This is a genomic window from Segatella buccae ATCC 33574 (genome assembly GCF_000184945.1).
In the GTDB taxonomy this organism is placed as follows: domain Bacteria; phylum Bacteroidota; class Bacteroidia; order Bacteroidales; family Bacteroidaceae; genus Prevotella; species Prevotella buccae.
This window is the reverse complement of the sequence record NZ_GL586311.1, coordinates 1229272-1332427: the sequence shown is the minus strand read 5'-3', so window position 1 is coordinate 1332427 and position 103156 is coordinate 1229272. Positions and strand designations below refer to the sequence as shown.

58 protein-coding genes and 2 pseudogenes (1 of these 60 cut by a window edge) are annotated in these 103156 nt (G+C 54.2%); 18 read left to right on the top strand and 42 right to left on the bottom strand.

The window, feature by feature from the left end:
• Window positions 1-110: 110 nt before the first annotated feature.
• From HMPREF6485_RS04925 to HMPREF6485_RS04875, 10 genes are all read right to left on the bottom strand, one after another.
• Complete coding sequence (locus HMPREF6485_RS04925) at window positions 111-1157, bottom strand: YeiH family protein (protein ID WP_004345113.1); 1047 nt, start codon at window positions 1155-1157, stop codon at window positions 111-113.
• Window positions 1158-1370: 213 nt separating this feature from the next.
• Window positions 1371-3548: a RagB/SusD family nutrient uptake outer membrane protein gene (locus HMPREF6485_RS04920; protein ID WP_004345112.1), complete on the bottom strand. Its 2178-nt coding sequence runs from the start codon at window positions 3546-3548 to the stop codon at window positions 1371-1373.
• Window positions 3549-3582: 34 nt separating this feature from the next.
• A complete protein-coding gene (locus tag HMPREF6485_RS04915; RefSeq protein WP_004345111.1) occupies window positions 3583-6915 on the bottom strand; it encodes a SusC/RagA family TonB-linked outer membrane protein in 3333 nt (1110 codons plus the stop codon).
• 14 nt (window positions 6916-6929) lie between these two features.
• Window positions 6930-8324 (bottom strand): DUF4992 family lipoprotein, encoded by a 1395-nt coding sequence (locus HMPREF6485_RS04910; RefSeq protein WP_004345110.1) that lies wholly within the window; start codon window positions 8322-8324, stop codon window positions 6930-6932.
• 128 nt (window positions 8325-8452) lie between these two features.
• Window positions 8453-9331 (bottom strand): TIM barrel protein, encoded by an 879-nt coding sequence (locus HMPREF6485_RS04905; RefSeq protein ID WP_004345108.1) that lies wholly within the window; start codon window positions 9329-9331, stop codon window positions 8453-8455.
• A gap of 133 nt (window positions 9332-9464) precedes the next feature.
• A complete protein-coding gene (locus HMPREF6485_RS04900) occupies window positions 9465-12389 on the bottom strand; it encodes an AraC family transcriptional regulator (RefSeq protein WP_044125848.1) in 2925 nt (974 codons plus the stop codon).
• A 535-nt stretch (window positions 12390-12924) separates the two neighbouring features.
• Window positions 12925-15546, bottom strand: a complete 2622-nt coding sequence (locus tag HMPREF6485_RS04890; protein WP_004345104.1) for a glycoside hydrolase family 2 protein — start codon at window positions 15544-15546, stop codon at window positions 12925-12927.
• A gap of 181 nt (window positions 15547-15727) precedes the next feature.
• Entirely contained in the window at window positions 15728-17152 is a 1425-nt protein-coding gene (locus tag HMPREF6485_RS04885) for a sialate O-acetylesterase (protein ID WP_004345103.1), read from the bottom strand.
• 50 nt (window positions 17153-17202) lie between these two features.
• Window positions 17203-20499, bottom strand: a complete 3297-nt coding sequence (locus HMPREF6485_RS04880; protein ID WP_004345102.1) for a glycosyl hydrolase — start codon at window positions 20497-20499, stop codon at window positions 17203-17205.
• Entirely contained in the window at window positions 20496-23342 is a 2847-nt protein-coding gene (locus tag HMPREF6485_RS04875; RefSeq protein WP_004345101.1) for a glycoside hydrolase family 2 protein, read from the bottom strand. The genes HMPREF6485_RS04880 and HMPREF6485_RS04875 overlap by 4 nt, the downstream gene beginning before the upstream one ends.
• Before the next feature lie 165 nt (window positions 23343-23507).
• Between HMPREF6485_RS04875 and HMPREF6485_RS13970 the strand changes: the two genes are divergently transcribed.
• From HMPREF6485_RS13970 to HMPREF6485_RS04815, 12 genes and pseudogenes are all read left to right on the top strand, one after another.
• A complete protein-coding gene (locus HMPREF6485_RS13970) occupies window positions 23508-23969 on the top strand; it encodes a hypothetical protein (RefSeq protein ID WP_155814391.1) in 462 nt (153 codons plus the stop codon).
• Window positions 23970-24054: 85 nt separating this feature from the next.
• Window positions 24055-26850 carry a TonB-dependent receptor gene (locus HMPREF6485_RS04870; RefSeq protein ID WP_082231300.1) on the top strand — a complete coding sequence of 932 codons (2796 nt, stop codon included), beginning with the start codon at window positions 24055-24057 and terminating at the stop codon, window positions 26848-26850.
• A 13-nt stretch (window positions 26851-26863) separates the two neighbouring features.
• Window positions 26864-28183, top strand: a complete 1320-nt coding sequence (locus HMPREF6485_RS04865; protein ID WP_004345099.1) for a DUF4876 domain-containing protein — start codon at window positions 26864-26866, stop codon at window positions 28181-28183.
• A 19-nt stretch (window positions 28184-28202) separates the two neighbouring features.
• A complete protein-coding gene (locus tag HMPREF6485_RS04860; protein WP_004345098.1) occupies window positions 28203-29738 on the top strand; it encodes a DUF6850 family outer membrane beta-barrel protein in 1536 nt (511 codons plus the stop codon).
• 42 nt (window positions 29739-29780) lie between these two features.
• The gene (locus HMPREF6485_RS04855) at window positions 29781-31562 is read left to right on the top strand and encodes an SBBP repeat-containing protein (protein WP_004345096.1); all 1782 of its coding nucleotides are present in this window, start codon (window positions 29781-29783) and stop codon (window positions 31560-31562) included.
• A gap of 180 nt (window positions 31563-31742) precedes the next feature.
• A complete protein-coding gene (locus HMPREF6485_RS04850) occupies window positions 31743-33518 on the top strand; it encodes a hypothetical protein (protein WP_004345093.1) in 1776 nt (591 codons plus the stop codon).
• Between the two features lie 165 nt (window positions 33519-33683).
• Window positions 33684-36512 carry a M16 family metallopeptidase gene (locus HMPREF6485_RS04845; protein WP_004345090.1) on the top strand — a complete coding sequence of 943 codons (2829 nt, stop codon included), beginning with the start codon at window positions 33684-33686 and terminating at the stop codon, window positions 36510-36512.
• A gap of 830 nt (window positions 36513-37342) precedes the next feature.
• Entirely contained in the window at window positions 37343-38194 is an 852-nt protein-coding gene (locus tag HMPREF6485_RS04840) for an OmpA family protein (protein WP_036926663.1), read from the top strand.
• Window positions 38195-38500: 306 nt separating this feature from the next.
• Window positions 38501-39712, top strand: a complete 1212-nt coding sequence (locus HMPREF6485_RS04835) for an NADP-dependent isocitrate dehydrogenase (RefSeq protein WP_004345083.1) — start codon at window positions 38501-38503, stop codon at window positions 39710-39712.
• A 172-nt stretch (window positions 39713-39884) separates the two neighbouring features.
• Window positions 39885-40628: pseudogene (locus tag HMPREF6485_RS14140) on the top strand (putative polyvalent protein kinase domain-containing protein).
• 170 nt (window positions 40629-40798) lie between these two features.
• Window positions 40799-42997, top strand: coding sequence for an alpha-galactosidase (locus HMPREF6485_RS04820; protein ID WP_004345073.1), 2199 nt, complete (start codon window positions 40799-40801; stop codon window positions 42995-42997).
• A 69-nt stretch (window positions 42998-43066) separates the two neighbouring features.
• Window positions 43067-43798, top strand: coding sequence for a hypothetical protein (locus HMPREF6485_RS04815; RefSeq protein ID WP_248622234.1), 732 nt, complete (start codon window positions 43067-43069; stop codon window positions 43796-43798).
• 265 nt (window positions 43799-44063) lie between these two features.
• Here HMPREF6485_RS04815 and HMPREF6485_RS13965 read toward each other — a convergent pair whose 3' ends face one another.
• Together HMPREF6485_RS13965 and HMPREF6485_RS13960 are read right to left on the bottom strand one after the other, a co-directional pair.
• Entirely contained in the window at window positions 44064-44324 is a 261-nt protein-coding gene (locus HMPREF6485_RS13965; RefSeq protein WP_004341099.1) for a beta-galactosidase small subunit-related protein, read from the bottom strand.
• Window positions 44325-44344: 20 nt separating this feature from the next.
• Window positions 44345-44506: pseudogene (locus HMPREF6485_RS13960) on the bottom strand (glycoside hydrolase family 2 TIM barrel-domain containing protein); the annotation flags it as partial.
• A gap of 421 nt (window positions 44507-44927) precedes the next feature.
• Here HMPREF6485_RS13960 and HMPREF6485_RS04805 point away from each other — a divergent pair.
• Together HMPREF6485_RS04805 and HMPREF6485_RS14490 are read left to right on the top strand one after the other, a co-directional pair.
• Entirely contained in the window at window positions 44928-45581 is a 654-nt protein-coding gene (locus tag HMPREF6485_RS04805; protein WP_004345070.1) for a hypothetical protein, read from the top strand.
• A 300-nt stretch (window positions 45582-45881) separates the two neighbouring features.
• Window positions 45882-46337, top strand: a complete 456-nt coding sequence (locus HMPREF6485_RS14490; RefSeq protein WP_004345068.1) for a DUF1573 domain-containing protein — start codon at window positions 45882-45884, stop codon at window positions 46335-46337.
• Window positions 46338-46823: 486 nt separating this feature from the next.
• Here HMPREF6485_RS14490 and HMPREF6485_RS04785 read toward each other — a convergent pair whose 3' ends face one another.
• The 3 genes from HMPREF6485_RS04785 to HMPREF6485_RS04775 all read right to left on the bottom strand — a co-directional run bounded on the left by HMPREF6485_RS04785 (window position 46824) and on the right by HMPREF6485_RS04775 (window position 56908).
• Entirely contained in the window at window positions 46824-50213 is a 3390-nt protein-coding gene (locus HMPREF6485_RS04785; protein WP_407636082.1) for a glycoside hydrolase family 2 TIM barrel-domain containing protein, read from the bottom strand.
• Window positions 50213-54154, bottom strand: coding sequence for a malectin domain-containing carbohydrate-binding protein (locus HMPREF6485_RS04780; RefSeq protein ID WP_004345064.1), 3942 nt, complete (start codon window positions 54152-54154; stop codon window positions 50213-50215). The genes HMPREF6485_RS04785 and HMPREF6485_RS04780 overlap by 1 nt, the downstream gene beginning before the upstream one ends.
• An 81-nt stretch (window positions 54155-54235) precedes the next feature.
• Entirely contained in the window at window positions 54236-56908 is a 2673-nt protein-coding gene (locus HMPREF6485_RS04775; protein ID WP_004345063.1) for an alpha-d-galacturonidase, read from the bottom strand.
• 20 nt (window positions 56909-56928) lie between these two features.
• Between HMPREF6485_RS04775 and HMPREF6485_RS04770 the strand changes: the two genes are divergently transcribed.
• Window positions 56929-57168 (top strand): hypothetical protein, encoded by a 240-nt coding sequence (locus HMPREF6485_RS04770; RefSeq protein ID WP_044125842.1) that lies wholly within the window; start codon window positions 56929-56931, stop codon window positions 57166-57168.
• Here HMPREF6485_RS04770 and HMPREF6485_RS04765 read toward each other — a convergent pair.
• From HMPREF6485_RS04765 to HMPREF6485_RS04720, 10 genes are all read right to left on the bottom strand, one after another.
• Complete coding sequence (locus tag HMPREF6485_RS04765) at window positions 57135-61151, bottom strand: family 78 glycoside hydrolase catalytic domain (protein ID WP_004345062.1); 4017 nt, start codon at window positions 61149-61151, stop codon at window positions 57135-57137. The genes HMPREF6485_RS04770 and HMPREF6485_RS04765 overlap by 34 nt on opposite strands.
• A gap of 4 nt (window positions 61152-61155) precedes the next feature.
• The gene (locus HMPREF6485_RS04760) at window positions 61156-62622 is read right to left on the bottom strand and encodes a glycoside hydrolase family 140 protein (protein ID WP_211205718.1); all 1467 of its coding nucleotides are present in this window, start codon (window positions 62620-62622) and stop codon (window positions 61156-61158) included.
• 38 nt (window positions 62623-62660) lie between these two features.
• Entirely contained in the window at window positions 62661-65015 is a 2355-nt protein-coding gene (locus HMPREF6485_RS04755) for a glycoside hydrolase family 95 protein (RefSeq protein WP_407636081.1), read from the bottom strand.
• Between the two features lie 131 nt (window positions 65016-65146).
• Window positions 65147-66253: a DNA/RNA non-specific endonuclease gene (locus HMPREF6485_RS04750; protein ID WP_044126266.1), complete on the bottom strand. Its 1107-nt coding sequence runs from the start codon at window positions 66251-66253 to the stop codon at window positions 65147-65149.
• A gap of 17 nt (window positions 66254-66270) precedes the next feature.
• Complete coding sequence (locus HMPREF6485_RS04745) at window positions 66271-66486, bottom strand: hypothetical protein (RefSeq protein ID WP_004345056.1); 216 nt, start codon at window positions 66484-66486, stop codon at window positions 66271-66273.
• Between the two features lie 12 nt (window positions 66487-66498).
• Window positions 66499-68265: a chitobiase gene (locus HMPREF6485_RS04740; protein ID WP_082231298.1), complete on the bottom strand. Its 1767-nt coding sequence runs from the start codon at window positions 68263-68265 to the stop codon at window positions 66499-66501.
• Window positions 68266-69153: 888 nt separating this feature from the next.
• Window positions 69154-70566, bottom strand: coding sequence for a sulfatase-like hydrolase/transferase (locus HMPREF6485_RS04735; RefSeq protein WP_004345050.1), 1413 nt, complete (start codon window positions 70564-70566; stop codon window positions 69154-69156).
• Window positions 70567-70756: 190 nt separating this feature from the next.
• Window positions 70757-72088 (bottom strand): alpha/beta hydrolase family protein, encoded by a 1332-nt coding sequence (locus HMPREF6485_RS04730; RefSeq protein WP_248622232.1) that lies wholly within the window; start codon window positions 72086-72088, stop codon window positions 70757-70759.
• Window positions 72021-74390, bottom strand: coding sequence for an alpha-L-rhamnosidase (locus HMPREF6485_RS04725; protein ID WP_248622230.1), 2370 nt, complete (start codon window positions 74388-74390; stop codon window positions 72021-72023). The genes HMPREF6485_RS04730 and HMPREF6485_RS04725 overlap by 68 nt, the downstream gene beginning before the upstream one ends.
• 4 nt (window positions 74391-74394) lie before the next feature.
• On the bottom strand, window positions 74395-77724 hold the full coding sequence (locus HMPREF6485_RS04720) for an MGH1-like glycoside hydrolase domain-containing protein (RefSeq protein ID WP_044125839.1): 3330 nt from the start codon (window positions 77722-77724) through the stop codon (window positions 74395-74397).
• Window positions 77725-78027: 303 nt separating this feature from the next.
• On the opposite strand from HMPREF6485_RS04720, the gene HMPREF6485_RS04715 reads away from it, so the two are divergent.
• Complete coding sequence (locus HMPREF6485_RS04715) at window positions 78028-79899, top strand: heavy metal translocating P-type ATPase (protein ID WP_004345045.1); 1872 nt, start codon at window positions 78028-78030, stop codon at window positions 79897-79899.
• 29 nt (window positions 79900-79928) lie between these two features.
• Here the strand turns inward: HMPREF6485_RS04715 and HMPREF6485_RS04710 are convergent, their stop codons facing one another.
• The 10 genes from HMPREF6485_RS04710 to rplM all read right to left on the bottom strand — a co-directional run bounded on the left by HMPREF6485_RS04710 (window position 79929) and on the right by rplM (window position 92149).
• Window positions 79929-80705 carry a glycosyltransferase family 2 protein gene (locus tag HMPREF6485_RS04710; RefSeq protein ID WP_004341123.1) on the bottom strand — a complete coding sequence of 259 codons (777 nt, stop codon included), beginning with the start codon at window positions 80703-80705 and terminating at the stop codon, window positions 79929-79931.
• Window positions 80702-81976 carry a glycosyltransferase family 4 protein gene (locus tag HMPREF6485_RS04705; protein WP_044125837.1) on the bottom strand — a complete coding sequence of 425 codons (1275 nt, stop codon included), beginning with the start codon at window positions 81974-81976 and terminating at the stop codon, window positions 80702-80704. Before HMPREF6485_RS04705 ends, HMPREF6485_RS04710 begins: the two co-directional genes overlap by 4 nt.
• A 1082-nt stretch (window positions 81977-83058) precedes the next feature.
• Window positions 83059-83538 carry a 2-C-methyl-D-erythritol 2,4-cyclodiphosphate synthase gene (gene ispF / locus HMPREF6485_RS04700; protein ID WP_004345043.1) on the bottom strand — a complete coding sequence of 160 codons (480 nt, stop codon included), beginning with the start codon at window positions 83536-83538 and terminating at the stop codon, window positions 83059-83061.
• 85 nt (window positions 83539-83623) lie between these two features.
• On the bottom strand, window positions 83624-84829 hold the full coding sequence (porV, locus tag HMPREF6485_RS04695) for a type IX secretion system outer membrane channel protein PorV (protein WP_004345042.1): 1206 nt from the start codon (window positions 84827-84829) through the stop codon (window positions 83624-83626).
• A gap of 105 nt (window positions 84830-84934) precedes the next feature.
• Window positions 84935-88507 (bottom strand): type IX secretion system sortase PorU, encoded by a 3573-nt coding sequence (gene porU / locus HMPREF6485_RS04690; RefSeq protein ID WP_004345041.1) that lies wholly within the window; start codon window positions 88505-88507, stop codon window positions 84935-84937.
• A gap of 3 nt (window positions 88508-88510) precedes the next feature.
• Window positions 88511-89128, bottom strand: a complete 618-nt coding sequence (locus HMPREF6485_RS04685) for a fumarylacetoacetate hydrolase family protein (protein WP_044126264.1) — start codon at window positions 89126-89128, stop codon at window positions 88511-88513.
• A gap of 107 nt (window positions 89129-89235) precedes the next feature.
• Window positions 89236-90234 (bottom strand): translation elongation factor Ts, encoded by a 999-nt coding sequence (gene tsf, locus HMPREF6485_RS04680; RefSeq protein ID WP_004345039.1) that lies wholly within the window; start codon window positions 90232-90234, stop codon window positions 89236-89238.
• Window positions 90235-90271: 37 nt separating this feature from the next.
• Window positions 90272-91105, bottom strand: a complete 834-nt coding sequence (rpsB, locus tag HMPREF6485_RS04675; protein WP_004341131.1) for a 30S ribosomal protein S2 — start codon at window positions 91103-91105, stop codon at window positions 90272-90274.
• Window positions 91106-91287: 182 nt separating this feature from the next.
• Complete coding sequence (gene rpsI / locus HMPREF6485_RS04670; protein ID WP_004341133.1) at window positions 91288-91674, bottom strand: 30S ribosomal protein S9; 387 nt, start codon at window positions 91672-91674, stop codon at window positions 91288-91290.
• A gap of 13 nt (window positions 91675-91687) precedes the next feature.
• On the bottom strand, window positions 91688-92149 hold the full coding sequence (gene rplM / locus HMPREF6485_RS04665) for a 50S ribosomal protein L13 (RefSeq protein WP_004341134.1): 462 nt from the start codon (window positions 92147-92149) through the stop codon (window positions 91688-91690).
• A gap of 861 nt (window positions 92150-93010) precedes the next feature.
• Here rplM and HMPREF6485_RS04660 point away from each other — a divergent pair.
• Entirely contained in the window at window positions 93011-93907 is an 897-nt protein-coding gene (locus tag HMPREF6485_RS04660; RefSeq protein WP_211205717.1) for an Rpn family recombination-promoting nuclease/putative transposase, read from the top strand.
• Between the two features lie 160 nt (window positions 93908-94067).
• Here HMPREF6485_RS04660 and HMPREF6485_RS04655 read toward each other — a convergent pair whose 3' ends face one another.
• From HMPREF6485_RS04655 to HMPREF6485_RS04640, 4 genes are all read right to left on the bottom strand, one after another.
• Complete coding sequence (locus HMPREF6485_RS04655; RefSeq protein ID WP_004345035.1) at window positions 94068-95108, bottom strand: NAD-dependent epimerase/dehydratase family protein; 1041 nt, start codon at window positions 95106-95108, stop codon at window positions 94068-94070.
• Complete coding sequence (locus tag HMPREF6485_RS04650) at window positions 95105-95821, bottom strand: IspD/TarI family cytidylyltransferase (protein ID WP_004345034.1); 717 nt, start codon at window positions 95819-95821, stop codon at window positions 95105-95107. Before HMPREF6485_RS04650 ends, HMPREF6485_RS04655 begins: the two co-directional genes overlap by 4 nt.
• 8 nt (window positions 95822-95829) lie before the next feature.
• Entirely contained in the window at window positions 95830-96708 is an 879-nt protein-coding gene (locus HMPREF6485_RS04645; RefSeq protein ID WP_004341142.1) for a LicD family protein, read from the bottom strand.
• A gap of 137 nt (window positions 96709-96845) precedes the next feature.
• A complete protein-coding gene (locus HMPREF6485_RS04640) occupies window positions 96846-97943 on the bottom strand; it encodes a glycosyltransferase family 4 protein (protein ID WP_004345032.1) in 1098 nt (365 codons plus the stop codon).
• Window positions 97944-98016: 73 nt separating this feature from the next.
• Here HMPREF6485_RS04640 and HMPREF6485_RS04635 point away from each other — a divergent pair, with 73 nt between their 5' ends.
• Window positions 98017-99462 carry a lipopolysaccharide biosynthesis protein gene (locus tag HMPREF6485_RS04635; protein ID WP_044125835.1) on the top strand — a complete coding sequence of 482 codons (1446 nt, stop codon included), beginning with the start codon at window positions 98017-98019 and terminating at the stop codon, window positions 99460-99462.
• On the opposite strand, the gene HMPREF6485_RS04630 is transcribed toward HMPREF6485_RS04635, so the two are convergent.
• The 3 genes in view from HMPREF6485_RS04630 to HMPREF6485_RS04620 are tightly spaced (at most 1 nt apart) and all read right to left on the bottom strand, a layout consistent with a single transcriptional unit that may run on beyond the window.
• Complete coding sequence (locus HMPREF6485_RS04630; RefSeq protein WP_004345030.1) at window positions 99459-100418, bottom strand: glycosyltransferase family 2 protein; 960 nt, start codon at window positions 100416-100418, stop codon at window positions 99459-99461. The two genes, HMPREF6485_RS04635 and HMPREF6485_RS04630, sit on opposite strands and share 4 nt — an antisense overlap.
• A gap of 1 nt (window position 100419) precedes the next feature.
• On the bottom strand, window positions 100420-101760 hold the full coding sequence (locus tag HMPREF6485_RS04625) for a DUF6080 domain-containing protein (RefSeq protein ID WP_004345029.1): 1341 nt from the start codon (window positions 101758-101760) through the stop codon (window positions 100420-100422).
• A protein-coding gene (locus HMPREF6485_RS04620) for a DUF6080 domain-containing protein (protein WP_004345028.1) crosses the window boundary here: on the bottom strand, window positions 101757-103156 show its 3' portion. Its footprint extends 40 nt past the window's final position; the window shows 1400 of its 1440 coding nt (coding positions 41-1440); its start codon lies beyond the right edge, outside the window; it ends in the stop codon at window positions 101757-101759. The genes HMPREF6485_RS04625 and HMPREF6485_RS04620 overlap by 4 nt, the downstream gene beginning before the upstream one ends.

Below are 103156 nucleotides of genomic sequence, written 5' to 3'. Positions count from 1 at the left end.
GAGGAACACCGGTGTGCTCCTCTTGCTGGCGCAAAGATACAAAAAGAATGGGCTTTTTGCAAATGCGGGGTAATCATTATTGACAACCTTCAAGGTTGCCGACTGCACGGCTAAAGCAGTGCGGGCACGGTATATTTGGCCAAGGCATAACCGCCGGCCGTCAGCCAGACATAAAGAATGGCGGCAAGCAGAAAAGGCTTGAAGCCGGCTTTCTTGAACTTGTCGATGCTGGTTTCGGCTCCGAGTGCCGTCATGGCCATGGTGAGCAAGAAGGTGTCGAGCGTGTTGATGCCTTCAACAACGGATGTGGGCAACAGGTTGAGGGAATTGAAGCCGATGACCACAAGAAACAAAACGGCAAACCAAGGGATAGTGATGCTGCGCCGGCGGTCGGCCGATGCCTCCTCATCACCCTCGCTGCCGAAGCCTCTGGCCACACAATAGGCTATGACGAGCAGCACGGGCACGAGCATCATCACACGTATCATCTTCACGATGATGGCTACATTGCTCACCGCAGACCCCATGGCATTGCCGGCCCCCACCACGTGAGCCACCTCGTGGATGGTGGAACCGGCAAAAATGCCCATCAACTCCGGTGGCAGACTGAACACGCCGCTGCGGTAGAGGATGGGATAGAGAAACATGGAGAGTGTGCCGAAAATGACTACCGTGGCCACGGCTACGGCTGTCTTGTAGGGTTTGGGGCGAATGGCACCATCGACACCAAGCACGGCCGCAGCCCCGCAGATGGCACTGCCGCAAGCTGTGAGCAGGGCGATGCTGCGGTCTATCTTGAGCAAGCGCCCCACCCCGATGCCCAGCAAAATGGTGCCCATGACAATGAGGGCATCCATGCAGATGGCGGGCAAGCCCACGAGGGTGACATCCTGAAAGGTGAGTTTGAATCCATAGAGGATGATACCGAAGCGCAACACGCGTTTCGCACAGAAGGCGATGCCGGGCACCCAGGTCTCGGGCAGGTTGTTGCGCAGGCTGTTGGCATACAGCATGCCCAGCACAATGCCCACCACCATAGGACTGAGCGAGAGGGCCTTCACCCAATTCATGCCACCGATGTAGAAGGCCGCACACGAAAAAAGAACAATGAGCAGCACTCCGTGGAGCATACTGCTGCGCTGTGAAGAGAGTTTCATATTTTCTTATTTTTATAAAGTCAGATGACGCAATGCGTAAAAATGATGATGCAAAGGTATAGAAAACAGACGAAACAGAGGAGGGTTGGTCTGTTTTTCTTGTACAAACGGGAGAAGAAACCGATGAGCAAACATTCAAAAAAATGCCCCCGACAGTTCAAAGACTGCCGGAGGCATAGTATTAACAGATATGAAAAACGATTTTCGGAAGCCTTATTCGCTCAGCGGGTCGAACGTGCCGGCTGCACCGCCGTTGTTGTAGTCGGCCCAGCCGATGGTTTGGCGGAGGCCCTTGTTGGCCGAAGAGGCACCGGAGTTGAGGCCGAGGAAATAATAGTTGGGACGGAAGTTGACATAGAGCAGATTGTGCTGCGAGTCGTATCCGTCGCCGCGTTTCTCCTTGCGCACGAGGTTGTCGCCATACCACGAAGCCAGCGAAGCAGTCTGCTCGGCAAGACTCCGGCGCAGGTCCACACCCGCGGGACGAACGGTTCCGGCCTTCAGCAACGGGTCTGAGTCATAGGTGGTGCCGCCGATGCCATACTTGTTGGCCACGCGGAACTCCATATTCTCGCGGCGCTGCCCGTTGAAAGGCTTGAAGCCGAGCCATGTGCAGGTGTTTCCTCCCCACCCCGTGAGTGTCCATGTGGACGGAGCACCGCTCACTTTGGCAGCCCCACCATCGAAGAGCATCCACCGACGCATGTCATCGAAGCGCTTGCCCTCGTAGGCAAATTCTATCTGCCGCTCGTAGAGAATGGCGCTCATGCAAGCTGCTTGGTCGGAGGCGAGATTGCTCTGGAGCCCACAGTCGCCGGTGTAGCCCACCCGCCGGCGGATTTGCTTGAGCAGGGCCACAGCCTCATCGGCATGGTCTGCTCCACAGGCGGCTTCAGCCAAATTGAGCAACACCTCGGCATAGCGTATCTCAATCAGCGGAGCGGCCGAATAGAAGGGGGCGGCCCCCTTGTTGTCGGTGGCTACATAGGTGTAAAGCGGACTGCCGTTGGCGTCGAGGTCGTCGCTCTTCTTGCGCACATACACGCCACTCTTGCTCGTCAAGAGGTTGTCGGCGGCATAGGAGTTGCCGCTCTCGGGGTTGCCCTGATCATTGAGGTCGGTGTACCACACGTAGTTCCAGAGCACATAGTTCTTGCCGTTGGAGGGATTGTTGGCATTGATCTTGCTCGCGTCTCCACTGTAGGCCCAACGGAAGCCGGGGAAAGCAAATGTGCGATAGAAACGCGGATCACGACCCACGAAGGGAGCATCGGGATTGTAAACGGAGTCGGAAACCTCCAGTTTGGTGTAGGTATCACTTACCGTCGCAGGCTTCTTGCCGTCGGCCATGGGGAACATGTCGATGAGCATGGCCGAAGCATTCTTGCCTCCGCCGCCCGTGTTGGAGGGGCGTATGTCGCGCTCCCAGCGGTTGTTCTTCTGGTTGTCGAGTCCGGCTCCGGTGATATTGTTATACAATGTGGCAAACACGGCTTCGGGATTTCTGCCCGACTGGCAGAACATGGTGGCGAAGCCGGCGGCATTGTCGCCCGAAGCCTGATAGAGACCGTAGCCGCAGGCGTTGATGCTGTCGAGCTCTTGCTTCATCTGGGTGTAGGCATTGGCCCAACGGGTGGGGTCGTTGGAACGGTTGAACAGCGGACTGGCCCAAAGCAGCAGCACCCGCCCTTTCAGGGCCAAAGCCGTACCGGTGGTCACGCGTCCGTAGTCATCGCCCGTCCATCCGCCGTTCATGGTCTTGCCGGCCAACAGCTTGGCCGACCGGTCGAGGTCGCTCAAGATGAAACGAATGCACTCTTTGGCACTCGAACGGGGAGTGAACGACCCCTCCACAGGGTCGAGAACAGCCGTCACGAGGGGCACACCGCCATACCATTTTACAAGGTTGTAGTAGCACCACGCACGAAAAAAGTAGACCTGCCCGAGCAAGACATTCTTCTCCTCCTGCGACAGTGTGCTGTTTGTGATGCCGTTGAGCACGTCGTTGATGTTGCGGATGCGCCCATAGACAGCCTCCTGTATGTTGGACTGCGTGGCCATGAAGAAGTCGGGCACGGCATTGGTGGCACTCGTCGACGACAGTTCTATCTGCGGATTCACGAAGTCGCTGAAGCCGCTGTACTCCTCGGTCGACCGGCCGGCAAGGTCGGCATTGCCCATGGAGGGCGACCGCCACGACATGTCGCCGGCTGCGGGCAGGCACCAACTGTAGATATCGTTCAACCGACCGTTGGCTCCACTATAATAGTTGTAGACTTCCTTGTTGACGTTATCGTAGTTTTTCTTGTCTTCAAGGAATGTGTCGCTGCACGATGAGAAAGCCAGCACGCCTACAAGACCAAGACTCAAATATTTGATTTTAGCGTTCATTTTGTTATCTGTTTAGCGTTAAACGTTCCGTTTGTCAGAAGGTGAGATTCACGCCCACCGTCCACTTTCTCAGGTTGGGATAGCTGCCGTATGAGCCTGCCATCGGGTTCATGAACTTGTCGGGATAGGGGTTGTAAAAGTTGATGAGGTTCTGTCCGGTCACATTGATGCGCACGCCTTGCACACCGACTCTCTTCACCCAGCGCGAGGGAAGGCTGTAGGCCAGCGTCAGACGGTTCAAGGCCACGCGGGCGGCACTCACCCTCCAGAAGCTCGAAGCCACGGCATTCACCGATGTGTAGGCCAGATTGGGATAGTAGGCTTCGCGGTTTTGGGCCACAACCAGTTTGCCCTGCCCGTCGTAAACATCCTGATAAGCATACATGTTGTCGGGGTTCCAGAACGAGGGCATGTTGCAATATTCCAGATTGCCGGTGGGTTTAAGGGCTGCACCGGGCAGCAGGGTGTAACCACCCCAACTTGCCCCGAGCTGTGCGGTGAGCGAGAAACCCTTGTAGTCGGCCCCGAGATTCACCGTGAAGCCATAGATGTTGTCGCGGTTGGAGAGCTTCACCTGATCGTTCTCCTCATCCACGATGCCGTCGGGTCCGTCATAGCTCACGTTGCCATTGTCGTCTACATGCTGCGCACCGCGTATATCCTTGTAGATGAGCATACCCGGACGCACCTTGTCTTTGGTGAGTCCCATGTAGGAAGTGATGCCGTATTTGTCGAAATATTCCTCAATGTCTTGGAACGAACGGAACATCCCGATGCACTGCATACCCCACGTGCCGATGTCGGTGCGGTGACCACGGGTGATCTGACGGTAGATATACTCGTCTTCCCAGTCCATATTGAGCACCTTGTTGTCGGAGTAGCCCGTGTTCAGCCCCACCTTATACTTGAAGTCCTTGCCTATCTTGTCGCGCCAAGTGAGCGAGAGTTCCCATCCCCACGAATCCATCTCGCCGAGGTTGACAGCCGCACTCTGCGTGCCGACGGTTGACGGCACGGTCTGTTTGATGTTCATCAGCATCTCGCGGTTCCACTCGCGGTAGGCCTCCAACGTCACTCCCAAACGCTGATTGAGGAAGTTGGCATCTACACCGAAGTTGAACTTGTAGTCCTTGTCCCAATGCACATCGCGGTTGACGGCCGAGTTGTTCTTGTTGATGGTGATGCGGTTGGAAGAATTATTGCCCGTTCCTTCCCCGAACACCACGCCCTTGTTGGCATCCTGCGCATACACTTGCATCCATTGCCAAGGTGCTGTGTTGTCGCGGCCGGTCAGTCCGAACGACGAGCGGAGCTTCAAGAAGTCCACCCACTTCACGTTGTTCTTGAACCAAGGTTCTTCCGACACCACCCAACCGAGGCTCACGGCGGGGAAGGTTCCCCAATAGTTCTCGGGTGCAAACTTCGTGGAAGCGTCCGAACGGAGCAGGAACTCAAAGAGATATTTACTGGCGTAGGCATAGTTGATGCGCCCGATGTAAGACAGTGTTCCGCTCTCGCTGCGCGTGAAAGTGGTCGTCATCTCACCCGTGGCGGAGTTGTACTGCCCGGTGGTAAACTCGTATGGATTCTCGCGTTGGCCCGTAAGATATTCGCTCTCGGCTTCCGACTTCTCGATAGAAAAGAGTGCCTGCACATGGTGCAGACCGAAGTCGCGGGCATATTGGGCCGTGAAGTTGATCTGGTAGTTGTCCGTGCGGGTCATTGAGCGGCCAAGGAAGTTACCGTTGGCAGTGGTCATGGGCACGAAGTTGCTCCGGTCGAGCAGGTCAGTCCCCTCTTCTCCCGTCACGGGCGTGTAGAGGTGGTTGCCGCTGCCGTAGCGCCTGACCATCTGATAGAGCGTGTAGCGGGAACCGTACTCGTTGCCTTTGTCAGTGTTGATGCTCTTGCTGTAGGAAAAACTCAACTTCAGGCCTTTCAGCACCTTGCTCCAACCGAAGTCGTAATTCACACTTCCCATGATGTTCATGTTGGAATTCATGTTACGCTTGTAGTCACCGTTGTTCTGCAAAACGTCGAAATTATACCCCTGATTCTGATTTTTCGACTGGTTGCTCACGCCATAGGCAGGTATCGCGTAGCCGCCCACATACTCAGGGATGTAGCCCGGACGGGTGAGCAAGAGGTTGTAGTCCTTTTCCGCATTGGTGCCCCCCACCTTCAAGAGCGGCGTGTTCTTCTTGGCATAGTCACCCGAGACGGTGAGGTTTGCACCCAACCACTTGCTTATCTTCACGTCGATGCCGGCCCGATAGTTCCATCGGTCGTAGTCGAGTTTGCCGAGATTGCCGTCTTGGTTAAAGTAGGTAATACCGCCGAAATAGTTCACATTGTTGGTTGCCCCGCTCACATTGACGCTGTGCTTCATGGTCGTACCGGTCTCCCAGTATTTGTCGAGCAGATCATAGTTAAGACTTTTCATGGCTTCCAGTTCGTCAGACTGGAACAAGGCGGTTGTCTTGTTGAGCGAAGTGTTGGTCGGATCGGCTGTCGTCACGGCATTGTAGAGCCGCCCGTAGTCGTAGGCACTCAACATCTTCGGGCGCGCCACCTCATCGTTGAAGCCAAATGTCCCGCTGTAGCTGATACGCGGAGCCCCCATCTTGCCTTTTTTGGTGGTCACGAGAATCACACCATTAGCTGCACGCGCGCCATAAACGGCAGCCGAAGCGTCTTTCAACACCGAGATGCTCTCCACCTCCGACGGGTCGAGATTGTTGAAAGCTTCTGCCCCAAGGTTCTGTCTTGTGTTGCCCACTTTCACATCGTTGGGGTAGATGTAGCCGTCGATGACAAACAGCGGTTCTTGTGCTGTCGAACCGATTTCACCCAACGAGTTGGTGTCGCGAATGTGCAGTCTGGCATTTTCTCCCGGCCGCGCATCGCCTCCACTCACACTCAGGCCGTTCACCAGTCCGCTCAGGCTGCTTCCCAGTCCGCCATTGGCGAGGTCTTGCAGGTCTTCCACGGGTACCGTGACCACCGAACCGGTGAGGTGGGCCTTCTTCTGCGTGCCGTAACCCACGACAACCACCTCATCGAGATCGGTGTTGACGGCCGACAGCTGAAGCCGCCCACCCTTGGTGGAGACATCCTTATAGCCTATGTAAGAGACGGTGAGCTTGCCACCGTTCGGCACATTCAACTTGTAGTTACCGTCCAAATCGGTAACGGTGGCCGTCTTCGTTCCCGCCACGCGCACCGTAGCCCCGATGATGGGGTCACCATGTTCGTCGACCACCGTGCCCTGCACCACTTTATTCTGTGCTGCAACGGGGAGCGCACAAGCAAGTGCCAACCCGAAGGCCAGCGTCTTGAAATATCTTCTTTTCATTGCGTATTCCATTTTAGATTAAGTTATTATTCGGCTGCCGGCAACCAACGCGGGTCACCCGTCCTGTTGGCCAACTGTTCGGCTCCCGACACCGTGAAGTCGCCGCCGGCTGCATCCTTGAAGCCGGGATCGGTGGTCAGCACATCGGTGTCATACTTCTCGTTGGCCTTCGCGCCATTATACCAATAGGTGTTTTGCAGGGCCGTGAGGTTGTGTGTGCCGTTGGTGAGCCGGTTCATGATTTCTCCCTTTCCGCAATCCACAAAGATGCTTTTCGTGAAATAGAGTTTCAGACTGGCCCGGCCTTTCAGCGTGTTGGTGTTAATGAATTGCTTGGAGTAGGCCAGATTGCAGAAAGTGCTGTTCAGGAAGTTAAAACTGCCGCCCGCATATCCCGTCACCTTGCCCGGCTCCGTACCGTGAATCTGAGCAAAGAACTTCCCCGTCTTGCTCGTGCTGTACACCGTCGAGTTTTGGAATGTCATGTTAATGGGTATCGTCTTTTTGAAAGAGAGCACCACGTCTTGATGGTCTATTTGTATGACACTGTTGATAATTTGGAACTGCTCAAGCGCATACTTGGTGTCGGAGTCGTAGACCAGCCTGTGCGTGACATTGACAATGCGGCACGAAGTGATGGCAATGGGAGCCTTGATGACGTAATCGCCCGACTTCACTTGCAGCGAAGCATCGGGTGTCTTGCTCAGCACGATGAGGTCTTTGGCCGCCGCACAGTCTATATTCAGACTTTTGAGCGTGAGTCCGGCATAGGTCTTGAAATTGGCATCGGCGGCAAGCACGACATTGGCTGGCTTGGCCTTATCGATGCTGCGCAGCTGTACGGTATTGGCTCCGAAATCGAGTACACCCGAAAGCGTGTAGTTGCCACCGGGCGCGAGGTCGTAGACCAGCGCCTTGCCCACCGAGTCGGTGGGGCAAGGATGCGCCTCAAACCACTCTTTCAGATCGCCTTCGGGAACCGACATGTAGGCCGGTGTGAAGGTATTGAAAGCCTTCTCGGTGACAGTCGACTCGCTGTTGCCGGCCTTCTCGTTGCCCATCGCCCGGATGGCGAATATGTAATTGGTGTCTTCCTTACGGTCGAGCGTGACGGTGCAGCCGTCTATCACACTGTCGGTCACGATAGGTTTCTCACGCTTGGCAGCGTCGTAGAGCGACACTTTATAGCCGCCGGCCCCATAAACCACTTTCCATGTGACGGTCTGCGACTTGCCGTCGGCACTCGGAGTGACCGTGATGCCGTCGACCTTAGGAGCTTCCAGCGTGACGCCCGTGACTCCGCTTGAGAACGTTTCGTCGTCGAAGCCATCTCTGGCACACGATGCCAGTGTCAAGGCAGCAAGCCCAAGAAGCAGGCAACCGCCCAACTTCCCTCGTGCCATAAAACGATTTCTTTTCATAATTGAACGTTTAAGTTTTTATTTGTATTTTAGATTTGTTTCTCTCCCTGATTACGGCAGTTTCTCTTTTTGTGTCCACTTGCAGTCACCCGCCAGTCGACCGTCATGCACGTTTGCCAACGGCACACTCATCTGAACACCTCTTTTATATAGGCCACATTGCGGCTGAAGTTGTATTTCACATCACGCACACGCCTCACATCCCGGCTCCGCTCCACCACGAGCCAGCCGCCCCACCCCATGCGGTCGAGCACCTTGCGTATGTGGGGCAAGTCTATTTCGGGGTCTTCCCGCAGATTCACGCTGTCGGTGTTGGAAGCATGAATCTGCACGACGCGCGCCCGACCAAGCCTTTTCAGCTCTCGAGCGATGTCGCGCCCGTGGTCAGCCGCGTCTTGGAGGTTATAGTATATCTTGATGCCGGCGCTCCCCACTTTCTTCAGCAGCCGGATGTCGGCGCGGGCATCCTGCCCCGTGCGTATGCCGATGGTCACTCCTTCCCGCACAGCCATTTCGCCCACCACGCGCAACCGGGTCACCAGCGTGTCGTGCATGGCTCCCGGCCGTTGCCATTCGCCACTACTACCACCCAACGGCAGAAAAGCCACCTTGCAACCGAAGACTTTCATGGTGCGGAAACAGTCCTGGATGAGCTCCCGATAGTTATCCCGGGTGATGAAACTCTGGGCAAAGAAACCACTCATGGCCACCGAAGCGACGGCCACACCCAGACTGTCGGCCGTGCGACGAAACACTTCCGCCTCACGCCTGTCACGCAACTTGTTGTCGAAGAGCCTGCGCTTGCCGAGCGGTCCCATGTCGAGTTCCACTCCATCGGCTCCTATCTGCCGGGCGAGGGCAAACTCGCCGAGCTTCTGACGCTTGAGCATCATCCAGTCGCAGGCGGCCACGCGATAGCGGGGTACAGCCTTCTGTGCGCAGACGGAGTGTGCCGGCAAAAGTAGCAACAGCCACACCAACAGCCATTTAAAAGACTTGACAATCATCAATTTAGGTTTATTCCAATAGGTAAACGAGACTTGCTTTCCCCATAAAGACGATTGTCTGCCGGTTTTGTAACGGCAAATCGAAAAAATATTTGCGTATCTTAAAAAACGTAATGTGTTCTTCCTCTCCGCCCTATGTTGCGCCCCTGCTCTTGACTGCAAAGGCCCGCGGACTCATGCCATATTTCTTGCGGAAACACTTTCCGAAATAGCCCACGTCGCTGAATCCACAACAGTATGCCACATCGGTGATACTCCGGTCTGAACTCTTGAGCAGTTCCACAGCATGGGTGAGCTTGTAGTCGCGCACGAAGTCGAGCGGAGACATGCCCGTAGCGGCCTTCACGCGCTTGAAGAAAGCACTGCGGCTCATGCCCAACTCCTTGGCTATGGCCGCTATGTCGAAGTCGGGATTGTCCAGATTGCCCCCGACAATGGTCTTCACCTGTTCCACAAATCGCGCATCTTGCTGCTCAAGATAGAACTTGCGCTTGAACTCCGAAAGTTTCGACTGCACATAGACATCGTTGCGAAGCCTGATTTGATAGCGGGCGTAGCGCACGGCCAACCAGAGCAACACGCCGCCCAAGAGGGCGTAAAGGGTGTAGGCCCACCACGTGGCCCACCACGGCGGTCTGATCACAATGCGCAGCGAACGACCGGAAGTGTGCCCGCCACGCGCGGCATCCACCACCTCCACCACAAAACGGTAGTTGCCCGGAGGCACATTGGTGTAGGAAGCTATGCGGTTGCGGCCGCTGTAGTGCCATGCCTTGTCGAAGCCTTCGAGCCGGTAGCGGTAGTTAAGATGCTCCTGACTCTTGTAGTTGAGGGCGGCAAACTCAAGGGTGAACATGTTTTGGTTGTGGTGCAACTCCAGCTCGGAGACATAGGGCAGGGCCCCCACTGCCCCTCCCCTGCCGGGCAGGGCGTGCAGTTCCATGTTGTTCACCTCGCACCCCACGATGTAGACAGGGCAGCGGCCTTCATCGCTCTTGAGGCTCTCGGGACGGAAAGCCAATATGCCCTCCTTGCAGCCCATCCACACCTCGCCCGTGCGGTTCAGCAGCGAGGCCGTCTCTTCCATCTCCACCCGGGGGAATCCGTCGGTGCGGTCGAAGTTGCGGATGCGCCCCGCCTGCCGGTCGAAGCATGAAAGTCCGTCGGTGCTGCCCAGCCACAGCCGGCCTGCACGGTCTTCCACGATAGACACGATGACATCATTTTGCAGGCCCTCGCGCCGCCCAACGGTCCGGAAAAGAGGTAGACGGTTGACCGGGTCGTAACCGCTGATGCGGCTCAGTCCGCCACCAAAGGTACACACCCATATCTGCTGCCTGCTGTCTTTGTAGAGGGCGTAGATGTCACTGTTGGCCAATGTGTTAAGCTCAGTGCGCCGATAGGTGTCAAACCGGATGTCGGCTGCACGCCTGAAACGCGTGTCGAGCGACATCAATCCGTCTATCGTACCTATCCACAAACGCCCGTTGCGGTCTTCCGTCATGTTGCGCACCTCCATGTAGAGTCCGTAGCCGGGATAGCCTGCCATGCCGTTGTACTTGTTCAGAAACTCCACCCGACCTGCACGTTTGCTGATAAGATTGAGTCCACCATCGAGCGTGCCCACCCAGATGTGACCGAGCCTGTCTTTATAAGTAATGTACACGTTGTCGCCGCTGATGCTTGCCGGGTTGGCAGGGGCGTGGCGATAGTGTACGAAACGGTAGCCCGATGGCTGCCCCGCATCGGGCACAGCCTCCACCAGTCCGTCGCCTTTGGTCGAGAGCCACAAGCGTCCGTGGTCGTCGGGCATGATGTAGTATACGCTGCCTATGCCGTAGACCGCATAAGAGAGGTTTGCCTTCACGCGCCCTGCGGCATCGAGCACATAGAGATTTTTGCCACGCGTGCCCACCCACACATCTCCCGAAGGCAGTTGCCGGAGCGAGCGCACCCCATCGTTGGCACTCATGGGCAGAGGGATGAGTCTGAACTGGCGGGGAGGAAAGATGAAGCGGAACACGCCATTGTTGGTGGTTGTGAGCCAAAGCACCCCGTCGCGGTCGAGTTCCATGTCAAAATAGCGGCTGTCGGCCCGGTTGTCGGCCACCTCTCTCATGGTCGAGATTCTCTCCGCCTCCATCGTCCGGGCATCGATGTGCAAGGCCTCTCCCGCTGCCGTGAGATAGAACACACCATGCTCGCCGGCATCACAGAAGCGCGGTTGGGTGATGTCGCCCAAGAGGGTGAAGGCATAACGGCGCGAAAATCCCGTGGAGACATTGCTCACGGTGAGCGAGCGACCGGTGTCATCAAGCCGCCATGTGTTGCCCCGCCGGTCGCGATAGGTGTCGGCAGCGGCAGCCTTACGGGCAAAACAAGTGCGCCAATGGTCGCGGTTGTAGCTTTCGGGACGGTAATGTTTAGGCAGCGGTTCGGCAAATATCTTGTAGTCGGTGCCCACCCAAGCGGCATAGCCGCCTCGGATGTCCACCACGGGGGCTTTCAGCCGGAAGTCGGATGGGTTGAGGAGTCCCTTTGACGAGGCCACCAACCTTACGAGGATGCGCCCGTCGCGGGTAGTCGTGGCGAGAAGCAGATTCTTGTCTTTGGTGAGCAGCAACACCCCTCCCCGCCCGTCGCCCTGCATCTTGATGACTTGCAGATTGCGGGTGTAGGGCTTCAACTCGTCATGCACCATCTCGAAACGCTCCGTGCGCTTGAAGAGCACCGACACCTTCCAGTCGGTTGTCTTGATCCACAGGTTGCCCTGCCCGTCTTCCACCAGCCGTTCCACCTTGCGCGGGGGCTGGTCGGAACCTTCGGCAAATGCCGTGGAATAGTTCTGGAAGCGCCGCCCGTCGAAGCGTGAAAGGCCATACCAAGTGCCAAACCACACAAACCCGTCGTGTGACTTCAGCGCGCAGTGCACGCCGTTGTTGGCCAGCCCGTCGTGTTCGGTGTAGTGGGTCACAAGCATGTCGGCACGCGCCTCCGACTGCGCACAGAGCCATCCGCAGCAACACAAACACAACAAAGTGACCATCCATCGTCTCATGATATTGAGCCAAATAATGTGAGTATGATGCAAAGGTAGTGGAATTTGCGGGAAAAACAAAATTCCCCCTCCACATATTACCACCGCTATCCGAGCCAAGCTATATGTCAAGACTATTCGCATCGCATTTGCTTTCGCCCCGATTGTTTTGTATCTTTGCACCGGCAAGAGGAGCACACCGGTGTTCCTCTTTTTTTATTTTCCATCCACCAAGAGCTCCCCAACCCCCTAAAGGGGGCTTTTCCATCCTAAAATGGGCTTGCAAAAGGGCCACTTTCGCATCCTCATTCGGCCTCTTTCAGCTTCTGACTACGGCCTTTTCACAAAGTCGTTTGGGCTTAGTGAAAAATTGGATAGGCCAAATGGGGAGAATAAGGCGAATGGAATCGGGCGGGCAGATGAACTTGGGGAAAATCCGTGTAATGCTTTTTCTAAAAGTTTAATAGTTCGTGCTATAGAGAGGCCTCTCCCGCCTCTCAAGAGACGGGGAGTGCCTCGCGGGACATAGGTCGCGGAGTATACAACGGCGCACATTTTATTTCGTGATGCCGAAGTCGGCCTGTTGCTGCTCCACTTCCCGCAAGAGGCGGGATTTCTCATCGTCGGTGAGAGATTGCTGAGGGCCGGTGGTATCCGCGGAATGAGCCGGACGTATCACGGCGGAAGTCTGCGGAATGAAGCAGAAGCGGCCGGTGTAGGGCACAGACTCTATTTCCAAATCGGCCGGTGCAGGGGCATGCGTACCGGGAAATTGCACCTCGGCATGTATCTTGATCTTGCCGGCCTTGCGTGTGGAGCGCACAAGGATGGGGGCAGAGCCCCACTCCACCACACGGGGATTAGCATTGATGGAGGCATCGCCGATGATAGTTCCTTCACCCGACACGGTGAACACAATGTTTTCTTTGGCCAACCGGCGCACATTGCCGCTGTCATCGGTCACTTCGGCCACAACGACGATGAAATCGCTTCCGTCGGCCACCAACCGTTTGCCCATCTCGTCGGCATACAGGCGCAACTTCGTGCTTCGACGGGAAGGCATACGACGGTCGGTACACACCACCTTTCCGCCGATGATTCCCTCAGCCACCATATTCACCTTTTGCCAGTTTTTCTGCACATAACTGTGCTTGCGGGCTTCCCAGAAATCCCATACGCCCTTGAATATGACGGGGGCATTGAAACCATCGTGGTGTCTCACGGGCAGCGTGAGGCTCCGCTCGCCATCGTAGACGCTCAACCGCACGGAGTCGCAGTTGGAGAACACCACGACATCACTGTCTGAGAACTGAGTCATTTCATGGGCGATGAAGACTTTCCCCTCACCATCGGCAGGGAGGGAAGATGCCGGAACTGCTTTCCCATCCGCCAACCTGTCACCGGACTTCACCGGACACTGGGCGGCAAACAGGTGGTAGGCGTATTTCGGCTGGCGGAAAGCGTCGAAGTCGCCACCCCAATAGGGGTCGGGATGGTAGCCACGCTGATGGTCGAACGGATGCCATTGTGCTCCACCGATAAACTGTCTGGTGGTGCGATACATCTCCTCGGTGGTTTTTGCCAGCGAGAGGGCCTGTACCAACTGCGGACGCTCGCCCCAGCTGCGGCTGGCTCTGTTGAGATTGTTGTGGGCATACCAGTCGTCCACATATTCGCCAAACTCGCGGGTGAAGATGCACTGGCGGGGCCTGTCGGCTTTCTCGTCGTCGCCCGGCCACCCGTAGACCACATCGTAGTTGTCGCGCACACCGGCCGAGTGCAGGTCGGCAGCGGCAGCCGGACGGTGGGGATAGGGATATTCTTCCTTGGTAATCTGCAACGATTTCAGCGAAAAGTCGAGCGGGAAACGGGTCTCGTTGAGAATCGGCTCCCACATCAGCACCGAGGGATGATTGCGGTCGCGGCGAATGATCTCACGCGTGTTTTGCAACACACGCGCTTCAAACCCACTGTCGGTTTTGTTCCAAAACTGCCAACCGGGCGTGGCCACAATGACGAAAAGACCCAGTTCGTCGCAAGCATCCATAAACGACGGATCCTGAGGATAGTGGGCCGTGCGGATGATGTTGAAGCCGCAACGCTTCAGCCTGAGCACATCGCGCCACTGCTGACTGTTGGGTACGGCATTGCCCACGTAGGCAAAGTCTTGGTGGCGGTTGGCCCCGATCAGCTGTCGGTAGCGTTTGCCATTGAGCCAAAAGCCTTCGCGGCCTCTAAACTCAATCGACCGGATGCCGATGCGGGTAGTGCCGCCGTCGAGTGTGAGCCGCCCCTCTTTCACGCTCGTCACCACCTTGTACAAACAAGGCGTCTCGGGCGACCACAGACGGGGTCGTTTTACCACCATCCGTTGCGACACACTCTGCGTTCCCGGCGACAAGATCAACGCTTGGGAAGCACGGCCTACGGTTTTCCCGGCAGCATCTACGAGTGCATTCTCCACCATGAGACGGCGCGGACGGGCCGAACCGTTGCGCACATTCACTTCTACAAACACCTCGGCACGCTGCTCCGAAATCTCGCCATAGTGTACGAAGATGCCCGCATCGCGCCGGTTTTCCACCGACGGGTCGGTGATGAACACGTCGTTTTTGGCTATCAGCCACACATCGCGGTAGATTCCGCCATGATAACAGAAGTCGAGTGCATACTGCGGTTTGCCCGGCGGGTAGGTCTTGTCGTCGGAGTTGTCGGCCATCACGGCCACCACACACTCCTCGCCGTGCTTCACACCCAGTTTCCCCAAGTCTACAACGATAGGCAGGTAGCCTCCGAAGTGTTCTCCGGCCAAACGACCGTTGACATAGACTTTCTGTTTGCCCATGACGGCCTCAAAGTAAAGTTCGCAACGGTCGGCCGGTGCCTTGAAGCGTTTACGATACCAGGCAATGCCCTGATGGTTGCGCCCGCCGCTGGCCTCGGCCGGTTCGAGCTTCACGCTGTGGGGAGTGCTCACCACCTCCCAGGCCGAATCGTCGAAACCGACGGCCTCAGCACCGGGCACATCGCCCAAATGGAACCGCCATCCGGGATTGAAATTCCACACCTGCCGGCCTTGATCAGGGGTGGGGAAAAGGCCGGCCACAGAAGTCTCGTCAGCAGCTTGGGCCGACAAAACAAAGAAAAGGGAAAAGATAAAAAGTAGTCTGTATCTCATGTTTTTTGAAGTTGACGAGTGAACGAGTAGACGAGTGGACAAGTTGCTTGCAGGGGTGAGGGGCGGAGGGGCAAGTTGACGAGTGAAGAAGTGGACGAGTAGGCAGGCTGAAGACCTTTTTGTCGTGTCATTAAAGGCCTCTATGCCTCTTGGCAAACAACTTGTCTACTCGTCTACTTCTTCACTTGTCAACTTCCCATCCATCCGTCCTGAACGAACTCACAGGCAAGCCATCGTGAAAGAGATCGCCCATCACCCAGTTTTTGAACGCATAACGCACAACTACGGGATGCTGCACTTCCTTACTTCTGACATAGACACGGTTGCGATCCGTCCATGCATCAGCCTTGTGGAACACACGGTCTTCTCCGGCCACCTCAAAGTTGTCACTCCTCGGCCCGCCGTTGAAATACACCCATTCCTTGCTACGCTCGAAAGCCACCACAGCCGTGTCGCCCCTAAACTCCACACCGCTGTAGACGGCAAAGTCGGGCAATCCCTTCACACCGTATGTGTCGGCCAAGGCCAAAAGAGCCAACCGTTCGCCGGCTTCCCGTTTCTTTCGGGGATGAATGCCATATTCCAGTCCTGCGTCCAACAGCACGGCCATGCGGGCATTGGGGATAAGCCGCTCCGCCTTCTGCTGCTGTTCACGCAGCAAAGCACTGTTGTAGGGCCAGTTGATGAGGCTGTAGTCGTAGGGGGCTATCTGACAATAATAGAACGGGAAGGCTCCCTCCTGCCACTCGGCGCGCCACCCCTCCACCATCGCTTTCATCAAGTCGGCGTAGTTGGCGTGGCGGTTGACATTGTCTTCGCCCTGATACCAGAGGACGCCCCGCATGGTGTAACCCACAAGCGGACGGAGCATACCGTTGTAAAGGGCCGTGGCACAACGTTGTTTGGTTTTGTCTACATCGCCTTGCGACTGCGGCAGCATCACCGACGGAAAAGCTTTCAACTGCCCGGGGGCTATCCAAGCCTCACAGGCACTGCCACCCCAAGCGGTCACAATCAGCCCTACGGGCACTTTAAGACTCCGGCGGAGTGCCTTACCAAAGTAATAGGCCGTTGCACTGAAATCTCTGATTGTCGCAGCATCGGCCGCCGCCCAACTGCCGTTTACATCTTCTGCCGGCATCAAACGGGCCGCACGCTTCACCGTGAACAGCCGCAAGTCGGTGTCGCCACCGCTCATCAGTTCCTCCACAGCTCCGTCTACGGGCTGCGCCTTGAACCCTTTCATGGGCATTTCCATATTCGACTGTCCGCTGCAAATCCACACTTCACCTATCAGGATATCCTTCAACCGGGTCTCTTTCCCGTCACTGAACACCATCTCGTAAGGCCCTCCGGCAGCCGGTGTCTTCACTTTCAGCCGCCAGTGGCCGTGAGTGTCGGCTTCCACCTTATATATATGTCCGTCCCACGAGGTACGCACCTTCACCAATTTTCCGGCATCGGCCGTGCCCCAGAGGTTGCAATCGGCTTGCTGTTGCAGCACCATGTTGTCACCGAACATCTTGGGCAGCTTCACTTCGGCACGCGCAACGGTTCCTGCAAAAGCCAGCAATATGACCGGAAAAAGTCTGTTTACATTCATCATTTGTCTGTATTTAAAAGATTGTTACTCCTTTCTTGCCTATCAATATCTTGTCAGTATCGCAATTCCACAGGCCCCATGAGTCCGGCAGGGAGCAGGCGGTCGCCTTTCATACGATACTTGGCATTCGTCCAAATGCCCTCAAATGGCGGCTTACCGCAGTCTGCCCCACGCAGTGCATTAGCCCATGTGTTCACCACTTCTATGCGCACGATATTCTTGCCCCGCTTCAAAGCACGCGTGATGTCAACCTCGTAAGGAGCCGTCCAGGCGATTCCGCAATCCGTTCCGTTCACGTAGACACGGGCGATGTCCCGCACTTCACCCACGGAGAGCATCACCCGGCCTGCTGACTTGTTGGGCCAACGGAACGAGTTGGTGTAGAAAGCCCGCCCGCTGTAATACTTGACGGCATCGTCGCCATACTGCGTCCAGTCATCGGGGAGCTCCGTGCGTATCTTGGCCTCATTCTTTTCAAATTCCAGATTCCACGTTCCGGCTATCGTCTTCACCCTTCCCGTGAGCGGAAGTGTGAGAGGAACGTCTCTTTCCGTGTCTCCCCGACTGAAGATGACAAACACGGAGCCTTGGGCCGGCAAGCTAATCTGCATTTCCGTGCGACCGTCTTTTTCGACCAGACCGACCGGCGGGGAATAGCTGTCGGCCACTGCATCGTAGAGCACACAACCGGTGCTGCCGCTCACCCGCATACCGGCCGTGAACGACACAGGCTCTGCCCGCTGGTTGCTGAGGAAATAGATGTCTTCCTCTCCGAGCACCGAGCGATGGGCGTAGGCCACACCGACGGGCAATTCCACATCCCGCTCTATGCCTAAGGGGGCAAGGTCAGCCCCCTGCCAAGCCTCTTCGATGACCGCCACACCGGCCTTTCGCAACGCTTCGAGCTTGTCCTGCACCTCGGCCGACAATGTGTCGAGCGACGGATTCATCTTCGTCGGCCCCGGAACGACCAATGCCCGATAGCTGTTTCCGCCCGGCATGACGATGCGTCCGTTCTCAACGCGGGCCGAATGGAGCAACGCATCTTTGTTCATCGAGTCGTATTGATAACCGCGAAGGGGGTTGATCCAATCCTTCAAGTCCACGATGCCTGCGGAATGATGTACGCCCACGGGACTTTCCTCCATCGGTTGGCCCACATTGGCAAGCCGTCCGGCCTCAGACTCTACACGCTCCCGCCCGAACAGACCGGGCAAGACGGGCACCAAGCGGTCGGGGGTGAACGCCCGACTCGGCATTTCCTCGCCCGTGAACACAGCCACATCAACCACCGGCACACCCCTTTGCAGTTGCCGTTGGCAGCAGTTGGCATAGTCCACCAGTCCTTTAGCTTCCCGATACCACGTGTTGTCGCGCTGGAAAAAGAGTCCTATGCCGTCGAGCGTCATACCCGGCTGACGATTCATCCACGGGTTGTGGGCGTCGACATGGAAGAAGAGCCGATTCATGCCAAGGGCAAAGTGGCGGTCGAGCAACGGCTTGAGCAGTGCCGGCGTCTCATCCCACACGCCCCTGATTTCGGTAAATCCTTCGGCCTGCACGATGCGCTTGCCGTAGATATGCGCCCCACTGATGGCATCAAGCATATCATTGGGCTTGTCGTGGGTGGGCGAACGGAGCCAAAATTCCCCCATCGGGAGGTCGGAATATTTGTAGTGTTCGAGTCCGTCGGCCACAAACGTAGGTGCTATACTCTCGTGGGAGACGAGCTTACCGTGGCTGTGGGCGAGCTGCTCAAGGGTCTTGAAAAACTTCTCGTTCACCAAGTCGTTGACCGTGAGGCGCACATCCCGCAGCACTTGCTCGCTCCTCTGAGCCGATGCGACGGGCATTCCCGTCATCACCGGGAGCCACGGTAAGAGGTCATATCCCCTGCGGACTTTGAACTCTTCGGCAAAATGTGCTCCCCAGTTTTGTGCCCCGCACTCCCAACTGTCTACATGGAGATACTTCACCACCGATGAGTGGGGACGAGCGAGGAACTTTCCATACCAGTTGTCAAAGAGCTTCTGCAAAGCCGCTTGAGAAAATTTATCCACCTCCAAGCCCTTTCCATCACCTGCTGTTGCATTCATCTGCCCCGTGGAAGTGTGCCCGATGCGACGGATGAGAAGGGGGGTATTAGGTGGTAGGTGATGGGTGGTAGGTGTTAATGGAGTGATTTTATTGCCATGTAACGAGACGTTATGGGAAATACGGGCTGCGATGTTGGGAATTAACGAAGTGACTTTGTCGCCATTCAAGATGACACGATAGATGTCTTCGGGTGAGACACAATCGGTTGGGGGCAATTCTTCGGCCGTGGTTTCGGGCCCCACAAGCCATGTAAAGCCGGCCTTGCCACGCCACTGCCCTATCTTCGGAACCGCACCGAAGCGCACGCCTGCCATCTTCATCACGGGCCGCCACTTGGCTGCATCAAGGTCTTCCGCCCCGGGCTCGGTGCCCTCCGGTGTCCAGTCGAGACGGATGTAGCGGGCCAAAGCGGGTTTGACAGCCTCGGTGAAGCTATAACCGACGGTCTGCCAACCTTGCCTGGCGGGCTGCAACTGCTTCACCAGATAGAAGTTCACCCCGTCGTTGGAGGCCATCACCTTCATGCGCTGGCACTGTATGTTGTTGCCCGAAGGGATGATTTCAAGGTTGCGGACAAGTTGCACGCGACCGAAATCAAAGAGAATAGAGCCGGGGGTCGTGGCCCGATAGGCACCTTTATCGTCGCGCGTCATATCTCCCGAGAGGGTCTCTTTGGCAATGGGAATAGCATCGGCAACTGCCCCACTACCGACTCCTTGCTTCTTCAAGGGGATGGCATAGCACGCAATGTCTTCATAATAGCCCTGATAGGCTTCGGGACAGGCCAGCCGCAGACCTTTGAGGGCAGCCGCACTGACAACGGTATCGGTCCACACCACCTTTTGCATACTCTCCTCAGGCGTTATCCATGGGCCACCGGCAAGGGCAAAACCGTCGCAAATGTGGATGCCCATGTCGAGCCCGAGGGAGTCGGCTTGTTGGAAGGCATAGTCTACCATGTCCCAGAAAGCAGGACTCAACTGATTGGCCGTGCCTCCATATTCCGGACGGTCGGAGGTTCCGCGAATGGGCATAAGGTAGCAACCGCCAAGGCCTATGTCTTTCATACCCTGCAAATCGGCCTTGATGCCGGCCTTCGAAACGGCACCATACATCCAGTACCAGAACGTAAAAGCCTCACCCCCGGCCCCTCTCCGAGGGGAGAGGGGAGTGATGTGTCCGAAAGACTGTGCGGCTAATGATGGGGGAAAAGCGAACAATGCCGCTAATATGATAAGGTGTAGACGCTTCATTCAAATCTTAGTTTGACGGTGATGGTTGCCGGAGCCACCGACCAATGGGGCTGGGCAGAGGGGCCGTTGAGGTCGGTGGCATTCACCTTATTGCGCACGGCGGGTATCACATCAAGCACGGAGAGTCCCGTCGCGGGGAGTTCGTAAAGCAGATGATCGCGGCCATCGCGCGGTTGGTAGACACCGATATATTGTCCCGCCTCCCCGTTTTGCAGGCCGATGCGCCCTTCGTCGGTCACCAGCTGCATCCAGTCGACATCGGCAAAGTAGCCTTTAAACTCGGGATAGTCCCACGACTCGCCGGGAATGGGGTCGTTGTACGCATTTTGCCAGAAACCGTATTGGGGGCCTTGGAGCCGGTTTTGCCACACTCTGTAAGGGCCGCGGCCCACCCACGACTTGCTCCTCACCTTGTCTTCGGGATAGTCGAAGGCGATGCCCATGAGGTCGACAACGCCCCCGAAGCGGTATTGCACCTGCATATCGACCATACCATCGGGCAGAAACTCCCAGTTCACGGCCTGCATTGTGCCATGCGCATAACCTGCATGGAGCACCCTGCCGCCGCTGATGCCGTCGCGCCAGTCGAAGCCCGTAAAGGCACCTTGGTCGGCATAGAGGGTATATTGTGTCTTTTTCTTCTCAGCATCCTTGTCATCGTGGTTGTAGAACTGGTCGAAACTGCGGTCACTCCGGCGGGCAGCCACGAAGCGGGGGCCGTTGGAGAGGCTGATTGTCCGCCCGCCCACGGTCACGCATTTGAGCCGGCCGTCGGTCTTGGAGAAGGTGTAGACGCGCCCGGCAGCCTTCACAACAGCCTCGTCGGCAGTCTCCGAGAAAGTGGCTGCAGGGGTTGGTGCAACGGCATTTTCGGTCGATGCACCCACGTATGGGAAACTCCATGTCATCACTTCATTGTCAAAGGGATCGACTGCTGTCAGCTCCACCGACGAGGTTGCGGTCGGAATGTCTTTCAAGGTGAGCAGGCCACCCTCTCCCGGTTCTACATCTACAGGCTTCAACGTGCCCTCTTTCAGCACCTTGACGGTATGATCCCCCAAAACCGGAAGGCGCAAGTAGCGATAGCTGAAACGACAGTCACGAAGATTGGTGAAGCCGTAACCGTTGCCCACAGCAAGCGTCATGGCATTGTCTTGCGGCTCAGGCACATCCGCGCTCCGCTCCACTTGGATGGGGCTCCACACCTCCTTGATGGTGTAATAGGAGCCTTCCTTCTCGAAATGCGGCCCCACGATGCCGTCGGCCCCGAAATTGCCCATGCAGTCGATGATGTTATCCTTGTCCGTGCGCACCACTCCCTCATCGGCCAAATCCCAAAGGAAACCGCCGGCGCAGCGCGGGTTGGCCATCATCATGTCCCAGTAGTCCTTCAGCCCGGCCCCGTGGCCGCCGTCGTAAAGACCGTGCAGAAACTCGGTGGGCAGGAAGATTTCCTTTTGCCGCATGTATTCCTGCGTCTCGCCCCACGAGCGGTAGTGCTTGGTCTCGAAGCCGTTGCGGTTGGCCCAAGGATAGAGCACCACCCGCCGTTGCGGATCCCAACGGGCAAACTCGGGTTCGAGTTCGTAGTTGAAGCCGCCCTCGTTGCCGTTGCTCCAGAAGACGACACTCGGATGGTTGACATCGCGTGTCACCATCTCCTTCACCAGTTGCCGGCCTACGACTGTCTCGTGGGCCCAGTGCCAACCGCTCAGTTCGTTCTCCACATAAAGTCCGAGCGAGTCGCAGGCCTCCAGAAACTCGGGGTCGGCGGGATAGTGCGACAGCCTCACGGCATTCATGTTCATGCTCTTGATGAGTTTCACGTCTTCGATGTTCTTCGCCTTGGAGAGCGTGCGTCCGCTTTCCGGTCGGAACGAATGACGGTTCACACCCTTGAAGATGACCTTCCGGCCGTTGATATACACGCCGTCGCCCGCCCGACAGTCGATGGTGCGGAAGCCGAACCTCTGCCGCTCGCGGTGCAACACCTTGCCATCGGCACCCGTCAGCGTGAAAACAGCTGTGTAGAGGGAAGGGGTCTCGGCGGTCCACAGCCGGGGATGGCCTACACGGAAGTCCACCCGGGCCCGGTCGCTCGCCAACCGGTATTCCCCACTCTTGCCGACGGTCTTTCCGGAAGCGTCGACCACCGCCACTGTCAGCCTGCTGCCGGGTGCAGCCCGGTTCAGATAGCAGTCGGCCTGCAGCCGACCATCCATGCCGGCATCGATGGCCACGCGCTCAATGTTGGTCACCGGCTTGGCCACCACAAACACCGGACGGATGATGCCCCCGAAATTCCAGTAGTCGGCGCGGCGCTCGGCCATGTTCACCTGCGCATTGGCACTCTCCTTGCTCACCTCCACCTCCAACCGGTTTTTCTTTTTGCCGAAATACACACGGTCGCTCACATCGAACGCGAAGCGGTAGAAGCCCCCTTGATGCAGACCGTTGCCGGCCTTGCGCCCGTTGATGGTCACCCGGGCATCGGTCATGGCAGCTTCGAACACCAGTTCTATCTGTCGCCCCTCCCAAGCCTTGGGCAGGGAGAAGTCGTAGCGGTAGCGGCCCTGCTCGTCGGCGACGCCTTCGGGCGTTGGTTTGCCATAGAAACGCATCCCATACTGATAGGTGCCGAAGCCTTGCAATTCCCAGCACGAGGGCACGCCTATCTTGGCCCATTTGCCGGAATTCCGGCCGCCCGTGCAGTAGAAGTCCCATTGCACCATATCGTCGCAACCGTGGCCGGAAAGATACTTCCGCTCGGTCTCCACACCGCTCTGCGCCCGGGCCGAAACCACGGCAAAAGCCAGAAGAAAGGTAAGAATCGTTTTGCTCATATACAATAAGGACTGAAAAACGGGTAAAATGTCGTCAGAGAATCTGCAAAATGCACCATCCTCGTCCCTATTCGGCGGCACGGTTTTTCTCGGCGAATGGTGCGAATGACGCGAATTTATTCTCATTTGCCTGCCCACTTCCCTTTGGCAGCAAGTGGGTGATGCATGAAAAAGAAATACAAAAACACTTCATCTGAAAGTCTTCAAACAGATTGGAAAAGTGGCTTTGAAAGCCCCGAAAGCCGCTCCTGTTTTCCCGATTGGGCCGAATGGCGATGCAAAACGGGCCGAACGAGCATGTCAAATGGCCGTAGTGAGCGTGCCAAACAGCCCTTTCGGGCTCCTCACTACGGCCGTTTGGCGGCCTTTTTAGGGCATCAGAAAAGGTTAAGAATATTCAAACGGCTAACAGACAGCACTTTAACACCTGCTCTGAAATTCTCGTATTTTCGGGCAAGAATCTTCCCGGCGGAAATATCGCAAGCACAGCGTGCCTTTTTGGATAATATCTTTGACAAATCGAGAGAGCAATGGCAGACAGTCCCTTCAACGGCTCTCCGCCCCTCCCTCATTCGACCGATTCGCCCAATTCGCCGACCACACCCATATTCGACAGCCGCGAAATAATCATTTTTAGGTATTGTCAATAATGTTTAATTGCCCTATCTTTGTAGCCGTAAGTACCGATTTCGTCATGCGTATATCCTTTTCGATGGATTCAAAATATATTTTTATCGTGTTGTTCTGTTGGTTTTCGCTGCATTGTGCGGGCCAGAAATATGTCAATGTGAGCGGTGTCGTGGCCGATGCCGCAGACAAGGGCACGCTTGCCGCGGCCACCGTTTCGTTTCAAGGCAAGCATCCCAGAGCCACGCTGGCCAATGCCGACGGACGCTTCTCCATTGACGTGGTGGCCGGCGAAAGCTATGTGCTGAAAGTGAGCTATGTGGGCTATGAGCCTTACAGACGCTCGGTGAGCTTTGCCAAGAACACGACCTTGAATGTGAATCTGAAGGCCAACCTCCGCCTCAGCGAAGTGACGGTCACGGCCAAGGAGGCGCAGGGACTCGTCACCAAGTCGGTCATCGGGCGCGACGCGATGAACCAACTGCAACCCAACAGCTTGGCCGACCTGATGGAGCTGCTGCCGGGCGGCTACTCCAAAGACCCGAACATGGGCGTAGCCAACACGATAAGCCTGCGCGAAACGGGAACCATGACTTCCGGCGGGGCCCTGTCGCACAACAACGCCTTTGCCATATCGTCGCTCGGCACACAGTTTATCGTGGACGGCACGCCCATCAACACCGATGCCAACCTGCAATTTTCCCCGCTTTCCGACACGCAACACGTCACCTCGGGAAGTGGGGCTGAAAACTATCGCAACATCACCAACAAGGGAGTGGACATGCGCACGATAGGCACCGACGACATCGAGCGCGTGGAAGTGATACGGGGAATACCGTCGGTGGAATACGGCAACCTGACCAGCGGCATCGTAGACATCAAGAAGATACGCCGCAAGATGCCGCTCTCTGCCCGTTTCAAGGCCGACGGCTACAGCAAACTGTTCTCTTTGGGGAAAGGCATCGCTCTCGGCAGTGGCGATGCACGGGTGCTCAATGTAGACCTCGGCTATCTGGACTCGAAGGTGGATCCTACCGACAATCTCGAAAACTACAAGCGGCTGAACGCCTCGCTGCGCTACACGCTCAGGAAGACGACGGCGGAAAAAGCGGAGTGGAAATGGGAGTCGGCGTTTGACTATTCCGGTTCCTTCGACAACAGCAAGGCCGACCCCGACCTCAACTACGGGCGCATCGACGAATACCGCTCCAACTACAATCGCATGGTCTTCACCAACAGTTGGTCGCTGAAGCGCAAGAAGGGGCTGTTACGCGAGGTGGAAGTCAACACTTCCGTGTCGCAGCAGTTGGATCGCCTGCACGAGAAACGGCTCGTGGCCCCACAACGCTACGGCATCGTGCCCACGGGCTGGGAGGAGGGCGAACGCGAGGCTGCCGCCGTCTATGCCGAATACGTGGCCGACTATCTGTGCGACGGCAAGCCCTTCAACGCTTGGCTCAAGGCCAAGGGACTGTTACGACTGGATGTGGGAAAGCTGGAAAACCGCCTGAAAGTGGGCCTCAACTGGGATTTTTCCAAGAACTACGGCGACGGGCAGGTGTATGACATGAGTCATCCGCTCAGCGTGAATGGCTGGTCGGCCAGGCCACGACGATATAAGGACATTCCCGGATTGCAGAACCTGTCGGCCTTTGGTGAAGAAAACTTCGTGGCGAAGATAGGGGGCAGTGTGCTGGAAGGCATGTTCGGGGTGCGGCTGAACACCATGCCGGGCCTCGACAAGCGATTTGAGATGAGCGGAAAGGTGTATGCCGACCCGCGTGTCAACCTCAACTGGCGGTTGCCCTACCTCACGGTGGGAGGCAGTCCGCTGCGCCTTGCAATCGCTTCGGGATGGGGGCTGACAACGAAAAATCCCACACTCAACTATCTCTATCCCGACAACTATTATAGCGACTTTGTGGAGCTGGCCTACTATGATACTAAAAATCCCGAACGAGACAGCCGCTTTGTGGTGATGAGCTACCGACAGGATCCCACCAACTATGCCATCAAGCCGGCCCGCAACCGGAAGTGGGAGGTGAGACTGGATGTCGACTGGAAGGAGAACTCGCTAAGCGTGGACTACTTCTTCGAACAAATGACCTCGGGGTTCCGGTATTCCCGCATCTACGGTGACTACCTTTACAAGAGATATGATGCCTCGAAGATGGCGGCCGGAACGGATTGGCGCACGCTGCCTTTTGAGAATCGGCACGTGCTCGACGGCTACCAGCAGGCGTCAAACGGCAGCAAGATGGTGAAGCAGGGCATCGAACTGCAATTCACCTCGGCCCGCATTCGCGCCCTGCGCACCCGCGTCAATGTCAGTGGAGCGTGGTTTCACACGACCTACACCAACAGCCAGCCGATGTTCGACCCCGTGAGCACGGTGATAGACAACCGCCCCGTGAGCGAGTCATACGTGGGTCTGTACAACTGGAACGACGGACGGGTGAACGACAGGTTGAACACCAACTTCACGCTCGACACCCAAGTGCCCGAATGGGGATTCATCTTCACCACCTCGGTGCAGTGCATGTGGCTCATCAAAACCAAGAGGCAGGAGAAGAACGGCTACCCCATAGCCTATATTTCGGCAGCTGACGGGAAGGTGCATCCCTACACTCCGGAGAGCGAGCAGGATGTCTTCCTGAAACAGTTGGTGCAGACCTACAAGGAAGATATGTTCCGCCCATTCACGGTGCCGATGTCAATGATCGTCAACCTCAAGGCCACCAAGCGCATCGGACGCTACATGCGGCTGTCTTTCTTTGCCAACAAAATATTAGATTACCTGCCCGACTACAAGTCCAACGGTAAGGTGATACGCCGCAATGCTTCGCCCTATTTCGGAGTGGAAGCCAATCTCACGATATAAACCAAAACAGCTAATGACTGAAAGAAACAAGAATATGAAAAGCGTTATATACACTTTGGCACTGGCCATGCTCGCTTTGCTCTCGTCGTGCAGCGATGACAAGGTGCTCGCAGAGGTCTCCACAGACCTCAAGATAGATTATCCCACGAACGTGAAAAACCTCAAGGTGGTCTCGGAAAAGATTGAATTCACCAACCTTACGTCCGGAGAGAAGACGAGTGTGGCCCGTCCCGGCACCATCCGGTTGCCGGAGGGACTTTACGACTGCGTGTATTCAGCCGATGTCACCTACGACAACGGCGACGGAACGGAGGCTGCCACGGCGAAAGGCCACCTCACCGGCAAGGCTGAAAACATCACTCTCGCGGGAGCGTCGGAGACACTCCGGATAGAGACATTCCTCTCGGCGACAAACGAAGACTTCATCTTTGAGGAGATATTCTTTGCCGGTACGTTGCGCGCTTCGGGATCGCAATACTATGGCGACGGCTACATCAAGATATTCAACAACACCGACCATGTGCTCTATGCCGACGGACTGGCCTTCTGCGAGTCGAAGTTCAAGTCGGTGTTATATTTCGACTACTCGCCCGACATCCGCAAAGACACTTTCACGGTGTGGTCTGTCTATGTGATTCCCGGCAACGGAACGGAACATCCGGTCATGCCCGGCAAGTCGCTGCTCATCTGCGACACGGGCATCGACCATCGGGTGGCCAACCCCAACTCGTTTGATTTGAGCAAGGCCGACTTCGAATGGTATGACATTTCCACTTCTCCCTCCCATCTGGATATAGACAGTCCCACGGTGCCCAATCTGGACAAGTGGTATTGCTACACGCTGAGTTTCTATGTCCTGCACAACCGGGGCTTCACGTCGTTTGCCCTCGCCCGCATCCCGAAAAGCATCACCAAGGAACAGTATCTCAAAGACTATCTGTACACCTACTATTATACGATGTATCTTCCGCAGGGCACTTTCCCCATGAAACAAACGGCCTACAAGATTCCCAATGCGTGGATTGTAGACGGGGTGAACTGCAGTGTGCAAAGCAGTCGGCTGTGGAACATTCTCCCTCCATCGGTAGACGCAGGGTGGACACACGTCGGACAAGTGGACCACGACAAGACCCGCTACTTCCGCAGCATCCGCCGCAAGTTGCAGTTTGTGGACGGAAAGGGCATCATGCACCTGCAAGATACCAACAACTCCACCGAAGATTTCAACACGGAGTGCATCCCCTCGGTGATTGAGGAGCAGGGCACGGCCATCAGTGCCGATGGCACAAAGGCTTCAACACACACCTATGATGGCGTGACTCCGAAGAAGTAGATGACTAAAAACAAAAGATGTGGATAAGAAGACAGTTCACTTCCTGATGGCACTTTCACTGGTTGCCTTCGGCCATGTTGCTTCGGCAAAGGCTGCCGACGATGTTGTGGAGAGGCAGGTGGATCACCGGAGCGACACCCGTTCGTGGTTTCCGGAAATCTACCGCAACCCCGCCATGCAATGGAATCGTTACCGGTATTCGCTGAACCGATTGAGTGCGGCCTACACCAACAGCCGGGCCACCCTGCCGCAGCAGTTGGAGTGTGGCGACAAGGCGGCAGTTGTGGGGGGCGATATAGACGCATTTCTACGGAAAAAGAAAGTTTCTCTGTGGGGAACAGCGCACTACACCAATGGCAAGGCCCACCATATACGCTACAATGAAACCACCGATTTCGACCTTCTTTACCCCTACGTGATGGCCGACACCATTGGGGGAGGAGTCTCGCGCAAGGAGACCTACGACTTCATGGGGGGATTTGCCTATCACAAGGACAAGTGGACGGTGGGCGTGGAAGGCCGCTACACGGCCCGGTTGGAGTATCGGACGGTGGATCCCCGGCCCAAAAATCTCACGGGATATTTGCAAGTGAAGACGGGAATGGGGTGGTCCGGACTTTTCAACGGGACTTATGAAGGGGGACTCTCGGTAGGTTTCCGGCGATACAAGCAGACGAATACGCTTGAGTTTTACAACGAAACGTCGCGGCCGGCCGTCTATCATCTCACCGGACTGGGCATGGATTATTATCGGTTCAGGGGCTCCTACACCTCCACTTACTATAAAGGACTGGGATGGGATGCTACGATGGAACTGCGCCCCGTAGCTCCCCGGAACGGCGTATATGCCTCGTTGAGCTACCGTTCTTTGTCAATAGAGAACATCATTTCCGACCTCAACGAGTTGCCGCTGACGAAGTTGGAGTTGCGGCATCAGGGCTTTGAAACGGGCTATCTGCACAAGGGACAAACCTGCACATGGGGCGTGAGGATGACAGAAAGCTATAGCGAACGTCGGGGAATAGAAAACATCTTCGGTTCGGCACAAGATAATATCTATCCGCAGATAGCATCCGGCCGGCAGTATCAGGAGAACCGGTGGAACCTCTCGGGTGCCCTACTATGCCAATATCGCCCGTCGGGCACGGCTGTATATGACTTTTCGCTGAGCCAACACTACCGCCACATCCGCAAAACCTACGCCGAACCGTGGCGGAAAATGGCCTCTTCGGCACAGGCCTCGGCCCTCTCGCTGAAAGGAATGTGGCGGATGAAGCGGTGGCTACTACAGACTTCCGCTCATCTGGACTATACTTGGAACAGCCGTTGCAGCATGATACTGAACGGAAATGCCAATGAGAGCATGATGGCTCCCGTGTACCATCGTCACGCTTTCTACGGCAACAACCGCTATGATGCCGGTTTGCGAGCCGAAGTCAACTATGCCGTGAATCGCCATTACAGCGTGTTTGTCGCTTCCGGATGGGATTATGCGCACTACATGAAGACAGAACACAACAGCCTCCTGCACCTCTCGCTGGGCATGGAATTCTAATTTTAAATTCAAATAAGTATCCACACCAAAAACTCAAAGATTATGATGAGAAAATTACTCCTATCGTTTGTGATGCTGGCAGCTGTGGCTGCAGTCCACGCAGCAGACTTCAAGTATCAGTGGCACCACACCATTTATGGAAAGACCAAATCCGGCAACACCCCCATTTCCGTCATCAAGACAACGGACGGCAACTATGTAGCCTTCAACGCTTTTGGGTCCAACACGCTCACCGGAACCAAACTCTATTTCGACGGCGAACCGCTTAAAGACGCTGAAGGGAAAGAGATTGAAGGTTGTCCGTATAAAGGGACTAATGCAAACACCGGCAACGACAACCTCCTGTTGCAGAAAATGAATCCTGAAACGGGTAAAGTGATTTGGACGGTGTACTCGGATAAGGGCTATCTGTACAACAACAAGTCGGTTTATCCGACCGCTGACGGCGGCTTGGTCTTTGTTGGCGACGTGCGCAATCTTGCCGACAAGACGGAAACTACGCTGCTCAGAATGGTTGGTGCCGACGGCCAAAAGACCGAAGTGAACTACACACCGGCGGGAAACGGGCGCACTTCAGTTGAAGGTGTCATTGCCAAGGTAGACAAAGACGGAAAAGTGGCATGGGCCAAGTTGATAGCCACCACCACGCATCCCACCATCAAGGGCAAAACCTACGGCGAGTATGACATCTATTATAAGGGACTGGCAGTAGACAGCAAGGGCAATATCTATGTATGCGGTAACTACATGTCGGCTGTCACCTTCGTAAAGCGTGACGGCACCCAAGAGACCCATCAAGCCAAGAATACAGCAGCGTGGGACGGAACCATACAGACATCGGCCGGTGACCCGTTTATTGCCAAACTCGACAAGGACGGCTATCTGCTCCAATTCATGACAGAAGACGAAAGCAACGTGAAGTTTGCGACTTTCGACAAGATGGTCATCAAGAACGATGTTATCTATGTGAGCGGACGCTTGCAGGGCGACGGCACTGCCACCATCAAGTTTGGTGACACCACTTTGCAGCCCAACGATTGCTGGAATCTCCTCTACGCTTCCGTGAAGACCGAAGATTTGAGCCTCAACTACATCAAGATGTTGGTCGCAGGGAAGTTCGGCGGCAAGAATTATGCCGTGCAGAATATGAACCTCCAATACTATAACGGCAGCCTTTACATGACCGGTCTGATCACGGGAAGTCTGGCCGACGATGCCACGTCAGAACCTTTTATCGCCACAAAGTCCAGAATGCGCGAAGCCATGATCGTGAAAGTGGATGCCAAAGACGGTACACGACTTGTCGGCGGCATAGACGGACAGTCCATCACTTCAGCCTATGCCGTGATCGAAACGAAGGACCCCATCACCGTTTGGGTTTACGGCTATGCTCTACTTGCTAAGGCCAGACTCAACAAATATACGCTTGAAGAGGGCAAACTATTGAAAGGAACGGAGGAAATTGCGCTCGAAGAAGCCACTATGGGGATGTTGGGAGAACCCCTGATCGACGGTAACGCTTTCGTGTCTATGGCAAGACCACGCTATGACTCCGGCACCATCTTGGGCGCAACGGGGCCTGCGACAACGTTCTTCAACTGGGGCATTGTCCTCACCAAGTACACCTGCGACGACATTCTGCCCGATGAAGACACATCGACAGGCATCAAGGATGTGAATGTGCAGAAAAACAGAGTGGCCAACTGCAACGTTTATACACTTGCGGGCGTGCTCGTCAAGAGGGCCAAGACCATGGCAGAAGCCACCAGCGGTCTGCCTTCCGGGCTCTATATCATTGGCGGCAAGAAGATTGTCGTGAAGTAAACAAAACGTTGCAAGTCACACAAGTCATTTCGGGTTGACGGATCGACGATAGGTGGACTACCTCGCGTATAAGGCGACATGTAGTCCGGCTGCCTGCGATTTGCCAATCCGTTGTGTCCGGAACCGGTAGATTTGCAAAAACAAACATAAATAAATATCAATATTGAAAACCAAAAGGCTATGATGAAAAAACTACTCGCTGCTTTGGTAATACTGGTGACCGTAGCTGCAACCCACGCTGCGGACTTCAAGTATCAGTGGCACCACACCATTTATGGAAAGACCAAGGCCGGCAACACGCCTGTCTCCATCATCAAGACAACGGATGGCAACTATGTGGCATTTACCACTTTCGGTTCCAACACTCTCACCGACACCAAACTCTATTTCGACGGTGAACCGCTTAAAAATGCGGAAGGAAAAGAAGTCGAGGGTTGCCAGTATGTGGGAAATAATGTAAATGCGACAAACAATAATCTCCTGTTGCAGAAATATGATCAGAAAACAGGAGACTTGTTATGGACGGTATATTCCGACAAAGGCTACCTATACAACAACCAGGCCATTCAACCTACGGAGGATGGAGGTCTCATCCTGATATCAGATGTACGTAATTTAGCAGACAGAACTGAAAAGACTTTATTCCGTATGGTTGGTGCTGACGGCGTAAAGACCGAAGTGACTTATACGCCTGATTCCATAAAGCGTACCATCACCGAAGGAGTAATTGCCAAAATAGATAAAAACGGCAAAGTGGAATGGGCAAAGCTCATCGCCACTACCGCGCACCCGATGCAAAAATACTTTGGCGGCTATGCAGCGTTTTATCGGGGATTGGCATTGGATAACAAAGGAAACATCTATATCTGTGGCCACTACATGTCTTCGATGACATTCACCAAACGTGATAAAACGACAGAAACCCATGAGGCAAAAAGCGCGGAAGGCTGGGATGGAACCATCCAAAGCCAGGTCGGTGACCCTTTTATAGCCAAGCTCGACAAAGACGGCTATCTGCTCCAATTCATGACGGAAGATGAAAGTAATCTCAAGTTTGCGTCATTTGACAGGATTGTCATTAAGGAAGGCATCATCTATCTGAGCGGGCGTTTCCAAGGAAACGGAACCGCAACGATCAAGTTTGGTGATACAATTTTACAACCAAACGATTGCGTGAATATCATTTATGCCTCTTTAAATTGCAACGATTTGAGCATGAATTATATCAAGTCGTTTGTGACGGGGAGATTCAACGGAAAATCTTATGGGATACAGAATAAGAATCTTCAGTATTACAACGGAAGCCTTTATCTTACAGGCCTACTGCTGGGGAGTTTAGCCGACAACGCGACCTCTTCTCCTTTTATTGCTGTATCAGACAAATACTATGAAGCGTTGGTCGTGAAAATAGATGCCAAAGATGGTAAACGTCTTGCTGCCGGTATAGACGGAAAGGGCATTACGGGAGCATTCGGTGTTGTGGAGACAAAAGATCCTAAAGCTGTATGGGTCTATGGATATGCTTTGTTTGGCATGTCCAGACTTAATAAGTATACACTCGAAGACAACAAAATGGTAAAGGGTACGGAAGAAGTTACACTTAACAAGGCCCAAATAGGGATGGTTTGTGAACCATTGATAGACGGCACCGGTTTTGTATCTATGGGGAGGGCAAGCAATGATTCAGGCACCATCTTGGGCGCAACGGGGCCTGCGACAACGTTCTTCAGCTGGGGCATCGTCCTCACCAAGCACACCTGCGACGACATTCTGCCCGATGAAGACACATCGACAGGCATCAAGGATGTGAATGTGCAGAAAGACAGAGTGGCCAACTGCAACGTTTATACACTTGCGGGCGTGCTCGTCAAGAGGGCCAAGACCATGGCAGAAGCCACCAGCGGTCTGCCTTCCGGCCTCTATATCATCGGAGGCAAGAAGATTGTCGTGAAGTAAAAACGAAGTAAACAAACCGTTGCAAGTTGGCAGTGGTATCGGGTTGGCGAATTAGAGGTACAGCCGGCAGCCCCGTGCATAGCAGTGCGGGGACCGGTGACCGGCCATTCGCCAACCCGAACGCCTAAATTCCCACAGACTTGCAATTCCTGAAATATATCCTACATGAAGAAAAACTATTCATGGCTGTTGTTCCTGTTGCTATCTCCGCTCGTTGTCTCCGCACAACCGCTGGAGCAGGACGCCTCTTTCCTGACGGGAAAACTGGAGAACGGGCTGACCTATTACATCCGCCACAACGCCAAAGAACCGGGCATCGCCGACTTCTACATCGCCCAGCGGGTAGGCTCCATCCTCGAAGAACCCCGGCAACGCGGACTGGCCCACTTCCTGGAACACATGGCCTTCAACGGCACGACAAACTTCCGGGGCGACGGCAAGTCGCCGGGCATCGTGCCGTGGTGCGAGAGCGTGGGCGTGAAGTTCGGGGCCAATCTCAATGCCTATACGAGTGTCGACCAGACGGTGTATAACATCTCGGCCGTGCCCGTGAGGCGCAAGGCCGTGCTCGACTCGGCCCTGCTCATCCTGCACGACTGGAGCCACAACCTGCTGCTCACCGACAAGGAGATAGACAAGGAGCGCGGCGTGATACACGAAGAGTGGCGCACACGCCGTGCCGGCAAGGCCACACAGCGCATGATGGAACGCGTGCTGCCGGTGGTTTATCGGGGTACAAAATATGAAGACTGCCTGCCCATCGGGTCGATGGACATCGTGGACAATTTCCCCTACAAAGATCTGCGCGACTATTACAAGAAATGGTATCGCCCCGACTTGCAGGCCGTGATCGTGGTGGGCGACATCGATCCGGCCGAGGTGGAGGCGAAAATCAAGCGTCTGTTCGGTTCCATTCCGCGCCCCAAGCACGCTGCGGAGCGCGTCTACTATCCCGTGACCGACAACAGCCGGATGATTGTGGCCACCGACCGCGACAGCGAACAGCCCATCATGCTGGCCAACCTCTACATGAAGCACAATGTCGTGCCCGACGGGGAGAAGAGCAATGTGGGCTATCTGCGAGACAACTACATCGAGTCGCTCATCATCTCGATGCTCAACGCCCGTTTGCAGGAAGTGCAGCAGCAGGCCGTTCCGCCCTTCCTCTCGGCCACAGCCCATGCCGGCCGCTTCCTCGTTTCGCGCACCAAGGATGCTTTCTGGCTCTCTTTCGGCTGCAGACAGGAGAATGTGAAAGGTTCGTTCGATGCCGTGATAGCCGAGAGCGAGCGTGCCCGCCGCTACGGATTCACCGAGGGCGAACTACATCGTGCGCAAGACAGGCAGCTGAAGGTGGCCGAACGCCAATATGCCGAGCGCAACGACCGGCGCAACCGCTACTTCGTGAACAAGGCACTGCAACATTTTCTGTCGGCCGAACCGGTGGTCACGGAGACTTTACAGCTTGAACTCATCAGACAATTCAACCGCACCGTCACGCCGGAACAGGTGAACAGGGCAGCGAAAAGGCTGATTTCAGACAAAAATCAGGTGCTCGTGGTCTATGCACCCGACAAACCGGAGTTCAAACTGCCACCCAACGACACGCTCGAACAGTATGTACTCAACGCGCAAGCCGCAACTTACGCCCCTTACAGCGAGCCGCAACTGGCCGGAAAGCTCATCCCCCGGCTGCCCCAACCGGGGACAATCGTCGGCGAACGGGCCGGCGCATACGGCACAAAAGTGCTGAATCTGAGCAACGGCACCACCGTCTACATCAAGCCAACCGACTTCAGCAAAGACCAGATAACCATGCGCCTTTGGGGCGAAGGCGGCACTTCGCGCTATCCCGACAGCGATGCGCCCAACTTCTCGTTTGTTGCGAGTGCCATCACCGATGCCGGTGTGGGCACCTTCGACAAGAACACGCTGCGCAAGATGCTCTCCTCAAAGATAGCCGGAGTGACCCCCTCCATCGGCGACGACACGCAGCAACTCTCCGGAAAGTCGTCGGTCAAAGACCTGAAAACGATGCTGGAGCTCACCTATCTCTACTTCGCCCACCCCCGGCGAGACACCGTTGCCTTCAACGGGGCGATAGACCGTATGCGCTCTTTCCTGACCAACAGGGAGGCCAACCCGCAGGTGAGTTACAACGACTCACTCGTGGCGATACTCTACGGCAACCATCCGCGCATGCAGCCCACCAAGCGGGAGACGCTTGACCGCGTGTCCTACGATCGCGTGTGGCAGATCTACCGGGAGAGTTTTGCCGACGCTTCCAAGTTCACGATGCTGCTTGTGGGCAACGTAGACATCGACTCCCTGCGCCCCTTGCTCTGCCAATATGTCGCCACACTGCCCTCGAGCAAAAATAACACGGCAACGGCGGAACCGACGAGCAGAAAGAAATATCCCACACCCGACGTGCGCAACGCCGACGAGACGCATATCTTCAAAAAGCGGATGAACACGCCCTCGGCGCTGGTCAACATCTTCTACACCTTCGAAGAGCCCTACACGCCCAAAAGCGACCTTGCACTGGATGTGCTGCAACGGGTGTTACAAACAGCCTATACCGACAGTGTGCGCGAGGAGAAGGGAGGAACGTATGGGGTGAGCGTAGGCTATGCGCTCGAGAAGGACAACCGTCCCACGGCCATGTTGCGCATATCTTTCCGCACCGATCCTGCCAAGTATGAAACCCTGATACCGATAGTCTACCGGCAGGTGGCGCATATTGCCGACCGCGGGCCCAATCCCGTAAGCATGGACAAAGCGAAGAAATATCTGCTGAAGACATACGGGCAGAACATCATTGACAACGGCTATTGGGATTATGTCATCTACCACCGGCTTCAAGACGGCATCGACTTCCACACCGGCTATGAGCAACTGGTGCGCAACCTTACGGCCGGCGATGTGCAACAGATGGCGAAAGACCTTCTCGGCAGCCACCGTCGCATAGAGGTGACCATGCTGAGCGAATAGCCCGAGAGCCTTCCCGTATCCTCTCTCGGCAAACAGGCTCTCCCTCTTTGTCAGTTCGTCAGCAGCAGTAGGGACAGGCATAAAACACTGCCCCTATCGCTGCTGTGGGCTGTCTTTTTAGGGGATGGCGAAAAAGTAATACAAAAGCACTTCATCTGAAAGCCTTCAAATAGATTGGAAAGATGGCTTTAAAAGCCCCGAAAGTCACTCCGCCTTTCCCGTTTGGGCGGAATGATGATGCAAAACGGGCCGACCGAGGATGTCAAACGGCTGTAGTGAGCGCACGAGACGGCCTCTTTCACCTCCTCATTACAGCTGTTTTACAGCCTTTTCGCGGCATACTGAAAGGTCAAGAATATTCAAGTTACTAATAGACAATGCTTTACCCCCTCCTCTAAAATTCTCGTATTTCCGATAAAGGATCTTCCCGGCGGAAATATCGCAAGCACAGAGCGGTTTTTCGGATAATATCTTTGACAAATCTGAAGGAGGACGACAGTCCCTACCCTTAACGGCCATCGACCGCTGCCCTCATTCGCTCAATTCGCCCTATTCGCCGACACCATCCATGTTTTTCGCCGGATGGGCCCAGTCACCACCGCATTGCGAGTTTCATCTTCCGCTGCAATGAACCATCACGAAAAACACTCGTTTTATGTTAAATTCGCCGGGAAAGGCTTTTCAAGCGGTTAAAATAAGCTAAACGAGCTATACTTTTTTTGTTTTTCTCCGTCTTAATCATAACTTTGCAGTCATACTATGTCCTTATAATAAAGGTATATAGGCAGGAAAGAAAAGTATCAATAACTAAAAGACAAAAACCGAATATGATGAAAAGAAACGTGTTAGCTCTCAGTTTGATGGCCGGACTGCTGCTGGTTTCAAGCTGTGCAAGCAAAAAAGAACTGGAGAACTGCCGGTTGGAGAACAGAGAACTCTCGGGCAACTATCAGGATGCCAAGGAGCAGTTGGCCGCTGCCAATGCACGCGTGGCTTCGCTCGAAGACCAGCTCGCCCAGCAGAAGAGGGACTATGCCTCTTTGCAGGAGATGCTCGACAAGAGTCTGGTCAACGCCAACTCCAACAACATCAACATTTCCAAACTCGTGGATCAGATCAACGAGAGCAACCAATACATCCGCCACTTGGTGGAGGTGAAGAGCAAGAGCGACTCACTCAACATGGTGCTCACCAACAATCTGACCCGCTCGCTGAGCAAGGAGGAATTGAAAGAAGTGGATGTGCAGGTGCTGAAAGGTGTAGTCTATATCTCTCTGGCCGACAACATGCTCTACAAGAGTGGCAGCTATGAAATCAACGACCGCGCTGAAGAGACTCTCAGCAAGATTGCCAAAATCATCATGGACTATAAGGACTATGAGGTGCTCATCGAGGGCAACACCGACAATGTGCCTGTAAACACCGACAGTCCGAAGATGAAAAACATCCGCAACAACTGGGATCTCAGTGCCCTTCGTGCCTCTTCGGTGGTGCAGTATCTGCAAAACCGCTATGGCGTAGACCCCAAGCGTCTCACCGCCGGCGGTCGTGGAGAGTATAATCCCGTGGCCACCAACTCCACCGAATTGGGCAAACAGCGCAACCGTCGCACCCAAATCATCATCACGCCAAAGCTTGACCAGTTCATGGATCTGATCGACAAGGCTCCGGAAGACAAGTAGAAGGCGTCCCCTCGGGACTTTTTAGGAGATTCCTTGAGATTTTTTAGGAGTTAAGGAGTGAAAGGGAGTTAAAGGAGTTAAGACAATAGTTTTTCTCTTGCAGTTGTTGTACAACTCAAGCTATGAAGCCGATGTCTTAACTCCTTTAACTCCCTTTCACTCCTTAACTCCTAAAAGTTTTCTCCTTAACTCTTAATCCTTTCCCCCTCCTCCCAGTTTTCTTTTTGAAAGATATTGGCCATTTTTGCTTTAAAAATGGAATCTTTTTGTTAACTTTGTCGGCACAACACCAAAGAAAACATACGTATGGAAAAAATTAAGATGACGACTCCGCTCGTGGAAATGGACGGTGACGAGATGACCCGCATCCTGTGGAAGATGATCAAGGACGAACTGATATTTCCCTTTGTCGAGCTCAAAGCCGAATACTTCGACCTCGGATTACCCAACCGCGACAAGACCGCCGACCAAGTAACCATAGACTCTGCCGAAGCCACCAAGCGACATGGGGTGGCCGTGAAGTGCGCCACCATCACCCCCAATGCCCAGCGCATGGACGAATATAAGCTACACAAGATGTGGAAAAGCCCCAACGGTACCATTCGGAGCATCCTCGACGGTACGGTGTTTCGTGCCCCCATCACCATCCCGAGCATCCGTCCCGTGGTGAAGACATGGGAGAAGCCTATCACCATCGCCCGCCATGCCTACGGCGATGTGTACAAGAATGTAGAGCTGCAAGTCGAAGAACCGGGAGTGGCCAAGCTCGTGTTTGAAGGCCGGAGCGGCGAGCGGCAGGAGGTGGAAATCCATACGTTCGATGGTGGAGGAGTGATTCAGGGTATGCACAACACCGACCGCTCCATCCGCTCCTTTGCCCACAGCTGTTTCAAGTTTGCCGTCGACACCCGGCAAGACCTCTGGTTTGCCACCAAAGACACCATCTCCAAGAAATACGATGCGCGTTTTCGCGAGATCTTCGAGGAAGTTTACGAGAGCGATTACAAAGAGACGTTCTCCCGGTTGGGCATCGAATACTTCTATACGCTCATCGACGACGCCGTGGCCCGCGTCATCCGCTCGAAAGGCGGCTTCATCTGGGCCTGCAAAAACTACGACGGTGACGTGATGAGCGATATGCTCTCCACGGCTTTCGGCAGTCTGGCCATGATGACCTCCGTGCTCGTGAGCCCCGACGGCAAGTATGAATACGAGGCCGCCCACGGCACCGTCACCCGCCACTACTATAAATATCTCAAGGGAGAGGAGACATCCACCAACCCCATGGCAACGATTTTCGCTTGGAGCGGAGCCTTGCGCAAGCGCGGCCAACTCGATGGCAACGAGGCCCTTGTGCAGTTTAGTGACCGTCTGGAAGCCGCCTGCCTCGACACACTCAATGCAGGCATCGCCACGAAAGACCTCGTGGGACTGATGGAAGGCGTGGAAGCCAAAGCGGTGAACTCAGCCGATTTCATTGCCGAGATACGCCGGAGGCTGGAAGAAAAGATGGGGTAAGGGTGTTCAATCTCGCAAATTTGTTTGATTGTACAGATTTGCTTGTCGCGAATGCCGACAAGTGTTTAAGATGATGTTCTTTGATAGTGGCAGGTGTGTATACTGTAAATACGGCATGATGAAAACATCTGCCACTATGGGAACATTTTTTGAAGGGCTAAAGTTATAACCAATGAAAAGGTATGGACGAACAATTATCGATGCTATCTTTAAAAAACGGGCAAAACGCTTTGAAATATGTGCAGAGCTTGAATCAGAATCTCAGGCAGATAGCGACAGAAGCAATATTGGAGTGTTTGAGACTGGGTTATCCGCTGAACAATATGGAAATTACGAGCAAAGCACGGGAGTTGCAGCGCAAGAGGCTGAAAGCAGGTGTCTTGTAAGCGTCGCAAAGGCACACGGGCTGTATGTGCCAAAAGAAAAATGGGCAGTGTTTGGAGAGCGTAAAAAACTGCCTTCCGGTGAAAGCATTGTCTATCTTGATGCAGAAGAGCAGGTGATTACAAAGATTCGTAACCCCTTTGCTAAGGCTGCAATCAAGCATCTCCATGCACAAGATGTCATTTATGAACATCTGATTCATAATATTTTGTTTCCGTCTACACGCTATGAGTTTAGAGGAATCGGTGAGGATGTTGATGGTGTAAGAATCATTCTTGGTCAATAATATCTCACAGACAAGTATATGACTCCAAATCAAAAGGCTATTGATAATTACCTGATGCATGGCCTTGGGTTGGAGTTGGAGAATCGATATTATTACGCAAACGATTATATCGCCATAACAGACGTGTCGGCAGAGGGAGATAATGTGCTGTTTGATGGGGATACACTTTATTTTATCGATCCTATTATCATGTTTAAACAACCTGCAATTTCTGTTTTGAAGTATTATGAGAGTTTGCTGCGTTAAGCTTCAGACAATCTTTCTGCAGGGTAACTGTCATTGTTACTGTTGCTTGATACTTTTTTATCCAATGTTTTGCATAATCTGTTGCAGGCCTGTTTTTTCATCTTGAAAAGTGGCATCAAAAGAAAGAATTTTGTATTTTTGCCTTACAAACTATTACCAACCATATTATCATGAAGCAAAAAATCTTACTTGTCGGTCTGCTTTTGGCTTGTTCGCTCGGTCTTTCCGCCCGAATGGTGAAAGTCGAGACGCAGCACCTCTCTTTGGTGATGAATGCCGAAAACGGCCGGCATCCGCAGTATGTCTACTTCGGATCGCGGCTGGCCGATGCCGACCTGCCCACCTTGCCTGTTCCCACAGGCGGGCGCATGGAGGTCTATCCGGCCTACGGACTCAACACGCCGGCCGAGGCGGCACTGGCCATGCGCCATGCCGACGGCAACCTTTCCACCGACCTTGTGGCCACGGGTGTGGATGTGCAGCAGGAGCGCAATGCCGCTGTCACGACCATTCACTTGAAGGATCCGATGTATCCGATAGTCGTGGATTTGAAATATCGGGCCTACAACGATGTAGACATGATAGAGATGTGGACAGAAATAACCAACCGGGAAAAGGGAAACGTGACACTCACACGCTTTGCCTCGGCCAATCTGCCCATCCGACGGGGCGATGTCCGGGTGAGCCATCTCTCGGGCTCGTGGGCCAACGAGGCCCGTGTGACGGAAGAGGCACTCAAACCGGGCCAGCTTGTGGTGAGCAACAACGACGGCACCCGCAACTCTCACACTGACCATGCCGAGATGATGTTTTCGCTCGACGGCAAAGCGCGGGAGAACAGCGGCGATGTCATTGGGACCGCCCTCTGCTACAGTGGCAACTACCGTCTGCGCGTCATCACCGATGACACGGAGTATCATTACTTCATGGCCGGCATCAACGAGGACAACTCCGAATATCATCTAAAGAAAGGCGAGACCTTCAAGACTCCCGTCCTGGCTCTCACCTACAGCCGGGAGGGACTGAGCGGAGCCTCGCGCAACTTCCACAAATGGGGGCGGAAATATCAGCTGATGCACGGTGAGCAAGAGCGAGACATTCTGCTCAACTCGTGGGAAGGTGTCTATTTCGACATCAACCAGCAGGGCATGGATCGCATGATGGCCGACATCGCCTCTATGGGTGGCGAACTCTTCGTGATGGACGACGGTTGGTTTGGGGACAAATATCCCCGAAAGACCGACAACTCGTCGCTCGGCGACTGGGTGGTGGACAAACAAAAGCTGCCCGACGGCATCGAAGGCCTGCTACGCGATGCCCGCAAGAATGGGGTGAAATTCGGCATCTGGATAGAGCCGGAGATGAGCAACACGGTGAGCGAACTCTACGAGAAGCATCCCGACTGGATCATCAAGGCTCCACGCCGCAACGCTGTGCTCGGGCGAGGTGGTACGCAGGTGGTGCTCGACATGGGCAATCCGAAGGTGCAGGACTTTGTGTTCGGTGTGGTGGACAACCTGATGACGAAGTATCCCGAGATAGCCTATATCAAATGGGATGCCAACATGCCTATCATGAACCACGGTTCGCAATGGCTGCCGATGGCCGACCAGAGCCATCTTTACATCGAATATCACCGTGGGCTGGCCAAGGTGTGCGAGCGCATCCGGCAAAAATACCCCGACTTGGTGATTCAGGCGTGTGCCAGTGGTGGCGGAAGAGCCAACTGGGGAGTGCTCCCTTGGTTTGACGAATTTTGGGTTTCCGACAACACGGATGCCTTGCAGCGCATCTATATGCAGTGGGGAACGAGCTATTTCTTCCCCGCCATCGCCATGGCCAGCCACATTTCGGCCACTCCCAATCACACGGTATTCCGCACCACCTCGCTGAAATACCGCATCGATGTGGCCATGAGCGGCCGTCTGGGCATGGAAATCCAACCCAAAAACATGACCGATGAGGAGAAGGAACAGTGCCGGAAAGCTATCGCCGACTATAAGCGCATTCGGCCCGTGGTGCAGTTTGGCAACATCTATCGCCTCATCTCGCCCTACGACCGGCTCGGACTGGCCTCGATGATGTATGTGGACGATGCCAAAGCCAAGGCTGTGTTCTACTGGTGGAAAACAGAATCGTTCCAAAACGAGCATCTCCCACGCGTGAAGATGGCAGGGCTGCAACCCGACAAGATGTATCGAGTGACGGAGCTCAATCGCATCGACCTCAATCCGCTCTACTGTGAGGGCAAGAGCTACAGTGGCCGTTTCCTCATGGAGCATGGGTTGGAGATGCCCTACCGCAATGGCGTAGAGTGGGGCAAGATGACCGAATGGGCCAGCCGCGTGCTGTTGTTGGAAGCCGAATAGGCTCCGCCCACCTCGCTGCAATAAACCGCACAAAAGCCCGTTATTAAAGAAATGCCAACAAAAAAGAATATGAAGAAAATTACAAGTTTAATGTTGTCGCTCATGGCACTGCTTGCCATGACGGGGTGTTCACAAAAGAGTGCGCTGCAAGAGCAGGTGCAGGCCTTGCAAAATGCCATGCCGCTGAATTTCATGGAAGGGGCACAGGTGTCGGCCATCAGTCTCGACCAGAGTCTCAATCTCACCATCGATGTAGACGAAGATGCGCTGCCCCTGAAGAATATCGAGGCCCAGAAAGGCGAGTTGGGCAAAGCACTCACCACCTTCTTCTATGGCCAGAAAGGAATCCTGAAAGACCTGGCGCAGACCATTGTGGAGAGTAAGACCGGCCTGAAATTCAACTTCAAGGGCCGTACTTCAGGCAAGACCGTTGCCGTAGAGACTGATCCCACTGAGGTGGCATCGCTGCTCGGAGCCGACCCCTCGCCACTCACCGAACTGAAAGAGCGCGTGGCCTTTGCCAACATTGCAGCTCCCGTGGCCCTCGATGACTATAACTCTCTGGGCGTGATGACCATAGATGAAAAACAAATCGTCTTTCCACTCATCATCGATGCCAAATACTACGATCGTAAACTCACTGCAAAAGAAGTAAAAGCCTATATCGAGAAGAACATCCTCATCGACGAAAACGTGGCTGCCTATGTGGAACTGGCCAACAAAGCCGGTCTGTCACAGGTGTGGAACTACCAGTCGTCTGCGGGCGGTACAGTCGTCAGCGTCACCTTCGCGGCCAAATGACACGCCCCTTCCAGCACATTGCCGTGACTTCACCCATGATTTCGGTGGGCTGAAAGTCCGACTCAGAGCTAAAAAAACGCGGCAAGACATATCTTCTCAGATGTCTTGCCGCATTTTTATTTGGGGGCTATTATACTTGTTGACCGGCTTAAACACAACAGTCTCGACAGAAAGACAAATTGACGAAGCAACAGACGTACTTGCAGGTTCGCCTATGTGTAAGAACCGATATGTTGACACTTACCTTCTCTACTCGCCCACCTGTTTACTCGTACACTACAAGACGCAACGTATGTGATCGCTTTTTGTCAATGGCATATTTCTTTAACACACCGGGGCCACAGCTGCTGTTGCCCAATCCCATGACCGCGCAGTCGATGCTAAGGATGGTGTAGTCGGTCTTCGGGAGCTTGAAGTCGTGGTCGGCGTGATAGAGGTCGGAAGCCGAATAGTGGAGGGCGGAGAAACTGAAGGGAGCATCGACAGCCTCCACACGGAGTGTTTTTCCACTCTTGGTTTGGAGCACGACGAGCGAGCAGTCTTCGTGCGTGTCGGGTCAAAAGTATGGAGCCAACCGGCCATTGCAGCGTGGTTCATGCCGTATCCACTCTCGTTGCCAAGGCTCCAGAACACCACCGACGGATGATTCTTGTCGCGTTCGGCCATGCGAATGGCTCGATCCATGAAAGCCGCTGTCCAGTCGGGCGAGAAATAAACGAGTTGACAAATGGACGAGTTGACAAGTTAATGGCCGGTGTTTGTGCATTTCCGTTTGAATGTAAATGATGGAAAGGGTGACATGTAGATACATTAAAAACAAAGAAATAAAGTTTTCTCCGTTTTTCCTGTCATGCTGTCATTTTCCTTATAATGATTTGCAGGACAATTTGTTACGCCTGACAGCAATATGACGGCAATGAAAGGAACGTGACAGGAAGCCGCCGTTTTTTCTCCGTTAGTCTCCAAAGGTGTCAGGCACATTTTTTAACACAAAGGCCGTGTTTTTGTTAAAAGCAACAAATACCCGTAAGATTTTCGTCTTGTTTTTTTGTAATATTGGAAATAATGCGTTATATTTACTTCCGAATCTTAATTAGCGTGAATATAAACAATTAAAAGTTTTTAAACTATGAAACAGTATGTAACGCTATTGTTAGTTGGAACATTTGGTTTGGTAAGTTGCAGTCAAGATTCAATAACCGAAAATGGATTGGATTCTACCGATAAAATTGCAATTAAACTTGATGCGTCTGCTCCCCTTTCTCAAAGTGTATATAACGAGTTAGATGAGCTTTTTAATACCCAAGTTCAGACTCGTGCAGAGTTGGGAGATGATGCTATGGAATTAAGAGCTAAACAAATCCTTGCGCCATTGGTTGAAGAAGGTGTACAGATAAGAGATGAACTTATAGCTCTTTCTGAAGCAGGAAAGTTGGAGGTAAAATCAACAGAACTTATGCAAATTAAAGATATGGATGAGACGCAGTTGGCACAATTTGCTTTCCTAGCGGATGAATGTGCAAAAAGGGAAGATAAAGAAATAAGTTCTGAATATGCAATAGGGAGATATTCAATAGATGATTTAACAAGTTGCATGACTGCTGCAATAGGATTTGACGCATTTTCAGGAGCATTTGGTTATATAACTGGCACAGCCGGTCTAATTACAGCACGAACAGCGCTGCAGTTGGGAGTGGCTGTTGTAGGGAGAACCTTGGGTTGCGTAGGTGTTGCATGGGCCATCTATGATTATGAAAAATGTTTAAGAAGTCGAAGGAGGTAAAATGTATTATAATATCTCGTTTTTGAATATTCTCGCCTTTTTCTTAATTACAATGGCATATTCTTTGGATTCTCAAGCTACCAAATATATTGGCATCATATTGATGTTGGTTGCTTTGATATTTGAATTTTATATGCTATTTAAACGATATTACTTTAAGGTAAAGTACGAGAAATATTTTTGTGTTATTTTCATCATGCTGGATTTGACCTATTTCTTTTTTATAGTCTAAGTAACGAATAAAAAAATGGGGGATAAAACTTATCTCCCATTTTTTTATTAATCCCCCATTGGTTTTAAATGAAAAATCACTATAGATATACTCTCATTATCCTACTCGTGATTTTGCAATCTTTGCATGGATATGCTTTTCATAGCCTCAAAAAGGTGAATGTTAATGCAGTGATTTCGGATAAGATAATGCATCAGAGATATGCAAGTTTTGTTGAATTTAATTCCGTTAATAGCTTTAAGAAGTATTCTAAAAAACGAGGAGTGTTTATCTTTAATATAAGATTAAAAAATAAAAGTAAAGAGCGTTTATATATCAGTGATATTGTAAATCGATGTAGTTGTATTAAGGCTACATTTTCAAAGAATCTAATTGGGTCTAACCAAGAACTGGCTATTATTGTAGAGTATAAACCGTATACAAATAGTGGATATTTTAATAAAAGTATCATGATATTATTTAATGGTGGGAAATACTATTACATTTACTCGTTAAAGGATTTTGAATATGGGAAAAAAACTTAAATGGAATTTGGACGGAATCCCCCTTCTTTATTGCAGTGATGTCTCATTTGTATTTGTCGATTTATGTCCTCTTCTTATCATGCGAAATGCGTTTGAAAAATCGGTCTCAGCCTTGTGAGACTTGGGTACAGACAAGCAACCGATGCAGTAGCATGAAATCTCCAGTCGACCGGTATGGAATTGCGAAAGAGGCTTTGCGCAATGCGTGCAAAGCCTCTGAACGGATGGTGCGGCAGCCATGCGCGGATGGTGCAAGGGCATCGAACGAGAACGATTCCTAAGCGGCAAGGCTACTGCTGTGACTTGCTCGAACGATGATTTTACGAATATCGGGGGTTCAGTAAGGCATATCATGCTTGTTGCCCGACTCGAACACGATGGGCTCAACGGCAAGCCAAGTCGGAGAGTAGACGAGTTGCTTGCAGGAGTTGTCAATGTGCAAGCACAGATAATGTTGACACTTGACTTGTCTGCTCGTCCACTTGTTTACTTGTAGACAACAAGGCGCAGCGTGTACGAACGCTTTTTGTCGATGGCATATTTTTTCAACACGCCGGGGCCGCAGCTACCATTGCCCAATCCCAAGACCGCGCAGTCGATGCTGAGGATGGTGTAGTCGGTCTTCGGGAGCTTGAAGTCGTGGTCGGCATGATAGAGGTCCTGGGCTGAATAGTGGAGGGCGGAGAAACTGAAGGGAGCATCGACAGCCTCCACACGGAGTGTTTTTCCACTCTTGGTTTGGAGCACGACGAGCGAGCAGTCTTCGTGGTTGCCATTGTCTTGCGGCCGGGGATAGTGGGTGAACTGGTCGGTGACGGTGCTTTCCCAGTAGCCTATCAGTGCAGACTGCTTGCGGTCGGGATAATTCTCCCACGGCCCGCGACCATACCACGAGAGTAGTTCATATTCTTTAGGCAGCTGCAAGGCCAGCCCCAAGCGTGGAAGTTCGGGTAGCTCGCCTTGGCAGTCATAACGCTGTGTGAGTTCCACCCCACCATGTGAAAGGACTTTCGTGTGTGTCGTGACTATGATAGAGCCGTGGGCGTAGTGGTATTCTGCCACACTGTCGGAGACGTTCACGACCTTGGGAGAGTCCAGACGATGAGTCCGCCAATCCTTGGCAAGCCAGTTGCCGAACCCCGTATCATTATCTGTCGGGGCACGGAAAAACTGCGGACGGGCACTCTTCATGATTTCGGCAGCCATACCGACTTTCTGTTTCGGACGTTTGCCAATGGCCGTCGCAGCTGTCAACCGGTCACTTAGTGCCACTTGTTGGGTGACGATATGCTTCCCGTCGGTATGAAGAAACTCCAAATTGAGCCGCACATCCTTGTCTTTTGAGAAAGCGAAGTCACCGATACGCATCAACATGCTGCTGTCCCCCGGTTCTACAGCCGGCATGGTCAGACTGCCTTGCTTGCGCAATCGCCCGTTTTCCATGAGCCGATAGCGGCATCGGTAGGCATCGAGAGTGAGGTGACTACCCCGATTGATGATATAGACAGTATCTCCATGGCAGGCTGTCTGCACGGGCGAGTAGACATATTTCACTTCTTGGTATTTCCCCGAGGTGGTACGGTCGGCAAAGACAACACCATTGAGGCAGAAAGCTTTGGAGTTGGGCTTGTCCCCGAAGTCGCCACCGTAGAGCCTCCCCCGGCCCCTCCGAAGGAGGGGAGTGCCTCGCGGGACAAGGCCTTGTCGGAGTGTTTGCGCTTGGGGGGCTTTAAGTTTCCGGGTATTTTTATCTTCAGATATTTGATCGTTCTTTGTCTCTTTTAATGCCGTGAGATATTTAAGCTTTTGCGTCTCCTTTGTCTCTTTTAATGCCGTGAGCTTTTCAAGCCTTTGATTCTCCTTTATCCCTTCCAATACCGCGAGGCCCTCCCCTCCTTCGGAGGGGCCGGGGGAGGCATCCACCCAATCCCAAATAAATCCCCCAAGCATCCTCTTGTTACTGTATATCTCATCCCAATACTCCTTAAAATTCCCCAAAGCATTGCCCATGCAGTGTGCATATTCGCTGGTAAGTACAGGCCGGTTGTCGTTCGTCCGTTCGGCAATGTCGAGCAGATGTTCCCACCGGGCGTTCTCTGCCCGCTCCTTCTCTGAGCCTTCCGCCATGCCCGGATTGAGATATTCCTGTCGCACACGGGGGTAAAACCTACTCAAGACATCCACACACGCAGGGTCGGTGTAGGGATAAGTAGCCTCCGTCCATTGCCGGGAGGAGACTTCCGTTGTTCCGTCTTCCGCCTTTGCTCTCTCGTAAGGCGTCTGTGCCCCCTCGTAATGCACGAAGCGTGTCGGGTCAAAAGTATGGAGCCAACCGGCCATTGCAGCGTGGTTCATGCCGTATCCGCTCTCGTTGCCAAGGCTCCAGAACACCACTGACGGATGATTCTTATCGCGTTCGGCCATACGAATGGCGCGATCCACGAAAGCCGCTGTCCAGTCGGGCGAGGAAGCGAGCGTCCCTCTCAGACCATGCGTTTCGCAGTCGGCCTCGTCCATAACATAGATGCCAATACTGTCGCAAAGCTCATACCAGCGCGGCACATTGGGATAATGGCTTGTTCGCACAGCGTTGATATTAGCCTCTTTCATCAGCCGAAGGTCACGTTGCATCATCTTCTCCGTCATCACACGACCCAGTTGCGGGTCGAACTCATGTCGGTTGACCCCACGGAAACGCACTTGCCGGCCGTTGACGAGCAGTCTGCCGTCGCGTATCTCCAGCATGCGGAAACCTATTTTCTGCTGCACCTGTTCCACTGCGTGGCCTGTGGAATCCTGCAACCGGAGCGTGAGTGTATATAAATAAGGTGTCTCAGCCGTCCAAAGGTGAGGTCGTTCCACCTCTGTTTGCATACGGGCAAACTTCATCGGACCACGCTGTGGAAACCACTCATTCATATTGGCAGCCTTGTGGGAGAGGTCGAGAATAGTCTCGGCATCGGCCGACATGGTGACAATAGTTTTTCCGTCGGTATCCGTCAGTGTCCCCTTCACCTGATAACCACGCCCCTGCTCTTTACCAAAGACACGCAACTGCGGATTGACTTGCAGCAGCCAACGGGACAAATCGGCGGCTTCCTGATCTCCGGTTGCTTGCTGCGGGACGGTACGCACGGTAAAGTCGCGCAGTTGGATGTCGGAGGTGCGATAGAGCATGACCTCCCGATGTATGCCGCCGAGGCGCCAGAAGTCCTGATCCTCAAGGTAGCTGCCATCACAATACTTGTACACTTCCACAGCGATGTCATTGCGGCCGGACTTGAGATAGCGCGTCACGTTAAACTCGCTCGGTTCCATCGACCCTTGACTATACCCCACCTTTTGGCCATTAAGCCACACATAGAATACACTCTGCACACCCTCGAATCGCAAAAACACTTGCCCACCGGCCCCGTCTCTGCCCGTGACCGGCATCCAGTCTTCGGGCAACTCGAACGTGCGGCGATACTGTCCTGTGGGATTGCGCTCCTCGAATGTAGTCCAGTCTGCCGGCGGTTCGGTCATCACGTAAGGCGGATTGATGCGAAACGGGTAGCCTGCGGAGATGTAAATCGGTGTGCCGTAGCCGTTAAACTCCCAGGTGGCAGGCACTTGCAGTTCTTTCCATGTGGAGCAATCGTAGTCGGGCCGATAGAAATCCACAATGCGTTCGGCAGGGGTCTTCGTCCACCGGAATTTCCAAATGCCGTCAAGTGATAGCTGACTATCACCCGGCTGTTGCTTGAATGGAATGAAATAAGCCCTTGCCGGCTCTCTGTTTATCTCCAAGATGTGGTGGTTTTCCCACTCTGCACACACTCCTTGCAAGACGGAAAATGTGCAAACGGAGACCGTTAGAAATAAGAACTTCTTCATCATTGTACTTCTAAATAGTCAAATTCGATATTTTCAGCACCCTTTATCCTCACCCGATAGCTGCCCGCATTGATTTGCGTTCCCATTGTGGTGCCGATAGTTTTGAACTTATCTGGAGTCGTGGGGAAAGTCATTTCCCTGTCTACGAGCACACCGCCTTGGGCATTGGTGACTGTAAGATGACTTTTAATGGCTCTGCCGGTGACATTCTTGTAGCGGAAACGGAGCATATATTCCCGTGCCACCCCGGGAGTGACAGTCCACTCATGGTAAGCAGTCCGGGCCTTTCCTATCTTCTTTTTGGCCTCCGATGCCTCCTGATAGCGCACCGCCGGAAAAGCCTCGACATCCCTGGGCAACATCTCTTTGGGATAGCGGGCAATGGTGTCCCGGTCAAGATCTGCCCAAAAAGTCTTGCTTCGCGAGGTTGTTTTCAGTCTGACGGGCATGGCCTCCGGAGCATCTGAGGCGATGGCGATGGCCGAGATGACGGCCTGTCCCGCTTTCACCTCAGGAAAACCGATGGTGATCTGTCCGTTCTCCGCACGGGCATAGACCACCCTCTTCAAGGCTCCGGCAAAGCCCGCCTCGGTCCAAAGGTCGAGATTATCTATGACCACGCTGTCGTTCACAGCCACATCGAAGATGCGTTCGCCCTCGCAGTCGATAGCTGCCCCGTAGCGAGCTCCCAACCACGGTTCGGCAAAATAGAGTTCGATGCGGTAGAGACGGTTGTCGGGCACACAGAAATGCCATTTCAGTGCGTGCCTTCCCCAACGGAAATATTGAAACAGTGGAGCATCTACCGTACCGTGGATGCTATCAGTGATATGTCCTTGACTGGCCATGAAGGGAGGCAACCCCATCTTCTCCGACCACGATTCGGAGTAGAGTGTGTCGTCTTGCAGCCACTCATGGCCGTAGGAGTCGGTGTAGGCATCTCCGCCACAGTTGAGTCTGTAAAGGTAGGTGTAACCGTCAGCCGGTTTGAGCAAGTCTCGGTTGCGGTCGGCGGCGGTGGGCGTAAGCGTGTCGGCAGGTGTACCCACATAGTGGTTCCGGTACCAATAGAAGGCTTCCGTGGGCTGTTCCCATGGCGTGAGCAGACCTTTATAGTTGAACGGTCCCACTTTGTCAATGCGTCGTAAAGCCTCATCGGGTTGCACCCGACCGGGATTTTCGTGCGAAACGAAGAGCCATTGGAAGTGTCCGCACACGCTGTCGCGGGCACTCTCGGCCAACAATGCCTTCTTGCTCAGCAGACCGGTGAATGCTTCTTCCGAATAGCGATCGGCCCCATGGAGTCCGAGCGTGCGCCATGCCCCGTATTCGCCGTTGAGGAGTTGGTCCGAATGCTTGAGTTCCCGGGCATAGTTGTCAGCACTTCCACCGTAGGTTCCGCTCCAGTTTTGCACCACATTCCAGTCTGTTCCCTCACCGCCATTGCAAGTGGTGACGGCCCGCTGGTCGATGGCCGTAGGGTCGAGCTCGCGGATGATAGCCCTACACTCCTCCGCAAAGTCTTTCGGCAGCACGCTCTCATTCTGTAATCCCCAAAGTATGATGCTCGGAGAGTTGCGCCGTTCCTTGACCCATTGGCGCAGTTTCTCCTTGAAGTTGGTGCGAAATTCGGGCGTGTCGTACCAGATGTGGGCGGAAAACTGGCTCCAGAAAAGCATCCCCTGCTCATCGAACAACTGTCCGTAGTAGAGGTTGTGGGGCTGGTGGGCCTCACGGAAAGCATTGAAACCGGCTTGGCGTATCTGCTTGACGCGCGAAGCTATCTGCTCGTGAGAGAAAGCGTGACTGCCTCCGAAAAGATGTTCATACTCGCAAGTGCCGTTGATGAAGACCGGTTTTCCATTGAGCAGGAACCGATGTGTGTCGGTTGCCGGACCTTGACCGGCTGACATATTGACACTCTTGACGGCATGCACGGGCCAACTGATGCTGCGGATACCGAACTCGGTGTCTGATTCATCGGTTGTCTTTCCGCCCTCGCGTTTAATCATCGTAGCCAGATGATAAAGGTAAGGGTCGTCAAGACTCCAGCGATGGGGACTGTCGATGGCCGTCCGCTGACGAATGGTTTTCGTCTCTCCCGGCTGCAAAGTTGTTTTTTCCGAGAGCCTAAAGTAGGTTTTTCCACTTGCCCGGTTGAGTTTGTTGACGAGCTCTATTTCCACCGTCGCACGGCTGTAATTCCTCACCTCAGTGTCGATAAAGACACTGTCGCAGGCGGCATTGTTCCAGATGTGCACACCGAAAGGCTCGATGCGCACCTCGTCGGTCTCTTCGAGTGTCACCGGACGGAAGATGCCAAACGGCTGACTGCCCTCGGAGAATCCCCATTCGGCCGAACAACCGCCACACACCCACGGCATATCGGTGATCATTTCGGGATGGGCGACCTCCACGCGCAGGCTGTTGACTCCATCGTTCAGCCAAGAAGTGACATTCAATGTGTAGACGGTGCGGCCCACGGGGACGGGCTTGTCAGAGAATGCATGGCCGTTGAGCACCACCCGAGCGTAGGATCCGATGCCCTCGAAGTGCAGGAAATACTGCCGCCCGGGCCGTTTTCTTGCTTGGAAGGTCTTGGTATAGACCGCCGAACCGTGCAGATTTCCGTGCTTCAACTGCCGATAGCCGTAATAGTCGTCCCAGTTGTGAGGCAAGTTTACGGTGCGGGTGGCGGGTGGCATGGCCAGAGAATCTTGGTTGGTGGTAAGTAGTGAAGTTGTCCAACCCCTGTTGAGGTCGGTCACGACACGCTTCCCGCCCTTTTCGGGGGTGGGAAACGCCACAGCCGACCGCCCCATCGGCACGCTTGTGGCCACGGCTATGCCCCGCTGCCCGGCCTTGTTCACCGCACAGTAGAAGTGATAGACCACACCTTGGTGATTCACCACGCAACTCTTGTGGGCAAACATGTCATCGTAGGGTTTGGTGGGACAGATGAGGTCAGGGCCCGTCCAGTCTTGCCAGTGCACAAGGTCGGTACTCACGGCAAAGGTGTTGAAGGCATTGTACCGGCGTTGTGGATGATAGGCTGAGAAGTAGAACATCACGTAGAGCGGGCCGGAAAGTCGTTGACCCCGGCCGTCGACCGCGTGGGGAAGGGTCATCTTCACGATTTGTGCGTCTCCCGTGATGATGCCCGGTGCCTCATGCGCATAGACGGGATTGCCCGCATAGCGTTCCCAGTGCTTCATGTCGTCGGACAGTGCTATGCCGATGCGTTCGGCCTTGAGATTGTTCTTCGGATTCACACCGCCTGCATTGTAAAACATCATGAAGCGTTTGCCGAGTGTCTTGGCTTTGTCTTCATAGACCGTGCTCTTGTATTGCACAAGCTTCTCCCACCATTGCGCCCCCTTGTCGTGGATGCTCAGGAGTGGCCGGTCGGCCATCGACCGCCATTCGTGGGCGTATGAAGGGTCGCCTTTCGTCCACGCCAGACCGATGTTAAGCGGTTCGCGCACGGCTTCGTAGCCCGTTCCGGCCCCGCCGATATAGGTCATCCAGTGCTTTCCCTTATAGGTGTTCATCGCGTATGAACCGCCCCATGTCCAGTCGATGAGTGCCGGGAAGCCGCCCCGCTGGTTCATGTCCCACCCTTTGTCCCGGTAGGAGAGAATGCGCCCGAGTGTCGTCCAGTGCAGCAGATCGGCCGACGAAGCGAGCCACGTCTCATATCCACGCCCGTCGAGACCGCCCTTGCCGTTGTACACCACGTAGGTCATCAGCCACTTTCCACCATGTCGGAACACCGTTGGGCAGTCCGTCTGGTGATGGGTGTCGGCCGGAGCCACCACCATACCATATTTATAAGGTGTCTTCACCTCCTCGTAGACGGCCTGCATCGTGGTTTGGGAGACAGACTGTGCCGACATGCCGATGGCTGTCGAAAACAGCAGCGAAAGGATATTTTTGCGCATGAATTGTTTTTGATTGTGGTTTTAGGGTTTTCTGACCGGTGTCCTCCGCTTTCCTTGGGGGGCCACGGAATGGCCGGTGTGCTAATAAAACAGCCAGTCGATAGCCTTGTCCGCGCCCGACAGACCGGCATCTCGGGGCGTCACTTTGTCGCCTGTGAAGCCCGTTACCAGTAAGATGCCTTTGGGCAAAAGCAACGTGTGACTGCCTGCGGGGAAGTCGTATTTGTGTACGTTTACTTGCGGCATACCGTCTATGCGGATGGCGGAAGTGAGCTGTGGCTCGGCTTGTCCGTAGTCGTTGGCTGTAGCATCGGTCTCCAGCTTGGGTGCCTTGGCATATTTCATCTGGTCGTCGCGGAAGTAGCCCACCAACAAACTGACGGGCTTCTTGCAGACAAACGCTATCTTGGTGCCCTGCTTGCGCTGTTGGTCACTGCTGAAGCGGTATGCCTTCAGGCCCTGCAACTCGGGGGCCAAGTCGGTCACCACGCTGTCCATGTCGCTGAACAGCCGTGCGCCCTTGGTCAGCGTCACGGTCTCCGCCTCGCCGACCAACTGCACGCCGGCAGCCTTCAAGGGCCTGACAGTCTCTTCCACCTCACGATAAGTGCCGGCGGCCTGCGCCCTCAACCGGGCGATGTTCTTCTTCAGATTGGCCAACTCCTGCTCGTAGAGCGGCAGCAGTTCCTGCCAGTGCTTCATCTTGCCGTCGTCTCCGCCCACGGGGATGCGCCGCTGGGCCGTCTGCATGGAGTTGGCATAGAGGTAGGTGTCTTTTGTCAGAGCCACCAACCGGCGATAGTGCTCCAGACTCTTTTCGAGGAGCGGGACAGCCTTGTCCAGTTCTCCGATGTCCTTTCCCCACTTGTAGTTGAGTACATGCCGGGCGGCCCTCACCTTTTCGCCGAAGCTGTAAGCAAACTCCCGGTAGCAGTGCATGTCGTTGCGCAGCCGACCAAACTCCTCCCGGTTGGCGGTCACTTGTGCGGCTACGGCATCAATGGCGGCCACGGCCCGGTCGCCGTGTGCCTCCACTTGTGCCACGATGTCGAGCGGCAGCTCCCCTGTGTGGGGCTCGTGCCGCCACTCCCGCTCCACAAACTCGATAAGTTTTTCGCCCTCCGGCCCGCAACTCTCGTAGAAACCGGGATAGATGGTGTATTTGTAGGGGTTCACCAGTTGGCCCATCCTCATGCCCAGCAGGAGCGTCTGGCGGTTGCCCTCGGTGATGCCAAAACGGCGTAAGAGCTTCGGGGCTATCTCGCCGCTCTCGTCGTAGGCCTTGCGTATGCTGTCGGCCGCCTGCGTGTTGCCCGGACAGTAACAGCAGGCCAGTTCCTCGTCCCAATAGCCCCTCTCCTCCTGCCGGTCGCGCCGGCAGTTCCAAGCATAGCGGCCCCATGTCTTGTACCACAGCCGGTCGCGGTCCAACTGCCTCTCCCGGGCTCCGCCGGGCAGTTTGTCGGCCGTGTAGGGCCAGTCCCAGTAGGCCGATTGCGGATAGAGATGCAACGCATTGGCGTGGTGGATGTCGTGCATGGCCGTCACGGCACGCTGCACGAAGGCGGGCGAGGCCCAGCGCCAAGGCTCCAGATTGGCGAGGATATGCACGTTGCTGATGTGCGTGCTGCCCAGAGCGGCCAAGTCGGTGTGCATCTTTGTCCACGGGCCGCGTGGCTGGTAGGTGGTCAGCGACTCGCCATTGTACTTGTGCATGGTGTAGAGATTCTTGTAGAGCGGGAGCGAAGCCTCCATCACCGCCTTGCAGTCGGTGTCGTGGGCGCGCAGCAGCACGGGCGGTTCGTCGGTGCGCCCGAGTGCCTTCAGACCGTCTTTCACCCCGGGTATCACCGTGCGGGTCATCCATTCCACATCGTCTTCGTAGGTGTCCATCGCCTCTCCCAGGCACACAAGCAGGCCCACGTTGGGATATTTCTCGATAAAGGCGGCAATGCTCTTGCGGGTGTAATCGCTGATGAGCGGCGTGATGGGGCGGTGGCGGTCTTGCGTCTTCAGCCCGTAGTGGTCGGCAAAGGGTTTGGAGAGGATGATATTGTAGAACATCTGGATAACGAAGATGCCGCGCCTGTCGGCCTCGTGGGTGAGGAAGGAGAACATCTCCTCGTTTTTCCGGAATGTCTCCTCGTCCACCTCAAGGGCGAAGGGATAGTCTTTCAGCCTCACGAGCGAGGCGAAGGGATGCCCGTTCCACAGGTAGAGGGAGTTCATCTTGTTGTCTACCAGCATGTCGAGATAGTCGAGCCACTGCCGCTTATCGTAAAACCAAGGGAAGTTTTCGGGCGTGTAGGGATATTCATACACCTGATGGCCGGGCAGGTAGACCGTCTTCTGCAAACCGATGCAGGCCCCACGCAGCACCATCTCCGGATTTTGCCGGCTGTCTCCGATGTCGAGATTGCCATGGTGGCGGGCATAGTCGGCCAGTTCGCTGCAACCATAGATCACCCCCGCCCCATCGTAGCCTTCCACGACGATGTCACCTTTCTTGCGGCTGATGTGGAAGCCCTCTTTCTTCATTCCTGGCTTTTCGCCTGTGACGGAGAGCCTGATGCGGTAGTCGGCCCGCCGGGATGAGACTGTATAACCGATGGCCGTCAGCTTTTTCTCCAAATGCTCGGCGGCGTAGGCCACCCTATTGTTCGGCTTTCCGGAAGTGATGATGCTGACGGTTTGTGCCTGCAAGGCAGCCGTACAGACTGCCAAGGCGATGAAGATGGCGTATATTCTTTTCATGTTGTGAGGTCTGTTTGTTGATGAATGCAACCGAATGGTTTCCCCGTCGGGCTGCCGACAGTTTGGTGCGTGGCTCTTGCACCATCCGTGCAGAGGCCTTGCACAAGGCGTGCAACAGCCATGCACGGGGCGTGCAACGGCTTTGCACCATTCCCCCGACGGCCCTTCGGCAAATCAATCCGATTGCTCCGACGAACCGCCCCGGCTGCTTTGGGGCTGCGACGGACTATTTCAGCTTGTTCAAGTCTATCTTCTTGTAGGCTATGCGTTGGCGCCGCCAGGTGTAGACGCAGTGCAGTTTACCGTCGCGCCCCTCAATGATGGCGGGATAGGAATACTGATTGATGGGGCTGTCTTCAAGCGTGAGGGCATGATGCCAGTGCGTGCCGTCATCGGAGAGGGCTATGCTGATGGGCGTGCGCGGGCCTTTCTTGGTGCCGGGGAGCGTCTCGAAGTCGTTGTAGATGAGCACGTGCCGACCATCCCTTAGCGTCACGGCATCGGTGCCGCTCTGGTTGTTGGGCACCTCGGTGAGGGTCACCGGGCTCCACGTGTCGCCGCCGTCGGCACTGAAGGAGGTGGCCAACTTGGCATTGTGGGTGCGCATGAGCACTTGCAGCCGACCGTCTTTCAGCCGCAGGATGGAAGGTTGTATGCTGTAGATGGGGCGCGGGCCTTCTCCTTGCTTGTAGACAGGGGCAACCATATCGCAACCCGGTTCCACATCGTCGGTGCGTGCCCTACCCTCCGCCTCCACCGGTCCCACATATTTCCAACGGCCGGTTTTCAGGTCGAGTATTTCCACATGGAAGCGCCAGCCGTCGTTCTCCGTACTCGACCCGCATACGAGCCGTCCGTCGACAAGTTCGGGCTTGTTCTTCACCGGACCTATAAATCCCTTGGGTAGAGGTTCCCGGTCGCTCCATGTCCGCCCGCCGTCTCTTGATTTCACGAGCCATCCCGTCCAGTCGGCCACAATCGCTCCCACTTTGTAGAAAAGCCATAGTTCGCCGTCGGGCATGGTAAACAGCACCGGATTCCAACAGGCTTTGCGCTTCAGACGGGCGTTGAAGGGCATGTTCTTGGGCTTGGTGGCGGCAGCCTCCTCCTTGGTTTTGGGGTAGGTGTAATGCCAATGGGCTATCTGCTGTCGGTAGTCTTTCAGCTGTTCGCCCCTCCGCTGCTTGATAGGGCCGGCTGAGGCCGGAGTGGTTTTCTCGTCGATGCCGGCCAGTGCAGCATCTGGAGTGCCCAACTCGTAGACCCCGTCGCCTGCCAGCACGGGAGCCTCCCAACGGTCGGAACCTTTGGGTTTGCGGCTCACCCAGATGCAGACATTCGGATTGCGCTCCCAAGTGCCGCCGAAATAAGCGGCCACGAGGTCGCCGTTTTTCAGTTGCGTGATGGTGGAAGCGTGGGCCTGCGGGAAGCCGGCCGACTCGTAAAGGAATTCGTCTTCCACGATAGCAGGATTCTTTGGCGTGATGTCGCTCTCGAACGTGTAGCTCCCGGACCCTATATCTTCGGTCTTTCCGTTGGGCAGGTACACCGTGGCCGTGGTGTTGACGGGTACCTCCACCTGCCATTCCACGCGTTCAAGAGTCTTCTTCCACTTGCTGACCACCCGACCGTAGGGTGTCATGTAGCTTGCATCTACATGGAAACAGTCTTCTATGCCGAATGAGGGCTGCAAGACGATGTGCTTGTAGGCCGTGCTCCCTGGGGCCTGACGAATGCCCGCCAAGTATTGGTAGCACCACGTGAGCAGGTCGCCGAGGAGCATCACGTGGTTGCCCGAATTCATCGCCGGGTCGGCCTTGTCGCCGTTCCAGAGCTCCCAGATGGTGGTGGCTCCGTTCTTGGCCATGTATCCCCACGACGGATAGGTGTTGTTGGTGGCCAGCAGATAGGCCACATCGGCAAAGCCGTTGTCGGACAGTCCACGCAGCAACCAACTGATGCCGATGACACCGCAGGTCACGTGTCCGTCGCCCGTGGTGATGATGTTGGTCACCACGTTCTTCACCACTTCATCTTTGAGGCTGTCGGGCACAATGCCGAAAGCCAGTGGCAGGAGGTTGGCCGTGGCCGTGTTGTTGCCGTAGAATACGCTGTCGGGGTATAGCACGTGGCCGGGGCGGGGCGAAGTGCCGCGCTTGAGCGTGAGAAATTTGCGGTTGAAGGCCGCCGTCATGCGGCTGCGTTGCTCTTTCCAACAGTCTGCCTCGCACTCCATGCCCTGCAGCCGGGCAAACTTCTCCAGCAGTTGGAACACTCTGATGCCGTAGGCTGTGGAGATAAGTGCACCGTCGGTCTTGCGTGCGGGGTCTTGGCTGTGGATGAGTTCCGGCTTCTCGGGCGGCACACACCAGTCGCCATACTTGTCTTTGGTGATGATGTCTTCGTGCCGGTATTCGTCAAGTATATGAGTGAACCACTTCTTGATGTAAGGGTAACATTCCGTGATGGGGCGGATGTTGCCGTATTGTTGGTAGAGCATATCGCAGGCAAAGGGGAATACAGCCGGCCATGTCACGTTGTCTTCGTAGTAGTTCCAGAAGGCCGGTGTGACGTTGGACAGTGCTCCATCGGAGCGCACACCCTCTGCCAGATCGCCCATCCACTTGCTGTAGAGTCGCTCGTTGTTGAAGAGGAAACTCTCGCCGAGGCAACCCACGGTGCGGTCGCCCAGCCACGGCTGCCGCTCGTTGCGCTGCGGACAGTCTACGGGCATTCCCTTGTAGTTGCTGTAGATGCCCCACCATGCGTTGCGCACCACGGCATTGAGCGTGGTGTCGGAGCATTCGAAGTGGCCCGTGGTTGCCATCTCGTCGCTCACAGTGAAGGCCGTGAAGTCGTCGGGCGCGGCTGTTACCGGTCCGCTCACCTCCACATAGCGGAAACCGTGGTAGGAAAATGCGGGCTTCCAGAGTCTGCCTGCCTCTTTCCCGTTACACACATAGATGTCTTCCGAGCGCGCGTTGCGCAGGTTGTCGCGGTAGAGTGTGCCGTCGGCATTGAGTTTTTCGGCATAGCGCACACGTATGGTGTCGCCCCTGTTGCCACGCACCTTGAGGCCTATCCAGCCGGCCATGTTCTGTCCGAAGTCGAGGATGAGAGGTGATGGGTGATGGGTGGCAGGTGTTAATGAAGTGCTTTTGTGATTGCCGAGGGGGGAGACAATGCGGGGACGATGCGGATAGGGAGTCTCTACCATGCCCTCGGTGGGTTGCGGGCGCAGCGTGCCATCGGGCACGGCACATCGCCGGGCCTCCTGCCACCGGCTGTCGTCGAAGCCCACGCGGTTCCATCCGGGCATTTCCTTGCGGGCATCATATTCCTCACCGTCGTATTCGTTGTTGGCGCGGATGGGACCATCAACGGTCAGTTTCCACGACGGGTCGGTTGCCCAAACAGCGTGCGAACCGTCTTCGTAGTCGATGCGCACATTGATGCGGCACTTCGGGTAGCCGAAAAAGGGTGTCTTATAGGGCTTCTCCTGCCGCATGGGGAACAGCCGACCGTTGCCCAGCATAATGGCTAAACAGGCTGTATGCGAGGCGTTGAGCGGTTCGGTCACGTCGTAGGTGTTGTAGTAGACAGTCTTGCGATAGTCGCTCGGCACGGGCTGTAGCACATGGTGGCCACCCATGCGGATGCCGTTGACGAAGAATTCATGCACGCCCAGTCCTGCCACGTAAGCCATGGCGCGCTTCACACGCCCTTTCAGCTTGAATTCCTTGCGCAGATAGCGGGCAGCCAGTCGGGTGTACATGCCTTTTCGTTCGCCCGGTTGCAGTTCTTCCAGCCCTATCCAACGACCGCTCCACCGGTTTTCGCCGAGCAGTCCGATGGTAAACCGTTGTACGGCACTCCATTCGGTCTTCCCCCGGTTGGTGGTCACCCGCACCCGCCAGTAGGCCTCATCGCCACTTTGCAGGGCGCGTCCGCGGTAGTCGATCCATAGTTGGGCGTCGCTTTTCACTTCCCCCGAGTTCCACAAATCGGCTTCTCCCCGTTCCAACAACCGGGGCGTGGAGGCCACCATGATGTGGTAGGCCGTCTGCACCACCTGCCTTTTCTCCGAACTCAGTTGCCATGAGAAGCGGGGCACGGTGGTACCCAACCCCTGCGGGTTGGTCATGTTCTCGGTTGTCAAGTGACTCACGACCACGTTGGCGGCAAACGAAGCGATGCCCGTCAAGGCGGCACAGAGCATGAACAGCAGGCGTAGTCTTTTCATCTTGTCATTCGTTAAAATCGCGCTTTCGGCCGGTCATGCTGCGATCGGCAATCGCCTTTTGGTCTTTGGCGATATAGTTTTTGGTAGCATCTACGGCTATGAGTACACCGTCGCAAACCTGTCCGGAATACGGATTCTGTTGGTTGAAGGTCGTGGGTTTGGAGTCGAACTCGCCGATGAAAGTCAGTTTGCCCGTCGCGGCATCCATCCACCACACGTTTTTCCGGTTGCCTGAAATCTTTCGCAGATCCACTTTCATGGGCACGCTGTTGTAGTTATACACCAGCAAATAGTCGTTGCCGCGGGTCGCGATGAGCCGGTTGTAGCGTGTGCCGTTCTTGCCGGCGATGACGCTTTGGTCGGGCACGCGGTCAAAGTAGGGCAAGGCGAGCATCAGATTCTTCAGGTGCTTCATCTGGTTGTAGCCCGGATCGTTGAGTGCCTGATACCAGTATTTCTCGGCTCCGTCAGTGCCATAGCCCGTGGCGTAGCCCGGCTTGAGCATCTGCATGATGGCATTGTGCCCGTAGGTGTGGCCGCAACTGCCGGCAAACACGCTCCAATAGGCATAGCGGCGCACATCGTGAGCCTGCCAACGGGCCTCATTGGGATCGTGCAGCCCTTTGGGAATGTCCTCATAGCTCGGTTCCGAATCGAGCACGGGCTTCAAGGGACGGTAGGCCCACGTGGAGTCTACATACATCCAGTTGTCTTCCTCGGTGCTGTCGGGGATGGGATAATCGGCGTTGCCCATGCGCTGACCATACTTGCGGTGGCCACTCTGAAAGGTGTGGAAGTCTATCCACGAGGCTTTGCTCCACCATTTGGCCGATGTGTAGCGGCCCCGGGGGTGGTAGGTCATCACATGGCGGTCGTCTGCCGAGCGGATGGCTGTGGCCAGAGCTTCCCATATCTCGGGGCGTATGTCGCCTTGAATGTCGCCGCCTATCATCCACACGATGTTGGGACTGTTCTTGTAGCGGTTGCCTAAAAAGCGACCATAGGCCTTAGCTCCGGCCACATCTATCTTCCCCTCCTTCACCAGTGTGCCCCAAATGGGCACCATAGCGATGTAGATGCCGTTCTGCTCGGCAGTGCGGACGATGTAGTCCAGATGATCCCAGTAGCCGTAAACGCCTTTGCGGTCGATGCCTGAGAAGTTCCAACCATCTATGAGTGAAGGCTGACCGTAGATGTTGTAAGAGGGCACGCCGTTCATCGTCTGCACCTGCACCACATTGTAACCGGCCCGTCGGCAGGCTTGTAGATAGTATTGGGCTTCGGAACGGTCAAGCCGTTCGGGCAACAGCCAGCCTGTGTCGCCCAACCAGAAGAAGGGCTGACCGTTGGCAAACTGAAGATAACGGTGGTTGGCAGACACCTGCAACCGACCGTTGTCCCAAGGCTTTTGTGCGCCGGCCGTGAGCGACAAACAGCACAGAAGGGCGAAGATGGAAATGATTTTCTTCATAGCGATGTCTTCTTTGATATTGTTTTTGGAGCGTTGGTTCACTTTCCGATGAGCGTCAGCGTTTGGCCCTTGTGGGTCTTCCTCATCATCATCTTGCCGTTGGCTTTCACCCGCAGCGGTTCTCCGGCGTTGGAACGGATGGCAAGCCGCACCACCCGACCGTCTTTCCAAGCAAGGTGTTCTATCTCGAAAGCTCCTCGGGCCATCAGACCTTTCACTTCCCCCCCGGCTTTCCACGCGTCGGGCAGGGCCGGCAGCAGGTTGATATAGCCCTCATGGCTCTGCACAAGCATCTCGGCTATGCCGGCCGTGCAGCCGAAGTTGCCGTCGATTTGGAACGGTGGGTGGGCATCAAAGAGATTGCGGTAGGTGCCTCCTTTCTTCTTGTCGGTGCCGTAAGCGACGAAGCGGTCATCGGTGAGTGACAATTGGTTGCGAATGAGTTTGTAGGCATGGTTGCCGTCAAACAGCCGGGCCCACAGGCACACCTTCCATCCCATTGACCAACCCGTGCTCGGGTCGCCGCGGTGGATGAGCGATGTGCGGGCGGCATCGAAGAGCCGGGGAGTGCCCGAAAGCGTGATTTGGCAACCGGGGTAAAGCCCGTAGAGATGGCTCACATGGCGGTGGGTGTCGTTGGGATCGTCCCAGTCTTCCATCCATTCCTGCAACTGTCCCCACTTGCCAACCTGCATCGGGGGCATAAGTTTAAGCCTTTCGGCATAGTGGGCGGCCAAAGCGGCATCCTCACCAAGCACCTTCGAGGCGGCCATGACCTCACGGAAAAGCTCATTCACGAGCTGTACATCCATCGTCGTTCCGGCTGAAATGGCCACTTTCCCGTCTTTGGATGGATGGCTGTTTTCGGGAGAGACCGATGGCGAGATGACCAGCCAACCGTGCTGCGGTTCCGGAATGAGCATCTGGTCAAGGAACTCCGCCGCCCCCTTCATCACCGGATAGTAGCGTCGCAGGAAATCTTTGTCCATCGTGTAGAGGTAGTGCTCCCACAAATGACGGCAGAGCCAGGCCCCACCGGTCATCCACATGCCACTCTGGGCATGGTCTATGCCTCCCGTAACGCACCAGATGTCGGTGTTGTGATGAAGCACCCAACCGCTTTTGCCATACATCGTGCGAGCCGTCTTGGCCCCCGTCTCGCTCACTTCGCGGATGAGTCGGAACAGCGGTTCGGTGAGTTCGGTGAGTTGGGTGGGCTCCGCCGGCCAGTAGTTCATCTCAAGATTGATGTTGGTGGTGTATTTCGAGTCCCATGCCGGGAAGAGTTTATCGTTCCAGATACCTTGCAGATTGGCCGGTTGTCCGCCGGGCTGCGAACTGCAAATGAGCAGATAACGACCAAATTGGAAGTAAGTGGCCACGAGATAGTTGTCGTCTCGGTCGGCAAAACGGATAATCCGTTCGTCGGTGGGCAGGTCTTTGTATTGGTCTTCACCCAAGTTGAGCGTCACACGGTGCATCAACTGCCGGAATCGGCTGATGTGTTCGGCTTTGCTTTGTGCATAATCGCGAGCCATGGCAGCCCGCAAAATTTGTTCCGAACGGACGGCCTCGTCACCGGAAATGTCCTTATAATTGTTGAAGTTGGTGGCTATCGAGATGTAGAGCACAGCCTCGTCGGCCCCTTTCACCGACACAATTCCGTCTTTGGAGTGGGTCACGGCCCCTTCCCCTTTCCCCTTTGCCACCGCCGCCATGCGTCCCATGAAGCGCACTTTGCCTTTCAGTCCTTCGTGCTTGGAAGTCACGCCAAACAGCGTGGCTTCGTCGCCCTCGCTCTTGATCATAATATCGTCGTGGGGAGTGGTGAAGTAGGCATTGAACGTGATGCAGCCCCGTTGGTCGGCCGTGAAGCGGACGGTGACCACATTGTCGGCCAACGAAGTGATCACCTCGCGCCGATAGGTCACCCCATTTGCCGTCCAACGGGTGATGGCCCGTGCCGAGTCGAGGCTCAATTCGCGGTAATAGTTTGTGTAGTTGCCCATGCCCGGCATGGAGATGTACACGTTGCCGAAAGCCTGGTAGGGCATTCCCCAGTTGGTGGCCGACATCACATCTGAGGTCGCCAAGTCTTGCGCCTTCTTATACTCCCCCTTCCAAATCAGATCTTGAATCACGGGAATGGCCTTCAGCGCCTTCGCATTGGCATTGCCGTTGGGCTGTCCGGCCCAAATGGTTTCCTCGTTGAGCTGTATGCGCTCCGTGGCCGGAATACCATATACCATGGCTCCAAGCCTGCCATTGCCAAGTGGCAAAGCATCAGTCCACACCTGTGCAGGTTCCCGATACCATAGTTTATACGGATGTGCTTGCGAAAAAAGACTTGCAAGCATGGCGATAGCCATTAGAAAAGACTTCTTAAGAATCATCATGCGCATGTTTGACAGTTATATCCCATAGACGAACATGCACAGCTTTTGTCGTCAGTGAATCCCCATATTATAAGGCATCAAAAAAGCCGGAGCTGCTGCGGCTCCGGCTTCATTCGATTATTTAGCGGTTACGGTTGCGCGTGGGAAAACGTGACATTCCAATATCTTTTGTTCTCATCACTGTCATCAGCTTCCACTTTCTCTTCCGTTGCGTCGGGCAGATTGCAGAAGAAGTCGATGCCGGTGCGTCTCTCCAACTCGTCGATGGTGATGTATTCTGTCTTACTTCCAGACTCATGAGGCGACCAAATACCCAATGCGTGATAGGTACCATTGGTTTTGTTGTATGCCAATAGAGCCATATAGAAATATTGTGGTACAATCAGCCCTGCGCTTGTATATCCTTGTATGTGGCCATCATCAATGGTGGCAGCTTTTACTACATACAGAGTGTCACAGTCAGAGGCTGTAGCGTATGTGTCACGCACTTTCCGCTCTAATTGCTGCCAAACGCCACTGTTGTGCCCATGTATCTGTGGCTGCATGTTGCTCAAGTAGAATGTTTGCTTATTTTGTTCTACAGAATAGAGTCGATCGCCCGATGGGCAAAGATGTCCTCTGGCATAAATGCTGGAATTACTTTTATAGTCTGCAAGTGTACTCCGGTGTGCAGGATTCGTAATCATCGGATCTTCTTTAAAATCATCGTTACGTTTTGTATTTTTTGCCATATTTCCCGCATAGAGTTGATAGCATGTCCAACGGTTGGCTTTCTTTTGTCCGTCCCATTCCAAAGAGAAGTTGACAACCTGCTCTTCTTTATTTTGAATTACGGCTTTATATGTATGTGTGATTTCATACGTCGCCTCGCGCCCTTGAATAAAGCGTGGGAACTCCAGTCGCCAACCCTCTGGATTCTTAGCCAAATCTTCTTTGGTATTCTTGTTCTTATTCTCTTCGTCGGGAGTTTCACCTCCCTGTTCGAAGAATGTCACCTCCTCGATTTGCGAATAGAGGTAGTCCACCGGTTCGGCATCGTGGACATAGACCTTGATGCCAAGCGGCTCTTGCTGCCCGTTGGGGCCGAACACGATGCGGGCACTGTCTATCTGATCCTTGACAAAGGTCACCTCCAAGCCCGTCTTGAGTTTGATGATTTTGGGCTTCTTGTCGTTTTGTGCGCTTATGCCCAGCGCAAAGACCAGGCAAAGCAGTGAAAATAGATATTTTTTCATGATTATTCGCTTCATTCCTATTGATGGTTATACATGTTTTCTATTTCATCTTCATCGTCCCAGAGGCTCCAGCTCTTGCCATACGCATCATTGGCATTGCCGCCACCGCCTGTTCCGGGGAAATGGACATCAGTACCCTCGTCATTAATGTCGGGACTGGCTGCGGCCAGATGCTGTTCAAGCTCCAAGGCCTTAATTTTCGTGTTGGGGACAAAATATGTTTTCTTTTCCATTATAGCAGATTGTTAGTTAATAACCATTTTTTTACCATTGACGATGTAAACACCCTTGGGCAAGCCGGCTGTTCCGATGCCCACAAACTGTCCATTGAGGTTGTAGACGCGGGCGTTGGCCGTTGCCGCCGGGTGGTCGGTAGCCACATTGTCTATGGCTGTAGTCTCACCAACGATAGAGACCTTGGCTTCCGTCATCGTTTCAGGCACCATGAAGTAGGCTCTCAGACCTTTCATCTTGTTAGCGTCAGGTGAAGTCGTGGTGTCGGGCCAGTAGAGTTTGTTGCCCTCTCCGAGGAAACGTTCGGTCTTGTCTGCCTTCATCGTATAAGGACTGTAGGTGCCGGCAAATCCGCAACTGCCGTGCATCACTTTCCGGGCCTCGGTCTTGGAGAGCGTCACGTCGGTGTAGGTGGGATTCTCAATGACTGTGGCCGGCTTGAACAGATAGGGCACGCCCGGTTCCACAGATGCGGCTTCCACAAACTTCATTGTCTGTCCGTCCACGTTGTCGTATTTGCGCAGCTTTCCCCCTTCGAAGGTTACGGCAAAAGGCAGGGCGAGCGTATTCCATTTGTCGGGAGAGAATGTGCGGTGCAGGCGCACGGTGGCGTGGGGAATGTCAGCCGTCGGAGAAGTGAAGTTGCGAGTTTCGTCTATCACATAGATGAGCGGACGGAAGTCTCGGGCCTCCACATCATGAGCCTCCGTCTTCTCCACCTTATTGTATATAGGGCGCAATTCGATACCTGTCGCTGTGGGATAAACGATGGCCGAGAGGTCTACAATAGCCCCTTCGTATGGCTGCTGATAGAACGAGTTACCGTCGAGACCGTAGGCATTGTTCAGCATATAGGTCTGTCCGTTTGCCTCGAGCTTGCCATTTTTCATGGTCAGGTTTTTCATTGTGACCCAGTCGCCAAGATGAGTGGCGTGCTCACCGGCTTTCATGACAGCAGGCTCCACATCAGACTCCTGTACCGGGGCAGCCATCACGAGGAAAGCCGTGTGTGTGTCGGCCACAGCTTGCAGAGTGGTCATACCATTTTGGGTCATTTTCTTGCCGACGATGTAGCCTGCAACGTGCTGGTTGTATGCCATAGCAGGCTTAGCCTTGACACCAGAGAAGCAAACCGTGCAATCCTTGTCGCGGATGAAAGCCTCGTCATTGCCGGCAAAGAGCACACGGGCATTGTCGGCATCGGCAATGTAGAGATGTACAGGCGTTTCGTCTGCGATGTCTTTCAGAGCGGCAAGCCCGTTCACCTTTTGAGTGGGTTTGGGCGTTTCGCCATTGATGGCCACTTCGATGGTGTTGATATAGGTATTAACATTGACTTTGAAAGTGACCTCTGACTCGGTTCCTGTCCATGTGCCTACAGTTCCCGATACATTATAAGTACCTTGTGTGGTACTCAGACCAAAGTTTGAGGCAGAATAGCCCGTGATGGTAATTTTGGTGATATTGGCCCCACCGGCTTTCAATGTCAATGTGCCTTTTTTATAGATACGCAGACTGTATTTTCCTTTTGAATTATAAATACGGGTCGCAGTGCCACCTTTTGTATTAGATAAAGTAATGCCATCTTTCGTCAGCTCGGTATTGATATCCGTTCCTTTACTTGGAGCAGGTAAAGCTATGCCCAATTCTTGTAGGCCTTCTTTTGTGTTGAATACAAACGTGCTGTTGGCGCCATGCGTGTGGGTAGTATTGGCCCGCACGGTGGTTGCCAAAACTGCGAGCAGAATTGGCATGGTTAGTCGCAATAAATAATTCATTGTGTTGTTGTTTATATTTAAGTTTGTTATAACTTTTGAGTTGGGGTTGGTTGTTTAAGTTCGATAACGCCACAAATATAATCAATATTTCCGATAAAACAAGCAAGAGAGCCGATTTTTTTCTATTTTTTATTCGCATGATAGGCTTTTATGTAGTCGGAATCATTCAGTTTGTTATGAAAAATCGGCAAATGGTCGTTTGTTAAAATAAAAATTGAAAGCTGGAAAAAGTATACACAACTTCTAATGCGCATTTCCCCGTAGACAGAAAGGTGGCATTCAGCAGTTTTCAGCACCATTTACTATAAATCTGAAAGTATAGCTTGAAAACTCCAAAAAACCTTTTGAAAGTTTTCGCCTTACTTGACATAAAAATCACCTCCAAAAGTATAGTGCCCTGCTCCAGCCGCAACAAAATGTCAAAACAGACGAAAAAAGACACCCGAACGGGCACACTCACATCCTCAAAGGGCCACACTCAACTTGCGATTCAGGCCCATCCACAACCCTGCGGAGCCTCTTTCACATCCCGATTCGGCCTCCGCAAACACCTCTGCCGGCAACATCCACGAAAAAAGGGAGCACACGCGTACTCCCCTTGCCACAGCAAAGATACGATGGAAAATGGCCGAATGCAAATCAGGTGTGAAATTATTTGACAACTTCTGCAGGTGTCCCTAAAAGCCAACACCTTGCCACACTCCGAATGAAGGCTATTGACGGGGTTTGTTAAAAAAAGACAGGAATTCCGGTAATGAAAAGAAAGTAAGAACAGTGAGGTTTTTACCGAACCCGAAATTAAAGGGACAAAAAGAAGAGGAGCTCAAGGGAAAGAATACAATCGTATCCTTTGCCCCCTTGGCTCCTCTTTACTCTTTCGTCTTTCGTTTATTCTCCTTCCAACGGCCAGTTGGGAGAAGGATGCCTGATGGCTTTCATTTCCTTGTCGAACTCTTTCACCATTTCGGGATATTGGTCCGCCAGATTATGCCGTTCCTCCATATCCTCCTTGATGTTATACAGCTCTAAAGGAGCACCTCTCTTGGTTGTGACACATTTCCAGTCACCTTTACGGGCCGCCCTCTGTACCCCGGGAAACTCCCAATAGAGCAACCGGTGATCGGTATCCAGTTGCTTGCCATAAAAAAGAGGCAGAATATTTATGCCGTTGAGGTGTTGTGGCAGATGCTTGTTGCTGCCGGTGAGTGCTGCAAACGTGGGCATCATGTCGGGAAAGTAGATGATGTTTTCAAGCGTCCGGACAGGTATCTTGCCCGGTTGGTTGACAATCAGCGGCACGCGGATGCCTCCCTCATAAAGCAGACCTTTACGCCCACGGAAGACGCCGTTGCACTTGAGCAGTTTTAGCGGGGCTTGTACGGCTGCACCATTGTCGGAAGCGAAGACCACGAGCGTGTTTTTCCTGAGCTTCAGTCTTTCCAGTTCTTTCATCAGTCGTCCGATGGCCGCATCCATGTGAGTGATAAGGGCTGCATAGCGCTTGGTATTCATGTCCCAGTTCTCGCCGTCATACCACGAAGTGTCATCGATGATGTAGGGCTCATGAGGCGCATCGTAGGCCAAGTAGAGGAAGAACGGTCTGTCTTTGTTTTTACGGATGAAATTGATCGCGTCTTCGGTAGAAAGGTCCGTGTTGTGCATGACATGCTTGTCATGGGCGTTGGCCTCAATGTTGATGAGTTTGTCGTTATCAAATCTCCAATAAGGATAATAGTAAGGATCGTTGGAAAAGATGGTACTGATAAGCCACCCGTGGAACTCATCAAAGCCGCGGTTGAGTGGAGTGGCTTCAGGATTGAAGCCGTCAAGATGCCACTTGTTGACGAGACAAGTCTTGTAACCGGCACTTCTGAGTACGGTGGCGATGGTTGTGTCGGTAGGCAGGAGATTCATTCTTCGGATATAAGACACGCTGCCATCAGGACTCACCTTCTTTCCTTTGATACCTCCTGCCTTGCAGAAGTTGTCACGAATGGTGGTGTTTCCCGTGTTTTTGCCTGTCAGCAGTGAGCATCTGGACGGTGAACTGATGGCCGAGCCGGCATAGCATTGGGTGAATGTCGTGCCGGTTTTGGATAGGTTGTCAATGTTCGGCGTTTTGACAAATTGGCTGCCAAAACAAGATATGTCACCATAACCAAGGTCATCGGCAAGGATGAATACGATGTTCGGTCTTTCAGGTGTTGCTTTACTTTGTCCGTTTGCATTCAATACCATTTGGGGTAGGAGTCCGGCTAAAGGGAGCAGTCCTACACCACGGAAGTAGATTTGTTTCTCCATGTGTATGTAGTTGTTTAAATGGTCGGCCCGATTTTTACATGGGCAACTCCGGTAATAAGCATCATTACTATCGCAAATATAGTGATAATAATGGATAACGCCAAGTTTTTAGTGGAGAAGTGTATGTCTCACTTCAACCGACATGTAGACTCATTGCCGGATCTAATAGAAGCAGGAACTTCCTTGTTGGTCAACGTTCAAGTCCCGTCTCCATCATCCGGCGCGGTTCGATGGTGACCTTAGCCTCATCTATCATAGTGCGGTCGAGATCGAAAACACGGGCAAAGAAGTCGTAATTGGCCTGTCGCTTGTTGGGGCCATAGTCGTGTCGCTCAGCAGGAAGGTGTACGTTTTCCACCTTATCTTGGGCCCCATAGAAGCCGTAGATGCGGCGGAGGTAGGGATATTCGAGCGTGGGCACAGAGGCAGTCCAGTCGCCTCCGTCGCTCACTATCTGTAAGGGACGGGGCGCAAACATGGCAATGAGCTCGGGATTACACGTGCCTCCGCCCGCCAGATGGATGGGCCGGCCGCTCTCGCAGGGGCAACCGCCGTCGAAATGGCTGGCCAGATTGACGGTGGGGGCAGCTGCCGTGATGCGGTCGTCAAGCACGGTGAGCAGAATGGTATGGCTGCCACCGCCGCTACCGCCATTAGCACCAATACGCGACCGGTCGATGTCGTGTCGGTGGTTCCACAGATAGTCAAGCAGTTTGAGGGCACAGGCCGCTTGGTAGACATGGGCCCGGTCGGTGCGATGGGCCTCACGCCCCACTTCCTGCTCGCTTTCGCCATAACCGTAGAGGTCAAAATCCACACAAACGGCTCCCATCCGCGCCAATGTGGCGAGCCGTTTCTGCTCGTCAGGGCGCGTGCGTGTCTCCCAATGTCCGTCGGGGCAGATGATGAGGGGATATTTCCTCACATTCTTCCACCGCCGTTTCGTCTCTTTCGAGGGGGCAGGCGCATAGATGGTTCCGAACACGTGCTGCCCGGGGGGCAGCTCGATGCAGATGTTCTGCATGGTGTAACCGTCGTGCTTTCTCACTTTGGAGAACACGGGACGAGTGTTCACACAGGAGTCGAGGAAAGCATCGATGCCGAGCCGCATCCGCACTTCGCGCCGCAGACTGTCGCGGCGAGCCTCCCAAGCCGTGCGGTCGGCATAGAGCGTGGAAAGATAGTTGAGCATCTTCGCGCCCTCCTCTGTGTGGCGGCGGGGATATTCGTAGGGTTTGATCTTATAGCTACCGTCGGGCTGTCTCCACCATTTAAAGTCGAAATAGGCACAGATGTTCGACAGCGTTTCCTCCAGTGAGTAGGGGCGCACGCGGAAGTCAGCGTAGGGCAAGCGTAGCCCTGCCGTGTCTACATTGTATTTCAACCGAACATTCCAACGCCGGGCCACGTCGCCCATCACGTCGTGCAGACTACGGGTATAGTGGCCCGCGTAGTCATTCTGTGCGAATGTTGCACTCCAGCTGCAAATGGCGCAGAGCGCAGAAAGAATCAATCGTTTCATTGTCAAGATGTAAGTTTTGTCTGTCAGGGGCGGTGATGTCGAGGAGGAAACGTCCGTTTTCTATCCTCCATGCCACACTCACCCGTTTGCCATTGACTGTTGTACTGCCTTTGGCCCATGTCAGGTCGCCCACGGGATGGGGCGAGACGGTGACCTGCCGGCCGCTCACACGAAGGCCCACGAGCCACGGCACAAGCAGATTGTTGATGTGTGCCATCATGAAATGGTTTTGTGAAGCTCCCAACTCGGGATTCCATTGTTCTGCGAGCGTTGTCATACCCTGCTTGAGTTGGAAGCCGTAGCCCGGCATCTCATCGTGGTTGAGCATCCGGTAGAGCAGTTCGCCCTGTCCTTCCTGCACCAACACATTAAAGAGATAGCGCGTGCCGATGTCACCGGTGGTCAGTCGGGTGCCGTGGGTGTGGATGTCATCAACAAGATGTTGCATCACCCGGTCTTTCACCTCCAACGGTACGATACCCAATTCCAACGGAATGGCATTGGAGCATTGGCTTCCCGAACCGTAGGAAGCCGTCTCGGGATGGAAGAACTCTTTCTGAAAGGCAAGCATGATGCGCTCGGCGATGACTCCATACATGATGGCCTCGTCGGCCCTACCGGCTATCAAAGCAGCCTCCTGCACCAGACTGACCCACCGATAGTAGTGGGCCGTGGCCACAAGTGCCACGGGGGTGTTTTTCGAAAAGCCCGCCTTGCCGGGGCCGTAGTCGTACCAATCGCCGAGCCCCATGCGGAGCACGTAGGCAGAGTCGCGCGAATGAAGATAGTCCACATAGCGGCGCATGGCCGGATAGTATCGTCTCACGAGCGAGGAGTCGCCGTAGTGGCGCATGTAGAGGAACGGCAGGGCCACCAAGGCACCGCCCCATTCGGGCGATTCCTGAAAAGGCTTGGCCCACGAACCTTCAAACTTGATATACTCAGGGGCTATCTCGGGCATCGACCCGTCGGCATGTTGGGCATCAGCAAGCTGCTGCATGGTTTGTTCGATCATGGCCCGGCAGTCGTAGTTGTAGACAAGTCCTTCACCGTTGATCCAGTCCTGTTCGAGCCATCCGAGTTTCTCGCGATGCGGACAGTCGGTCCACACGTGTTGCCAGTTGCTCCGGATGGCCCGGTCGATGAGCCGGTAGGTGTCATTGAACAGCCGGTTGCTGCATTCGAAGTCGCCCGTCTTAGGTGCCGAGTTGTAGATGAAGCACGATTGCAGGCACTCCAACACGGGCAGTCCTTCGGGATTGTCGTCACCCGTCATCACCGCCCCCTCCACCTCTATGTAGCGGAATCCGTAGTAGGTGAAGCACGGATGCCACGTTTCGGCTGCCTCCCGGGAGCCCCGGAGCGTGTAGGTGAGATAGTAGGGCCGACCCGTCTGCTTTTGGTTCACGTGCCCGTCGGGCGTAAGGGTCTCCCCAACGATGAGCTTCACCGACTGCCCCCGCCGTCCACGGACGGTAATCTCGGGAAAGCCGGCGAGGTTTTGGCCCATGTCGAACACCATCCCCGGAAGCCTCCGGGCCACGGGATAGCGTTCCATGATTTTTACCGGGGCAGCTATCTGGGGGCGGAGTGTGCCGAACGGAGGCCGGAGAGCGAGTGCAGCCTTGGGGGCTGGAGGTGTATCTTCCTTGCGGGCATCATAATCTTCTCCGCCATAGATGCTGTTGTAGACGACTGGACTTTCCACCCACTTCCATTCCTCCGACCGACTTTCTATTGTCTCCCGACTACCGTCGTTGTAGACGATGGCGAGATGGAACAACAGTTTGAGCGGGCCGTAGTTGCTTTTCAGTTTGTGGTAGCGCAGCCCCTGCTCGTAGTAAAAACTGTTGCCAAGCATCACGGCTATGGTGTTGTCGCCGGCCTGCGAAGCCTTTTTCCCCTTCGTGGCCGGCTTTTTGTTTGCTTCCGCAGCGTGTTGTAAGACACCCGTGAGGTCTATTGTGTTGTAGAACACGGTCTTGTCGTAATCGCTCCACGCCGGTGCCAAGATGTCGTCGCCCACTTTCCGGCCGTTCACATACAGTTCGTAGGTCCCCAATCCACAGATATTGAGCTTCGCTTCCCGGATAGGTTTGCCGCACCTGACAGTCCTCATCAGCACAATACTCCGCCCCGCCAACGAGTCGTGAGCATTGGCCGTGGCCCCAATCCACTGCGCATTGCCGAAATCAGGATGTGCCCGAGCGACGGTTGTCAGCATCGCCAACGACAGCAGTGTAACCAATGTGCGACACCTCAATAGCTGCTTTGTAATATTATATAATGTAAATGTTCTCATCTCTCTATAATTCTATTCTTACTCTTCCCATATCTTTGCGATTAGCTTTCAGTTTGCCGTCTACATAAACGCTCAGGCCTTTACCGGCATGATAGCGCGAACCGTAGCGGTCCCACACGATGGAGAGGTCATGACCGTGGTAGCGCACCTTGTCAAGACAGAAGTAATCCCACTTGCCGACAGGCAACAGCGGATTGACGACAAGGCTGTTCCCCGCACTCGGACGGAGCCCGCAGAGGCCTGTGATAATCAGATCGTTGAAAGTGCTGTGATTGTAATAGCGGCTGCGTTCTTGATCTCCTTTGAGCCAATAGCCCGTGGTCTCGTCGAGATATTCGCCGATGTAGGGTTTTCCCCGGTGGTTCTGGCTCTGCACATACTTCTCCAGTTCGGCGAAATAGAGGCTGTCGCCTACCACGGGACGGCTGTAATCATTGAGGTAGTTGGCCAAGGCCGTGAGTGTCTGAGCCGTGGCGAAAGGCCACACAGCACCATCCCATTCGCATTTTCCCACACCGTGGGTACGGAACTGCGGATGGCGACGCTCGGCGGTAGTCTGTCCGTAGGGAGCGGAAAAACCTTGTGGGTCGCCGCACTGCCGCCATGCCTGTGCGTATTTGGCGTTGTCGGAAGGCAGATTGAAGTACCACGGAATGAAGCCGACAGCCTCACGCACATTGGCGAAGGAATCTTTCTTCAGCACCTCGAAAAAGTTGTGGCGGTCGTTCCATAAGTAGTTTTCCACCAAAGTCTTCAGCGTATCGGCCTTGGTGTTATAAATCTTGGCTGTTGTCATGTCCCCTGCAAGGGTGGCAATGGCTGCGATGGCGCGCGCATTGCCATACATGTAGCTGTTGATGCTCGGCCGCTCATTCTTCTCCTTGCGCCCCCCGCTGATGGTTTCTTCCATCGCATCACGCACGTCATACTGCCAATAAAGAGCCGCAGAGGGGCATTTGTGGGCTGCGAGGCCTTCCATTCCTTTCTGTGACGAGAAAGGACGGGCGATGCCCTTATGCCCATCCCACCTTGCATATTCTTTCTCCAAATCGGGCAAAAGTGCCACGGCCGGCTCCTTACGACCGTCCACGAGATAGCGGGCCCATAGGGCTGCGGGTGTCCACGAACTGTAGAAGTCGAGCTTCCGCATCGCTTCGCCGTCGTTGCCGTGATACCACGTGTTGACTATCTGATCAAGATAGACGGGATTGCGGAGCCACCGGCTTTCGTAGATGTGGTGGCCGAGGGCGGAAGAGATGAGATTATACTTGTCGGCATAGCTGCGCGGCACCAGAAACTCGGTCATGGCATAACCCACATCGGTGAGTTTGATATGCTTGCGGAGCGTCCACCAGCGGTAGTAATACATCTGTTCGAAGTCTTGCTGCGGACATTCGAAGAGCGGAATGTTTTCTTGCATCCACTCCCAAGCGTGTGCGTTGGGAATGGCCTGCACGATATTCTCATCCTCCATCGCGTTGAAATAGTCCACATAGTGCCTGTAATCGGCCGAGCGGAGGAAAGCCGCCCCGCTGTCGGCATCGCGGGAAACGGTCTTGAAATGGGCTATGCGGTAGACAGCCAACGTGTCCGTGTTTCCTGCCCCGGGCAGCGTGTCGTCCCGGTCGGCCGGTGTGTCGATGTCGGGCAGCGTGCGTGCGGCTCCCGTCCGGAACATCACGCGCTCTATGCTGTGTACAGGGGCAAAGAAGACGCGCTTCACCACCTGCTTGCCATCAACGAAGAGTGTTATCATGCGGTCGGCCACAGACAGTTCGGCATCGATGTGATAGGTGCGGTCGGGCTCATATTTGAGAAACGTGCCATAGCGCGCACCGCTCTTGCAGCGCGCCGTACCGTCGGCTGTGAACTCCAGACGCGAGCAGGCCAAGCCGTTTTTGTCGAGAAACTCTATCTGCAACAACCCGTTGTGGTTTTGCGCCGCCTGTATGTCGAAACTCACACGGAGCTCGGATGTGGCCGGAATCTTGCGCTCCACCCGGGCATAGTCGAACGGATCTTTGTCCGACAGCACCAGCCACTCGCCATCGAGCGACACCCGTGCCAGAAGCGGCGAATAGATGTTCCACGCCGTGAGCTTGGACAGTCGGGCTACGCAAGAGAAGTCATCGTCGGCCTGTGCATGAGCCTCTGTGGTCACGGGAACGGGCACGCGGGCCACCCACATATCCTCTTTGTTCATGCTGTAGGCCACCCACAAATCTCCGTCGGCAGGCTGCCCGTTGCCTTCTGAGATGCCTCGCACGTATTGCGGACCGTAGCTCTTGTAGTTGCCGCCATACCGCATGGGGGGCACTTCTCCGTTGACGAGATTGAGCGTGGTGTATTCCAGCCCGTCACGGGAGAGACTGATGGCCAGCGGCCAGCGAAACTCCGAGGGATTGTAGACCGTGGCATACATGCCGTCGCCCAACCGCTGTCCCCATATTTTGGCATTGCTGTTGACAAATCCCCGGGCGCGGTTGACGGGCCGGCTCCACGTTCGTCCCCCATCAGCCGAAATGCTCGTCAGCGCATGCTTCCACAGGCCCACGAGTCGGCCGTCGGGCAGCGTATAGTCGTTGTAGGCCCTGTAAGGCTCCTTGAGCGGAAGGAGGGCATCACCACGGTCGGCTTCCTCCACCCACCCCATCAGTATGCGCGGATTGGAGAGCATCTCCTCGCAGGCCCGGCGCAGCCATTTGTCCCCTTTCCTCCAGTTGGGAAAGTCGGTGTTTGCGGCATTGAAGCCGTGGTTGTAGTAGATGAAGTAGATGGGACCGAACGAACCGTCGCCCTTGATTTCGCGGATGACGCGTCCGATGCCGTTGCCGTCGTTATTGTGGTCTTTCTTATCGAGGCACACGCCATACGTCCCGAGAGCAAAGAGCCGACCGGCTTTTGACACATAGAAGCCCTGCCGCTGGTGCATCACGGCCACCAGTCGGTGGGCCTCTCCCTCCACACCCGCTTTTCTGAACCCTTCGGGCACCCGGTATTCCGGAAAGAGAACCACCGGTGTACTCCACGCATAGCCGTCTGTGGAGGTTTGCAGCAGCGTGCGCGAGGGTGGCACCTGCTCGTCGCGCTCATCCGAGAGGTAGTGCATGTAGAAGCGACCGCGCCAACAGGCCATCATCGGCTGGTGGTTGTAGGTCCATCCCCATCCGTTGGCAGCGGTGGGATGTTCCCGGTTGGCCCTCATTGTCTGGATGTTATGCACGCCCACTACGGGAGACAGACCGCCGTCATGGCGCATGGGATTGCTCATCCGGGTGCCGGTATAACAAACGCTCGATTGTGCCGCCACGCCCCTTGGGGCGCAGGCGAGCATACCAATCAGGGCGCAAAGCAGTTTTCTTCTCATGTCGGTAGCTTTCTGTTCTGTCGGCAAAATGCCTTCGGTGTTTCTTATCTTAGACGAAAAATCAGCCGTTTTGTAACCATTATCTCCCAATGCTTATCAACTATCACCGGCCATTAACTTGTCAACTCGTCCACTTGTCAACTCGTTTACTTGCCTCTTCATCCACTTCTTTGCAACCGAGTTGCAAAACTTTTCTCTTACCTTTGCAAACGGAAACGGGAAACATAGCCCATCTGAAGAAGTGAAAGAAAAGAACCAAAACAAGATGATATGAATCGAAAACTTGTAAGAATCCTCCTCTCGGCCGTGCTGCTGACGGGAGCCGTAGTCGTAGAGAAAACTGCCGGCCTTGCCACATGGCAACTGCTGCTGGTTTATCTCGTGCCCTATCTGATAGCCGGTTATGATGTGCTCGGCGAAGCCGTGGAAGGCATCATGGAGGGAGACCCGTTTGATGAAGACCTGCTCATGAGCATCGCCACCATCGGTGCACTGCTCATCGGCTTTCTGCCGGGAGCCGAGACCGAGTTTCCCGAAGCCGTGTTTGTGATGCTGTTTTTCCAAGTGGGCGAACTTTTCGAAGACTATGCCGAGGGGCGCAGCAGGGAGTCTATCTCCCACTTGATGGACATACGCCCCGACATTGCCCATGTGGAGCGCAGCGGCAAACTGGCAACCGTGGCTCCCGAAACCGTGATGGTGGGCGAAACCATTGTGGTGAAGCCGGGAGAAAAGGTGCCGATGGACGGTGTGGTGACGGAAGGTACATCCAGTCTGAACACCGTGGCCCTGACGGGCGAGAGCGTTCCCCGCACGGTGACGGTCGACGGCGAGGTGCTCTCGGGCTGCGTCAACCTCTCGGGACTGCTCAAGGTGAGAGTCTCCAAGACCTTCGGCGAGTCGACGGCATCAAAGATTATCGAACTGGTGGAGAGTGCCGGCGAACACAAGTCAAGAAGCGAGACCTTCATCACTAAGTTTGCCCATGTCTACACACCGATCGTGGTCGTTGCCGCCCTGCTGGTGGCCTTTATCCCTCCTCTGCTGTCGGGCGATTTCCTCGCCGGTTTCCCTGTATGGCTCAATCGCGCCCTCACGTTCTTGGTCGTTTCCTGTCCGTGCGCTCTCGTCATTTCCATTCCCCTCACCTTCTTTGGCGGCATCGGCGGAGCCTCGCGTCATGGCATCCTCATCAAGGGTTCCAACTATATGGACACGCTGGCCAAAGCCGGTACGGTGGTGTTTGACAAGACGGGCACCCTCACCCACGGTGTATTCAAGGTGAACGCCATCCATCCCCATGAGTGCGACGAACAACGCCTGCTCCACTTGGCTGCCCACGTGGAACGGTTCTCCACCCACCCCATCGCCCTATCGCTGCGGGAGGCTTATCCCGACGAGCAAGACAACTGCCGCGTGGAGCATATAGAAGAGGTGGCCGGACAAGGCATCCGGGCCGAAGTGAACGGTGACACCGTGTGCGTGGGCAACGAGAAGATGATGCAGGCCATAGGGGCTGAATGGAGACCCTGCCACCATGTGGGCACAATCATTCATGTGGCCATCAACGGGCAGTATGCCGGCCACATCGTCATCTCCGACCAAATAAGAGAAGATGCCCACGAGGCCATCAGCCGGCTCAAGGCTGCGGGAGTGGAAAAGACGGTGATGCTCACGGGCGACCGAGAGGCCGTAGGCAAGCATGTGGCGGAAGAGCTGGGAGTGGACGAAGTGTATGCCGAACTGCTGCCGGCTGACAAAGTAAGCCATCTTGAACGGCTGATAGCCGAAAAGGGGGAAGGCAAGAGTCTCGTGTTTGTGGGCGACGGCATCAACGACGCCCCCGTGCTGGCACGTGCCGATGTGGGCATCGCCATGGGCGGCCTCGGGTCGGATGCGGCCATAGAGGCAGCCGACGTGGTGCTGATGGACGACCATCCGTCCAAGGTGGCTCAAGCCATCGCCATCTCCCGACACACCATTGCCATCGCCATGCAAAACGCGTGGTTTGCCATCGGCGTCAAGGTGCTCGTGCTCATACTCGCCACTTTCGGGTTGGCCTCCATGTGGATGGCCGTCTTTGCCGATGTGGGCGTGATGGTGCTGGCCGTGCTCAATGCCCTGCGCGCCTTACGGCAGTAGTCAACAAAGGGCATAACGCCCCTACGCCCTTACCGTTTCAGCAAAGCTCTGGCGACAAACCAGAGATGCATCATCACCGTGGTGGGCAGTCCGTAGTGGCTGCGCATCACGGTGAATCGTTCCCGGAGCGAAGCGCGGTGGTTCTTCACCGTCATGCCGCCGTCAAGATAATGGGTGACCACGGCATGGAGATTCTTCAACGGCAGATGCTTGCACTCACAGGCTTTCATCACGCGGATGCACCAGTCCACATCGGCCGAATAGCGGTAGGCGGTGTTGTAGCGCACCTCGCGGGCCACGGCAGTGAGGGCATAGAACGACTGATGGCACACAAGCATGCCACGGCTGAACGACCGCCAAGAAAGATGCTCGGGTGGCGAAAGCCGGCGATGGCGGAGAAAGCGGCCTTCATCGTTCACGATGTCGGTGTCACCATAGAGCACTCCGGGATTCTCCTCCCCGTCGCCCACACTGCCGGCAATGAATTCCAGCGTGTCGGCTGAGGGAAAGGTGTCGCCGGCATTGAGAAACACGAGATAGTCGCCTGTGGCCCGGGCTATACCTTTGTTCATGGCATCGTAGAGGCCACGGTCGGGTTCCGATGTGATGACTACCTCGTGGAGGCTCTCTTCTTCCGCATTTTTGCGGCGGTAGTCTTCGGCCAGTTGAAGGGTGCGGTCGGTGGAAACGCCATCTATAATAAGGTGTTCCACATGCGCGTAGGTCTGTGCAAGCACACTGTCGAGTGTGCGTCCTACAACGGCTTCGGCATTGTAGGTGCAGGTGATGATGGTGAAACGAATCATAGCCTGTATTTTTTATAGGCTATGGCCTCGTTGTAGACTTCGATATATTTCATGGCTACACTTTGTTGCGAATAGTTTTGGGCCACCTTCCGGAGTGCTCTTTCCCGAAGCTCCTCCCGGTCGGCCTCGGCCAGCACCCACCGGAGTCCGCGTGCCAGGTCGGCGGCATCGCGATACTCGGCCACATAGCCGTTTTGCCGGTGGTCGATCATCTCCGGAATGCCCCCCACCCGGAATCCCACACAGGGCACTCCGCAGGCCATGGCCTCCATGATGGTATTGGGCAGGTTTTCCGACAACGACGGCAGCACAAACAAGTCGGCCGCGTTGTAGACATCCACGATGCGTTCAGTGTCGTTCACGTAGCCCAGCGGGTAGACGGGGAAGTCAAATTCGCCCACGATTTCTTCGGAATGGCCACCCAGCACCACGAGCCCTACTTGCTCTTTCAGTTCGGGACACTCGGCCACAAGCTGCCTGCAAGCCTCCACAAGATAGCTCATGCCCTTGTTCACATTGGTGATGCGCTGCGAGGCAAAGAGGATGAATTGCTTGTCTGGCGGCAAGTTCAGCCTTTGGCGGGCCTTCTGCCGGTCTGCAACATGGAACACGTGGGTGTCAATGGGGTTTGGGATGCTTGTCACGGGCAGCCCTTCCAACAATTTGCTCTGTCGGGCCTGCCCTTCAAGCCAACGGCTACAGGCCACAAAAAACGCACTCTGCCCGACCAGCAGCCGCTTCTTGCGCCTCCATATCTTTGTGGAAAGGTCGCTTGCCGAACCGCCCCCGGGCAGATACTTGCAGTGGGAGCAGCCCGTCTTGAAGCGCGAACAGCCGAGCGTGAGATGGCATATCGCCGTGGCCGGCCAAATGTCGTGCATCGTCCACACCACAGCCTTGCCGCTGTTGAGTATCTTCCTGATGCCTTTCAGCGACAACATGCCCTGATTGACCCATGAGAGGTGAATGACATCGGCCTCCTTGAACTCGCGCAACTTGGTGATGTCGTTGCCCATGCAGGCTGTATCTATCTCCCACAGATGCCGTTTCGAGAAATGCAGCCGGCAGAAGATGCACCACCGCTCCCACAGAAAACGCCAACGGAGCAACGGCGATCGGGGCAGGCCCACCACCGTGATGTCCTGTGTCTCCTTGTCTCTTACGAGCATCTTGGCTTTCACCCCATTATTGTTCAAGGCATCCACCAACCGGTTGGCGGCCACGGCCGCTCCCCCCATCCGTTCGCTTGTATTTACAATCAGTACACGCATACTTCTTAATGTTCTGTTTTTTAAGTCGTGCCGACAAAAGAATGCAACGCTGCTTCCTGCAAAGAAGTCCGTTGCCTTCGGCCAAACTTCTCGGCAAACCCAATGCTCGCCCGTCTTTGCTTATTCTTTTGCAAAGATAGTGTTTAATTTTTTATTTCCTTATTCTTTATCCCGATATATTCGGTCTTCATTTCTTCTTGCCGAATCTTTTTGGCCTTTAGTATATAGCACTAACTATTAAATGTTTTGAAAAAGCCTTACATGGGATTTTCCTGCACTCGTCTGGGCTGCCAATCTTATTCGCCCCATTAGCCGCAGTCACCCCTTCAAAATTCCCACCAAGCCCAAACGACATTGCAAAAGGGCCACAGTTGGAAGGTCATTCGGCCCGAGTCAGAACCTCAAAAAGGCCCTTTTACAAGGTCGTTTGAGCCAAGTGGCACTCCAAAGCAAGATAGAAAAGCCCTCTTTTAGAGGTGGAAACTAAAAAAAGGGAGCACGTGTATGCTCCCTTGGCTGATGCAAAGATACAACCAAAATGGGCGAATTGCAAATCGGTTGCGAAAAGATCTGACAACAGCAGAAGCCATCCGGTGCCATTGTCTCGTTGCATCTTGCAGCCACGCCTTGTCTCCGGACTCCGCCGGCTACGCTTCTTGCATGAATGCTCATACCTACCCCGCCCCACATATACGCACAATAAAAAATGCGCCGCAACTCTCAACGAGCTATGGCGCAAATTTTATGTTTAACTAAAAAAATCCTTTTTTAAACTAAAGACGGCCTCGCGGCTATCTCTTTGTTACCGTTAAACAATCTTTCAATCTACCTTAAATCTAATAACTAAAAACCTAAATCTATTACTAACCTAAACAATCTATTAACCTTTTGATGATGCAAAGGTATGGCTATTTTTCCAAACGGCCAACACTTGCTGTCTTTTTTCATCAGAAAAACGGGTTTTCTTGACATAAATCAAAACTTTGTGTCCGCACACATACTACGGAACTGCATTTTAAGTCCACAAAAAAAAGCCGACTCAACGAGCCGGCCCCAAAATCTTAACCTTTATGAAGGAAGTCTTAGTCTCTATGAATCAGCACCACGGCATAGGCCGAGATGCCTTCTTCGCGCCCGGTGAAACCGAGCTTCTCGGTGGTGGTGGCCTTGATGGAGATGTCTTCTTCGTCGACTCCCATCACCTCTGCAAGGCAGGCTTTCATCGCCGGGACATGGGGATTGAGCTTGGGACGCTCCGCACAAATGGTGGCATCGATGTTGCCCACGGTGTAGCCCTTGGAGGCGATGAGGTCTATCGTCTTGCGCAGCAGCAGCTTCGAATCCACGTCGAGGGTCTCGGCCGCCGTGTCGGGGAAATGATAACCGATGTCACGCATGTTGGCTGCGCCGAGCAACGCATCGCAAATGACATGGATAAGCACATCGGCATCGCTGTGTCCCAACAGCCCAAGTGGGTGTTCTATCTTGATGCCACCCAGCCAAAGGGCTCTTCCGGGCACGAGCCGATGCACGTCGTAGCCCATTCCTACTCTTATCTTCATACGGTTTATAGTTGTTGGAGTTGTGTCTATTTGTGTGAGGGATACTGCCAAGGCTCGTCCATAGTGGCCTCCTGAGCACGGAAGATTAACGGCGGCGGAAAAGATCCTTGATGCCGTCCATGTCGAAACTGAGGGTGAAGCGCAGGGTCTGGTCGAGCGGATTGCTTTTGGCCGTGGCTATGACATAGCCTGCATCGAGCGAGAACACGCTCATCTTGAAGCCCGCACCGACGGTGAAATACTTGCGGTTGCCCTTGTTGGCACTCTCGTTGTGATAGCCGGCACGCACGGTGAACTTGTCGTTGTACACGTATTCACCGCCGATGCTCCACTGCACTTCCTGCATCTCTTCCTTGAAACCGCCGGGAGCATCGCTGAAACTCTTGAAGATGCCGCTGATGGAAGACCGGTCGTAGTATTTCTTCTGCACATAGTCCCGATAGTCGAGATACTTGTCTTTGTCGGGTGCTTCCTTGTATTGGTCTTCGGTGGGATAGGTGGGCACAAGCAGCTTGTTGGCATCGGCCGCGATGGTGAACCTGTTGTACTCGTCAATAGGAATCATGAGCGAGGCACCCAGACGCAAGTTGGTGGGGATAAACTCATTGGTGGAGCCGCCATCGAAAGAGATTTTGGAACCGATGTTGGAAATGTTCAATCCCAATCCCAACTGGCATTCGCGATTGCCGAGGTTTACATAATTCTGATAATAGGCAGCAATGTCGGCTGCGAAAGCACTGCCGGGCGTAGTGTCGTCTTTATAATTATAGGTGAGGTCGGAATAAATCCAGCGCAAGGCGGCTGCGATGGAGAACTTCTCACTCAACATGAGCGAGTAGGCCACGTCTACCGACATCTCGTAGGGCCGGATGGTCATGGCCGGACCGTTGGTGTTGGTGGCATCCTGCTCATTCATAAAGACCTCACCGAGCGAGAAATAACGCAGCGAACCGGAGACGGCACTGTAGTCACCGATACGATAATAGCCGGCAAGATAGGCCAAATCCATGTCGCTCACGAGTTGGCGCAACCACGGAGTGTAGTTCAACGCCACACCGGCGCGGGAGATGGCAAAAGGATATTTGGCCGGGTTCCAATACTGGGAAACCACATCGGCATCGGTGGCTACACCCACATCACCCATACCGGCAGCCCGGGCATCAGGGGCAATGGTCTGTGAAGTGACCGAGGCATTGACGGGATTGAAGATGTCTTTCTTGCCATCGGCAGAGGCTGAAAGCACCAAAAGGGACAATGCCACGGACAAAACTATTCTTAGGGACTTATTCATTCTGATATTGATTCGTTATTCTCAGCTCGCAGCCTTCACCCTGGCGACACGCATTGTCGACAGGCGAAACGGCACAAGCACTAATCTGTTAACGCCGGCAGGTGTCTAATTATTGCCCAAGACTATCAATTTCTTGGCCTTGGACACCTTCGCACTGCCGTCGGCCGAGATGCGGGCACGATAGATGTAGACTCCGGTATGCAGGCGATGCCCACCATCGACAGTGAGATCCCAGTCGACAGTGTAGGCGGAAGAGGTGGAAACGCCGGTCTCGTCATGCCGCCAAAGCAGACGACCGGAAGTGTCAAACACCTCTATCTCGACATCCATCTTGCTGCCGGTGCGGTCGTGATTGAGGATAAAAGTAGTGGAGGTGGTGGCCGGATTCTTGGTTGTCCCCACGCTGAAGAGAGTGGGTTCAAGACCTTTCACAACATTGAAGGTGAGTTCGGCTGTCGATGAATTGTTCAGCACATCCCAGGCGCGGAAAAGCAGCCGGTGGGGGCCGGGGGCCAACTCTGGCAGGGCATAGCGGGTGGAACCGGAAGTATAGGAGCCGAAATCGAAGGTGAAATTGCCATTAAGGTTATAGGTCATCTCCATACTTCCGTCAACGATAAGCTGCAAGTCGTGCCCGATGCCACTGCCGGCAGCATTGATACCGTCACGATCTGACACTTCGGCCACGAAGAAAGGGGCTGTGTTGACATTACCACCGTTGACAAACGAGGGCGAATTGAGATAGCAATAAATGGACGGACCGATGGAGTCGTTGACCGTTTGTCCACCGGCACCCACCTCAAACCGCTCACACTCGCCATGGGCACGGACAGATTTGTCGGCACTGAGGGCGTACAGATTGAGCAAACCCGTGCCGTCGGCATAGTTGATATCCTTAGGCACGGCAAAGGAGAGACTGAAACGGCCCGCCCGCACATTGTCGGCACCTTGGTAGAGGGTCTTGGTACGGTCGTAATAAGTGAAAGGAACGGAGGCGCCGTCTTTCGAAGTGTCGTTGAGACGGCAGGTGATGAGTTCCTTGGTGTCGCGCACGGTGGCAGTCACCACCCCATCAAAGGGTTTCACTGACTCCACATGACCGCTGATGCGGGCCACATTCCCCGCCCCCAACCGCGGCATTGCAGACGACGAGACAGGCACACCGTTGATGGAGTCGACCACCACCTGCGCCATAGGCAGATTGAGCGACAGTGCCGGGTCGCCCAAAAGGGCGTACTGCAACTTGTTGCTGGTAAGGTCTTTGCCAGTAGATATCAACTCATTGCGCGCCAACCGCTGGGCCTCTCCGAGCGTCATGGGCTTTCCGCCGGGCTTGCTGAGCACGTATTTGAGGAAAGCCATGTTGATGAGTTTGTTGTAGTAGGCGTACACGGTGCGCGTGGTGCCATAGAAAGCCACCGCTCCGCCCTTGGGATTGAGCAGGGCCGTCTCGCCAATGGTGGCCTGCGTGCCGTCGAAAGGCATGATGTCGCAGGAGGCAGTAATCCACAACGGCAGGTTGGTGTTGGTGAATTGGGCGAAGTCGGTGATGCGGAGCACCGACTCATGGGATATCTGCACTTCGCTGCCATGACCGGCATAGTCCATGATGAGTGCTCCTGCGGCCTGCTGTTGCTTGATGATTTTGGCCACCTCGGGATAAGTCTTGCCCGTAGAACTGGACTCACGCTTGTAGGCATCCCACATCACTTTCTTGACAAGATAGCCGGGATAACGGGCGGCCACATCCTCGGCAGCATCGTTGGCATCTTCCATGTGCAGGTTGCCATTGCCGTCGTCACCCATGAACATGAGTGTGTTCTGCCATGCCCCGGCATTGGCATTGGTGGCATAGTTGATGGTCTTGTCTACCATGATCTTAGCATCCTCGGCATTGGATACGGGGAAACGCCCCACGCCGATGTCGAGCCTGTCGGCTTCTTCGAGATTGGTGCCCTCACCATCGTCCAACAGTCCGAACCAGCCATCGTCTACATAGCAGGTGACTTTATTGAAGGAGTTTTCGCTCTCGAAGCAAAGCAAATAGTCGTCGGGATTGAGGTTGCGGCACTCGGGGGTAAGCATGCGATTGTCCCACACGCCGTCGCCGAAGAGCAAGAGATACTTGGGCATCTCGGCAGCGGTGGAGGCACGGTCGTACATCATCTTCAGATACCGACGATAGGCAGCGGCATCGGGTGTACCACAGGAGAACTCGTTGAACAGTTCGTCGGCCGGCACGATGCGCACCGAAAGCGAATCGTGGGCCTCGTGGAAAGCCTTGAGCCGCTGGGCCTGCGCAAGCAATTTCTGAGAGGTGGGGATGATGATCACCATATCCACATTGGTGTCTGCATGGTGGTCTTGGTTGGTGATGTTGTACACATAGTCCGGTACGGCAAACGTGGCCGTCCTGAGGTCGGGCAACGGCTTGGGAGAAACGTAGGTGAACGAGATGAAATCGAGCCGCACGGTGCCTCCGCCCGCATTGGTGATGGTAACAGTGTCGCTGCCCGTGCCACTGAGGGCCACCAAGGCATCGGCCGATGCTGCGCCACCTTTGTCATATTCACCTAATCTGGGCGTGGTCATGGGGGCGTATTCCTTTCCGTTGTGCTTCCAGGCAACGGTTGTGGCTTCTCCGGCCGACACTCTGACATACAAACGGGTATCGGCAGCCTTGAATCGATCGCCTACAGGAGTCTTGATAATGTAACTTTTGGAGTTTCCGGAAGTGACGGGCGTGTTTTCAAAAAGGTTGCGCCCACCCGGCAGCCATGCGAAGTTATCCACTTCGTGCAGGTCATGGTAGAAGTCGGGAGACGAGGGATAAAAGCTCTCTACAAAGGCGGCTGAGTCAACAGTGGCAGGAGTGTCTTCTCCTTGCGTGATAAAATAGCAACCAACGGAAGAATAATAGTTACGGGTGCGCACCGTAGCCGTATTGCTACTCCAACTCACGGGGCCTTTTGCATAGAATAGCCGGCGGCCGTTGACGATGCAGGTGGGCACTTCCCGCAAGTCGTCGGTGGCTGCAAGTTCGGCCCCATCGAACCGCTCGTTTTGCAGATTACCGCCATAACCATAGACTTTCACCTTGCTCAAGTCGCTGAATCCGGCTTTGCGGACGAGGGCTTCCGTGAGCTGATAAATGCCCGACTCGGGCACGCTGATTTTGGCCCAACGCCCCGAAGCCAGCACCGAATGGGCGGCATATCGCTCCTGCACGGTGGTGCGGCTCTTGGCCAACAGCCTGCGTTGGGCACGTTTGAGAGGCGTGGACTGTACGCGGAGCATGAAACTCACGAGAATGCGATACCTGCCGTCGCGGAAAACGAGCGGGCAGAATGTCACCGACAGGGACGGCTGCTTGCGGGTGAGTGCCACCGTCTGCACGGGAACAGGCATTTCGGGAAGCGGTGCGCCCGAGAGCCGGTTATAGGCTGCAATGTCGGCGGAGGTGGCATCGATGAACTCCGGATAGTCTATCGTGACCGTATAGAGCGAATCTGCATAGTTGGCGGAAAGGGGCATGATATATGAAACGACCGGCAAGACCGAATCAATCTTCACATCCGAAGCCGTGAGATTGAAAAACTTCCTCTGCGCCGCGACCGGTAGCACCGATACGGCGAGAAACAGCAATATCGCCAAAAGGTTTCTTGTCGTCTTTGTCATAAACTATTTGCAGTTGAATTCGAGCACCTTACGGTCTTCAAGATAACCTTCAAGGTGGTCGTCGATATGCACGGGGCCACACCCGGAAGGGCATCCGGTGTAGAGGATGTCGCCCGTCTTGAGTGTAAAGTAGCGGCTAGTGTAGGCGATGATTTCATCTACCTTGTAGAGCATATCGCTCGAACATCCTTCCTGAACGGTCTGCCCGTTGATGTCGAGATGGAACCGGATGGCCTGAATGTCGCGGAATTTATCCACCGGCACCCACTCACCAAGAGCAGCCGCACCGTCAAATCCCTTGCACAATTCCCACGGCCTGCCGGCTGCCTTGAGCTTGGTCTGAAGGTCACGGGCCGTGAAATCAATGCCCACAGTAACAGCATCGTAGTAGCGGTGGGCGAAACGTTCGGAGATAGTCTTTCCCAGCCGGCATATCCTCACCACCAGTTCGGCTTCATACTCGATATTCCCCAGATGGTCGGGGATGAAGAAAGGCTTGTGATCTTTAAGCAAAGCCGAGTCGGCCTTGGTAAAGATGACAGGCTCTTCCGGCTTAGATAACGCACCGTGGAGTGCTTTATTGTGTTCGGGATAGTTCATCCCGATGGCGAAAATCTTCATGATGCTCAAGTATTGCAGGTTGATGATGCAAAAATAAAAAAAAGAAGTCAAAGAACCAAGTTCTCCGACTTCTTTTATATTTTAGCGCGCTTTACAAGCGTGCGACATTATTCGGCAGCGAGTGTGAAGCGTTTGTAAGCCACGATGGTGAGATCTTTGTCAAGAGACTTCAGATACTCAGCCACGCTCTGCTTGTCGCCATCGCCAAACTGGAACTCCTGGTCAACCAGACAGTTGTCCTTGAAGAACTTGGCCAGACGGCCCTTGGCGATGTTCTGAATCATCTGCTCGGGCAGGTTGGCAGCTTTCTCGGCAGCCGTAGCTTCCTTAATCTGCTTGGCCTTCTCGGCATCTTCCTTGGTGAGCCAGCCCTTGTTGATATTGGACTCGATGTGGTCGTCGCTGTCAACGAGGTTGGGGTTGATGCCAGCCTTTTTGATAGCGTTGACAACAGCCTTCTCCACTTGCTCTTCCTTGGTTTTCTCGACAGCCACCTTGAACTCCTCGTCCTTAACCGACTGGGGAACAGATGCCTCATCAAGAGCTACCGGCTTCATGGCAGCCACCTGCATGGCAATCTTGTGACCGGCCTCCACATTCTCCTTGCTGAGCTGAACCATAGTGGCCAGTGTGTGCTTGTTCATGTGGTCGTAGACCTCAATATTGGCACCTTCGAGGAAGTTGTAGCCATCAAGTTCCATCTTTTCACCGGTGATACCGGAACGCTGGGTTACGGCAGCCTGAGCCTCCTGACCATCGGCCAGTTTCAGGGTCTTCACCTCATCGAGGCTACGAGCCTTGGCAGCAACGGCAGCGTCGAGAATCTCCTGCGTCATCTGGATGAAATCTTTACCATTGGCAACGAAGTCGGTTTCGCACTTCACAGCCACCATGGCAGCGAAGTCGCCCACTTTCTTAACAAGCACGCAGCCGTTGGAAGTCTCACGGTCGGAGCGCTTGGCGGCGATAGCCAGACCACGCTCGCGGAGCAAATCCTTAGCTTTGTCGAAATCGCCATCGGCTTCGGTAAGAGCTTTCTTTACATCGGCCAGACCGGCACCGGTCATAGAGCGAAGTTTCTTGATGTCTTCAATTGAAACAGCCATATTTTATTTCTGATTTTTTAATGTTGTTGATAGCATGTTATTCGGCAGCGGGAGCCTCTTCTTCAGCCACGGGAGCAGCCTCCTCGGCAGGAGCCTCTTCCTTGCGGGCCTTGCGGGCGCGCTTGGGCTTCTCTTCAGCCACCTCGGCCTGCTCGGCAGCAGCCTTCTCGTCGGCCTTCTCGGCCTTGCGCTCCTCAAGTCCCTCGGCAATGGCACCGCAAACGGCAGCGAGGATAACCTCAACGGAATCCTTGGCATCGTCGTTGGCAGGAATCACATAGTCGATATTCTTGGGATTGGAGTTGGTGTCAACGATACCGAACACGGGAATGCCCAGACGGTTAGCCTCCTTCACGGCGATGTGCTCTTTCATCACGTCAACCACGAAGAGTGCGCTCGGCAGACGGGTCAGGTCGGCAATGGAGCCGAGGTTCTTCTCGAGCTTTGCACGCTGACGGGTGATCTGCAGCAACTCACGCTTGGAGAGGTTGGCAAACGTACCGTCGTTCATCAGCTTGTCGATGTTCGTCATTTTCTTCACAGCCTTGCGGATTGTAGGGAAGTTGGTGAGCATACCGCCCGGCCAACGTTCGATAACGTAAGGCATGTTCACGCTTGCAGCCTTGTCGGCCACAATCTCCTTGGCCTGTTTTTTAGTAGCGACGAACAGGATCTTCTTGCCCGACTTGGCGATGCCTTTCAGGGCCTCCGCAGCCTCGTCAATTTTGGCTACGGTCTTGTTCAAGTCGATGATATGAATGCCATTGCGCTCCATGAAGATGTAGGGAGCCATAGCGGGATTCCACTTGCGACGAAGGTGGCCGAAGTGGCAACCTGCTTGCAGTAACTGGTCAAAATTTGTTCTTGACATTGTTTTGCTTTTTAAATTGTTTACTTTCTGTTTTAATTCTTTTGCCCAGAATCAGTCGGATAGTAGCTGCCGTTCCAAGGGCTTAACCCTGCGGACACCGTGCCCAACATCGGAACAACTTCCGGAGGAGCCGGACGACAGATCTAACCGATTTAGATACTAAACGAAATAGTCCGGTCGGATTAACGCTTACTGAACTGGAAGCGACGACGGGCCTTCGGCTGACCGGGCTTCTTACGCTCAACAGCACGGCTGTCGCGAGTCAGGAATCCGGCATCCTTGAGTGCCTTCTTGTCCTCGGCGTTGATCTTGACGAGTGCGCGGGCGATGGCAAGGCGAAGTGCCTGGCTCTGGCCGGTGAAACCGCCGCCGTCGAGATTGGCCTTGATGTCGTACTTGCCTTCGGCTTCAAGAAGCTGCAGGGGCTGCTTCACCACAAACTGCAGGATGGCCGAAGGGAAATATACGGTAATGTCTTTCTTATTGATAGTGATCTTGCCGGTACCTTCAGAGAGGTAAACACGAGCCACAGAGCTCTTGCGGCGACCTATTGCGTTAATAAGTTCCATCTTGATTTCCTAATTATTTATACTGGTTGATATCGATTGCCTTAGGCTTCTGAGCCTCGTGCTTGTGCTCTGTGCCATTATACACATAGAGGTTGTCCAACAACGAGCGGCCGAGCGGGCCTTTGGGCAACATGCCCTTCACGGCGTGACGGATGATTCTTTCAGGTCCGTCTGGGCGCTTGCGCAGCTCGGCAGGAGTGTTGAAGCGCTGGCCACCGGGATAACCAGTATAGCGGGTGTAAACCTTATCAGTCTCCTTCTTTCCGGTGAAAACCACCTTGGCGGCATTGATAATGATTACATTGTCACCGCAATCCACGTGCGGTGTGAAGTTGGGTTTGTACTTTCCGCGGATCAGCTTGGCTACTTTGGAGCAAAGACGACCTACGACCTGGTCGCTGGCATCGATTACGACCCACTCTTTCTTAGCTGTTTCCTTGTTGGCGGAAATAGTCTTGAAACTTAATGTGTCCATTTTCAAATTTAAATTTACTACTAAAAAACGTTTTTAATTACAGTCACAGAGACCTCACGGCGCCTCCAGTCTAAAAGAGACCATCCATAGCTTTATCTCTGTCGCACAACCGATTCACTAACCATGATACTCGGCCAAAAGTATCACTATTAACACGACTGCGCAGAAGGGACTCTAAGTCAATCCCTACAATCGGAGTGCAAAGTTACATATTTTATTAAAAACAACGCACCATTATCACATCAAGAACACAATCGTTTAAACACTATTAACAGTTTTATAAATTATTAACCACGCATTATGCGACAATACTTGCCATAGAAAATGCTCTCTCAAGGGTAGCGGGAAACAGACACGTCCCTTGCAACAGCATAAAAGCAGGCGGAAACCATGTCAAAGAAATTCTGCACACATTTGCATTTTGCCACAACAATGTGTATCTTTGCATTGGCAAGGGAGGCACGCGGGTGCTTCCTTTTTTTCATATCTCCCCTTGGCGTAGGGGCGTTAGGCCCGAATAGCCTCGCAAAACGGCCTTTTTGAGTTTCTGACTACGGCCCTTTCGGTCTCTCACTGCGGCCCTTTCGCAAGGCCAAAGGGCTGAAGTGTGCTTTCATTTTCGTTTTTTTTGTCATCCCGGCCCCTTGGTTTTGCCATGCCATAGGATTGCCCGCATCTTCCATGTCATGCTTTTTCCAAATCTTTAATACATCGTACTATATACCAAATTCTCCACTCCACTGCCGATCAAACACGCAGAAAGACCGACCGGAAATCACAAAAACAAGTAAAGACTTGGTGGTTTATGAATTAAATGCTATCTTTGTCATATCATTGCCACCTATTTATATAATAAACAGAATGGAAGTAAAGGGACAATATATCAGATTTGACTGGGCCATGAAGCGCCTCCTGCGCGACAAGGCCAACTACGGCGTGCTTGAGGGATTCATCACCACGCTGCTCGGCAAGGCCATCAAAATCAAGAAGCTGCTGGAGAGCGAGAGCAACCAAGAGAGCATCGACGACAAGCAGAACCGCGTGGACATACTCGCTGAAGACGAAGCGGGGGAGCTCTTCCTCATCGAAGTGCAGAACGAGACGGAGTTTGCCTATTTCCAGCGCATGCTCTTCGGCACCTCCAAACTCATCACCGAATACATCAACCGGGGCGAAGGCTACGAGAACGTGCGAAAGATTTACAGCATCAACATCGTCTACTTCAATCTCGGCAATGGCACGGACATCGTGTATCATGGCAAGACGCAGTTTCGGGGCATACACAACGGAGAGGTGCTGTCGCTGTCGCCATTCCAGCAGCAGAAGTTCAACGTGAGCGAGGTGAGCGAACTCTATCCCGAATACTACATACTGAAGGTGAACGACTTCAACCGCCGTTCGAAAGTGCCTCTGGAGCAGTGGATCTACTTCCTCAACACCGGGGAGATTCCCGATGATGCCGATGCTCCGGGACTTGACGAGGCGCGCAGCAAGCTGAAGCTCGCCACGATGAGCAAGGCCGAACTCAACGCCTACTACCGACACCTCGACAACACAGTGATATTGCGGGACAACATTACCACTGCCAGAGGGGAAGGAAAACTGGAGGGGAGAATGGAAGGGCTGGAAGAAGGAAAAGCCCAAGGCATTGCCGAAGCCAAGCTACAGACGGCGCGCAAGATGAAAGGCTTGGGCATGGCAGACGATGTAATCGCCCAAGTGACGGGGCTGCCGCCGGATGATATTTCAAGGTTATAAACTGCCACTTTTCAGACAACTACAAACAATTAAGAGGAATGGCCAAGCAAGCATTTCCCCGCTTGACCATTCCTCTTGGTTTTATAAAAATATGCAATCAAGATGGCCGACTGTAACGAATGACATTCACATCATTGCCCTCAAGCCCCTTACTGTTTTCCTATTTCTGCTCCAAAAGAAAGCGCTCTTGCTCTATGATAGTGGCTTTCAGCTTCTCTTGCCAACTCTCCCTATCAGAACGATAGCCCAAAGCCAACAGTTTGGAGATGTCGAAAGTGGCGACATTGACCACAGAGAAGCCTTTTTTCTCAATCTCGTCGGGCAATTCCACAATCACTTTCCGTCCTACGGAAGAAGCCACTTCCAAGGCCAATTGCCTGATGGAAAAACATGAGTCGGGATCAGCCACGTTGTAGGCATTACCACTTTCGCCTTTCATCAGAATGAAAAGCAACGCCCGGACGGCATCGACCACATAGCACCACGACCTGTACTGGCTACCGTCACTTTTCATCAAGATGTCTTCTCCATGCAAAACATTTCGTATAAACTGTGCATACACCCGATTGTCAGACTCGGTGAAATGAGGTCCATACGTATGACATAGGCGCGCTATCACCGTATCCACACCATATTCCGCACCATAGGAGACGCAGAGTGTTTCGGCCGCCCGTTTGGAAGAGGGGTAGCAGGCACGCGGGGTGGCACAGTCCACATAACCGCTATCGGTCTCGCGAAAAGGAGTTCCACTGCCTTCTCCGTAAATTTCACCCGTAGAGATATACAAAAAACGCCTCATTCGATGTGTGCGACCATAGTCGACAAGATTGCAAACACCGAATACATTGGCTTTGACAACCTCTACCGGAGTCTTTGCGAAAGCACCGGGAGCGGCATCGCTGGCAGCATTGATGATGTAATGAAAATCAATGTTGAACTCAAGCGGATAGCAGACATCCAAAACGAGAAACTCAAAACGCTCATCATCCCAATAGGCGGAAAAGCGGCAGCGGGCACGATCCGCATTTCTCCCGGCAGCAAACACCCGGCAACGGATACCCGGCAGACTCATCAGTGCATCCACCAGACAACCTCCCAACAGCCCCGTGGCACCGGCCACAAGGATATTGCAGCCGTCAAGTTTGTCCCATGGAAGTGCCTCGTTGCCGATAGCCTTCACACTATCCCAATACGATTTCATTTCAGCCACGAGTCTTTTTGAGTGTGCATGAGGGCTTTCAGAATCTCCAAATCCTCAACCGTAGTCACTTTGATATTCTTCTCCGAACCCGGCACGATGTGCATTTCACGCCCACCAAGCTCAGCCATCAAAGTGCAGGAAGCCACCGAGTTTTCTATTCCCCTGACAGCTGCTTCCTCATGGGCTTCGATGATATTGCGCAACCGGAAAGTCTGGGGTGTCTGAGTCCTTATCAGCTTGTCTCTCGGAATGCTCTTTGTTGTTGAGAAGCCGTCCTCGCTTTCCAGTATGGCTTCCCTACAGCGGATGCCGGTAATGGCATACCCGTACTTCTGACAAATGGCTATATTCGACGAAATGATGTCTTGGGAGAGCAGTGGACGCACGGCATCGTGTATCAACACAAGATCTTCACCCTGACATCCTTCCTCACGCAAACCGTATATACCGTTGTGTATGGATTCCATGCCGGAGTCTCCACCCTTGAAAATCCATTTCAGCTTAGTGACCGAAAACTGGTTTGCATACGAACGTAGCACCGTTTGCCATCCATCCAGACACACTACGGCAATGCCGTGTATGTCAGGATGTCTCTCAAAAGCCAACAACGTGTGCACGATGATGGGACAGTCGTCCACGTGCATGAACTGTTTAGGAATATCCTGCCCCATCCTGTTGCCACTTCCACCGGCTATAATCAAAGCATAATTCATAATTTCTTTTATTTAAGTTTTGCTTTTATTTCTTCCAACGTTTCACGCTTCTCCATGTTAAAATAAGCCTTCTGGTGCTTGGCGACTCGCTTTTCCTCGGGCGGCAACTGCATGTAATCACCGAAAATGTTGTGCAAATAGGCATCATACTCTTTAGGCAGCGCCACCTGAAGTCCCTCAAACGGCAGTTCCACCACCTCCCTAATCCACGCTTTCGGATAAACTTCCCGCTCGCCGTATGAACCGGAATAAACGAGCACGTTCGTAGCTTCGTCAAATGGGAACTTGAAACTGATGTCTCTCAGTCGCCTGATAAGATACCGCCGGTAAGTCTTCCGGCAGCAAAAACCGATGGTTTTGTAGACAAACTGCCCCCACTCTTTTCTGTCACCAAGCAGTTTCAAATATCCGGCAAAGGAGTATCTGCGCGATATGGCGTTAAGCCTGTTCTTAATTTTATGGTAGCGATGAAACAGCCGTAAAGCTTCTTCACGATCATCTGAAGTGCCGTCGACAGGCAGGATATCAATGTACAGCCCCGTGACACAAGGGATAACGCTGTCTTCTACCAATGTAGTGTTCTTGTTACAAAACTTCAGAGAGGGAAGCGGATAGTCCGTTCGGTCGTATGGTGCAACCAGTTCGTAACCCGGATAGTCTTCTTCACGGAACAAGCCTATGAGACGTTCATAGTCGGGACGGGGCATACAGACATCAATATCGTCGTCCCAAGGTATCATGCCCTTATGTCTGACAGCCCCGATAGCCGTCCCCCCCACACAGAAATAGCGTAGTCCGTTGGCCTTACATATTTCTATAAACACGCCAAGGGTCTCTATGATAATGGCATTCCACCTCACTTGTTGCTCGGGAGTCACAGTTTGCATGAATCTTTTTAGTTTTATTTATACGATAATCAAAGTCCGTTTATTATTAAAGTTTAGTCACAAGGAGTCCTATACACGACAAGACACCTGCCCGGCAACGCCATTCCCCTTTCCCTACTTCTTTGCCAACACATTGCTCACCGACCGTAGCATTGCTCATATTTCAACTGCATCGGTCGCAATCCGAAATGCTCTTCGGAAAACCGGCGGGCCTTCTCAGCCAACACACCGGCATCGCAGTGGGGCAAAAATGTGGAAAAAAGGTGCGCATATTCTTCCTTGTTGTTGCCATGCACCAACAAGGGCCAGCCATCAGGCAAGGTGTCTTTCAGACCCAGACAGTCGTTGGCTATGACCGGCAGTCCGGCCATGCTTGCCTCAATGGACAGCAGACTAAGGCCTTCATGCTCAGAGGGCATGAGCAGGTAGTCGAAGGAGGGAAGGTAGGCTGACAGTCCATAGAGGGGCGAATGGATAGCCACGTTCGGCAAATCAGCAAACCGGGCGGTCACCATCTCCTTCAAACGGCCGTCGCCGATGATGTGGAAGAAATACCGGGAATCGCCTTTCAGACTCGTAACAATATCTATCAGGTGCACAATGCCTTTCTGTTCTTCCAGCCGTCCGGCGAAAAGCACATTAACCTTTCCACTGACAATGGCCGGATAATCTTTCCGTTCGACGCGCTCCTCCACCCCATTATATATAATAGGTGGCCGCTCGCCATACACCTGCTGATAGCTTTCCTGCACCGACAGGGAAATCGCCACGTTGGCATTCCGACTTTGGAGCCATCGTTCCACTCTCCGACCAACACCTTCCATACCCGTCCACAGCTGCGTGTTGTGGATGGTGCGCACCACCTTACAGCATTTCGCCAACCACGGGAAACAGTGGAAAAAACGATAGGTGGCCAATTCGGGTATCTCGCTGTGACAATGCATGACTGCCGGACGGTATTTCAAAAACACAAATATAAACCAAAAGGGAAAAAGCCAAGCCGCCAAACGCTCGAATAGATAGTGGAACTTGATGTCGGGAACGATGAAACGGTGATAGGCTATGCCGGCCTCCCGCAGCTCCTGCAAGAGTGTCCGGGTGAATGGCGAGTGCGCTCTGACCACCTCCACCACGTGATACTCAAAGCCCGGTGAGACAGACTTGGCTATATTCACAGCCACCCTTTCGGCACCGCCGACATCCAAATGGGATATAATGTGGAATACGCGTTTCATGAAAGACAAAAGTAATCAAAATCTTTTGAACTTCAAACAAATAGTGCTATTTTTGCACGATAAATACATTTTAATGACAGAAACGCTAAAAGACAAAACGGCCAAGGGATTGTTTTGGGGAGCCATGAACAACGGCACGACCCAAATACTGAACATCATCATCGGTATCATCCTTGCCAGACTGTTGTCATTGTCCGACTATGGCATCATAGGCGTACTCACGATATTCACGCTCATAGCGGGCAACCTGCAAAGCAGCGGATTCACCCAAGCGCTCGTCAATCTGAAACATCCCACCGACAACGACTACAACTCCGTTTTTTGGTTCAATGTCATAGCCAGTCTCAGCATCTACACAGTGTTGTTTTTCTGCGCCCCACTGATAGCTTCATTCTTCCACCAGCCTTGTCTCACGGAGTTGTCCCGCTTCGTCTTTCTGAGTTTTGTCATCTCCTCGCTCGGCATTGTGCAGAATGCCTACATGCTCAAGAACATGATGAACAAGGAAATAGCCATTGCGGGCTTTGTGGCTTTAGTGGCTTCGGGCATCATCGGTGTCACACTGGCCTACAACGGACAAGCCTATTGGAGCTTGGCCTGGCAACAGATAGCCTACATCACCGTGCTGAACATCGGCCGATACCACTACACCGGCTGGCGGCCGAGTCTGCACATAGACTTCGGCCCGGTGAAAACGATGTTCGGATTCAGTGTGAAACTGCTCGTGCCCAACATCATCAACACCGTCAGCAACAACATCCTTACATTCATCTTCGGCCATCTGTTCCCCATCAGAGAGGTGGGAAACTACTCGCAGGCCTACAACTGGGACACGAAAGCCAACTCCTTTGTCTCCGGCACCATAGGCCAAATAGCGCAGCCGGTGCTCGCCTCGGTCAACGAAGATAAGGGGCGGGAGACCGGCGTCTTCAGAAAGATGCTCCGCTTCACGGCCTTTCTCTCTTTCCCGCTCATGTTCGGCCTGACGCTTGTGGCCCACGAGTTTATCCTCGTCACGATACACGAGAAGTGGCTCGACAGTGTGCCACTGTTGCAGATACTCAGTATCAGCGGAGCCTTCGTGCCTTTTTACACCCTCTATCAGAACCTTGCCATCAGCAACGGGCGGTCGGACATCTACCTGTGGTGCAACATTTCGCAAATCATTTTGCTCATAATTCTCATTCTTCTGTTCCACCGCTACGGCATGATCGTCATGGTTGCGGCCTACAGCACGTTCACCATTGCATGGCTGTCGGTGTGGCACACGTTCACCCGAAAGATTATCGGACTGCGATTTTGGGATGCATTGAAAGACATACTTCCCTTCATGTTTGCAGCCGCAGCTACCATGACAGCCACCTACTTCATCACCCGCGGCATCGAAAACCTCTATCTGCTACTCTCAGTCAGGGTGCTCATTGCCGGCTGCCTGTACGTTGGCATCATGAAAATCTGCAAAGTGAAGATGCTTGACGAATGTCTGGCCTTTGTCCGGAAAAAGAAAAAACAGATTTAGGACAGCCAAATGTGCAACCGGCGCATCGGGCGGAATATCGTGTTGACCCACCTCATGGCGTATCCCCGACGCATCATCTCAACACACAAACGGGGCAGGAAGCTATGGAGGCGATAGGGGAACATCTTGTCTAACTGCTGCACGGAAATGCCATTCAGCACCGCTTCCTTATAGGCTTTGACCATCCCGATGTCCAAAGCTTTGCGATACCGACGCCCTTCCGGTTCGGCTTCAAAGAAATCCATGACCAACTTATATGCTCTCAAGTAGGAAAGCATGTTCTTTTCCGACAACCGATGCGTATAAGAAGAGGTGTTGTCGATGCTGTAATAGTAGACCGTTTGGTCTACGCAAGCCCTTTTGGCAAAAAGCAACAGCCGCGGTGTCAGCGCAAAGTCTTCGGCATAGTCTATCCCCTCCACCGAAAAGATGTGATGTTCGAGGACAAACGACCGACTGTAAAGGCGTCCCCAGACATTGTGGGGGATGGCCTTCTGACAGAGCATCTTACGCAGATATTTCCTGTCCGACAAAGGCACGGGATGCACCGTGCGGACTATCTCGCCGCCGTTCATGTCGGCAAATCCTCCGTCCACAATGTCGGCCCCACTCTCCTTCATCTTCTCTACAAGCACCTCCACCGCACCGGGGGCCAGTTTGTCGTCGCTATCCACGTGCATGAAGTACTCTCCTGTGGCTGCATCGAAGGCCGTTGCCCGCGCCGCCCCAAGTCCGCGGTTGTGCTCGTGGCGTATGACGCGCACCTGATTCTCCCGCCCGGGATAGTGCGCCAGCACTTCCCGCATCACCTCGATGCTTCTGTCGGGCGTACAATCGTCCACGAAGATGTACTCTACGCTGCCATACGACTGGCTGAACAGGGACTCCGCGCAGGCGGCGATATATGTTTCAACCCCATAAACGGGCACAAGAATGGAAACTGTCTCGTTCATCATGTCAATGAATAATATATTGATAAATAAGTTTACCGTTGTAGAAAAAGAGGAAAAGGGCCAGGAACAGAAGCAGCGAACGGAGCGGAAAGAGCCACTTTTCAGGCACCGCCTTCAACAGAAATCCTATGGCTATGGGGATGATGAAAGCCCAGTGGGCCGTCATGATGTAGACTTCGTTGAGTCCGAATCCAAGCCCCAAATGGATAAACATGTCCAACGCAACCCAAGCGGCCACCATCCACAGAAACTTGGAGTGCCTTCCGGCCCACAGTCCTGCGGCGAAAAGCAATACGAGCAGTAGTTCCACAGCGTCGTTGAAAGCCCACCGATAAGGCACAAACAAGGGGCGGCTGACATAAATGTCCTCCAGCAAATGGTCTTCATGCAACTGCAACGACTCCCCGAAAAGGTTGTCCACCACCGAGCGGGGGCGCGACACCGACATGTCGGTCCAGCTCAACACGCCTTTCTTGTCCACCTTCTCACCCTGCACCTCGGCGATTCGGTCAACATATCTCTTGTTCTGCTCAGCCACCTTCCTGTTTTTTTGCTCATTGGCTTGCTGTATGCGCAGCCCTTCAGCCACGTGGGGCTTGATGAATGCCTCGTTCTGCCACACCGCCACGGCACCTATCACCGCTGCCGGCACCACGACAGCCAAGAGCAGATGGCGCAAGCGGAAGAAGGCCTTACCGTTGGCAAACAAGGCCACGAGAAACACTTTCGCCCCATTGCTGATGGTCACTCCCGCCGTGAGCACAAAGAGCAGCGCAGTCTGCCACCAAGGCATCGCCTGCCCCGCTTTCAGCCTGCACCCTGCCACATAAAGCGTCATGGTCAGGAAGAAGAGGGAGATGCCGAAGTGGTCGGGCACCATCACCGAAAGCATGATGTAGGCAAAAGAGAAGAAGAGTGACGAGAGCAGACAGGCATCTGCCCGCCCCAGTTCCATCACTTCGCGGAACACCCGATAGAGGAAAACGAATGAATAGAAGGCAAACACAACCATCGCCACGGCCACAAAGTAGATGGCATAGTTCACTTCCGTCTCCCTCATCAGCCATCCGTTGGCTTCGGCAAAGGGATACCAGAAAAAGGGAAGCAGCGGATGACGGAATTGGGTGTAATAGACCGTCCATTTCGACAAGGTCATATACGTGAAAGAATCAAATCCGGAGACATGGAAATGCCCCCAGAAGATGCTCCAAAAGCCCACACGACCGCCCCGCATGAAGAGTTCGGGGTTGTATCGGGTCATCAGCACGTTCAATGCCACAAACACCACAAGGGCCACAAGGGCGGGCAACCGCTCTTCTCTGCTGAGTCTGAATATATTTTTCATGCGCCTAACAAGTATTCTGCAAACAGACATCCGTTGTATGCCAACAGCCAAAGGGCCACAGTCGCCATCACCACTCTCAAGCCCAAACGGGCCATGCCGCCCATCCGCTTCATCAGGAAGCCTATGGCCAGCGGCATCACAAACAGCCAGTGGGCACCCATGATGTAGACTTCGTTGATGCCGAAGCCCAAGACAATGTGGATGAACACGTCGAAAGCGAAAAACGACATGACCAACCAGAGGAAACGGTTGCGCCGGCCGGCCCACACACCGGCGGCAAAGAGCACGACGAGCAGGGCCTCAACCACATAGTTCACCGCCGAGCGATAAGCCACCACCACCGGCCGTGAGCGCAAGGTGTCTTCCAACAGATGGTCTTGATGCAACTGCACAGACTCTCCAAACCAGTTTTCCACCAGCGTGCCCCACCGGGGCGTGCTGATGTCTGTCCACTGCGAAAACTCCCCTTTGGCCATCGGCTTGCCCGCGTGTTGGTTCCAGGGCTTCTTATGGTCGCTCACATATTTCTCGTAGGCCTGTCGCTTGAGTATTTTCTTCACGGCTGCCGCCACCGCTGTCGAGTCGGTGAGCGAAGTCGTGTCCTTAAACTGCGCATACACCCGCAACCTGTTCTGCTCCGCCTTTTCCGCTCTGGCCACCTGCCGGGCATGGGCTTTGGGATATTCAAACACCTGCCACTCCAACCGAGCCACTCCCCACAGGAGGGCTGAAGGCAACACAACGGCCAACAGGAGATTGGCCGGCCGCCAAAACCGCCGCCCGTTGACGAAGAGATTGGCCAACAACACTTTGATGCCGTTGTTGAGGGAGATGCCGGCCGTGAGCACAAAGAGACCGACGGTTTGCCACACCGTGAGCGGCTGTCCGCTCTTCATTTTCCGGCCTGCCACATAGAGTGTGAGCACGAGCATGAACATGGAGAGCGCAAAATGGTCGGGCACACACACCGACACCATCACATAGCCGAACGTGAAAGTCAGTCCGGCCAACAGGGCAGCATCTCCCCGGGGCAATTCGATCACCTCACGGAATATGCGGAAAAGCAGCACAAACGCATAGAAAGAGCACGCCACCAACAGGACGGCCACCACCAGCTGCGCACAGTTCATCCCCGTGAGCATCATCAGCCCTTGGTTAATCTGATTGGGAATGTACATGAAAAAGGCCAACAACGGGTGCCGGTAGACATTGTATTCCGTGTCCCAATGCGACACGATGGCATAGGTGAGCGGGTCGAAACCCGATATGGCGAAGTTGTCGACAAAGAGCTTGTGGTAGTTGTCCGACAACTGCGTGAACTTGTCGAAATACTTCCCCACCACAAGCGCATTGAGCGTCGCCACATAGAGCAGCGCCGCCAATGCCGGCCACCGCT

Coding starts and splice junctions, on each gene's coding strand:
- HMPREF6485_RS04775 (WP_004345063.1), bottom strand. CDS start 56,908: ATGAAAAGAATATACGCCATCTTCATCGCCTTGGCAGTCTGTACGGCT.
- HMPREF6485_RS04855 (WP_004345096.1), top strand. CDS start 29,781: ATGATGAGAAAATTACTCCTATCGTTTGTGATGCTGGCAGCTGTGGCT.
- porU (WP_004345041.1), bottom strand. CDS start 88,507: ATGACAAAGACGACAAGAAACCTTTTGGCGATATTGCTGTTTCTCGCC.
- HMPREF6485_RS04835 (WP_004345083.1), top strand. CDS start 38,501: ATGGAAAAAATTAAGATGACGACTCCGCTCGTGGAAATGGACGGTGAC.
- HMPREF6485_RS13970 (WP_155814391.1), top strand. CDS start 23,508: ATGAAAAAGAAATACAAAAACACTTCATCTGAAAGTCTTCAAACAGAT.
- HMPREF6485_RS04730 (WP_248622232.1), bottom strand. CDS start 72,088: ATGAAACGATTGATTCTTTCTGCGCTCTGCGCCATTTGCAGCTGGAGT.
- HMPREF6485_RS04770 (WP_044125842.1), top strand. CDS start 56,929: ATGAATGCAACCGAATGGTTTCCCCGTCGGGCTGCCGACAGTTTGGTG.
- HMPREF6485_RS04780 (WP_004345064.1), bottom strand. CDS start 54,154: ATGCGCAAAAATATCCTTTCGCTGCTGTTTTCGACAGCCATCGGCATG.
- HMPREF6485_RS04880 (WP_004345102.1), bottom strand. CDS start 20,499: ATGAAGCGTCTACACCTTATCATATTAGCGGCATTGTTCGCTTTTCCC.
- HMPREF6485_RS04905 (WP_004345108.1), bottom strand. CDS start 9,331: ATGATTGTCAAGTCTTTTAAATGGCTGTTGGTGTGGCTGTTGCTACTT.
- HMPREF6485_RS04640 (WP_004345032.1), bottom strand. CDS start 97,943: ATGAAACGCGTATTCCACATTATATCCCATTTGGATGTCGGCGGTGCC.
- HMPREF6485_RS04720 (WP_044125839.1), bottom strand. CDS start 77,724: ATGCTCGCCTGCGCCCCAAGGGGCGTGGCGGCACAATCGAGCGTTTGT.
- HMPREF6485_RS04840 (WP_036926663.1), top strand. CDS start 37,343: ATGAAAAGAAACGTGTTAGCTCTCAGTTTGATGGCCGGACTGCTGCTG.
- HMPREF6485_RS04760 (WP_211205718.1), bottom strand. CDS start 62,622: ATGAAGAAAATCATTTCCATCTTCGCCCTTCTGTGCTGTTTGTCGCTC.
- rplM (WP_004341134.1), bottom strand. CDS start 92,149: ATGGACACATTAAGTTTCAAGACTATTTCCGCCAACAAGGAAACAGCT.
- HMPREF6485_RS04875 (WP_004345101.1), bottom strand. CDS start 23,342: ATGAGCAAAACGATTCTTACCTTTCTTCTGGCTTTTGCCGTGGTTTCG.
- HMPREF6485_RS04765 (WP_004345062.1), bottom strand. CDS start 61,151: ATGAAAAGACTACGCCTGCTGTTCATGCTCTGTGCCGCCTTGACGGGC.
- HMPREF6485_RS04715 (WP_004345045.1), top strand. CDS start 78,028: ATGAATCGAAAACTTGTAAGAATCCTCCTCTCGGCCGTGCTGCTGACG.
- HMPREF6485_RS04710 (WP_004341123.1), bottom strand. CDS start 80,705: ATGATTCGTTTCACCATCATCACCTGCACCTACAATGCCGAAGCCGTT.
- HMPREF6485_RS04685 (WP_044126264.1), bottom strand. CDS start 89,128: ATGAAGATTTTCGCCATCGGGATGAACTATCCCGAACACAATAAAGCA.
- HMPREF6485_RS04815 (WP_248622234.1), top strand. CDS start 43,067: ATGAAGAAAATTACAAGTTTAATGTTGTCGCTCATGGCACTGCTTGCC.
- HMPREF6485_RS04755 (WP_407636081.1), bottom strand. CDS start 65,015: ATGATTCTTAAGAAGTCTTTTCTAATGGCTATCGCCATGCTTGCAAGT.
- HMPREF6485_RS04785 (WP_407636082.1), bottom strand. CDS start 50,213: ATGAAGAAGTTCTTATTTCTAACGGTCTCCGTTTGCACATTTTCCGTC.
- porV (WP_004345042.1), bottom strand. CDS start 84,829: ATGAATAAGTCCCTAAGAATAGTTTTGTCCGTGGCATTGTCCCTTTTG.
- HMPREF6485_RS04635 (WP_044125835.1), top strand. CDS start 98,017: ATGACAGAAACGCTAAAAGACAAAACGGCCAAGGGATTGTTTTGGGGA.
- HMPREF6485_RS04920 (WP_004345112.1), bottom strand. CDS start 3,548: ATGAACGCTAAAATCAAATATTTGAGTCTTGGTCTTGTAGGCGTGCTG.
- HMPREF6485_RS04745 (WP_004345056.1), bottom strand. CDS start 66,486: ATGGAAAAGAAAACATATTTTGTCCCCAACACGAAAATTAAGGCCTTG.
- HMPREF6485_RS04735 (WP_004345050.1), bottom strand. CDS start 70,566: ATGGAGAAACAAATCTACTTCCGTGGTGTAGGACTGCTCCCTTTAGCC.
- HMPREF6485_RS04650 (WP_004345034.1), bottom strand. CDS start 95,821: ATGAATTATGCTTTGATTATAGCCGGTGGAAGTGGCAACAGGATGGGG.
- HMPREF6485_RS04630 (WP_004345030.1), bottom strand. CDS start 100,418: ATGATGAACGAGACAGTTTCCATTCTTGTGCCCGTTTATGGGGTTGAA.
- rpsI (WP_004341133.1), bottom strand. CDS start 91,674: ATGGAACTTATTAACGCAATAGGTCGCCGCAAGAGCTCTGTGGCTCGT.
- HMPREF6485_RS04740 (WP_082231298.1), bottom strand. CDS start 68,265: ATGAATTATTTATTGCGACTAACCATGCCAATTCTGCTCGCAGTTTTG.
- HMPREF6485_RS04645 (WP_004341142.1), bottom strand. CDS start 96,708: ATGCAAACTGTGACTCCCGAGCAACAAGTGAGGTGGAATGCCATTATC.
- rpsB (WP_004341131.1), bottom strand. CDS start 91,105: ATGTCAAGAACAAATTTTGACCAGTTACTGCAAGCAGGTTGCCACTTC.
- HMPREF6485_RS04725 (WP_248622230.1), bottom strand. CDS start 74,390: ATGAGAACATTTACATTATATAATATTACAAAGCAGCTATTGAGGTGT.
- HMPREF6485_RS04850 (WP_004345093.1), top strand. CDS start 31,743: ATGATGAAAAAACTACTCGCTGCTTTGGTAATACTGGTGACCGTAGCT.
- HMPREF6485_RS04750 (WP_044126266.1), bottom strand. CDS start 66,253: ATGAAAAAATATCTATTTTCACTGCTTTGCCTGGTCTTTGCGCTGGGC.
- HMPREF6485_RS04805 (WP_004345070.1), top strand. CDS start 44,928: ATGAAACAGTATGTAACGCTATTGTTAGTTGGAACATTTGGTTTGGTA.
- HMPREF6485_RS04910 (WP_004345110.1), bottom strand. CDS start 8,324: ATGAAAAGAAATCGTTTTATGGCACGAGGGAAGTTGGGCGGTTGCCTG.
- HMPREF6485_RS04865 (WP_004345099.1), top strand. CDS start 26,864: ATGACTGAAAGAAACAAGAATATGAAAAGCGTTATATACACTTTGGCA.
- HMPREF6485_RS04820 (WP_004345073.1), top strand. CDS start 40,799: ATGAAGCAAAAAATCTTACTTGTCGGTCTGCTTTTGGCTTGTTCGCTC.
- HMPREF6485_RS04885 (WP_004345103.1), bottom strand. CDS start 17,152: ATGATGAATGTAAACAGACTTTTTCCGGTCATATTGCTGGCTTTTGCA.
- HMPREF6485_RS04655 (WP_004345035.1), bottom strand. CDS start 95,108: ATGAAATCGTATTGGGATAGTGTGAAGGCTATCGGCAACGAGGCACTT.
- HMPREF6485_RS04660 (WP_211205717.1), top strand. CDS start 93,011: ATGGAAGTAAAGGGACAATATATCAGATTTGACTGGGCCATGAAGCGC.
- HMPREF6485_RS04870 (WP_082231300.1), top strand. CDS start 24,055: ATGGATTCAAAATATATTTTTATCGTGTTGTTCTGTTGGTTTTCGCTG.
- HMPREF6485_RS04845 (WP_004345090.1), top strand. CDS start 33,684: ATGAAGAAAAACTATTCATGGCTGTTGTTCCTGTTGCTATCTCCGCTC.
- HMPREF6485_RS04705 (WP_044125837.1), bottom strand. CDS start 81,976: ATGCGTGTACTGATTGTAAATACAAGCGAACGGATGGGGGGAGCGGCC.
- ispF (WP_004345043.1), bottom strand. CDS start 83,538: ATGAAGATAAGAGTAGGAATGGGCTACGACGTGCATCGGCTCGTGCCC.
- HMPREF6485_RS14490 (WP_004345068.1), top strand. CDS start 45,882: ATGAAAAATCACTATAGATATACTCTCATTATCCTACTCGTGATTTTG.
- HMPREF6485_RS04625 (WP_004345029.1), bottom strand. CDS start 101,760: ATGAAAAATATATTCAGACTCAGCAGAGAAGAGCGGTTGCCCGCCCTT.
- HMPREF6485_RS04900 (WP_044125848.1), bottom strand. CDS start 12,389: ATGAGACGATGGATGGTCACTTTGTTGTGTTTGTGTTGCTGCGGATGG.
- HMPREF6485_RS04890 (WP_004345104.1), bottom strand. CDS start 15,546: ATGAGATACAGACTACTTTTTATCTTTTCCCTTTTCTTTGTTTTGTCG.
- HMPREF6485_RS04915 (WP_004345111.1), bottom strand. CDS start 6,915: ATGGAATACGCAATGAAAAGAAGATATTTCAAGACGCTGGCCTTCGGG.
- tsf (WP_004345039.1), bottom strand. CDS start 90,234: ATGGCTGTTTCAATTGAAGACATCAAGAAACTTCGCTCTATGACCGGT.
- HMPREF6485_RS04925 (WP_004345113.1), bottom strand. CDS start 1,157: ATGAAACTCTCTTCACAGCGCAGCAGTATGCTCCACGGAGTGCTGCTC.